Origin of the sequence: Haloferula chungangensis (genome assembly GCF_042664875.1) — a bacterium.
Classification (GTDB): Bacteria; Verrucomicrobiota; Verrucomicrobiia; order Verrucomicrobiales; family Akkermansiaceae; genus Haloferula; species Haloferula chungangensis.
In genome coordinates this window covers 1-115,343 of record NZ_JBHTBS010000001.1, presented here as the reverse complement: position 1 = coordinate 115,343, position 115,343 = coordinate 1, and the positions used below count along the sequence as shown (strand labels likewise).

At 58.7% G+C, this 115,343-nt stretch carries 93 protein-coding genes and 2 pseudogenes (1 of these 95 running past the window's edge); 50 read left to right on the top strand and 45 right to left on the bottom strand.

The genetic code is table 11. The annotated features are described in order from the left end of the window. Positions 1 to 422 carry the end of a family 78 glycoside hydrolase catalytic domain gene (locus tag ACFQY0_RS00470; RefSeq protein ID WP_379707939.1) on the top strand. It extends 2,383 nt beyond the left edge of the window, so 422 of the gene's 2,805 nt are visible here — the last part of the coding sequence; its start codon lies beyond the left edge, outside the window; the stop codon is at positions 420 to 422. 4 nt (positions 423 to 426) lie between these two features. Continuing rightward, positions 427 to 2,067, top strand: coding sequence for a sulfatase (locus ACFQY0_RS00465; protein ID WP_379707937.1), 1,641 nt, complete (start codon positions 427 to 429; stop codon positions 2,065 to 2,067). On the opposite strand, the gene ACFQY0_RS00460 is transcribed toward ACFQY0_RS00465, so the two are convergent. Together ACFQY0_RS00460 and ACFQY0_RS00455 are read right to left on the bottom strand one after the other, a co-directional pair. After that, positions 2,064 to 2,666, bottom strand: coding sequence for a 3-keto-disaccharide hydrolase (locus ACFQY0_RS00460; RefSeq protein ID WP_379707935.1), 603 nt, complete (start codon positions 2,664 to 2,666; stop codon positions 2,064 to 2,066). The genes ACFQY0_RS00465 and ACFQY0_RS00460 overlap by 4 nt on opposite strands. 59 nt (positions 2,667 to 2,725) lie before the next feature. Next, positions 2,726 to 3,751 carry a helix-turn-helix transcriptional regulator gene (locus tag ACFQY0_RS00455; RefSeq protein ID WP_379707933.1) on the bottom strand — a complete coding sequence of 342 codons (1,026 nt, stop codon included), beginning with the start codon at positions 3,749 to 3,751 and terminating at the stop codon, positions 2,726 to 2,728. Positions 3,752 to 3,836: 85 nt separating this feature from the next. Between ACFQY0_RS00455 and ACFQY0_RS00450 the strand changes: the two genes are divergently transcribed. Further along, positions 3,837 to 4,175 carry a hypothetical protein gene (locus ACFQY0_RS00450; protein WP_379707931.1) on the top strand — a complete coding sequence of 113 codons (339 nt, stop codon included), beginning with the start codon at positions 3,837 to 3,839 and terminating at the stop codon, positions 4,173 to 4,175. A 6-nt stretch (positions 4,176 to 4,181) separates the two neighbouring features. Here the strand turns inward: ACFQY0_RS00450 and recF are convergent, their stop codons facing one another. Beyond that, on the bottom strand, positions 4,182 to 5,249 hold the full coding sequence (gene recF, locus ACFQY0_RS00445; protein ID WP_379707929.1) for a DNA replication/repair protein RecF: 1,068 nt from the start codon (positions 5,247 to 5,249) through the stop codon (positions 4,182 to 4,184). A gap of 105 nt (positions 5,250 to 5,354) precedes the next feature. Here recF and ACFQY0_RS00440 point away from each other — a divergent pair, with 105 nt between their 5' ends. From ACFQY0_RS00440 to ACFQY0_RS00360, 17 genes are all read left to right on the top strand, one after another. Then, the gene (locus ACFQY0_RS00440; protein WP_379707927.1) at positions 5,355 to 6,587 is read left to right on the top strand and encodes a threonine/serine exporter family protein; all 1,233 of its coding nucleotides are present in this window, start codon (positions 5,355 to 5,357) and stop codon (positions 6,585 to 6,587) included. Positions 6,588 to 6,645: 58 nt separating this feature from the next. Further along, the gene (locus tag ACFQY0_RS00435) at positions 6,646 to 7,377 is read left to right on the top strand and encodes an RNA polymerase sigma factor (protein WP_379707925.1); all 732 of its coding nucleotides are present in this window, start codon (positions 6,646 to 6,648) and stop codon (positions 7,375 to 7,377) included. Between the two features lie 108 nt (positions 7,378 to 7,485). Next, on the top strand, positions 7,486 to 9,033 hold the full coding sequence (locus ACFQY0_RS00430) for a hypothetical protein (RefSeq protein WP_379707923.1): 1,548 nt from the start codon (positions 7,486 to 7,488) through the stop codon (positions 9,031 to 9,033). Next, positions 9,030 to 10,313, top strand: a complete 1,284-nt coding sequence (locus ACFQY0_RS00425; RefSeq protein ID WP_379707921.1) for a hypothetical protein — start codon at positions 9,030 to 9,032, stop codon at positions 10,311 to 10,313. The genes ACFQY0_RS00430 and ACFQY0_RS00425 overlap by 4 nt, the downstream gene beginning before the upstream one ends. 77 nt (positions 10,314 to 10,390) lie before the next feature. Next, positions 10,391 to 11,980, top strand: coding sequence for a serine/threonine-protein kinase (locus ACFQY0_RS00420; RefSeq protein WP_379707919.1), 1,590 nt, complete (start codon positions 10,391 to 10,393; stop codon positions 11,978 to 11,980). Between the two features lie 193 nt (positions 11,981 to 12,173). Next, entirely contained in the window at positions 12,174 to 15,647 is a 3,474-nt protein-coding gene (locus ACFQY0_RS00415) for a serine/threonine-protein kinase (RefSeq protein ID WP_379707917.1), read from the top strand. Positions 15,648 to 15,656: 9 nt separating this feature from the next. Then, positions 15,657 to 16,337, top strand: a complete 681-nt coding sequence (locus ACFQY0_RS00410) for an RNA polymerase sigma factor (protein ID WP_379707915.1) — start codon at positions 15,657 to 15,659, stop codon at positions 16,335 to 16,337. Between the two features lie 142 nt (positions 16,338 to 16,479). Continuing rightward, a complete protein-coding gene (gene hisS / locus ACFQY0_RS00405; protein ID WP_379707913.1) occupies positions 16,480 to 17,775 on the top strand; it encodes a histidine--tRNA ligase in 1,296 nt (431 codons plus the stop codon). Between the two features lie 24 nt (positions 17,776 to 17,799). Next, positions 17,800 to 18,168 (top strand): GxxExxY protein, encoded by a 369-nt coding sequence (locus ACFQY0_RS00400; RefSeq protein ID WP_379707911.1) that lies wholly within the window; start codon positions 17,800 to 17,802, stop codon positions 18,166 to 18,168. Positions 18,169 to 18,234: 66 nt separating this feature from the next. Beyond that, a complete protein-coding gene (aspS, locus tag ACFQY0_RS00395) occupies positions 18,235 to 20,052 on the top strand; it encodes an aspartate--tRNA ligase (RefSeq protein ID WP_379707909.1) in 1,818 nt (605 codons plus the stop codon). Between the two features lie 45 nt (positions 20,053 to 20,097). Then, a complete protein-coding gene (locus ACFQY0_RS00390) occupies positions 20,098 to 20,496 on the top strand; it encodes a DUF3293 domain-containing protein (protein ID WP_379707907.1) in 399 nt (132 codons plus the stop codon). A 152-nt stretch (positions 20,497 to 20,648) separates the two neighbouring features. Continuing rightward, complete coding sequence (locus ACFQY0_RS00385; RefSeq protein WP_379707905.1) at positions 20,649 to 24,422, top strand: phosphoribosylformylglycinamidine synthase; 3,774 nt, start codon at positions 20,649 to 20,651, stop codon at positions 24,420 to 24,422. 57 nt (positions 24,423 to 24,479) lie between these two features. Next, entirely contained in the window at positions 24,480 to 25,133 is a 654-nt protein-coding gene (locus ACFQY0_RS00380; protein ID WP_379707903.1) for a 3-keto-disaccharide hydrolase, read from the top strand. A 185-nt stretch (positions 25,134 to 25,318) separates the two neighbouring features. Next, a complete protein-coding gene (locus ACFQY0_RS00375; protein ID WP_379707901.1) occupies positions 25,319 to 26,134 on the top strand; it encodes a sugar phosphate isomerase/epimerase family protein in 816 nt (271 codons plus the stop codon). A 23-nt stretch (positions 26,135 to 26,157) separates the two neighbouring features. Further along, positions 26,158 to 27,786 carry a divalent metal cation transporter gene (locus ACFQY0_RS00370; protein WP_379707899.1) on the top strand — a complete coding sequence of 543 codons (1,629 nt, stop codon included), beginning with the start codon at positions 26,158 to 26,160 and terminating at the stop codon, positions 27,784 to 27,786. Between the two features lie 36 nt (positions 27,787 to 27,822). Further along, positions 27,823 to 28,866, top strand: coding sequence for a Gfo/Idh/MocA family protein (locus tag ACFQY0_RS00365; protein ID WP_379707896.1), 1,044 nt, complete (start codon positions 27,823 to 27,825; stop codon positions 28,864 to 28,866). Positions 28,867 to 28,921: 55 nt separating this feature from the next. Then, the gene (locus ACFQY0_RS00360) at positions 28,922 to 29,797 is read left to right on the top strand and encodes a sugar phosphate isomerase/epimerase family protein (RefSeq protein ID WP_379707894.1); all 876 of its coding nucleotides are present in this window, start codon (positions 28,922 to 28,924) and stop codon (positions 29,795 to 29,797) included. Positions 29,798 to 29,832: 35 nt separating this feature from the next. Here the strand turns inward: ACFQY0_RS00360 and ACFQY0_RS00355 are convergent, their stop codons facing one another. Beyond that, a complete protein-coding gene (locus ACFQY0_RS00355; RefSeq protein WP_379707892.1) occupies positions 29,833 to 30,993 on the bottom strand; it encodes a hypothetical protein in 1,161 nt (386 codons plus the stop codon). Positions 30,994 to 31,428: 435 nt separating this feature from the next. Between ACFQY0_RS00355 and ACFQY0_RS00350 the strand changes: the two genes are divergently transcribed. The 3 genes from ACFQY0_RS00350 to ACFQY0_RS00340 all read left to right on the top strand — a co-directional run bounded on the left by ACFQY0_RS00350 (position 31,429) and on the right by ACFQY0_RS00340 (position 33,583). Beyond that, complete coding sequence (locus ACFQY0_RS00350) at positions 31,429 to 32,100, top strand: hypothetical protein (RefSeq protein WP_379707890.1); 672 nt, start codon at positions 31,429 to 31,431, stop codon at positions 32,098 to 32,100. Positions 32,101 to 32,324: 224 nt separating this feature from the next. Beyond that, the gene (locus ACFQY0_RS00345; protein WP_379707888.1) at positions 32,325 to 32,834 is read left to right on the top strand and encodes a hypothetical protein; all 510 of its coding nucleotides are present in this window, start codon (positions 32,325 to 32,327) and stop codon (positions 32,832 to 32,834) included. Then, complete coding sequence (locus ACFQY0_RS00340; RefSeq protein WP_379707886.1) at positions 32,831 to 33,583, top strand: hypothetical protein; 753 nt, start codon at positions 32,831 to 32,833, stop codon at positions 33,581 to 33,583. The genes ACFQY0_RS00345 and ACFQY0_RS00340 overlap by 4 nt, the downstream gene beginning before the upstream one ends. Before the next feature lie 46 nt (positions 33,584 to 33,629). Here the strand turns inward: ACFQY0_RS00340 and hpt are convergent, their stop codons facing one another. Both hpt and ACFQY0_RS00330 read right to left on the bottom strand, forming a co-directional pair. Further along, positions 33,630 to 34,163: a hypoxanthine phosphoribosyltransferase gene (gene hpt / locus ACFQY0_RS00335; RefSeq protein WP_379707884.1), complete on the bottom strand. Its 534-nt coding sequence runs from the start codon at positions 34,161 to 34,163 to the stop codon at positions 33,630 to 33,632. Further along, a complete protein-coding gene (locus ACFQY0_RS00330) occupies positions 34,163 to 34,507 on the bottom strand; it encodes a septum formation initiator family protein (RefSeq protein ID WP_379707882.1) in 345 nt (114 codons plus the stop codon). The genes hpt and ACFQY0_RS00330 overlap by 1 nt, the downstream gene beginning before the upstream one ends. 478 nt (positions 34,508 to 34,985) lie before the next feature. Here ACFQY0_RS00330 and ACFQY0_RS00325 point away from each other — a divergent pair, with 478 nt between their 5' ends. After that, the gene (locus ACFQY0_RS00325; RefSeq protein ID WP_379707880.1) at positions 34,986 to 35,972 is read left to right on the top strand and encodes a malate dehydrogenase; all 987 of its coding nucleotides are present in this window, start codon (positions 34,986 to 34,988) and stop codon (positions 35,970 to 35,972) included. Between the two features lie 34 nt (positions 35,973 to 36,006). On the opposite strand, the gene ACFQY0_RS00320 is transcribed toward ACFQY0_RS00325, so the two are convergent. Both ACFQY0_RS00320 and ACFQY0_RS00315 read right to left on the bottom strand, forming a co-directional pair. Then, on the bottom strand, positions 36,007 to 36,408 hold the full coding sequence (locus ACFQY0_RS00320) for a type II toxin-antitoxin system VapC family toxin (RefSeq protein ID WP_379707877.1): 402 nt from the start codon (positions 36,406 to 36,408) through the stop codon (positions 36,007 to 36,009). A gap of 5 nt (positions 36,409 to 36,413) precedes the next feature. Continuing rightward, entirely contained in the window at positions 36,414 to 36,695 is a 282-nt protein-coding gene (locus ACFQY0_RS00315; RefSeq protein ID WP_379707875.1) for an Arc family DNA-binding protein, read from the bottom strand. 147 nt (positions 36,696 to 36,842) lie between these two features. Between ACFQY0_RS00315 and ACFQY0_RS00310 the strand changes: the two genes are divergently transcribed. Then, entirely contained in the window at positions 36,843 to 37,625 is a 783-nt protein-coding gene (locus ACFQY0_RS00310) for a thiazole synthase (protein ID WP_379707872.1), read from the top strand. On the opposite strand, the gene ACFQY0_RS00305 is transcribed toward ACFQY0_RS00310, so the two are convergent. Further along, complete coding sequence (locus tag ACFQY0_RS00305) at positions 37,619 to 39,526, bottom strand: ABC transporter ATP-binding protein (protein ID WP_379707870.1); 1,908 nt, start codon at positions 39,524 to 39,526, stop codon at positions 37,619 to 37,621. The genes ACFQY0_RS00310 and ACFQY0_RS00305 overlap by 7 nt on opposite strands. Positions 39,527 to 39,664: 138 nt before the next feature. Here ACFQY0_RS00305 and ACFQY0_RS00300 point away from each other — a divergent pair, with 138 nt between their 5' ends. Continuing rightward, complete coding sequence (locus tag ACFQY0_RS00300) at positions 39,665 to 40,531, top strand: FkbM family methyltransferase (protein WP_379707867.1); 867 nt, start codon at positions 39,665 to 39,667, stop codon at positions 40,529 to 40,531. A 275-nt stretch (positions 40,532 to 40,806) separates the two neighbouring features. Here the strand turns inward: ACFQY0_RS00300 and ACFQY0_RS00295 are convergent, their stop codons facing one another. Then, on the bottom strand, positions 40,807 to 41,808 hold the full coding sequence (locus tag ACFQY0_RS00295; RefSeq protein WP_379707865.1) for a CgeB family protein: 1,002 nt from the start codon (positions 41,806 to 41,808) through the stop codon (positions 40,807 to 40,809). Between the two features lie 64 nt (positions 41,809 to 41,872). Here ACFQY0_RS00295 and ACFQY0_RS00290 point away from each other — a divergent pair, with 64 nt between their 5' ends. From ACFQY0_RS00290 to ACFQY0_RS00275, 4 genes are all read left to right on the top strand, one after another. Beyond that, positions 41,873 to 43,462, top strand: coding sequence for an MBOAT family O-acyltransferase (locus ACFQY0_RS00290; RefSeq protein ID WP_379707863.1), 1,590 nt, complete (start codon positions 41,873 to 41,875; stop codon positions 43,460 to 43,462). A 29-nt stretch (positions 43,463 to 43,491) separates the two neighbouring features. Then, a complete protein-coding gene (locus ACFQY0_RS00285; RefSeq protein ID WP_379707861.1) occupies positions 43,492 to 44,715 on the top strand; it encodes a hypothetical protein in 1,224 nt (407 codons plus the stop codon). Positions 44,716 to 44,738: 23 nt separating this feature from the next. Next, entirely contained in the window at positions 44,739 to 45,998 is a 1,260-nt protein-coding gene (locus ACFQY0_RS00280; protein ID WP_379707859.1) for a hypothetical protein, read from the top strand. Between the two features lie 120 nt (positions 45,999 to 46,118). Next, positions 46,119 to 47,030: a glycosyltransferase family A protein gene (locus ACFQY0_RS00275; RefSeq protein ID WP_379707857.1), complete on the top strand. Its 912-nt coding sequence runs from the start codon at positions 46,119 to 46,121 to the stop codon at positions 47,028 to 47,030. Between the two features lie 51 nt (positions 47,031 to 47,081). Here the strand turns inward: ACFQY0_RS00275 and ACFQY0_RS00270 are convergent, their stop codons facing one another. Continuing rightward, positions 47,082 to 48,206, bottom strand: a complete 1,125-nt coding sequence (locus ACFQY0_RS00270; RefSeq protein ID WP_379707855.1) for a glycosyltransferase family 4 protein — start codon at positions 48,204 to 48,206, stop codon at positions 47,082 to 47,084. A gap of 423 nt (positions 48,207 to 48,629) precedes the next feature. On the opposite strand from ACFQY0_RS00270, the gene ACFQY0_RS00265 reads away from it, so the two are divergent. Genes ACFQY0_RS00265 through ACFQY0_RS00255 form a run of 3 tightly spaced genes read left to right on the top strand, consistent with a single transcriptional unit; the run spans position 48,630 to position 52,286 of the window. After that, positions 48,630 to 49,829: a hypothetical protein gene (locus ACFQY0_RS00265; RefSeq protein ID WP_379707853.1), complete on the top strand. Its 1,200-nt coding sequence runs from the start codon at positions 48,630 to 48,632 to the stop codon at positions 49,827 to 49,829. A gap of 9 nt (positions 49,830 to 49,838) precedes the next feature. Further along, positions 49,839 to 51,368, top strand: coding sequence for an MBOAT family O-acyltransferase (locus tag ACFQY0_RS00260; protein ID WP_379707851.1), 1,530 nt, complete (start codon positions 49,839 to 49,841; stop codon positions 51,366 to 51,368). A gap of 9 nt (positions 51,369 to 51,377) precedes the next feature. Further along, positions 51,378 to 52,286: an alpha-1,2-fucosyltransferase gene (locus tag ACFQY0_RS00255; RefSeq protein ID WP_379707849.1), complete on the top strand. Its 909-nt coding sequence runs from the start codon at positions 51,378 to 51,380 to the stop codon at positions 52,284 to 52,286. Positions 52,287 to 52,422: 136 nt separating this feature from the next. Here ACFQY0_RS00255 and lexA read toward each other — a convergent pair whose 3' ends face one another. Together lexA and ACFQY0_RS00245 are read right to left on the bottom strand one after the other, a co-directional pair. Next, positions 52,423 to 53,040: a transcriptional repressor LexA gene (gene lexA, locus ACFQY0_RS00250; protein WP_379707847.1), complete on the bottom strand. Its 618-nt coding sequence runs from the start codon at positions 53,038 to 53,040 to the stop codon at positions 52,423 to 52,425. 164 nt (positions 53,041 to 53,204) lie between these two features. Then, a complete protein-coding gene (locus tag ACFQY0_RS00245) occupies positions 53,205 to 54,224 on the bottom strand; it encodes an N-acetylmuramoyl-L-alanine amidase-like domain-containing protein (protein WP_379707845.1) in 1,020 nt (339 codons plus the stop codon). Positions 54,225 to 54,344: 120 nt separating this feature from the next. Here ACFQY0_RS00245 and ACFQY0_RS00240 point away from each other — a divergent pair, with 120 nt between their 5' ends. Both ACFQY0_RS00240 and ACFQY0_RS00235 read left to right on the top strand, forming a co-directional pair. Further along, complete coding sequence (locus tag ACFQY0_RS00240; protein WP_379707843.1) at positions 54,345 to 54,764, top strand: DUF5069 domain-containing protein; 420 nt, start codon at positions 54,345 to 54,347, stop codon at positions 54,762 to 54,764. Positions 54,765 to 54,891: 127 nt separating this feature from the next. Next, positions 54,892 to 56,526, top strand: coding sequence for a fumarate hydratase (locus ACFQY0_RS00235; protein WP_379707841.1), 1,635 nt, complete (start codon positions 54,892 to 54,894; stop codon positions 56,524 to 56,526). A 101-nt stretch (positions 56,527 to 56,627) separates the two neighbouring features. Here the strand turns inward: ACFQY0_RS00235 and ACFQY0_RS00230 are convergent, their stop codons facing one another. From ACFQY0_RS00230 to ACFQY0_RS00200, 7 genes are all read right to left on the bottom strand, one after another. After that, complete coding sequence (locus tag ACFQY0_RS00230) at positions 56,628 to 56,903, bottom strand: transposase (protein WP_379707839.1); 276 nt, start codon at positions 56,901 to 56,903, stop codon at positions 56,628 to 56,630. Positions 56,904 to 57,126: 223 nt separating this feature from the next. Further along, positions 57,127 to 57,738, bottom strand: coding sequence for a DUF502 domain-containing protein (locus ACFQY0_RS00225; RefSeq protein WP_379707837.1), 612 nt, complete (start codon positions 57,736 to 57,738; stop codon positions 57,127 to 57,129). Between the two features lie 126 nt (positions 57,739 to 57,864). After that, positions 57,865 to 60,411 carry an ATP-dependent Clp protease ATP-binding subunit gene (locus tag ACFQY0_RS00220; protein ID WP_379707835.1) on the bottom strand — a complete coding sequence of 849 codons (2,547 nt, stop codon included), beginning with the start codon at positions 60,409 to 60,411 and terminating at the stop codon, positions 57,865 to 57,867. Further along, positions 60,408 to 61,535, bottom strand: coding sequence for a protein arginine kinase (locus ACFQY0_RS00215; protein WP_379707833.1), 1,128 nt, complete (start codon positions 61,533 to 61,535; stop codon positions 60,408 to 60,410). The genes ACFQY0_RS00220 and ACFQY0_RS00215 overlap by 4 nt, the downstream gene beginning before the upstream one ends. A gap of 4 nt (positions 61,536 to 61,539) precedes the next feature. After that, on the bottom strand, positions 61,540 to 61,950 hold the full coding sequence (locus ACFQY0_RS00210; RefSeq protein WP_379707829.1) for a UvrB/UvrC motif-containing protein: 411 nt from the start codon (positions 61,948 to 61,950) through the stop codon (positions 61,540 to 61,542). A 176-nt stretch (positions 61,951 to 62,126) separates the two neighbouring features. After that, positions 62,127 to 62,996, bottom strand: coding sequence for a branched-chain-amino-acid transaminase (gene ilvE / locus ACFQY0_RS00205; protein ID WP_379707827.1), 870 nt, complete (start codon positions 62,994 to 62,996; stop codon positions 62,127 to 62,129). 64 nt (positions 62,997 to 63,060) lie between these two features. Further along, positions 63,061 to 63,639, bottom strand: a complete 579-nt coding sequence (locus ACFQY0_RS00200; protein ID WP_379707825.1) for a hypothetical protein — start codon at positions 63,637 to 63,639, stop codon at positions 63,061 to 63,063. Between the two features lie 30 nt (positions 63,640 to 63,669). Between ACFQY0_RS00200 and ACFQY0_RS00195 the strand changes: the two genes are divergently transcribed. Next, positions 63,670 to 64,251 (top strand): 5-formyltetrahydrofolate cyclo-ligase, encoded by a 582-nt coding sequence (locus ACFQY0_RS00195; RefSeq protein ID WP_379707823.1) that lies wholly within the window; start codon positions 63,670 to 63,672, stop codon positions 64,249 to 64,251. 4 nt (positions 64,252 to 64,255) lie between these two features. On the opposite strand, the gene ACFQY0_RS00190 is transcribed toward ACFQY0_RS00195, so the two are convergent. Continuing rightward, positions 64,256 to 64,636: a Co(2+)/Mg(2+) efflux protein ApaG gene (locus ACFQY0_RS00190; RefSeq protein WP_379707821.1), complete on the bottom strand. Its 381-nt coding sequence runs from the start codon at positions 64,634 to 64,636 to the stop codon at positions 64,256 to 64,258. Between the two features lie 84 nt (positions 64,637 to 64,720). Between ACFQY0_RS00190 and thiD the strand changes: the two genes are divergently transcribed. From thiD to ACFQY0_RS00170, 4 genes are all read left to right on the top strand, one after another. Then, entirely contained in the window at positions 64,721 to 65,503 is a 783-nt protein-coding gene (thiD, locus tag ACFQY0_RS00185) for a bifunctional hydroxymethylpyrimidine kinase/phosphomethylpyrimidine kinase (protein WP_379707819.1), read from the top strand. 119 nt (positions 65,504 to 65,622) lie between these two features. Then, positions 65,623 to 66,117 carry a pantetheine-phosphate adenylyltransferase gene (coaD, locus tag ACFQY0_RS00180; protein ID WP_379707817.1) on the top strand — a complete coding sequence of 165 codons (495 nt, stop codon included), beginning with the start codon at positions 65,623 to 65,625 and terminating at the stop codon, positions 66,115 to 66,117. Positions 66,118 to 66,215: 98 nt separating this feature from the next. Further along, positions 66,216 to 68,021, top strand: a complete 1,806-nt coding sequence (locus ACFQY0_RS00175; protein ID WP_379707815.1) for a Na/Pi cotransporter family protein — start codon at positions 66,216 to 66,218, stop codon at positions 68,019 to 68,021. A gap of 79 nt (positions 68,022 to 68,100) precedes the next feature. Further along, entirely contained in the window at positions 68,101 to 69,912 is a 1,812-nt protein-coding gene (locus tag ACFQY0_RS00170) for a carbon starvation CstA family protein (RefSeq protein WP_379707813.1), read from the top strand. 356 nt (positions 69,913 to 70,268) lie between these two features. On the opposite strand, the gene ACFQY0_RS00165 is transcribed toward ACFQY0_RS00170, so the two are convergent. The 6 genes from ACFQY0_RS00165 to ACFQY0_RS00140 all read right to left on the bottom strand — a co-directional run bounded on the left by ACFQY0_RS00165 (position 70,269) and on the right by ACFQY0_RS00140 (position 80,862). Continuing rightward, positions 70,269 to 72,311 carry an ATP-dependent helicase gene (locus ACFQY0_RS00165; RefSeq protein ID WP_379707811.1) on the bottom strand — a complete coding sequence of 681 codons (2,043 nt, stop codon included), beginning with the start codon at positions 72,309 to 72,311 and terminating at the stop codon, positions 70,269 to 70,271. 30 nt (positions 72,312 to 72,341) lie between these two features. Next, positions 72,342 to 74,012 carry an alanine/glycine:cation symporter family protein gene (locus tag ACFQY0_RS00160; protein WP_379707809.1) on the bottom strand — a complete coding sequence of 557 codons (1,671 nt, stop codon included), beginning with the start codon at positions 74,010 to 74,012 and terminating at the stop codon, positions 72,342 to 72,344. 167 nt (positions 74,013 to 74,179) lie between these two features. Continuing rightward, on the bottom strand, positions 74,180 to 76,780 hold the full coding sequence (clpB, locus tag ACFQY0_RS00155) for an ATP-dependent chaperone ClpB (RefSeq protein WP_379707807.1): 2,601 nt from the start codon (positions 76,778 to 76,780) through the stop codon (positions 74,180 to 74,182). Between the two features lie 159 nt (positions 76,781 to 76,939). Beyond that, entirely contained in the window at positions 76,940 to 77,410 is a 471-nt protein-coding gene (locus ACFQY0_RS00150) for a peroxiredoxin (protein ID WP_379707805.1), read from the bottom strand. A gap of 48 nt (positions 77,411 to 77,458) precedes the next feature. After that, positions 77,459 to 80,170: a DUF6600 domain-containing protein gene (locus ACFQY0_RS00145; protein WP_379707803.1), complete on the bottom strand. Its 2,712-nt coding sequence runs from the start codon at positions 80,168 to 80,170 to the stop codon at positions 77,459 to 77,461. 50 nt (positions 80,171 to 80,220) lie between these two features. Next, entirely contained in the window at positions 80,221 to 80,862 is a 642-nt protein-coding gene (locus ACFQY0_RS00140; protein ID WP_379707801.1) for a helix-turn-helix transcriptional regulator, read from the bottom strand. 300 nt (positions 80,863 to 81,162) lie between these two features. On the opposite strand from ACFQY0_RS00140, the gene ACFQY0_RS00135 reads away from it, so the two are divergent. The 5 genes from ACFQY0_RS00135 to ligA are packed head-to-tail and all read left to right on the top strand — an operon-like array spanning position 81,163 to position 85,673. After that, on the top strand, positions 81,163 to 81,441 hold the full coding sequence (locus tag ACFQY0_RS00135) for a BrnT family toxin (RefSeq protein ID WP_379707799.1): 279 nt from the start codon (positions 81,163 to 81,165) through the stop codon (positions 81,439 to 81,441). Positions 81,442 to 81,450: 9 nt separating this feature from the next. Then, positions 81,451 to 81,723: a CopG family antitoxin gene (locus tag ACFQY0_RS00130; RefSeq protein WP_379707797.1), complete on the top strand. Its 273-nt coding sequence runs from the start codon at positions 81,451 to 81,453 to the stop codon at positions 81,721 to 81,723. Between the two features lie 60 nt (positions 81,724 to 81,783). Beyond that, on the top strand, positions 81,784 to 82,170 hold the full coding sequence (locus ACFQY0_RS00125) for a VanZ family protein (protein WP_379707795.1): 387 nt from the start codon (positions 81,784 to 81,786) through the stop codon (positions 82,168 to 82,170). 7 nt (positions 82,171 to 82,177) lie between these two features. Then, positions 82,178 to 82,705, top strand: a complete 528-nt coding sequence (locus ACFQY0_RS00120; RefSeq protein WP_379707793.1) for a hypothetical protein — start codon at positions 82,178 to 82,180, stop codon at positions 82,703 to 82,705. A 52-nt stretch (positions 82,706 to 82,757) separates the two neighbouring features. Then, positions 82,758 to 85,673: an NAD-dependent DNA ligase LigA gene (gene ligA / locus ACFQY0_RS00115; RefSeq protein ID WP_379707791.1), complete on the top strand. Its 2,916-nt coding sequence runs from the start codon at positions 82,758 to 82,760 to the stop codon at positions 85,671 to 85,673. Between the two features lie 45 nt (positions 85,674 to 85,718). Here ligA and ACFQY0_RS00110 read toward each other — a convergent pair whose 3' ends face one another. Then, the gene (locus ACFQY0_RS00110; protein WP_379707789.1) at positions 85,719 to 86,210 is read right to left on the bottom strand and encodes a DUF4870 domain-containing protein; all 492 of its coding nucleotides are present in this window, start codon (positions 86,208 to 86,210) and stop codon (positions 85,719 to 85,721) included. 94 nt (positions 86,211 to 86,304) lie between these two features. Beyond that, positions 86,305 to 86,616 carry a hypothetical protein gene (locus ACFQY0_RS00105; RefSeq protein ID WP_379707787.1) on the bottom strand — a complete coding sequence of 104 codons (312 nt, stop codon included), beginning with the start codon at positions 86,614 to 86,616 and terminating at the stop codon, positions 86,305 to 86,307. 147 nt (positions 86,617 to 86,763) lie between these two features. Between ACFQY0_RS00105 and ACFQY0_RS00100 the strand changes: the two genes are divergently transcribed. Next, on the top strand, positions 86,764 to 87,558 hold the full coding sequence (locus ACFQY0_RS00100) for a DUF1853 family protein (RefSeq protein WP_379707785.1): 795 nt from the start codon (positions 86,764 to 86,766) through the stop codon (positions 87,556 to 87,558). 67 nt (positions 87,559 to 87,625) lie between these two features. On the opposite strand, the gene ACFQY0_RS00095 is transcribed toward ACFQY0_RS00100, so the two are convergent. Further along, on the bottom strand, positions 87,626 to 88,087 hold the full coding sequence (locus ACFQY0_RS00095) for a superoxide dismutase [Ni] (RefSeq protein ID WP_379707783.1): 462 nt from the start codon (positions 88,085 to 88,087) through the stop codon (positions 87,626 to 87,628). An 88-nt stretch (positions 88,088 to 88,175) separates the two neighbouring features. After that, positions 88,176 to 89,072, bottom strand: a complete 897-nt coding sequence (locus ACFQY0_RS00090; protein ID WP_379707781.1) for a DMT family transporter — start codon at positions 89,070 to 89,072, stop codon at positions 88,176 to 88,178. A gap of 24 nt (positions 89,073 to 89,096) precedes the next feature. On the opposite strand from ACFQY0_RS00090, the gene ACFQY0_RS00085 reads away from it, so the two are divergent. Continuing rightward, entirely contained in the window at positions 89,097 to 89,225 is a 129-nt protein-coding gene (locus tag ACFQY0_RS00085) for a hypothetical protein (RefSeq protein ID WP_379707779.1), read from the top strand. 19 nt (positions 89,226 to 89,244) lie between these two features. Here the strand turns inward: ACFQY0_RS00085 and eno are convergent, their stop codons facing one another. The 5 genes from eno to ACFQY0_RS00060 all read right to left on the bottom strand — a co-directional run bounded on the left by eno (position 89,245) and on the right by ACFQY0_RS00060 (position 94,247). Further along, a complete protein-coding gene (gene eno / locus ACFQY0_RS00080) occupies positions 89,245 to 90,540 on the bottom strand; it encodes a phosphopyruvate hydratase (RefSeq protein WP_379707777.1) in 1,296 nt (431 codons plus the stop codon). A 21-nt stretch (positions 90,541 to 90,561) separates the two neighbouring features. Next, entirely contained in the window at positions 90,562 to 92,397 is a 1,836-nt protein-coding gene (locus ACFQY0_RS00075; RefSeq protein WP_379707775.1) for a GreA/GreB family elongation factor, read from the bottom strand. 69 nt (positions 92,398 to 92,466) lie between these two features. Beyond that, positions 92,467 to 93,252: a PDZ domain-containing protein gene (locus ACFQY0_RS00070; protein WP_379707773.1), complete on the bottom strand. Its 786-nt coding sequence runs from the start codon at positions 93,250 to 93,252 to the stop codon at positions 92,467 to 92,469. Positions 93,253 to 93,262: 10 nt separating this feature from the next. Next, entirely contained in the window at positions 93,263 to 93,730 is a 468-nt protein-coding gene (locus ACFQY0_RS00065; protein WP_379707771.1) for a hypothetical protein, read from the bottom strand. Beyond that, positions 93,717 to 94,247 (bottom strand): RNA polymerase sigma factor, encoded by a 531-nt coding sequence (locus ACFQY0_RS00060; RefSeq protein ID WP_379707769.1) that lies wholly within the window; start codon positions 94,245 to 94,247, stop codon positions 93,717 to 93,719. Before ACFQY0_RS00060 ends, ACFQY0_RS00065 begins: the two co-directional genes overlap by 14 nt. Positions 94,248 to 94,428: 181 nt before the next feature. On the opposite strand from ACFQY0_RS00060, the gene ACFQY0_RS00055 reads away from it, so the two are divergent. Continuing rightward, the gene (locus ACFQY0_RS00055; RefSeq protein WP_379707767.1) at positions 94,429 to 97,125 is read left to right on the top strand and encodes an MGH1-like glycoside hydrolase domain-containing protein; all 2,697 of its coding nucleotides are present in this window, start codon (positions 94,429 to 94,431) and stop codon (positions 97,123 to 97,125) included. A 57-nt stretch (positions 97,126 to 97,182) separates the two neighbouring features. Here the strand turns inward: ACFQY0_RS00055 and ACFQY0_RS00050 are convergent, their stop codons facing one another. Beyond that, positions 97,183 to 98,817, bottom strand: a complete 1,635-nt coding sequence (locus ACFQY0_RS00050) for a peptide chain release factor 3 (protein ID WP_379707765.1) — start codon at positions 98,815 to 98,817, stop codon at positions 97,183 to 97,185. Positions 98,818 to 99,079: 262 nt separating this feature from the next. Here ACFQY0_RS00050 and ACFQY0_RS00045 point away from each other — a divergent pair, with 262 nt between their 5' ends. Further along, a complete protein-coding gene (locus tag ACFQY0_RS00045) occupies positions 99,080 to 103,432 on the top strand; it encodes a hypothetical protein (RefSeq protein WP_379707763.1) in 4,353 nt (1,450 codons plus the stop codon). Between the two features lie 96 nt (positions 103,433 to 103,528). On the opposite strand, the gene ACFQY0_RS00040 is transcribed toward ACFQY0_RS00045, so the two are convergent. Together ACFQY0_RS00040 and ACFQY0_RS00035 are read right to left on the bottom strand one after the other, a co-directional pair. Further along, on the bottom strand, positions 103,529 to 103,879 hold the full coding sequence (locus tag ACFQY0_RS00040) for a Spx/MgsR family RNA polymerase-binding regulatory protein (protein ID WP_379707761.1): 351 nt from the start codon (positions 103,877 to 103,879) through the stop codon (positions 103,529 to 103,531). Positions 103,880 to 104,000: 121 nt separating this feature from the next. Next, a complete protein-coding gene (locus ACFQY0_RS00035; RefSeq protein WP_379707759.1) occupies positions 104,001 to 108,713 on the bottom strand; it encodes a PAS domain S-box protein in 4,713 nt (1,570 codons plus the stop codon). 236 nt (positions 108,714 to 108,949) lie between these two features. Between ACFQY0_RS00035 and ACFQY0_RS00030 the strand changes: the two genes are divergently transcribed. After that, the gene (locus ACFQY0_RS00030) at positions 108,950 to 109,414 is read left to right on the top strand and encodes a transcription elongation factor GreAB (RefSeq protein ID WP_379707757.1); all 465 of its coding nucleotides are present in this window, start codon (positions 108,950 to 108,952) and stop codon (positions 109,412 to 109,414) included. A gap of 15 nt (positions 109,415 to 109,429) precedes the next feature. Here ACFQY0_RS00030 and ACFQY0_RS00025 read toward each other — a convergent pair whose 3' ends face one another. The 6 genes and pseudogenes from ACFQY0_RS00025 to ACFQY0_RS00005 form a co-directional block, all read right to left on the bottom strand. Further along, positions 109,430 to 110,812 carry an aspartyl protease family protein gene (locus ACFQY0_RS00025; RefSeq protein WP_379707755.1) on the bottom strand — a complete coding sequence of 461 codons (1,383 nt, stop codon included), beginning with the start codon at positions 110,810 to 110,812 and terminating at the stop codon, positions 109,430 to 109,432. A gap of 5 nt (positions 110,813 to 110,817) precedes the next feature. Continuing rightward, positions 110,818 to 112,065, bottom strand: a complete 1,248-nt coding sequence (locus ACFQY0_RS00020) for a hypothetical protein (protein ID WP_379707753.1) — start codon at positions 112,063 to 112,065, stop codon at positions 110,818 to 110,820. A 140-nt stretch (positions 112,066 to 112,205) separates the two neighbouring features. Next, positions 112,206 to 112,910 (bottom strand): RluA family pseudouridine synthase, encoded by a 705-nt coding sequence (locus ACFQY0_RS21480; protein ID WP_465262155.1) that lies wholly within the window; start codon positions 112,908 to 112,910, stop codon positions 112,206 to 112,208. Positions 112,911 to 113,174: 264 nt separating this feature from the next. After that, a pseudogene (locus ACFQY0_RS21475) lies at positions 113,175 to 114,008 on the bottom strand (sulfurtransferase); the annotation flags it as partial. Positions 114,009 to 114,070: 62 nt separating this feature from the next. Beyond that, positions 114,071 to 114,646 carry a chitobiase/beta-hexosaminidase C-terminal domain-containing protein gene (locus tag ACFQY0_RS00010; protein ID WP_379709390.1) on the bottom strand — a complete coding sequence of 192 codons (576 nt, stop codon included), beginning with the start codon at positions 114,644 to 114,646 and terminating at the stop codon, positions 114,071 to 114,073. A gap of 102 nt (positions 114,647 to 114,748) precedes the next feature. Further along, positions 114,749 to 115,207: pseudogene (locus ACFQY0_RS00005) on the bottom strand (DUF4982 domain-containing protein); the annotation flags it as partial. Positions 115,208 to 115,343 lie beyond the last annotated feature (136 nt).

Sequence of the window (115,343 nt, the reverse complement as noted above, 5' to 3'; positions counted from 1 at the left end):
ACTCCTATACCGAGGAACACGGCTTCGGGGGTGCCGACGGAAAGATGAACGCGGCGATGAACTCATTCTCACACTATGCCTTCGGCGCGGTGACTGAATGGATGATGTCGACCCTCGCCGGCATCGCTCCCGCAGAGCCTGGCTACTCGAAAATCCTGCTTCACCCGCATTTTCCATCGAAGGAGGCAAGCGACGAAACCGATACCATCTCATGGGTCAAAGCCTACCATGACTCCCCCCATGGCCGCATCTCCGTCAGCTGGAAACGCGATGGCAATGACGCCCTCGTATACGAAGCCACCATTCCGCCCAACACCACCGCAGAGCTCATCCTCCCCGAGAGCTCACCCTGGAAATCCGAGAATCCGGCCCGGGTTTCTGAAACTCTCCTCCCCGGCACCCATCGCATCGTAGTGAAGTAGACCCGTGATCGTAAATCTCAGCCTCCATCTCATGCGGAACTCGTCGCGCATCGGCATACGGACTCTCCTTTTTGTGGCAATCGCCGCGAATCTTCTTTGCGCATCACCCGCAGACGAGCGTCCGCCGAACATCGTCTTCATCCTCGCCGATGACCTCGGCATTACCGACATCAATGCCTTTGCCAGTCACTTCACCGGCGACGCACCCGAGAAGCTCTTCTACGAAACTCCCCATCTCGATCAGTTGGCTTCTGACGGCATCCCTTTTTCCCAATCCTACGCCAACCAGCTCTGCTCGCCGACCCGCGCGGCGATCCTGAGTGGACGGATTGCATCCCGGCTCGGATTCACCACCGCCACGCCGAACACGCGGACCTACTTCAACCAGGGCATCACGCCTCCTGAAGGGGCGAGCCCCCATGACGCCTTCGCGCACAAGGACAGCATCAAGTCCCCCCAAGCCTGGATCAACGCCAACTCGAACACCGCGCTCGACCCCGAAATCCCTACCCTCCCCCAGGTCCTGAAAACCTATGACTCTGCCTTCCTTGGAAAGTGGCATCTCGGGGGACACGGCGTATCTGAACTCCAACCATCCGCCCACGGCTTCCGGGAACTCGCCTTCCTCGATGCCGGTGGCTCCCCCTACTTCAGTTGGCAGGCGACTTGGAACAATCGCAAGGCGCACTTTCCCAAGCAACCGGGCGAATACCGCATCGGCCAGGCTGGCAAGCCGACCGGCGAAGACTACCTTACCGACGATCTAACCGCCCGTGCCTGCAACTACATCCGCGAACGTGCCGCCCTTCCGAAGGGCTCCAAGCCCTTCCTCCTCTATTACTGCCCCTTTGCCGTACACACCCCGTTGCAGGCTCCCGCAGAGGACATCGCCCACTTTGAAGAGAAGAAACAACGCGGACATCTCGGACATAACAATCCGACCTACGCCGCGATGCTCAAACATCTCGACATTTCCGTCGGGGAAATCCGCCAAGCCCTCGAGGAAACCGGCCTCTCACAGGATACGATCATCGTCTTCACCTCGGACAATGGGGGCGTCGAATACACCGATCCCGCCGCCACCGACAACCAACCTTTCAAAGGCGGAAAGGCCTGCCTCTACGAAGGCGGCGTGCGGGTCCCGACGATCATCTACTGGCCGGATCACTACGAAGGCGGAACCTGGTGCAATCAAGTCATCGATGCCACCGATTTCCTTCCGACCCTCGCCGAACTCAGTGGCAACCCGCTTCCCGACGACATCGACGGACTGAGCCTCATCAAGGTCCTGAAAAACCCCGAGAAAGAACAGTCGCCACGCACTCTTATCTGGCACTATCCCTTCAATGTCATCGTCAAACACCCCGACCACGGCAGGCCTCTAACACCGCACTCCGCCATCCGCGTCGGAGATCACAAACTCATCTGGGACTGGCACGGGAGTCTCGAGCTCTATGATATCCCGAGCGATCCTTACGAGGAGAACGATCTCGCCTCGACAAAGCCGGAACTCACCAGTGCCCTGCACCAGCAGTTGAAGCAGTGGCTCAGCGACCATGTCGCCAAGCCCTACTTCCCCACTCCAAACCCGCACTTCGATCCAGAGGCTCCGGGTCAGGCCTTTCCTTTCAAGGATCTCCGTTAGCCTTCCACCGTCAGCGTCAGATTCCGGAACTGCATCTTCTGATGCACTCCGGCATGAAGCTGCAAGCCGATCGGACCTTTCTCAGCAAACTTAGGCCCCGTGTAGTCCACGAACTCCTCACCGTTCATCCAGGTGCGGATCCGTTTCCCTTCAACGACAATCTTCATCGTGTTCCACTCACCCAACTTGTGGACCGTCTTCACCTTGTCCGAGGTCGCTGGGTATCCCCCTTTCCCATCGATCGGCGCATAAATGCAGGCTGTTAGATCCACTTTCAGCGACCGCGACACGCCGATCTGCTCCTGGTGCGACTCACCGTGGAGAAACACTCCCGAATCATAATCCGGCGATTCCGTTTTGAATTCCAGCGTCAGCGTGTAGTCACCAAATTCCTTCTCCGTCCAGAGTACCGAGTTCTTCTTGTCGGGGTTATCGCCAATGATCACGCCATCCACGACCTTCCAGTAGTCCTCGGTCTTCTGCGGATTCTTCGTCTCGACCGAAGACCAACCGTTCAGGTTCTTGCCATTGAAAATCTCGACTTCGCCGGCTTCGAGCGCAGAAAAAGAAAACACCATCGCCGTCAGACCGGCTATCAAAGGATGCGGATTGTACACCATCGACCTTCGATACGAAGGACCGATTCCGTCCCTTCCAATCATTTTGCCATCAGGGCCAATTCGTCAGCCACCATCTTCTTGAGCTTTGGCGGTCCGATCACCTTCGCCTTGCTGCCGAAGCTCAGCACCCAGCGCAGCACTTCTTCCAGAGCACCCGCCTCAAAGCACACATCGACTTTCGTTCCCTTCGCGTTGAGCACTTTGACTTCCTGAGTCGGATGCCATCGACGCTCCTGCGCCAGCCGCGCCGCGTAATCCTTGAGCCGCACCTGCACAAGACTGAGGCTATCATCCCCCGATACCGTCCAGATGCCAAAGCTCCGCCTCAAGTGTTCGCGGCCATCAAATCCAGTAGGTCGCTCAAAGCTATTTCCACTGACCTTCAAGCGAGTCACCCGCGGCAGTGCGAAAGTCCTCAAGGCCTCGCGATCGACATCCATCCCGATGAGATACCACGAACCATCGACCTCGCCGAGATGCAGCGGCCGGACCTTGCGCGCCTCCGCCTTGTCGGCGTCGAGCTTCAGGTAGTGGAAGCTCACCTCGACCTGCTGGACCACCGCTTCGGCAAGCTGACCAAAGACCTTCACATCCCGTCCCCTGACTTCGGGAACCTTGCGCGAAAAGGCATCATCCAGGTCACTCCAATTGAGCTGCACCCGTTCGCTCATCGACCGCGTCAGTTTCCCGAATGCCTCGCGCACTTTCTCCGCCAGCTCCGTGCCGCGGATCGATTCCAGTGCCGAGCGCGCCAGAAACAGCGCGGCCATCTCCTCAGCTCCCACCTCGAACTCCGGAAAATCATCGACCGCATTCTCATAGTAGTAGCCATGCGACTGCTCATTGTAGCAAAGCGGCACCTTCAGACTGTCGCGCATGAAATTGATGTCACGTTGCACGGTCTTTGGGGTGACTTCCAGTTCCTTGGCCAGCGTCGTGCAGTTAGGAAGTCGCCCTGACTTGATCGCCGTATGGATCTTGTGGATTCGCTCCATGGGTCGTCGGGTGAACTTCACCGGTTTGTCCGCCATCAAATCCGAGACCGTATTGCGTAGCTTTGCCATGAATGCAGGCTATTGGCGAAAATTTTTTATCACCAGTCAAAACCTACCCCTACGGATGTCCGACCCCACGGTCCAGGATGTCCCCATGAAAGTTACGAGACGCTCATTCGCCCGCCTCCTTGGTGGGCTCATCCTTCCCCCCACAATTGCTCCTGCACTGGAAACCAAGCGCCTCCCCCTAGCGCCCACCTTTCCGGTGCAGGAGTCTTCCGACCCCGTCGCCTCCCGCTTCCTCGATGCCATCAAGCATCAGGAACCCGTGCCGGTCTTCTATCAGGGCGGTGAAACCCCCGGCGCATTCCGTCGGTTCACGCCCACCGCCCTCTACCGTCTCTCCCCCGGCGGGCCGATCTTCGCCACCGGCTTTTGCCTGCTCCGCCACTCCACCCGCACGCTCCGCGTCGACCGGGTGAGGCTGGCGTGAGATCGCTCAGGCCTCCCGGCAGGTCCCTTCGGAAACGGCGAACTTCGCCATTCGACCCAGCCCGCCCGCGGCATCGAGCCAGTCGAGATGGGTTGTCGTGATCCACTTCTGGGCCTGCTCGGGGAGCACCCGCAGCACGGCATTCCGGCGAGCCACATCGAGCTCGCCGAAAATATCATCAATCAACCAAACCGGTTGCTGTCCCCGGCACTCCGCCAGCACGCGGCCCTGCGCCAGTTTCAGCGCCAGCGCCAAGGTCCGCTGCTGGCCCTCGCTGGCGTAGTCGTCCGCCGCCAATCCATTGAGCTTCATCACCAGCTCATCCCGATGCGGCCCCACCAAACAGCTCCGCTGACGTCGCTCGCGATCACGAGCTTGCTCCAGCGCCAGCGCTAGATCCTCACCACCCGCCGGCCGATACTCCAGATCCACCTGCTCGGGCTTTCCTGCGATCTCCCCCTGGAACTCCGCCGCAGCCGGAGTCAGCAGCGCCACCAGCTTCGCCCGGGTTTCTGTTAGAAGCCTCGCCGACTCCAGCATCACCGACTCATACGAGGCAATCTCCGCATCACGATTGCGGGGATCCTTGAGCAAAAGGTTCTTCGCCTTCACCGCCCGGCGGTAGCGCGAAAGCGCCCGTCGATACCCCGGCTCGAACTGCGATCCGATGAAATCCAGATACCTCCGCCTCACCTCGCCCGAGCCTCTAACAAGCTCGAGATCCTCATTTCCCATCCACACCAGCAGGCCGCCATCCGACAGGTAATTGCCATGGCTCGATCGCTCCTCGCCGTCGACTGCGAAATCCATCCCCGTGCGCCGTGCCCAGCGGATCCGCCGCTCCATTCCCCAGGCCTCCCCCGCAATCCCAAAGCCCCCCGTTCCCGCCACCCGCGCCATCGTCGACATGCGATGCGAGCGCGGCGAATGCAGCCGCACCATCAGACAAACGGCTTCCAGGATGGAAGTCTTCCCCTGCGCATTGTTCCCCGTGAACACGCCGCCGCCTTCCGGCACCGTCAGCGCCAGCGACTCAAAGCATCGAAAATCCACCACCCTCAGCGACCGAATCATCCGCCCCCACTACCCGCCATCCCGCCCGCAGCTTCAAGCACCGATTGCTCGTCCCCTTCTGACAACACTTGCCTTTCCCCGGGTGCGCAGACAAGGCTCTCCAGCGTGGCATTCACACCCGAGGAATTCAGGAAAAGGACGCGCTTTGTCATCAAGCTCGGTCGGGCACTCCACGATTGCGGGGCATCGAGCGAGCGCATCGAGCTCCACCTCACCAACGTCACCCGAATGCTCGGCCTCCACGGCAGCTTTCTGATCAGCCCCACCACCTTCACTTGTGCCTTCTGGGAAGACGACGAACTCGATCAGTTCGTCCACATCGAGCGAACGGACGCTGCTGGATACAAACTCGGAAAGCTTTGGGAGATCGATCGCATGGTCGAAGCCATCGAGGATGATCAAATGGATTTCGCGACGGGGACCGAAAACCTCAGGAAACTGAGCTCAGCACCGCCGAACTTCTCTCCGGCCATGAACGCCCTGGCCATGGCGGTTACCGGCGCAGGATTTGCCGCGCTCCTTTCATCAAACCCTCTCGATGGAATCGCCTCCTCCATCGTCGCCCTGCTTTTATTCGCAGGTGTTTACTGCTGTTCGCGCACCGCCCGCTGGAAGCCGGTGACTCCCATCCTGGCCGCCCTGGTCGCTGGCTTGTCAGCTGGCGCAATCGCCTCCCTGGGAGTTCCGATCAACCCGCCTTTTGTCATCCTCTCATCGATCATCATCTTCGTTCCCGGTATCGCCTTCACCGTCGCACTCACGGAAATCTCCACGGGGCACTTGATCTCCGGGAGCTCGCGCCTGGTCGGAGGGGCGATGACCTTACTGAAGCTCTTCTTCGGAGCTCTCAGCGGTGTGGCTCTCAGCTCATTCCTCTTCACCAACCCTCCAATCCTCGCGCTGTCCATGCCGGATCTGCCCGAATGGAGAATCTGGGTAGCGGTCGTCGTCCTCTCGTTTGGCCTCGGTATCGCATTTGATATCCCATGGAAAAAGATGCCATGGGGCCTGCTCGCTGCGATCATTGCCTTTGTTTCCTCACGCGTTACGCAAAGCTTTTCCACCATCCCTGCCGGAGTTTTCATCGGTGCCTTGTCTGTCGGACTCTTCAGCAACCTGTTCGCCAGAATCACCAAAGGTCCGGGGTCCATTCTCACGATCTACGGCATCATCCTGCTGGTGCCCGGAAGCAAAATCTATCTGCTACTCAACCATTGGCTCTCCGGCGAGAGCCTGTTTCCCTACGAGAACGGCGGCAAGGCACTCATGGCACTCGTATCACTGATCGCCGGCCTGCTCTTTTCCAATGCTCTGCTTCCCCCACGCAAGAGCCTCTAACAACCCGCCAATCGGATGTAACATGCGTCGACTTTTGTGGTAGAAGAGACCGTCGACCATGCCCTCCTCCAACCCGCCACCCACCCTCTTCGCCACCACCCGCTGGACGCTCGTTGTCGACGCCGCACGCGGCGCGGAAACCGCGGCGGTCGATGCACTGGGTGAGCTCGTCCGCACCTACTGGCAGCCGCTTTACCGCTACGCCCGCCGAAAAGGTCGATCCAGGGAAGACGCCGAGGACCTCGTTCAGGGTTTCATGCTTCACCTCATCGAAGCCCGTTCGCTCGAGCGCGCCGACCGCGAAAAAGGCCGCTTCCGCGCCTTTTTGCTCGCCTGCTTCAATCACTGGATGACCAACCAATGGCGTCACGCCACCCGTCAGAAACGCGGTGGAGACCAAGCGACCTTGTCCATCGACTGGCAAAGCGCCGAAACCGGGCTCCGACTCGACATTGCCGACCCACACAACGCCGACCATCACTTCGATCGCGAATGGGCGCTCGCCCTGCTCGCCAAAGTCCTCGACGACCTCGAAGCCGCCTCCCGCGCCGATGGAAGCATCGAACCATTCGAGCAACTCAAACCCTGCCTCACCGCCGACTCCCAGAAAATCCCCTACGCCCGGATCGCCAAGGAACTCGGTGTCACCGAAGGCGCCATCCGTGTCGCCGTCCACCGCCTCCGCAAGCGCTACCGGAAGCTCCTCACTTCCGAAATCACCCGCACTCTGGCCTCCTCCGATTCGGTCGATGATGAAATGAAGGCGCTTTTCGCCGCCCTATCTTCGTAGCCAGTGCCTCCGATCTGGAGAATTCCAGTGTCCCACTTTCAATCTTGCCGAGGGATTTGCGGATCGGTTACAAGTTGAATTGTGACATATCAATTTGATTAAGCACTCATGAGTTCAATCCATCGTCGGAAGCTCACCAGTATTCTTCTGCATGCTCTGGCTGCAGGAATCGGCATTGCCAGCGCGCTCTTCATCAAAGCGCAGCCGGAGCATCATGATCGCCACGCGGAGAAACCAAGGACACCGACACGCGACTCTTCACAAGAGACAAGCGAATCCATCGAACTGGTCGATGCCCTCATCGCCAATTTCAAGGCTCAAAGCGCGGCTCATTCGTCCCGCCCATTGTTCAACTCCCACAAACGATTTGAGGAACACTTGAATGAGCTTGAGCCGAGTTCCGACCCCCAGGCGACTTTCCAGGCCCTGCTTGGGGAAATCGATCAACTCGGCCTGAGACAGAAGGACAAGCTTACGGAGAAAGACCTTGATGCTCTCGCCCATCTCGCCGTGAGATTCACTCATTGGCTCAATGCGGATCCTCACGCCGCGATCAAGGCACTGCCGGCACTGGGATCCGGGACCGCTGGAATGATGGCGGCCCATTTCATCATGTCGATTCTGGAAGAAGCCACGCAGAAACAAGGCCTTCAGAAGACGATGGAATGGATCGTCGATCTCAGCCCGCCCCATCTGGCGGTCCAGCATTTGTCCATCTACCTTGGAAAACAGGGAGATATCGAGGAACTCCGCTGGTACCTCACCGAGCACGCCGATTTCCCGGTGCCGGAATGGGCTGAAAGCCTTCAAGCGGCCATTGCCTCCCGCTGGCCTATCGAGGAGCGAGATGCCTTGATCAGTGAGCTCTCAGGGGACGGAAAGCTTCGGGCTCTCATGACTCTCGCGGAACGCATGGATGGGTCGGAGGGACTCGAATGGATCCAAACCATGATGGCGAATGGACTGATTGACGCAAACGAATTGCAGTCGTTGACCGAAGGCAATCAGCTCAGGGAGTTCATCCGTGAGTTGGATTCTCCGCTGGATGAACGAATCGAGTTAATGAAGGAATTTGGTTACGCACCAGAGAAGATCACCCCATCTTTCAAGGCCTATCAGATCGTCAGACCTGAGGTGAACCAGGCCCTTTACGGTCCGGACGCCAAGGATTGGCTTTACTGGTTCCGCTCAGGCGAAATGTCTGCCCAAGAAGTTTACGACGGGGTACTAGAGGAAATCCCTGATTTGGGCACCGGCATCGATGCCTTCCGCAATCAGATGTTCCGTCATCTTGCCGAGGACGATCTGGAGCGCGCCATGGAATTGGTGACAGGTGGCCCCGAAGTTCAGAACATGATGAGGGCAAGCGCCGCCAACTGGCATTTCCATTCCGTCGACCCTAATGAGTTCTATGCACTGACGAGCAGCATCACCGACATCGACAACCCAAAAATCCAGAAACAACTCAGCAATGGATGGAAGAACAAGGCGAGTGGGAATCTCGAGCGCTATGGAGAAAGTTATCTGCAATGGGTTGCCGCACTTCCCGAAGGCCCGAACCGCATCTGGGCACTGGAAGGCCTCGAGCACGCCAGCCGCAACAAGCACCCCGAGATTAACAGTCAGGTCACTACTCTATTGAACGAAGCACCATGAAGCAGAAATGGCTTACCCTCGTTCTGCTCGGCGGACTCAGTTTCGTTTTGACCTGGCTGATGACCGACGGTCCCGGCGAAGCAAAGGACTCCGAGTCATCCTTACCGACTCCTCCTCCACGGATCCTGCAAAGTGCTGAAATGCCACCCGAACGGTCGGAAACCAGAACTTTTTCCGTCCTTCACCAGTCCTCGGATGACTATCGCATCGCCTGGGAACAACTTCCATCGCGACGCCTGAGCAAATACGAACGTCATCGAGTCCAGGCGGAGATTCTCGACGCCTGGGCCAACGTCGATCTTAGCGCTGCAATCGGCGCCGCTCTCGCCGAACCTTGGGACGAGGGCTGGTCTCCCTTGTCGACCCAGGCCATGGTCGATCGCTGCGACGAAGTATGGCGTCTGATCCAGAGCGAGCACTTCGGAACTTTGGAATCCAAGGTCCTTCTGGATGCCTGGGTGGAAGCTCTGGGCCAGAAGAATGCCGATCTTCTTGTCGGCTATCTTCCCCAGATGAATGGCATCGAACTGCGCAACACCCTGCAGACGATGACCCGATCGGTACGCAACAAGGAAGACGCCACGCGGATATGGCAATCCCTGACCGAGCGCGAGAACCTCAGCAGCTATGATCGTCGCTTGCTGGGGCAGGTGGCTCAGAATCTTTGCCACTTCTACCAGACAGATGAATTGCGAGAAATGATGCAGGACTCCGCGAGTCCGGCTGCGGATTTCGCCGCCCAGGCCCTGATGGCACAACTCGCTTTGTCCGATCGTCCATTCGACCTCAATAGCGAACTCGCCGCTGCGCCGGAGGCAATTCGAAGCAGCATGGCAGCAAGCTTGTTATCAAACTCGATCTGGGCGCCTGAGAGCACTCGCTTTTCGGCCTTGGATTACCTGGTCACGAACGGCGAATGGAACCATCTGGAAGCGACCCAGGTCTCTCAGAGGATGCAACGCATGGCCACCGAGGTCGGAGAGTTGAAAATCGCAGATTGGGTGTCAGAGCTTCCTCCCCGCGAGGAAACAATTGAGATCTTCCACCGGGGTGTGACGCCCTTGATCCGAAAGGATCGGGAAGCGGCTTGGCAATGGATGGACGGACTTGCCGAAGAAGCATGGCGGGACCATGCTTTCGCCGAATATTCACAGCAGATGCTCCAACAATTCAAGGATCCCGACGCTTCTGCCTCCGCGCTCGAACAAATCCATGACCCAGTGATCAAAGCTGCTGCCATGGATTGGCGTGCCAATTGGGAAAGAGGCAGACCTCAATAGAACAATCTTAAATCTCGGGCCAATTCGATTTCCTTGTAACATTCCCGAGTCGACGTCCTAGAGGGAAGTTGAGAACCATGACCCATTCCCCGACCACCTGCCCCGATTGTGGCGCCGCATTTTCTGCCGACTCCCCTCAGCAACTCTGCCCGACCTGCCTGCTCAAGCAGGCCTTCGCATCACGGACCGTCGACCAACCTCTCAGCGAGCTTTCACCGCCCCCCTCCCCCGAGGAAATCGCCGACAGTTTCCCGCAATTCGAAGTCACCGAATGCCTCGGCCGCGGCGGAATGGGCGTCGTCTATAAAGCCCGCCAGAAATCCCTCAACCGCTGGGTCGCCATCAAGGTGCTCGCTCCGGAGAAAATCGACGACGAAAAGTTCGCCGAACGCTTCGCCCGCGAAGCCCGGACACTTGCCCAACTCAATCACCCGAACATCGTCACCGTTCATGACTACGGTGAAACCGACGGACTCTACTACATCGTCATGGAGTTCGTTGATGGAGTGAATCTCCGAGACCTGCTCCGCGATGGGAAAATCGAATCCACCCAGGCCCTAACCATCGTTCCCCCGATCTGCGAAGCGCTTCAGTACGCTCACGACAAGGGGATCGTTCACCGTGACATCAAACCCGAGAACCTTCTCATCGATCGTGAGGGCCGCGTCAAGATCGCCGACTTCGGCATTGCTTCACTCGTCGGTACCACCGGCGAGTCCTCCGGCACCCCGCCCTACATGGCACCCGAGCAAGGAGCCCACAGCCACGTCGACCACCGCGCCGACATCTACGCCCTCGGTGCCGTGCTTTACGAAATGCTCACCGGCGATCGCCCGAGCAGCCCCCTCGATCTCCCTTCTCAAAAGGTCCAGCTCGACATCCGCATCGATGACATCGTCCTCCGCGCCCTCAGCAAAGAACCCAAACGACGCTACCGCACTGCGAATGAATTCCGCAGCGTCGTTGAAACGTTCTCAACCTGCTATCCGCCATCGATATCAAGCCCTTTGGGAAAACAAACTACCTCACCTCAATTCGTTTCCATCAATAAACAAGGCATGTTTCGTCGCTGGTGGTGGATTCTACTTCTCATGATTCTCTCGACACCATGGCTATTCGAATTTGGCACTCGAACGTATCTATATTTGGCACCGAAATTCTATTCAGCCTCCGCAATCATTCAGTTTAGCGGGGATGCGGCTACAAAGCCATCCGATGCCATAGCCAAGGAACTGGCTAGCCCAAATCATCTAAGGGCTGTTTCGAAAGACCTGGAACTCGAATCCCGGTGGGCGCTCTCGGAAGCAAAAACATTGCAGAGGCTCGATACAATGATCTCAATTCGACCCTCATCTGAAGCAGGCACGTGCCAGATTGAGATTAATTCTGACGAACTCGGCATACCCACTCTAATGATTGATACTCTTTTGCGATCCTTCGAAGGAGACCCTCGTCTCTCGCCGTTTGAGACCATTTCACTGTCGTCGAATGGCTCAACGCCTCAGGCAGATTTCGGCGAACTGAGAACATTCAGCAGATACTTCTTTCCTCTCATTTTCGGACTCCTTGCTGTCTTTATCATGGCGCTCCTTCAACGCCTGTTTCCTGAAAAAATCCCTACCCTCAATGACCGAAGCGGCAGAGACACTTCACTGCCCAATCCCTAAATGCTCCATCAATTCCCGATCGGGCCAACAAAGAATCACATCAAAGAGCCGCAATCCGCCTTCGTTGATATAGCAGGAAAAAGCACCCATTGCTCCGCAAAATCGTCCGCGCACGCGATGCCCCCCAATCCCGCCCCTCGCCATTTGAAAAATCAGTTTGTAACCTCGCGCCGTCCTTCCGTCAGGAACCCGTGTGAATCCGAAAACCTGCCCCACTTGCCACGCCCCCATTCCGCCTGACGCGCCGGGCGGCTTCTGTCCGGCCTGCCTGCTGCGCGATGCCGAGGAGCCGGCGCCCGCTGGCAAGGCCGCGCCATCGCTGGAGGAAATCGCCGCTGCGTTCCCGCGCTGGGAGATTGTCCGCCTCATCGGCCAGGGCGGAATGGGCTTCGTCTATCAGGTCCATCAGCCCAACCTCGACCGCACCGTCGCGCTGAAGATCCTCGCGCCCGAACTCAGTCGCGATCCGGCATTCGCGGAACGCTTCGCCCGCGAGGCCCGCACCCTCGGCAAGCTCAGCCATCCCAACATCGTCGCGGTTTACGAACACGGTGAAACCGGCGGCTTCTTCTATCTGCTGATGGAATACGTTGATGGCGTGAACCTCCGTCAGGCGATGCGCGCCGGGCGCTTCACCCCGGAGCAGGCACTCGCCATCGTCCCGCCGATCTGCGACGCGCTCCAGGCAGCACACGCCCAAGGCGTCTGGCACCGCGACATCAAGCCGGAGAACATCCTGCTCGATTCACGGGGCGGCGTGAAGATCGCCGACTTCGGCATCGCCCGCATCGTCGGCGATCCCCACCGTGAATTCACCCTCACCCTAACAGGAGGCGTGCTTGGAAGCGCCGCCTACATGGCCCCCGAACAACACGAGAACCCGCGCGGCGTCGACCACCGCGCCGACATCTACAGCCTCGGAGTTGTCATTTATGAAATGCTCACCGGCGAACTTCCCTTGGGCCGCTTCCCCGCCCCCAGCCAACGCGCTGCGGTGAATGCCCGCATCGACGAGATCGTCTTCCGAACCTTGGAAAAGGAACGCGAGCTGCGGCAGCAGAGTGCGGATGAAGTGAAAACGGAGGTGGGAAATTCGACGAAACATTCCGAAAGAAGAGAGCCGCAAAGTAATGCTACGCAGCCCGCACTGCTCCCTGCACTATTCCTCTGGATGCTGGTATTGCTAATTGGCGGAGGAACGATCACAGCGATGGGATATTTAAAGGCACGTGAAGTCGCTCCTATGTTGGACGTCAATTCCATCTGGAGCGTGATCAATTCTCCAGAATCCGTTCGTGAAAGCGGATTAGATCCAGGCATCTTGACCGCCTTCTGGCCTGGAGTCATTGCATTCGCTTTGGGGCTGTTTGGCTTGAGTTGGTGTTACTTCGCATGGAGACGAAGTGAAGTTCGGTCGCCAGCGCACGGCAATCAAAGCGAACCAGGGCAGCAAAACGCGAACGAAGTGAAGGCCGAGGTGAAAGGGGTCAAAACTGATCCCAATGGCAGAAACCCTCCCAGGAGTCCCGAGCAATTCCTCACGCTTCGGCGGTTTCAAGTCACGGCGCTGATTGGCGTTGGACTCGTCTTCGATCTGCTTGCCACGAGTTTGCCCTCTCGTCTCGAAACCTGGGCGATCATCACCTCCCTCATCGGCCGGATGGGGATCTTCGCAGGAATCGTTATCGCCTTGTTCACCATCTATCAGCAACGACCCGCGAAGTGGTTGGCCGTCCTGTGCGTGGCACTCACCTTTCTGGCGCTGATGGTGGTCGGGGTTTTCCTGCCTCCACCCGTCATTCTCTTGCTGCCAATCATCACAATCCTATTCTGGCTGCTGCCGATAGGAAGTGGATCGAGCGGAAATGAACCCGCACCCACCCGGGAAGATGCCCCTGCACGCAAACGCAAGGCAAAGGGGAAAATCCTTCGACCCATTGTTGCCGTCATCCTTGGTCTCCTGGCTACGGTCATGATCATCCTGATTCCAACTTTCAGCTCCCCCTTATCAGAACCCGCCTCCGCCGACCCAAAGGAATCCGTGAAGCTTCAATTCAATCACCCGGATGAGATGATTGGAGGAACGGAAATCACCCTTCCTACCACAGTTTCCAGGAGATGGATCCCGAATACCGGAACACCGATCTCCCTGAAGTCAGGAGGCACGGTTTGGGTCAAGGTTCGCTTAACTGAAGCCGATCGGAACCAGGTTCTCGCTCTCGTAGCTAGCTCCACCGATGAAACAAAATGGGACACCCAATCCGTCTCCCTCGAAAGAGGCGCCCCGGCGAAGGAGATTCGTTTTCAGAACGGGACCGTAGCAAGGGTCGAACGATTCAGCGTTGGGCAAAATACTCCGTCAAAAGTTTCTGCCGAGACTCCCAACGCTGATCCGCCTACTCCGTCGAACGACTGGAAAATTGACCAGGCGAGCCTCGCAAAACCCAAGCAGGTCGACGAGGAAAAGGATTGGGCACCCAAGCAGGAATACATCAAGGATGGGGACATGCGTGCGGCACGCGGCGACTTCACCGGGGCGGTGAAAAGTTATCGCGCCGCCAGCGACATGATTGCGAAGGTCCAGCAGAAACACCCCGAGGCCCTGCTGGAAACTCAGTCACAATGTCTCGAGCGAATCGGCGACGTCCAATGCAGGCAAGGAGCGCTCCACGACGCACTTGAGACCTATCGCGCCTGCTCGGCCATCTTGAGAGACCACCTCGAAAAGACTCCCGAAGATGTAAAACTGAGGGATCCCCTCACCCACGTTCAAGTGAAGATCGGCGACGTTCTTCAAGCCTCAGGCGATCAAGCAGGCGCCACCCGGAGCTATCGGGACGCCGTGGCCGTGGCCGAAAGGCTGGAGAAGAACTGGGAGACCGAGTACCCCAACGATAGCAGCGGAGACCGGCTGGCCAGAAACTACAAGGCCGAGAACGTGTTCCGCCTCATCGACGAGAAGGACCGATACTCATGGGATCTGATGTGGATGATTGGTCAGGCGGCGGCCGACAAGGATGATCGACTGCTCCCCCTGTTAGATAGAAAGGATCTTCGAGAGGATGCCACGCTGGCCCTTGCTCTGGCCGGGTACGATTATTCCCTGAATGGCAACCCAAGCGGCTTGGATTTCATCCTCGCGGAGTTGTCCAAACAGAAAGTCGGCGCGGATGTCAACGAGGTGTGCGTGCTCTCGTTCATCGATGAATGGGATCGCACTACCAAGGCGATCAATTCACATTTCCTCGCGACTGACGGGGCCGGCGGGGAATGCATGATCTCCTTCTGGGGAAGGCGCATGTTGCTGTTCCCCCGCCACTACCTTGAGTTCAAGGGAAAGGCCGGAGATGGAGCGCCAATTGTCGCGGCCTTGAAGGAAGCCGGTGAGGCCATGGAAGCCCTCATTGAAGCGGCACGGCACAAGAACCTCCGGGTCTTTCAAGGCAGCTTCTCCAAAGTCTTCAAAAAATCACTGGCGAAGAAGGGCGAGAGCCTGGATAACTTCGGAGACTTTGGGAACATAAGCGTCGTCAGTGCGTCCTTGCCAGACGCGTCCAATGCCGAGGTGCTCGTCGAAGCCAATGACGGCAGCAAGCGGCGCTTCACGTTCTGGATGGTGCTCGAAGACGGGGCATGGAAGTTGAACGCGCTTCATGCGAAACGCTGATCGAATTCGATGACAGATTCCAACTTCCACCCCACCCATTGGACGCTGGTCCTTCGCGCTCGTGGCGAGGGTGAAGGGGCAATCGCGGCCTTGTCCGAGCTCTGCGCGGCCTACTACGCACCGGTCGTCGCCTTCCTGCGGCGCGACGGACGTCAGGAAGACGCGGCCCGCGAAACGGCCCACGCGTTTTTCGAATCGCTGTTAGCCAGCGGGGTCGGAGCACCTGATCCGGGACGCGGACGCTTCCGCAACTATCTCCTGGGTGCGTTAAAACACTTTCTGTCCAAACAGCGCGACGCGTCTCGCGCGGGAAAGCGCGGCAATGGGGTGGAGCATGTCCCGCTGCTGGATGAAGCCGCCCGCGGAGCGCCGGACGACACGCTCGCCTTTGACCGGGAATGGGCCCACACGCTTATCACTCGCTCGCTAGCCGCGCTGGAAGCCGAGCAGGCAGGAAAAGCCGAGATCTTCGCCACCCTGAAACCCTGGCTCGACGGCGGTGTCCAACATTCCCAGGCCGACGCCGCACGCTCGCTCGGAATCTCGGAGACGGCGGTGAAAGTGGCCATTCACCGTCTCCGCGTCCGCTTCCGCGAGCTGATCCGCAGCGAAATCGCCGCTACCGTGAGCGACCCCGCCGAAGCGGCCGACGAACTCCGCCACCTCATCGCCGTCGCCAACGCAGGGTGAAATCCCCGGACGGACCATCCGATTGCGAAGCTGCATTCCCATGATCCTGCCTTCCAGTATCAAGCTTCGAATCCCGCCTTGAACTCCGTGCTTCTCCGTGCATCCTCCCCGCCCGCTCGGGTCCAACCGCCCGGCCAAGACCATGGCAGCACCTCGTTTTCAAGCACTTCCGGGATTCCGCGATTTCACACCACGCGAATGCGCCGTGCGCAATTACCTCTTTGAAACCTGGCGCTCGGTCGCCCGGACCTACGGCTTCGTCGAATACGAGAGCCCAATCCTCGAAGACACCTCGCTTTACCTGAAGAAATCCGGTGGCGAACTCTCCTCCCAGCTCTTCCGATTCGAAGACCAGGGCGGTCGCGACGTCTGTCTTCGCCCGGAGGTCACCGCCTCGCTCGCCCGTATTGCCGCTCAGCACCAGCGCGATTTCCCGAAGCCGCTCAAGTGGTTCGAAATCGGCCAGTGCTTCCGCTACGAGAAACCGCAAAAAGGCCGCGGCCGCGAGTTCCACCAGTTCAATGTCGACATCCTCGGTGAGGCCGGCCCCGCTGCTGATGCGGAATTGATCGCGCTGTCCATCGACACCATGCGCGCCTTCGGATTCGAAGAAGGCGATTTCGTCGTGCGCGTGTCCGATCGCCAGGCATGGATCGATTTCGCCTCAAAGCGCGACATCGACGAAGAACGCATCCCCGAGTTCCTCCAAATCATCGACAAGCTCGAGCGCGAGAAGCCCGATGTCACCGGGCAAAAGCTCAGCACGTTCGGACTCAGCACCGAGGAAGTGACGGAGTTCATCAAGAATCCGGAGAATGCCTCCTCCGCATTCGAAGCGATCAGCGAAGATCTCGAAGCGCGCGGTATGGCACCCTTCCTCGAACTCGACCTTTCGATCGTCCGCGGACTCGCCTACTACACCGGCATCGTCTTCGAAGTCTTCGATTCGAAGAAATCGATGCGCGCGGTGGCCGGAGGCGGTCGCTATGACACTTTGGTCGGCACCATTTCCGATGGCGGCTGTGAGATGCCTGCCACCGGTTTCGCGATGGGCGACTACGTGATCCGCAACCTCATCGAGGAAACCACCGACGCCCTGATGCAGATGGAAGTCTGGCTTCAGCGATCCGGAGCGGCCTGTGATGTCTTCCTTGTGATTGCCGACGAAACCAAGCGCTCCGACGCCCTCGCCATCCTCTCCGAACTGCGCGAAGCCGGCATCGCCTGCGATCTGCCCTTCGGTCAGGCCAAGCTCGGCAAGCAGCTCAAGCGTGCCGAGCAATCCGGCGCGCGCTTCGCACTTGTCGTTGGCTCCGAGTTGCCCGAGCTCCAACTGAAAGTCCTCGCCTCCCGCACCGAAGAATCCTGCCACGTCCTCGGCCTCGCCGACTGGCTCACCGACCGCCTCCAACAGCCCGACGGTCCTTTGCTTGCTTAAAAAGCCAGGACCAGGATGGATAGGATGAATTTTGAAACCGAAACCAAGGAAATCATTGGAATAGCTTTTGAAGTCATGAATGAAGTTGGCTGTGGCTATCGCGAGAAGGCCTACGAACGCGCAATGGTTCGTGAATTCCAACTAAGGTCCATTCCCTACGATCAACAGAAGATCTTCCCCCTAGTCTACAAGGACATTGAAATCGACAGCCTGATCCCCGATCTGATCGCCTACGACCAGATCATCATCGACACCAAGACCATCAAATACATTACGGACCGGGAACTCGCCCAAATGCTCAGTTATCTTCAGGCAGCAAAGTTATCCCTCGGCCTCATCATCAATTTCGGAAATCCAAAAGTAGAAGTAAAGAGAGTTTACCCGCTCAAATAGAGCCAATTCTCATCCTGCCTTTATCCAATCCATCCTATCCATCCTGGTCCCCATTTTCAGAAAGCCATGCGCACTCATCACTGCAACGAAATCCGCCCGTCACACATCGGCCAAGAGGCCACACTCATCGGCTGGATCAATACGGTCCGCGATCAAGGCGGTGTCATCTTTGTCGACCTCCGCGACCGCGAAGGCATCACCCAGTGTGTCTTCCGCCCGGAGGAAAGCGCCGAGGCTGCCGAGATCTCGCACAAGCTCCGCAGTGAAGACGTCATCCAGGTCAAGGGCATCGTCCGCGAGCGACTCAAAGCCGAAGGCATCGACACAACCAACGACAATCTCGAGACCGGACAGGTCGAACTCGTTGTCGCCAGCGTCACCATCGTCAACAAGGCCGAGGTCCTTCCCTTCCAACTCGACAAGGAACTTTCCAACGAGGACTTGCGGATGAAGTACCGCTACCTCGACATCCGTCGCCCACGGATGACGCGCAACCTGCGCACCCGCCACCGTGTCACCAAGTCCACACGCGACTTCCTCGACGAGCAGGGCTTCTGCGAAATCGAAACGCCGATCCTTTCCAAGTCCACACCGGAGGGTGCGCGTGACTTCCTCGTCCCATCGCGTCTGCAAAGCGGCCACTTCTACGCCCTGCCCCAGGCACCTCAGCAGTACAAGCAGTTGCTGATGGTCGGCGGCATCGAGAAGTATTTCCAGATCGCCAAGTGCTTCCGCGATGAAGACCTCCGTGCAGATCGCCAGCCTGAGTTCACCCAGATCGATATCGAGGCCTCCTTTGTCGATCAGGATGACGTCATCGCCTTGGTCGAAGGCCTTCTCGGCCGCATTTTCAAGGACGCACGCGACACGGAAATCCCGGCATCCTTCGAACGCATCACCTGGAAACAGGCAATGGACCAGTATGGTTCCGACAAGCCCGATCGCCGTTTCGGACTGAACTTTGTCGACCTCACCGAGGAACTCAAGGACTGCGAATTCCGCGTCTTCTCGGGAGCCGTCGCTTCCGGTGGTGTGGTCAAGGCGATCAACGCCAAAGGCTTCGCCGACATCTCGACCGGTCAGATCGACAAGCTCACCAAGCTCGCTCAGGCAGCCGGCGCGAAAGGCCTTGCCTACATTCAAGCACGTGGCGAAGAGCGCGACACCTGGCGCTCGCCATTCGTCAAGCGCATGACCGACGCCGAAGTGGAAGCGCTTCGCAGCAAGCTTAATATCGAAGCCGGTGACTTGATCCTCTTCGCCGCCGACCAGTGGGAACCCGCCTGCGACGTTCTCGGCCGCGTGCGTCTCGCCTGCGCCGAAATGCAGAACCTGTTAGAAGGCAACACCGAGCTCGATTTCCTCTGGGTCACCGAGTTCCCGCTGCTTGCCTTTGATGAAGAGGAAGGCCGCTACGTCGCCGTTCACCATCCTTTCACCCGCCCGCTCAAGGAAGACGAAGAGAAGCTCCTCAAAGGCGAGCTCTCCACCGACCTCCGCGCGCAAGCCTACGACGTCGTACTCAACGGCAATGAGCTTGGTGGTGGATCGGTCCGGATCCACGAAGCGCCGCTTCAGTCCGCCATGTTCACCGCGCTCGGCATTTCCGAAGAGCAGGCTCAGGAAGAGTTCAGCCACATTCTCGACGCCTTCAAGTTCGGTGCCCCTCCCCACGGCGGTCTCGCCCTCGGACTTGATCGACTCGTCATGCTGATCTGCGGCGAAGAATCGATCCGCGAAGTCATCGCCTTCCCGAAAAACAACAAGGGCAGCGATCTCATGTCGCTGTCGCCTGCCGAAGTGGATCCAAAACAACTCCGCGACCTGCGCATTCAAACGACTGGCAAGAAGCCTGCCCCCGCAGCAGGATCACCGGTTGCCTGAGCCTGGCCGCTCCGCCCGGTTCCACACGGAACCGGTTCGAGGACCATGTCTGCCGAGCTTCCCGCCGCCTATCTCGATACCGTCTTCATTCTGCAAGATCCACCGGATCCCTTGCCGCTTGCATTCGCCATCGTCACGGCTTTCAACCCGATGGACGAAGCTCAATCGCCCGACGAGAACTGGGCGGCGGACCTGAGATTGCAGGGACGTTTGGCCGCGGTCGGCTGGGAACGATTTCGAGCCACGGGCTGCTCGCCGGACCAGTCGCACACGGAGCCCGGATGGGCGATCGTCTGCCCCCTCGATGCCGCCGTGGACCTCGCCCGCCACTTCAACCAACGTGCGATTTGGTGGATTGAACATGATCAGCTCCATCTGATCGGATGCGAAAACCCCAATCCGCAACCCGTCGCCCGATTCTCCGATCGCGTCCTGCCGTCGTGATCGCTCCCAATTTGATGCCTCACCCCCCTGCGACGGGCTCAAAACGGTGATTTCCTTCCGGATTTGCCCTTTTCCCGCCCATCCGGACTTCTCCGCCTTGCTCTCCCCTGCGGACCCGCTACCTTCGCCCGCTTCCACTGGTCAGCACCCACATGCAGCGCATTTTCGTCGAAAAGAAGCCTTCCTTCGCCACTGAGGCGAAGCATCTCCTCGCAGATCTTCGCGAGTCTCTCAATCTCAAGAGTCTCGACAAGCTCCGCATCGTCCAGCGCTACGAGGCCGATGGCCTGACCGCCGAGGAATTCGATGCCGCCGTCAAACTCGTGCTCTCCGAGCCACAGATTGATACCGCCAGCCGTGAACTCGTCCAGAGCCCCGACGAACACGCCTTCGCCGTGGAATACCTGCCCGGCCAGTTCGACCAGCGCGCCGATTCCGCCGCCCAGTGCATTCAGATCCTCACCGGAAAAGAACGTCCGGTCGTCATCTCCGCCAAAGTCATTCTCCTCCAGGGCGGGCTTTCTCAGGACGATATCGATCGGATCAAAGCCTACGTCATCAACGCCGTGGATTCCCATGAGGTCGATGTCGCTGCCGACACCGTTCGCGCCACTCCTTCCGCTCCTGCCGACGTCGAAATCCTCTCCGATTTCAACAGCGGCTCACCCGCCGAAATCCGTAGCAAGTTCGGCCTCGCGATGTCCGAAGAAGACGTCGCCTTCTGCCAGAACTACTTCGGCAAGGAGGAGAACCGTGCACCCAGCATCACCGAGCTCAAGATGCTCGACACCTACTGGTCCGACCATTGCCGCCACACGACTTTCCTAACAAAGATCGACGACGTGACCTTCGACGAAGGCACCGAGCCGATTCAGCGGGCATGGAAAACCTACCTCGCCACCCGTGACAATCTCGGCCGTCAGGACAAACCCGTCACGCTGATGGACATCGCCCTGATGGGCATGCGCGAACTGCGTGCCTCCGGCGAACTCCACAACCTCGAAGAGTCCGAGGAGATCAACGCCGCCTCGATCATCGTTCCCGTCAAAATTGACGAACGTGACGAGGAAGAGTGGCTCATCCAGTTCAAGAACGAAACGCACAACCACCCGACCGAGATCGAACCCTTCGGTGGAGCCGCCACCTGTCTCGGCGGCTGCATTCGCGATCCGCTTTCCGGACGTTCCTACGTCTATCAGGCGATGCGCGTCACCGGTGCTGCCGATCCGCGCACCCCATTTTCCGAGACCCTTCCCGGCAAACTTCCGCAAAAGAAAATCTGCCAGATCGCAGCGAGGGGTTACTCGTCCTACGGAAACCAGATTGGTCTCGCGACCGGCCAGGTCGCCGAGGTCTATCACCTCGGCTACGTCGCCAAGCGCATGGAAATTGGTGCCGTGGTCGCCGCCGCACCCCGCTCGAATGTTTTTCGCGGAGCCCCCGCAAACGGCGATCTCATCCTGCTCATCGGTGGTCGCACCGGCCGCGATGGCGTCGGTGGTGCCACCGGTTCCTCGAAGGAACACACCGACACCGCCCTCGACAACTCCGCTGAGGTGCAGAAAGGCGACGCTCCGACCGAACGCAAAATCCAGCGACTTTTCCGCAATGCGGAGCTGTCGAAGAAAATCAAAATCTGCAACGACTTCGGAGCGGGTGGTGTCTCTGTCGCGATTGGTGAGATTGCCCCATCGCTCGACATCGACCTCGATGCCCTGCCGAAAAAATACGACGGCCTCGATGGCACCGAGCTTGCCATCTCCGAATCCCAGGAACGCATGGCCGTCTGCGTCGATCCCGCTGACGCCCCCTACTTCATCGCCGAGTCCGACAAGGAGAATCTCGAATGCGTCCACGTCGCCACCGTCCGTGACCACGGGCGTCTGCGTATGACCTGGCGTGGAAAGGAGATCGTCAACCTCTCGCGCGCTTTCCTCGACACCAACGGCGTCCAACTCAGCGCCACGATCCACGTCAACGCGCCGACCCCCTCCACTTCCTCCCACAGCTCAAAGCTCGCCGATCACCTGGCCCTCCTCAACCACGCCTCCCAAAAAGGCCTCGGAGAAATGTTCGATGGATCCGTCGGCGCCGGCACCGTGCTCTGGCCATTCGGTGGTGAGAAGCAACTCACCCCGCCCGACGCCATGGTCGCCAAGCTTCCTCTGTTAGAGGGTGACACCGATGTCGCCACCTACATGTCGTGGGCTTTCAATCCCGATCTTTCCTCCGACTCTCCTTTCCACGGAGCCGCCTCGGCCGTCGCCGAGTCCGCCTGCAAGATCGTCGCCGCCGGCGCACGCCTCAGCGACATCCGTCTCACCCTTCAGGAATATTTCCCGAAACTCGGCGACGATCCGTCGCGCTGGGGACTCCCCTTCGCCGCCCTGCTTGGTGCCTTCGATGCCCAGCACGGCCTGCGCCTCGCCGCCATCGGCGGAAAGGACAGCATGTCCGGCTCCTTCAACGAGCTCGACGTCCCACCGACCCTTGTCTCCTTCGCCCTTGCTCCGGGAAAAGCCAGCCAGGCACTTTCCCCGGAACTGAAGCAGGCCGGAAGTACGATATCCCTCGTAGATATCCCCGCCACCGCCGAGAATCTCCCCGATTACGAGCGCATCAAGGAAGTCTCCGAAGAACTCCACAAGCTCGCCGCTGCCGGCAAGCTCATCTCCAGCAAATCCATCGGTCACGGCGGCCTCGCCCACGCCATTCCCCTCTGCTGCTTCGGCAACAACCTAGGCATGACCGTCCCGGTCATGAATCAGGAGGAGCTCTACAGACCCCGCCCCTACTCTTTCCTCATCGAGCACAGCGAAGCGCTCCCCGCTTCCCTCAACTCCGAAGAAATCGGCAAAGTCACCGAGGAAGCAATCCTTACCATCAACGGCGAAGCCCACCAGCTCGCCGACCTCCAATCCGCCTGGTCCGCCACCTTGGAACCGATCTTCCCCACCAAGGCGTCCGCTCAGGACCTCGACGACATCGTTGTGCAATCCCCTCAAGCATCCACCATCCACCATCCATCATCGACCATCGCCCAGCCGAAGGTGCTGATCCCCTCCTTCCCGGGAACCAACAGCGAATATGACTCCGCCAAGGCCTTCCGCGAGGCTGGTGGTGATGCCCACATCGAAGTGTTCCGCAACCTCACCCCGGCCCATCTCGAAGAGTCCCTCAAGACCCTCGCCGCCCAAATTCGCGAAAGCCAGATCCTCTTCCTGCCCGGTGGCTTCAGCGCCGGTGATGAACCCGACGGCTCTGCCAAGTTCATCGCCACCGTTTTGCGCAACCCGGAAGTTGCCGACGCCGTCATGGATCTCCTCAAGAACCGCGACGGACTCATCCTCGGCATCTGCAACGGCTTCCAGGCCCTGATCAAAACCGGTCTCGTCCCGTATGGCGAGGTCTTGGATGGAAGATGGGAGATTGAAGAGGGTGGATCGAAGATCGCGAACTCTTCATCCACCATCCACCATCCATCATCCACCATCACGCGCCACGCGCCCGCCGATCGCCCGACGCTTTTCCACAACGACATCAGCCGCCACATCTCCTGCTACGCGCCCACCGTCGTCACCAGCACCCTTTCCCCGTGGCTGGCTAACAGCCAGGTCGGAGACATCCATCGCGTGCCCTTCTCGCACGGCGAAGGGAAGTTCGTCGCATCGCCCGAAGTCATCGCCGAACTCGCCGCCCATGGCCAGATCGCCACTCGCTACTGCGATCCTAGTGGCAAGCCGAGCATGGACATCGCCTACAACCCGAACGGCTCGCTTGCCGCCATCGAAGGCATCACCAGCCCATGCGGACGCGTCTTCGGAAAAATGGGTCACACCGAGCGTCGAGGCACCCAGGTCGCCAAGAACATCCCCGGCAACAAACACCAGCCCTTGTTCAAGGCCGGGGTCGCCTATTTTTCGTAACCCCGGGGTTTCACGTAATATTCCCCGAAATCCTCAGTAGTAGGTTCTCACTGATCCATGAAAGCTACACTCGCACTTCTCGCCCTTGCCCTCACCTTGCCAGCCATGGCGATCGAGGAGGGATTCACCGCGCTCTTCAATGGCAAGGACCTCAGCGGCTGGAAAAAGGTTAATGGCAACGGCCAATACAAGATCGAAGGCGACGCGATCGTCGGTTTCGGCAAAGACATCAAAGGCAACACCTTCCTGCGCACCGAAAAGACCTACAAGGATTTCGACTTCCGCTTTGAGATGAAGTTCGACGACCTTTCCGGCAATTCAGGCATGATGTTCCGTGGCCTACAAAAGCCGGGAGAGAATGGTCGGGTCTACGGCTACCAGTGCGAGCACGACAATCGCAACGAGCGCTCATGGACAGCCGGGCTCTACGACGAAGCCCGCCGCGGCTGGCTCCAACCGGATCGGAAGGACAAGGAGGCGAGCGCTGCTTTCACCAAACAAGGTCAGAAGATTTTCAAGCCCGACGATTGGAACGAGATTCGGATCGTCTGCAAAGGAAAGCAGATCCAGATCTGGCTGAATGGCGAAGCGCGCGTCGATTTCACCGACGACAACCCTGAATTCACTCCCCAAGGCTTCTTCGCCCTCCAGGTTCACGGCGGAAAGTCCTGCAACGTCCGCTGGAGAAACCTGCGGATCCGGGAGCTTTAAGCAAGGCCACGAGGCGGGAAGATCTGCCTACCGCTTCCCTGAGGATTCGACTTCCTGTTTGTCGCCTTCAAAGGACGTGTCCCGAGTAGCGAAAACTGGCTACAACTCTGATCTTGCCGCCGCTTGACAGACTGATTGGATAACGACGCTCCCCGGAGGGGCAAGTTCACTTCCCTTCTCGCTTCATGCGCTTCGCCATCTGCAACGAAACCTACGGGAGCATTCCGCTCGCCGATTCCGCCAAACTCGCCGCCAAACACGGCTACACCGGCCTGGAAATCGCCCCTTTCACCCTCGCCTCCGACATTTCGTCGATCTCTCCGGCAGAGGCCAAATCGCTCGGAGCTCAGGTCACCGATGCCGGGCTCGAAGTCGTCGGCCTTCACTGGCTTTTTGCCAAAACCGAAGGCTACCACCTCACCAGCCCTGACGAGTCCATCCAGCAGGCGACCCGGGACTACGCTTGCCGCCTTGCCGACCTCTGCCACAACCTCGGCGGAACGATCATGGTTTGGGGTAGTCCCCAACAGCGCTCGCTCGATGCCGACTGGCCCTATGAAGAAGCCTTCGAGCGGGCCGTCGAAACCATGCGGGTCGCGGCGGAACATTGCGGGGAGCTTGGCATCACCATCGCGGTCGAACCGTTAGGAAGCGTCGAAACCAATTTCCTGACCACTGCAGCGGAGACGATCCGACTCTGCAAAGCGGTCGATCACCCGTCCTGCAAGCTCCACCTCGACGTCAAAGCCATGAGCTACGAGGATGACGCAATTGCCGACATCATCCAAGCCAGCAAGGATTGGACCGCGCATTTCCACGCCAACGATCCGAACCTTTACGGACCGGGTATGGGTAAGATTGAGTATCGCCCAATCGTAGATGCCCTGCGTGAAACGAACTACGACGGCTGGGTCAGCGTCGAAGTTTTCAAATATGACCCGACTCCTGACAGCATTGCTTGCACGAGCCGTGAGAACCTTCGCAAGTTCTTCGGCGAGTAGACGACCCATTTAAAAAATCCAACATGACTCCTGAACGCGAAAATCAACTCGTTGATGAAGCCCAGACCAAGGGCACCCTCGGCAAAGCCGCCATCTACGCCCGTCTATCTGGTCCCGGCTGGATGCAAGGAGCCATCACCCTGGGCGGCGGTTCTCTCGCTGGCGCCCTCTACCTCGGTGTGATCGCCGGCTTCGGCCTGATGTGGCTCCAGCCACTGGCAATGATCTGCGGCATCATCATGCTCGCCGCGATTGCCTATGTCACGCTAACCACCGAGCAGCGTCCATTCGGCGCGATCAACCAGCACCTCTCGCCACTCCTTGGCTGGGCCTGGCTCATTGCCACCATCATGGCCAACATCGTTTGGTGCATGCCCCAGTTCAATCTCGCCAGCGCCGCGGTCCAACAGAATCTCCTGCCAGGCATTGGCGACGGCAACCTGACGACGATCGTCATTTGCATCATCCTCTTCTGCATCGGGTTCGGCATCAACGTCCTCTACGAATCCGAAGGACGAGGCGTCGGGATCTTCGATATGATCATCAAGGTCATGGTCGGTCTCATCGTGCTTTCCTTCTTCGCCGTCGTCATCACCCTTTCCACCAGTGGCGCCATCGACTGGGGCAAAATCTTCGCCGGCCTGATTCCTGACCCATCGTTGCTCTTCAAGCCTGCAGCAGGCTTTAGCGAACTCATCGCCGCCTCCTCCGATCCCGCCTGGTGGACTAACAAGATCGTCAACGACCAGCGCGACATCATCATCACGGCCTTCGGCACCGCGGTGGGCATCAACATGACCTGGCTGCTCCCCTACTCACTGCTCAAGAAGCGCTGGGGTAAGAAGCACCGCGGTCTCGCGATCTTCGACCTTTCGATCGGTCTTTTCATTCCCTTCTTCCTCGCCACCTCCTGCGTTGTCATCGCCGCTGCTTCCCAGTTCCACACCAGCACCAAGGACGTGCTCGATGCGCAAGGGAACCCCTTCCCTAAAACCGAAGCGGCCTACACCAAGACCATTGCCGGTTTCGAAAGCCGCCCCGAGGCTCAGGCGACGAACGCGCAGGACAAGGAACTCGCCGCCATGCTCGTGAGCCGCGACAACTTCCAGCTCGCGACCACCCTCGAACCTCTCGCGGGCAAAGTCGTTTCCCAGAAAATCTTCGGCTTCGGCGTCCTCGGCATGGCGGTTTCCACCATCATCATCTTGATGCTGATGAACGGCCTCGCATTCCAGGAACTGCTGGGAGCCCCCGGAAGCAAGTCAGCCCACTTCCTCGGCTGCGCCGTCTCCGGGCTGATGGGCGCTGCGGGTCCCTTCATCTGGACAGGTGAGGCGAAGGCCGCCTTTGCCATCCCAACATCCGTCATCGGCGGGTCCCTGATCCCCATCGCCTACTTCACCTTCTTCCTGCTCATGAATTCGAAGAAAGTGCTCGGTGACCATCGTCCGACAGGTGGAAAGAGAATTCTCTGGAACACGCTCATGGCCACCGCCACCGGCATCGCCACCTTCGGTTCCGTGTGGGTTCTCAAAAGCAAAGCCAACTTCGACTCGTGGCACGGGATGATCCCTGCCGCCGGCCTTGCCATCCTCGTCATCCTCTTCGTCGTCGGCACCCTCTCGTTCCTCAAGAACGAACGCCGCGCCTAACAACACACCCCAGCCCTCCTCTCCTACCTTTAAGTTATGAAATTCGGAATCATCGGTGCCGGCATGATCGGCCACTTTCACGCCAAAGCCATCACCGCCATGACCGGTGGCGAACTCCACTCGGTCTTCGACCTCCGCGCTGAAGCCGCAGAGAAACTCGCCAGCGAATACGGCGCCAAAGCCTACTCGGACATGGCGGAGTTCCTTGCCGACCCCGAGCTTGAAATTGTGACCGTCGGCACCCCATCCGGTGCCCACCTCGAGCCATCGCTTGCCGCCCTCAACGCCGGCAAGCACGTGATCTGTGAGAAGCCGCTCGAAATCACCACCGAGCGCATCGATCAACTCATCGCCGCTGCGGAAAAGAACGGCAAGACCATCGCCGCCGTGCTCAACCGCCGCTTCCACCCCGGCATGACCGCTTTCAAGAAAGCCGTCGACGAAGGCCGCTTCGGTAAGCTCACTTCGGCATCCGCCTACGTGAAATGGTACCGCGATCAAGCCTACTACGATTCCGCCGGATGGCGTGGCACCTGGGCTCTCGATGGCGGTGGCGCACTGATGAACCAGTCGATCCACACCGTCGATGCCCTGCTCCACCTCGCCGGCCCCGTGAAGTCCGTTCAGGCCAACACCGCCTGCCTCGCTCACGAACGCATCGAGGTGGAGGACATCGTGGTGGCCATTGTCGAATTCGAAAGCGGCGCCCGCGGTGTCATCGAATGCTCGACCTGCACCTGGTCGAAGGACGGTCACCCCGCCCGCGTCCAACTCTCCGGCACCGAAGGCTCGGTCTTCCTTGCTGACGAGGCCTTCGAGATCTGGGACTTCATGGAGGAGAAGCCGGAAGACGCCGAAATCAAGAGCACCCTCATGAAAGGTCAGGAAGCCGGACTCGGCGCCAACGACCCCAGCGCCATCAACTTCTATCAGCACCAGCGCAACTTCGAAGAAGTCGTCAACGCCATCAACGAAGGCCGCGAACCGACGACCTCATCCGCGGAAGCCCGCAAGCCTGTCGCCGTGATCCAAGCGATCTACGAATCCGCCCAGAACGACGGCAAGAAGATCATCCTTTAATCCTGACCTCATCCGCCTTGGCGCTTTCGCGTCGAGGCGTTTCAATTTTTTCATCATGAAACTCACCGGATTCGCCGACGAAGCTTCTCGCGACCTCGACAAACAAATCGCCGCCACCAAGGACATCGGTTGGAGCGCCATCTCCGCCCGCATGGTCGGCGACAAGAACCTCCACGAAGTCCCCGAAGCCGAGTTCAACGACATCGCCGACCGCCTCGATGCCGCCGGCATCATCGTCCCCGAGTTCGGTTCCTTGATCGGCAACTGGGCAAAGAAGATCGACTCTGATTTCGACATCACGCTCGCCGAAATCGAGCGCGCCATCCCGCGCATGAAGCGCCTCAACACCCAGTTGATCCGCATCATGTCCTACGCCCAGAATCCATGGGGCGAAGACCAGCAGGAAGCCGAGCGCTTCCGCCGCCTGCGCGAAATCGTCAATCGTTTTTCCGATGCCGGCCTCACCGCCATCCACGAGAACTGCATGAACTGGGGCGGCTTCTCCGCCGAACACACCCTGCGCCTCGTTGAGGAAGTCCCCGGCCTCAAGCTCGTCTTTGATACCGGCAACCCCGTCTTCCAAAAGGATCGCTCGAAACCGAATGCCGACGGCAGTTTCCCCTGGCAGGATCCCTTCGAGTTCTGGGAAAAGGTCCGTGAGCACGTCGCCCACATTCACATCAAGGACTGCATCAACCCTGTCTCCGACGATGTCGAGCCCGCCTACACCATGCCCGGTGACGGACAGGCCAAACTCGTCGAGATCCTAACAGATGCGAAGTCACATGGCTACGACGGCTGGATCGCCATCGAACCCCACGTTGCCACCGTCTTCCACGCCGCCGATCCGACCGCGGTCGATCGGCAGCAGTGCTACGACTCCTACGTCGAATACGGGAAGCGCTTCGAAAAGCTCCTGGCAGGCGTCTAACAAGCACGCCTCTTTGGTCCCCGAAGCGCTCGGAATCAGGGCTCAATCGTTGTGACGAATCGCAGAAAACCTCGCTCCCCTGCGGGGAAGCCAAAGCGGGGAGCACCGGTTTGTCCGAGATCGAGCGAGTCCGCACCATCGAGGTAATATTCCGCCGGGAGTTGCGACCAACTTTCCTTCTCCATCGTGGTGGAATACTCGACCGACATCGGATTCATGAGCCCGCTGTCCGGAAGCGCGATCTGAACGGCAGGCCCTGTCGCCAAGACCTCCGTCGTGATCGGGAGCGCCGTCGCTGACGCCGGGAGATCGAGAGCGAAGAGGATGCCATAGGCAATCCCAGCCTCGTTGCTGTCCTCTGGGTCGGGATAGCTGAGATCATTATCGATCGACCATTGCCCATACGCCGTGGGAATAGTGAAGAGATAGGAGTTGGCAGTAAAGGTCCCCACTTCCGTTTCGTTGATCACAAGATCCAAACCTGGAATCGATCCGGGCAAGGTCGTGGGGTCACTTTCATCCATCTCAACCGTCAGGACTGCCAACGCCGACCGATAGTAGAGATTACTGGAAACCACCGAAATCGAAGGCGTGTAGGTCCCTTTCATCCGCAGATACTCCGGACGGACGGCATAGTTCACCGGAACCGGAGGCTGGGCGATTCCCGTAACGGCCCGAGCCGTCACCAGGTTGCCTGCATAGGCATAGCGGACATGCTCCGAATTATCCAAGGCTCCCGATGGGGTGATGGACCCGCTGGGAACCAGAGTTTGGGGCCGGAAAATGATATTCTGGCCCACGGTATGAAGCGGCTCACGGAGAATGTAAGTCAGTGCGTAGTTAAAGCCGGGAACCGGGTAATTGACGTAGGTCAATATCTCGAGTTTGTAGTTCTGAACCGGAGGGAGCGGAACCGGCGGTGGTATCTCGACCTCCGGCCTCGTATAGATTTCGAAATAGCTCTGAGGGTTGTCATTGGCAAAAGTGAAGGACGAGAACTCGAGCGTCTCGGAATCGAAGGTATAAGTCGCAACGACCTGCCCACTGTACTCGTTGACCGCGGTATCGGCGGCCGTACTCGGAAAGGGCATCGCAAGACCGTAGGTCGTGAGACTCGACTGGGTGACGACGAATGGATCGTTCCTTGTGATCAACTCCGCTCCGCCCGAGTTGATCAGAGCAATACTCAAGGACATGGGGAATATGCGGGAGCGAATCATGAGAAATAAGAGTCCAAAGGTGCTGGCTACCACCTGAATCGGTGCTTGCGAGGAATCAGACTTTCCCGAAAGCGCAAAACCCTAGCAACTTTCGGTCGGCGGATCAAACGCATCTGTCCGACCGCCACCCATAACATCGCGCGCTCCCCTCTTCCGCCTACCGGCTCCGGCCGACCCCATCGTCCTCCGCCTCTCCGCTATTGTCTCATCGATCCTGGAACTCGCTCGCCAAGACACTTGGAGAAGCTTAGAACCATGCTTCTACAAGCCATGCCAGCCACTTGGGACGGACTTCACCTGCAGGAATCACCACCCGACTCAGCCCTCTTTGTCGATCAGGACGATGTCTCCGTCTTCCCGCTCAAGAAGCACTCCCTTTAGCGTCGCCAAAGCGTGAGACCATGAACTAACATGCCGATCATGCGGCGTATCGCGATTGTTTCCTTTCTACTCTGTCTCCCGGCCCAGGCCGGCATGACCGTCATCACTCTGACCGATGCCGCCAAGGCGCGGCTCGACGTCCTCTCTTTCTTCATCGTCGCCTACCTGCTGTTAGGACTCGCGGTCAAAGGCCTATGGAACTCACTCGCCAAGAGCTCCGAGAAGATGCCGCGCCTCAACTATCGTCGCGCCCTCGCCCTGCTTCTCCTTTCCGGGCTCTTCCTCTACGTCATTCTCACCATGATTTCCGGTGCTCGGGAGCTGCTCACTCCGGGGGCATGGGAAAAGCAGGGAGTCGGCTACCGCCTTCGAGAGGCCAGCGACACCTTCGAGACCAAGGAGCAACGTCACCAGCGACTCAGCAAACTCCGCGACGCCATCTGGTCGCACGCCGAAGCCCATCAGGGCAAGCCACCGAGCGGTCCCTTCAGTGGTGAAGTCCCGCTATCCAGTTGGCGTCTTTCCGACGGTAACTTCTACGCCTACCTCAAGCCGGAAACCATTGGAACCGGCCATGAAGTTCTGATCTACGAACCCGCCTCCTCCGGCCCCCGCCGATTCATTCTCTTTACCGACGGCTCCATCGAGGATTGGGCTGAAGGGAAACTGAACTCCGAGCTCAAGAAGCGATGGGAGAGGTAAAGTCAGCACCCGCGAAGAAACGCCGATCCCTTCCTCTTGGCTGGATTTCGATCGGGGTTCTGTTCCTTCTCGCCGTCCTCCAGGGAACACTTTGGTGGACTCTTGTCTTAGCGTATAATCTCGCCACCGGCTGGTTTCGCCATCTCATCAACGTCATACCTGCGCTAAATTTCGAGATCGGAACCATACTCCTTTCACTATGCGCTGCGGCCGTCGCGATCGCCATGCTTCAGCGGTTTATCAGAATCACCTTCAACCCCTCCTGGACTCTGCGCCGTACCCTCCTATCAAGTGGCATCTTCCTGACCCTAACCGCCGCCGCCGTCGCGATGACGGGCATCATCCACGAGCTTGCTTGGCTTTCCCGTGCTCCAATGATCACCAATCGCGGCAAGAATGTGAGGCGGACCGAAGCCATCAACAATGGAAAGCAGATCTACTACGCCATGATCGAAATGGCAAGTGAAGGGCTTCATCCCAGCTCGCTCGAAGAGATTATCGAATTTCTCGACTACCGAGGAGACATGTTCACCTATCTCCCATCTCACGCCAGCTACGCGCGGGAACCCTTCCTGCTCCTTCACCCGGGAAAAGACATCACGAGCATGCAGCCCGAAACCCCCATCATTGCGGCACTTGGAGTCGATGGCAGCCGCTGCATCCTCGTCCTGGCAGATGGCTCCGTAGAAGTCTCGCGCTACAAAGACATCGAAAATCTCCTCCCAGCAAAATGAAGGTCTTTCTGCGTGTCCTCAAGATCCTTGCCATCGGGCTCATAACCGCCCTCGGACTCCTCTATCTATTCGTCTCAACCGGTGGCTCAATCACAGATGCAGCAGGTCACCTCGTCGCAGGATGGGCGTTCTTCCTATCACGGAACATCAAATCACTGGCTCTTGATCCGGAGATTGTCGTCAGCGGACTGGTCGCGGGAATTGTCAGCCTGTTCCTTCTTCACCTTCTCGGACGCTGGCTAGCGAGCCACTTCCAGCGCCACTGGTCGATCAAGTCGTCCCTCTCGATCTTTGGATTCATCGTCGTCCTGTTTGCGACTTCATTTCTGGTTCCTGGATTTATTACGGTCAGCAAACTCCTGTTTTCCGAACCGATGACCAGCCGCTCGAGAAGCAGTCTCGACCACCTCTATCGGGATCAGCTTCGCACCCTCTACTTTCTATTGTTAGAGACAGAAGGAATCGAAGAAGGCCAACCAGCGCCCACAGACCTTGACCCATTGATCGCGTCAAGCCGCTTGGGAAGCTCCAGACCGTTCACCGACGGCTTCGCAAACTCAGGATTCCTCTACCTTGCCGCAGGACACCCGCCCTACGACCACCCGGATTTCCCTCTATTCGTCTCGCCCGAGTATTCGACACGAGGAAAGACGGTCCGGTGCATCATCTACTGCGACTTCCGCACCGAAACCATCGACGCCAAACAGTACGAAAGACTCCTCAAGCGAGTCGTAGCCATTCGTCGATAGTCCCAGAAGTCCGAGGAAGAATGAGCGCTCGGAATCAGGGCAAAAACTAAATCGCCTCCTTCTTCAGCGTGCCGATGTACGGCAGATTGCGGTAGCGGCCTTTGTAATCGAGACCGTAGCCAACTACGAACTCATCACCGATCGCGAAGCCGACGTAATCGGCATCGACCTGTTCAGCGAGTTCCTTGTCCTTCTTCAAAAGCACCCCGGTTTTCACCTCGCAGGCGCCTTCTTCTAACAGTCGATCCACGACCGCCCGCAAGGTCCGTCCGGTGTCCAGAATATCATCCAGAACGAGCACCTTCCGCCCCTTGATGTCCGGAAGTTTCCGATCCAGAAAGTCGACCTTGCCGCTGCTTTCCGTGCCGCCGTGGTAGCTTGCCACGTTGAGGCATTCGATTTCCAGCATGCGTGGAATGCGGCGCAGAAGATCAGCGGCAAACACGAAGGCTCCTTTCAAGAGCACGATCACGACCATCACCTCGCCGGGGAAATCGTGGCGGATCTCAAGTGCCATCGCATCAAGCCGCTTTTCAATCACCGCTTCCGCGATCAGCACCTGCTCGACATCGGCCTCCATCAGCGATTCCTCTCGATTCGGAAAATTTTCTCTCCCTCCTTGTAGAGCGGCAGACGGTCTCGGGCGTGAATCTCCAAGTACTCCGGGTCTTCCCGCAGGGCCTCGTAGGCCGCCTGCTTGTCCTCCTTGAGCGCCATCACCTCCCTTTCTCGAGAAATGATGTTGGTAAACTCGAGCTCCTTTTCCTCCAGCTTCCGTTTCTGAGGAAGTGCCGTGGCTACCGCCACCATCCCGAGCGATAGGCCGAAAAGACACAAAATCACTCCGTTGCAGAACCGGATCACCCGAGTCTGCGCTTGCAGACGGGTGACCTTGGAACTGGTTTTCTTTCGGAGCTTCGGCACGTGTGACGGTTCATTAACAAATCCGAAGAAATATCGGAACAAAAAATTCAAACTCCTCGCGCCAGGGCGATCGAGCCAGGGAAGGAATTGGACCAGGATGACTGGGATGGAATGGGATCAAGGCAACGAAATTCAACGATCTTGAAAATGCTCCTCATGGTTGAATCTCAATTCTATCCTGACGCCGGGGCATCGGCACCAAAACCTTACCCACCCCTTCCACCTTGGTCCGAAAAATCAAGATGGGACCGATTTCCCCGCTAGCTTGATCGACTTGCTCCTCGCGCAAGTCAGAACTTCACGGCCTGGAGCTGTCACACCGGAAAGTCGGAAGCCCGATGGACATGTCGAACAGGCCGGCGCGAGCGTTTCCTCGCAGATTATCCACAAGTCGCCGCATCGATTGAGTGACGCTCCGTCAGCCATTGACCGGCGCGAGTTGAATCGCTTAGGTGGTCCTGCAATTAAGCATCTCAACATGAAGGACCCTATTACCGTCTCCATCACTGGTGCCGCTGGCCAAATCGGCTACGCCCTCCTCTTCCGCATTGCTTCCGGCGCCGTCTTCGGCCCCGACCAACCCGTCAATCTCCGTCTGATCGAAATCGAACCCGCCCTCCCAGCCCTCGATGGCGTGGTGATGGAGCTCGACGATTGTGCTTTCCCAACCCTCAACAGCATCACACCGACCGCCGACCTCGCGGAAGGATTCAAGGATGCCGACTGGGCTCTGCTTGTCGGATCCGTGCCTCGCAAAGCCGGCATGGAACGCAACGATCTTCTCAACATCAACGGTGGCATCTTCACCGGCCAGGGCCAGGCCATTGCCGCCAACGCCAAGCCAAGCTGCCGCACCCTCGTGGTCGGCAACCCATGCAACACCAATGCTCTGATCGCCATGTCAAACGCTGCGGGAATGCCCAGCAACCAGTTCTTCGCGATGACCCGCCTCGACGAGAACCGTGCCAAGAGCCAGCTTGCCGCGAAGGCCGGCGTGCATCACTCGAAAGTCACCAACCTCTGCATCTGGGGCAATCACTCCGCCACCCAGTATCCCGATTTCACGAATGCCAAGATCGACGGCAAGCCTGTCACCGAGGTCATCACCGATCGTGAGTGGCTTGAAGGCGAGTTCATCTCTACCGTGCAGCAGCGCGGTGCCGCCATCATCAAGGCACGCGGCGCATCCTCCGCTGCCTCAGCAGCCAATGCCGCCATCGACACCGTGATCAGCCTGATCAATCCGACACCTGAAGGCGACTGGCACTCCGTGGCCGTCTGCTCGGATGGTTCCTACGGGATCGAAAAAGGCATCATGGCCTCCATGCCGATCCGCACCAATGCCGATGGCACCTGGGAAGTGGTTCAGGGCGTTCCCGTCGATGCCTTCAGCCAAGGCAAGATCGACGCCACCATCGCCGAACTCGTCGGCGAGCGCGATGCGGTCAAGGATCTGATCCCGTGAGGAATCAGCCTGATAGAATGGCAAGCTCGCCAGTCTAACCGCGAATCCAATCCTCAATCTCAACACCGGGAATGCGAGCCAAGTGCTTCGTATTCCCGGTGACTATTTTCAGGTCCAAGGCTCGGGAGATGCTTCCGATCCAGAGATCCGCATCAGGAATCAAACGACCTTCCGCCTTCAGCATCGCTTTGAAGATGCCGAAAAATTGCGCCCCCTGCCGACCGATCGGCATTACCCTTAGCGTTTTCAGAAACTCGTCGACCCGCCTTTTGTTTCCGGCTGGATCCGCCGACTTCGCCGCGCCAAAGTAAAGCTCACTCGCGGTGATTTCCGTTGTCAGCACCTCGGCATAGACTCCACGACGCCGACGGATTACCTCTTCATTCCCGCGAAGAATGTTCACGCAGGTATCCGTATCTAACAAGTAGCCGCTCATTGTGATCAGAAGCTCACATCCCGACCACTTGAGCGCTCGGCATAGAGTGCCGCGATCTCATCCGCTGCGGACTCATCCGGCACCCAGCCTCCACCAATGCGCGTCCAGGCATCCGCTTGAATCGACGCCTCTTCCCGAAGTGCCGATTCACCACCCCCCTCATTCTCGAGGCTCTTTGTCAGTCGATAAAGGATTTCGCCACTCAAACTCCGGTGATTTCGGCTCGCTCGGCTCTTCAACTCCTTCACCAGTTCCGCTGGCACAGACTTCAACGTGATCGCACTCATTGCTAAAAGCTGCCATTTTTACACCATTTTGCAATCCTTTTACAAGCCCCGACACCTGCCGCCGCAATGCGGAGACACTTGAATTTTTCTCAAATCCAGCTCGGAGAACACTTTTCACCGGCCTCATTCCCCCTTTCACTCCCGCCCATGTCCGACCCGCTCGTCATCGCCGACCGTGAATTCTCATCCCGTCTCTTCGTGGGCACGGGGAAATTTCCGTCAAATGAGTCGATGCGTGATGCCCTTGATGCTTCCGGCAGCCAGATCGTCACCGTCGCCCTGCGCCGTGCCGACCTCTCGGGCAGCAAGGATCCCTACGCCAACATCCTGGAATTCATTGATCCGGAAAAGTTCCTGATTTTGCCGAATACCAGCGGCGCGATGAATGCCGAGGAAGCCGTCCGCCTCGCCCGACTCGCCGCCGCGGCCGGTCTCCCGAAATGGGTGAAGCTCGAGATCCATCCGGATCCCACCTACTTGCTCCCCGACCCGATCGAGACCCTCAAAGCTGCCGAGATTCTCGTCAAAGAAGGCTTCACAGTTTTGCCCTACATCAATGCCGACCCGGTACTCGCCAAGCGCCTTCAGGAAGTCGGCACCGCCACGGTCATGCCTCTCGGCGCGCCGATCGGCAGCAACCGCGGAGTCGTCACCCGTGATCAGATCCGCATCATCATCGAGCAGGCGACGGTTCCTGTGGTCGTCGACGCCGGTCTTGGAACCCCCAGCCATGCCGCTGAAGCGATGGAGCTCGGTGCCGACGCCGTTCTGATCAACACTGCCATCGCCATCGCCAGCGATCCGTCGAGGATGGCCATCGCCTTCAAGAAGGGCGTCGAAGCCGGACGCGAAGCCTATCTACTAGGTTTGCCCGAGGTCAACGAGACCGCATCCGCGACCAGCCCCCTAACAGGCTTCCTCCATCAGTGACGTTGCTTGTTCAGCAATGACTGGAACAGGGGGTGTGAGGCCTCCAGTTCCTCGAAGGTGCCGTCACCCACAATCCTGCCCCCATCGAAGACCAGCACTCGGTCCGCGATGCGGATGCTGCTGAAGCGGTGGGCGATGATCAAGGTGGTCCGCCCCTTGGCCAGGCCCGCAAGCTGCTCCTGAATCTCCGCCTCGCTGTTAGCATCCAGCGCACCGGTTGCCTCATCGAGAATCAAGACCGGCGCATCCTTGAGGAAGGCACGGGCAATCGAGATCCGCTGTCTCTGGCCGCCCGAGAGCTCGGCGCCGCGCTCACCCACCTGGGTGTCGTAGCCCTGCTCCTTCGCCTTCACGAAGTCGTCGGCGCTCGCCTGCTTTGCCGCATTGATAACCTCCTCGTCGCTCGCATCCAATCGTCCCAACCGGATATTCTCGGACACGGTTCCCGAAAGCAAAATCGCCTCCTGAGGCACCAGCGTGATGTGATTGCGAAGCTGCTTCACCCGCAGGTCCCGAAGGTCCACACCGTCCAGCGTCACACTTCCATCATTCGGATCGAAAAAGCGCGGGACCATGCTGGCAAAAGTCGTCTTACCCGCTCCAGACGGGCCCACCAGCGCCACGATCTGACCGGCAGGAATCTCCACTGAGACATCCTTCAGAGCTGCCGTCTTGTCGTAAAAGAAGCTCACATTGTCGAATTTCAGCGAGCCTTTGACCTCGGAAATTTCTACCGGATTTTCGGGATCCTTCACGCCTTCTTCGGCATGGAGTATCACCTCCAGTCGATCCAGGGATGCCTCACCCTGCTTGAGCCGGTTGTGCACCTCGCCCAGCTTTTTCGCCGGATCGTAGCACATGTAGAGTGCCACCACGACGGCGATGAAGCGCTCCAGCGAGAGCCCCTTGGTCGCTCCATATCCGAGAGCCACAGCGACGGCCGTGGCGGCGATGATCTCGATCAAGGGAGGGGTTGAAAAGCGGTACTTGATCACCTTGAGATGGAGCTTTGTCCAGCGCACCACGCCATCGAGGAATCGCCCGGCCATCAGGTCTTCCAGATTGAACGCACGGATCTCCTTGGTCGCATTCAAAGTCTCGGCGAGAATCCCCGAGTTGTCGCCCCCTTCGTGCTGCATCCTCGCCGCGCGATACATCAGCTTTTTCCCGATCATGCGAATCGGCAGAACCACCACCGGAATACTGATCAGGCAGATGATCAGGAAAGTCGTCTCCGAGTTCTCAATGCTGTCGTAAACAAGGTAGCCGAGCGCCGCCGCCAAGGTGAATGGCTGTTTGAGCAGGTCATTCGACACGCTGGTGATCATGGTTTGGAGCATCACCGTGTCATTGATCACCCGGCTGATCAGATCTCCCGTCTTACGACCACTGAAGAAACCCAGGGGAAGCTTCTGCAACTTCACAAAGACTGATTGCTGAATCTTCAACAGCACATGCAGCCCAGCCCCGGTGATGAAATAGACATTGAGAAAACCCGCCAACCCTCGAACAAGAGCCACCAGAGGAATCACCGAGCAGGCGGCGATCAGAATTGCCCGGGGTGCCGCTTCCTCACCCCAACGCTCGACGAAGTAGCCACGGATCGAATCCGGGGAGATCTTCCGTTTGATGCCGACCCGAATCTCCGCGAATTGGCCTTTGATGCCGCCTTCGGCGATGGCGGCATCGTCCTTTGCCTTCTCCACGGCCGCCGTTGCAGCCGCCATCTCCACCTGAGCGGGAGTTTTCTCTGACTCAAAAATGATCGGAAACACCGTCTTGATCATCAGGGGCATCCCAAAGCCACTGGCCAGGGCGTAGATGATACCAGCCGCGATTCCAGCCGCGAACATTCCACGAGCACCGCTCAATAGGGAAAAATAGGGCCAAAATTTCTTCATCGCTGAAGCGGCATCCTCCCCATCCCACCGACTATCCGCAAGCCTGATCCCCAACCTCATTTCATGCCGCGCAAAAGCCGCAAGATCCGTACTCCGCGCGCTTGCCAAGACTCCGGCATCCCCCCACTCTTCCCCTCCATGGTCTCAACGCCCGACGCGAAGAAAAACACCTGGCTGCTCGATCACGCCAAAGACGTCTACTCCCAATGCGGCGAAGACGGCATCATCGGCAAGGCCCTCGAAATGCTCCCCGAGCGGGACAACTGGTGCGTGGAATTCGGCGCTTGGGACGGCCGGCACATGAGCAACACCTGCCATTTGATCGAGGATCACGACTACAACGCCGTCTTCATCGAGGGAAATCCGGCCAAAGTCGAGGTGCTCAAAAAGAATTTCGGCCACAATCCCAAGGTTCACCCGATGTGCCGCTTCGTTGGCTGGGAAGGCGACCAGACACTCGACAAGATCCTCTCCGAGACCGCCATCCCGAAGAACTTCGACTTTCTCTCGATCGATATCGACGGCAACGACTGGCACGTCTGGAATGCGGTCGAAGAATACCGACCGAAGCTGGTCATCGTCGAATTCAACCCGACCATGTCGAACGAACTCGACTACGTCCAGCCGCCCGAATTTTCGACTCAGATTGGCTGCAGCCTCAAAGCTCTTGAGGTCTTGGGGAAAAAGAAAGGCTACGAACTGATCTGCGTCACGGCTTGGAACGGCATCTTTGTGGATGCCAAATACTACGATGCCTTTGGCATCGACGATAACCGCTGCGAAACGCTGCGACTCGAAACGGACAAGGTGACTCACATGTTTTCCGGTTACGACGGGCGCATTCGCATGACCGGCTATCAGAAGCTGCCCTGGATCAACATGCCGATCCTTGAGAAAGCGGTTCAGGTCATCCCGCGTTTCCTCCAGAACTACCCGGATCAAATGGGCCCCATCCGCCGCAACATGCTCGGCCTCTGCCGCGCGATCGCGAAGTGGCGGAAGTAGCGTTTGCGGCCTGACTAAACGGAGCGTCTTGCCTTTCGCCTCCATCGAGGTTCAATCGCGATTGCCTTTCGTCCCCATCGAGGCCATCGATGATCGCCGTGAAACAGTCGCGTCGCTTCAGCACCTCTGAGTCCGGCGTGGCTACTGGCCACGTCAGACCTTAAGGCGCCCACCGGATGGATGTGTCACGACACACCGCCACCTCGTCTCGCTTTCCTCCGTAGACTGAAGTCAACGGCTAACAGGAATCGACCCTGCGGGAACGAGAGGCACTGTTAGATGCCTTCCCTCGCTGAGTCCGCCAGCATTCTTTCGGCCCGGTGCTTGAACGTGTGCTCTGCCAGAACCCTCGCCCGGCCCGCTTCAGCCACGGCCGTCACTCGATCCGGATTCCCCACCAATTCACTGACAATGTCAGCCAAGGAATCCACGTCCTCAAAAACAAGGATCTCCTTTCCCGCCTCAAAGCAGCGCGGCAAATCGGCCACCGGAGGATAAAGCCCGACCCCACCACAGCAAGGCGCCTCAAAGGCGCGCAAGTTCATCCCGCGATCGGTATTCCCCGGCTGGAGCAAATTCAGGCAAGCCACATGCCCCGCATAAAGTTTCGCCAAACTCGCTGCGGAAATGCGTCGCCCACGCCACGGACGAAGCCAATCCCCGCAGCCTGGCCCGTAGACTTCCAGCGGCAGCCCCTTTTTCCGAATCTGCTCGAAGAAGGTCCGTCGATGCGGACTGCACTTCCCGGCAAAGACGATCGACTGCTTTCGCACCCCATTCCCAACCAGAGGATAGCGCTCAGGCGCCACCGCCAAGGCCAGATATTCAAAGACGACCTCCGCATCACGCCCGTAGAACGCCTCCAACGCTTCCACACACCCGCTATCAAAGTAGTAAACCCGGTCGAAACACGGCTCCAGGCGCTTCGGCGGAGCGTTCAGATTATCGCACAGCCATCCGACGACCTGAGCATTTGCCATTACCTCCGACCATGCTTCACACGCCGCCGAAGGCAGCCCTGCCTTGTTCTGGACAACGATCAGATCCGGTGAGAAGGCCTCGATCTCCCCTTTGATTCGCTCCAGCACCTTCGGGTTTTCGAGCTCCTTGAGGCCCTCGCGCTTCTGGATCCAGCGCTCATCGGCGGAATCCGCCTGAATGCTGAGCCCAAGCACCTCCGCACCGGCTTGCTGAAATCCTAACTGGAGATCCTCGAACCACGTCAGGATGCTTCGCCCTTTCCCAAGTACCACCACACGCGACTGACTCCTGCTCATCACTTCACCCGCAGTAAAGACAGCCCAGCCCACGGAAGCAACCCCTCTTGACCTCACTAGTTCTTTGGTACTGAATCACCTCGCCTTCTGGGACGACGAGATGATTTTCAATTCATACACCTATCTCCTGCTCTTTCTGCCTCTCGCGTTCCTCGGATTCTCGATAGCAGCCCGCTTCAAGCTTCGTGCGGGCTTCACCTGGCTCGTCCTTGCCAGCCTCATCTACTATGGCTGGTGGAATCCCGATCCTTCCCAGCCATGGCGCCCGTGGTATGTCCTGCTGATATTGGGGTCCTGTGTCGGCAACTTTCTTTCCGGAGAATTCATCTCCCGGCACCGTCAGACATCACGGGGCAAAACGATGCTGGTGACCGGCATCGTTCTCAACCTGCTGTTACTGGGCTACTTCAAATACACCGGTTTCGTCGCCGATATCCTTCAGCACTTCACCGGATGGCCAGGCACCGTTCCAAGTGTCGTCCTGGCCCTGGGTATCTCCTTCTTCACCTTCCAGCAGATCGCGTATCTCGTCGATGCGTGGCGAGGTGAAACCGAGGAATACCACTTCACCGATTACCTGCTCTTCGTTTCCTTCTGGCCGCAGCTCATCGCCGGACCGATCGTCCATCACAAGGAGATGCTGCCCCAATTCAAGCGTGAGTCCTGGCGGAATCACCGCTGGGTGGACGCCTCTGCAGGCCTCACCATCCTCCTGATCGGGCTCTTCAAGAAAGTCGTGATCGCTGACAACGCGGCCCCGATCGCCACGGCCATCTTCAACCTTTCCGCGGCGACCGACGGCAGGGATCCCACCATCGCCGAAGCCTGGGCCGGTGCGATCGCCTACTCCGTACAAATCTACTTCGACTTCTCGGGTTACACCGACATGGCGATCGGTTCGGCTCGACTCTTCGGCATCCGCCTTCCGCTGAACTTCCACTCGCCCTATAAGGCGACATCCATCATCGACTTCTGGCGTCGCTGGCACATCACGCTGTCCCGCTTTCTCCGCGACTACCTCTACATCCCGCTCGGCGGCAACCGGAAGGGCAAGTCCCGCCGCTACATCAACCTGCTCATCACCATGATTCTCGGCGGGTTCTGGCACGGCGCAGGGTTCACCTACCTCCTCTGGGGCCTGCTCCACGGACTCTACCTCTGTGCCAACAATGCCTGGGTCTTCTTCCGCAAAAAGCACAACATTTCCGCGCTGCCGAAACCTTTGGCCATCGTCCTCACCTTCATCTTTGTGGTCATTGCCTGGGTTCCATTCCGGGCCGGAATCTATGAACTGGGAAGCGGCGGCACGACGATGAAGGCGCTTGAGTCGACCCGCACCATGTATGCCTCGATGTTCGGATTCAATGGTTTCGACCTCTGGCCGGACCGCAGTGGATACGTCGTCAAGGATTCCCACGCCATGCGGGCGTCGCTTCTGATTCTCTTGTGCTGGTTCCTCCCCAATACCCAGCAGTTCATGCGTCGCTACCAACCGGCGATCGACCCGTCAAAATTCGAAGATTACCAGCTTGGCCCACGCCGCTGGTGGCAGTGGAGGCCCACGACCGGATGGTTCTTCTTCAATCTTCTGCTGATGCTTGTTACCATTCACCAATTCGACAAACTCAGCGAGTTCATCTACTTCCAGTTCTGAACGGGATCTGAACGGCTGGCCAAACTGTCATGAAGCTTTCTTCGAAATCCTTCCGAACGCACGCCATCGGGTTGGCGGGAACCTTCGCGGTGATTCTGCTGCTGTTCACCCTCGTCAACACCTGGATCAACCCGATCTGGGTCACCCCCGCCCCTTGGACGAACAATGACTTTGCCAAGGACCGCCAGATCTACCGCAATCTCCGGACGGCCAAAGCAGGTCTCGCCCGATCCGGAGATTGGGATGTTGCCTTGCTGGGCTCCTCAAGAGTCGCCATCGGCCTCGACCCCAGCATTCCCCAGTGGGGTGAGAATCAGGTCGTAAACCTTGGCATGAGTGGTGCCAGCATCAACGAAAACGCCGCCATGGCGGAATACGTGATCGAACATCAGCCGGATTTGAAGAGCCTTATTTTGGGCGTCGACCTCACCGATCTGACTTCGGAAACTGATCTCGCACGGAATGCCGGATTCTACGATTCACCGCTGAATAAACTGGGCGACCCCTTCGAACGCGAACTCCGGTACTACGTCGGATTTTCCACTGCGGAAGCCTCCTACAAAACGATGCAGGCCCGTCGAAACGGCTTCATACCTCCTTACACCACGAAAGGACATTGGGCTCACCACCGCGTGACCGAAACCATGCGCAATGTCCTGCAACGTGACTCGGTGCCTTTCGCGATCCGTTATGTTAGAAAGCGTCAGATCGAACTTGCCCTCAGTGACACCAAGGTGGCCTCGCTGCGCCGGGCGATCCGTGCCTGCCTTGAGAATGATGTCGAATTGGTGATCTTCATTCCTCCCAATCATGCCGTCTACCTCAGCGTCTTCCCCCTCTGCTCCGATCCCGATCCATTCTTCAGGCTCGATCGGCAGACGATCCTCGAGCTGGTTGAGACCGAGCAGGCAAAATTCCCGGACGCACCCAAGGTTGTGGTCTGGGACTTCAATGACTTCCATCCCCTGAACTGCGAGAAAGTTCCGACGGACTCGGAGACTCGGGCCAAATTCTGGATCGACGGGACTCACTCATTTGAAGCGCTGGGCAACGTGATTCTCTCGCGTATCTACGGCTGGGATCTTCAGGATCCCCTCGAGGCGAGCTATGGAGAGATCCTCGATCTTGAGACTCTCAGCGCTCGAGAAGCTCGGATCAAGGAAGGCTATGAAAACTATCGCAACGAGCACCCTGATGACTGGAACTTCCTTCTATCAGTGATGAAGGAATTCGATCCCAAGGACGAGGATTAGCCATCCCCTAGCCAGTAACGCCCATGCAGTCCTCTAACAGAAACGCCTACCGAAGGCACTCGTTGGCATTCCTGGGCGCAGTCGCTCTGATCTTCCTGCTCTCTTTCCTTCTCAACACGTTCATCAATCCCCTCTGGGTCACCCCCGCCCCCTGGTCGTCTTCTGATTTTGCCGACTACAAGCCAATCCACAAACAGCCGAGAACCGCCAAGGCTGGCCTGGCTCTGATGGGTCCCTGGGATGGCGCGATTGTCGGATCATCACGGGTCGATATCGCCATCAATCCTAGAGCGGATGAATGGAATGGCGCACGCATCGTGAACCTCGGGCTGCGCGGTGGCAATCTGTGCGAGTTCGCGCCGATGATCGAACTCGCTTCCGCCCACAACGATCTGAAGACCATCCTGCTCGGAATTGATCACTACGATCTCACCTCGAATGTCCTGATTCCCAACCCCAGCGCCTTCAACGAATCCCCACTGACGGAACCACCTTCCAAGATCGAGAGGACACTGCGCTACTACCTTGGCGGCTCTTCCACAACCTACTCAGTCAAGTCGATCAACTACCGGGCCAAGGGCAGACTGGCGTCCTATGATCGACTCGGACAATGGACCCAATCCCTCGATGGCCGTCCCTTCCTGAACATCTTCACCACGGACTCCGCACCTCAGGCGATTGGATGGGTTGAGCGGTCTTTCACCCGCAAGAACGTCATTCAGGAGAAACTCGACGCCCTTCGGTCCATCCTTTCGATCTGTCGGGAAAAGAACATCCGCCTGATCGTCATCATCCCCCCCAATCACGCCATGTATCAGTCGATCTTCTTTATCGGTGGAGCCGTCGATCCGACATTCCAGGAAAACAGGGAGCTCATCCTGAAGCTTATATCAGAATCGGACCGCGAGCATCCCGGCGCACAGCCGGTGGACGTCTGGGATTTCAATGATTTTCACCCCCTCAACTGCGCAAGCATCGGAGGAGATAGAAAAGCATTTTTGGACAACTGGCTTGATGGAACCCACGCGCGCCAATCCATCGGAGACATCATCCTCTCCCGTGTGTTCGATCAGGATACGCCCAACCCGGAAGCTCTTCCTTATGGACAAAAGCTCACCCAGGACACGCTCAGCCAGCGTGAGGAAGCAATCGAGGCCGGCTATCAGCGGTATCGTCGCGAACAACCCAACGATTGGGAGCTGAGCAAAAGCATCATGCTCGAACTCAAGAATAAGGAGAAATCGCATCCGACGGCAGACGGCGGGGAGACCGAAAAAAGGTGATCCTCTCCCTAACATCCTTGGAAGCCGCCATCACCCGGAAGAGCCCGCCTTCTCCATCACTCTCATCGAATTCCTCATGGAGATCATGCTTTCGATCACCCATGCGCCCATCCCTCAAGAATGAAGCTCACAACTGTCATCAACAACTTCAATTACGAGAGCTACCTCGTTGAGGCGATCGATAGCCTGCTGAAGCAAACCCGCCCACCCGACCAGATCATCGTGGTGGACGATGGATCCACGGATGATTCATTGAAGTTACTCCAGGAAAAGAAGATATCAGTTCCAGACCTCGTCATCATCGCTCAGCAAAATCAGGGACAACTTGCCGCGCTGAAGTCAGCCATCCAGATCATCGACGATGGAATCGTGACCTTTCTCGATGCGGATGACTTCTATTATCCGATGCACTGTCAGGAAATCGAAGCGGTGTTTGCCGACCATCCAGAAGTCGGCATCTGCTATAGTGATCATCAGGAGACATCAGGTCCCAGACGATACTCAAGCAAGTGGCCCGAGAAGCCCATCGGCCCCAATCCGTGCCTTGTCAGAATGTTTGGCTCACGCTTCGGGACCATCACCTCCGCCATCGCGATGAAGGTGGAGCTCGCCAAACACGTCACGAATCTCCCGGACAAGCTGATGGCAGACTGGAGAACCCGGGCTGACGACGTGCTGGTCTTCGGCGCATCGCTGGCAGGAGCGATTTCCTACTACCACGACAAGAAGTCGGTCGCCTACCGAATCCACGGCGCCAACCACTTTGCCGAGAGCCATCGAAAAGCTAATGCTGAACAGGACTATCGGGCTCGACGCGATCGACTTTTCCAAGCACTCGAATCGTCCAACGGACTCGATTCCGATTTTGCTCTGAACCATCTGATTTCCGAATCACGTTCAGCCCTCAACATCGCGGATGAGACGGTCCGACGCCGGTATATGAGCGCCATTTGGAGATCCGCTCTCCCGCCTCTAAGCAAAACCAGAGCCATCGCAAAACTTCTCTTCTCGGGCTTGGGCAAGCCCAAATGAAGGAGATCCGTCCGCCGGCATCCGACAGGGATCAGGTTCGAGACGAATGGATCAAAGCAAGTCTCCGAGGCCAGCACGTTCGAGGAGCTCGGGCACATAGGGATCCGGGTATCGTTTTTTGAAGACTTCGAACGACTGAGCACCCATTTCCGGCAGTTTTGATCTTGAGGACCACAGCCGTTCCAGAACGGCATCGAGCTCCGCATCCGAGCTATCGGAGGCAAGCAATCCGTTGACCCCATCTTCGACCCATAGCGGCATGTCTCCAACCTTCGTCGCCAGGATCGGTCGAGCCATTGCCGCGGCCTCCACAAGACTCACGGGCATCGAATCAATGGCCGTCAATTGCAGGAAAACATGAGCCTCGCCGAGCTCAGTCTGCGGAGCGACATTGCCGGGCAAATCCACTTTGGATTGGAGTCCGTATTCCTCGGCAAGCTCATTCAGGAGCTCCTTATCCGGACCATCTCCGCAAAGCCGCAGCGTCCAATGCCTGTCCTTCCACTTGGGAGAAGACAAGACACGCAGCAGATGATCCTGAGATTTCCGCTTCACATCCAGCCAAGCAAGCACGCACATGATCAAGGCTTCCCTCTCCCAGTCATTCGGAAAGGGTGAAGCGCTCTCCGGTGGATCAAATGTAATCGGATTACAAACCGGAACCTGCCGCGGGATCTCGATCCCATAGCTCGATTCCAGAACATCAAACAGCTTCTTCGAGTCTGATATATTGCGGTAGGCAGCTCCTGAAAATGCCTGCAATCGACGCTTCTTCATAAACTTCAGCTTCTTCCCGGTTTGATAGTTGTGGAAAATCAGCACGAACTTTCGCATCCGTTTCCAAAGTTTCACGAAGGGATCATGCACCACCTCGCTCCATCCGCCCTGACTTACAAAGCACAGATCCGCGCCTTCAAAATCGACGTTCTTCAGAAAGGAAGCCAACCGCCGCTTCCCTTTCCAATCCAACTTTCCCTCCGAAAACGGCATCAACTTCAATGAGCATCCCGCTTCCGACAATTCTTCGCGTCGCGCCTCATTCCCCTCTCGTCCGAACATCACGACCTCCACCCGATGTCCCCTGCGAGAAAGCCATCTCGCCATCTCGAACCACTGAACTTCGCTCCCGCCCCATGGCGTTCCGTTCATCAGGCTAATAAAAATGATCCGCTTCATTCACAAAATTTTGTCACGGATCTCATGCGGAGCGACGACCGATTCCAAGCACTAATTCGCCAGCAGAAAGCCGCAGGATCGCTGAATTCACTCCAGTTCAGAAGGTGCCCTCCGTCGCGGCTTGAGTCTTGGCGGAGGCAAATCCAGGCGTATGCTCGGCCAGCAGCTTCCGCTCGTCTCCGAGTTGGCATCCGGATCACGCAGATGTCGTCTTGGGAGCCTTCATAAAGTCTTGCGGTTCCCAAGTCGCTACGGGACAAACGTCGGATAGCCCATTGGCGCAGCCTCCAAAACTTCATCGGTAAATTGACTTCAGCCTTCCCATTTCCATCAGAATCCCATCGGACGGGACCAACAGAGACTCAGGCACCACGAGCGTCCACCCGCAGAGAATCCCGTCAGACAGATGTCTGATTAGAACCCATGACCAAGCGCTACATCAGAACGTTCTTTGCCATCGTGGTGGTAAGCCTGGTCGGCGCGGCCCTCATCAATCTCGTCGTCGACCCGTGGCGAGTCACTCCCGAACCCCTATCTTCCGACGCCTTCGAACCTTATCGGGATCTCGATTCGCAGATTCGCACCGGGAAATGCGGATTCATTCGTTCAGCACCATCGATTGGGGTTGCTCTAATCGGCTCATCACGGGTGACCAACAGCCTGGATCCCCGCAATCCGAACTGGGGACGCGAGGACGTTTACAATCTCGGCGGCAATGCCAGCTACATTTACGAAAATGAAGCGATCTTCCGCTACCTCCTTCAAAAGCAATCCCCCGAGCTCGTCATCATCGGCATCGACCCGGGAGATCTCAGCTCCACCTTCGACACCCGGATCATTTTCGATTTCAATGGTTCCCCCCTCGGACCCGATCAGGACAGAATCGACCGCGAGATCCGCTACCTCGTCGGCATCTCAACCCTTGAAGCCTCATTTGAAACGATCAAACGCCGCTTGACGGACGAAGTCCCCCAGTATGACGACCGTGGCCTCCGTCGTCACCGACCCAAGCGCCAGATCGATCAACGAGCTTTCCTTGCCGCGGCAATCATCGGGGAGTCGCAGTTTGAAGCTCCTCAAAGCGCGGGAGAGGACACCCCGATTCGTCCCGACAAGCTGAAGCGGCTCGGAGGCATCGTCGAAACCTGCCTGCAGCGCGGCATCCGCCTCGTCCTGCTCATCCATCCTCAACACGCGCTCTCCCACACCCGCTCCGGAGAGGAAGCGATGCTGCCTTTCGAACGCGAGCGTCGTGATATTACCTACCTGGTCGACAGGCTTAATCAGGAGAAGCCCGACGCGGTCCCGGCGGAAGTTTGGGACTTTGGCGATTACCACCCGATCAACTGCGAGCCGCTGCCCACGGAGAAAGGCGGAAGAATGCAGAACTGGGACGACTTCAATCACTACACGCTCGAAGTCGGCGACCTGATGCTCGCACGAATCATGGGCTGGCCCATCGAAATGGAGGGAGGCGAGGACTACGGCTTGCAGCTCGATCCGGCAAACTTCGATGCATGGCTGGAGCACGCGAAGGCCGGCAACCGGCGCTACATCGAAGGCGTCGGAAAGGCAGACATCGAGTGGGCCCAAGGCCTGAGCAACAAGGAGGGATCCGAATAAGCCGCGACCATGCTGTTCAACTCCTACATCTACCTGCTGCTGTTTCTTCCGATCGTCCTCATCGGTTTCCAACTGCTGCGCCGCGCACCCTTCCGGGCGAGCGTTTCATTTCTCGTGCTCGCCAGCCTCTTCTACTACGGATGGTGGGACTGGAAGAACCTTTGGATCATCGGCGCCTCCTGTGGCATCAACTTCTTTTTCGGCCGCTACATTGCGGGTCATCGTGCCACGAAGGCGGGCAAGGCAACGCTGATCACCGGGATCGTCGCCAACCTCGGCGTGCTCGCTTTCTACAAGTATGCCGGCCTGATCGCAAAAACGATCGAGTCCCTAACAGAAGCCGGACTCCCCGCTCCCACCATCATCCTGCCGCTCGGCATCTCCTTCTTCACCTTCCAGCAGGTGGCCTACCTCATTGATGCCTGGCGCGGTGAAACCGAGGAATACCACTTCAGCGATTACCTGCTCTTCGTCACCTTCTTCCCCCAGCTCATCGCCGGCCCGATCGTCCACCACAAGGAAATGCTGCCGCAGTTCCAGAAAGGTGCCGGTCGAGGGCTTCGGGCTACCGATCTCTCGATTGGAACGACGATTCTGATCATCGGTCTGTTCAAAAAGGTCGTGATCGCCGACTACCTCGCTCGGACGGCCACCCCGTTTTTCGATCTTGCTGCCAGTGGGGATCGGCACCTGACCATGGGTGAAGCCTGGGCCGCCACCCTTTCCTACACCCTGCAGATCTACTTCGACTTCTCCGGCTACTCGGACATGGCCATCGGCTCCGCCCGCCTCTTCGGAATCCGGCTCCCGATCAACTTCCACTCACCCTACAAGGCGACGTCGATCATCGACTTCTGGCGGCGCTGGCACATCACGCTCTCCCGCTTCCTACGCGATTACCTCTACTTCCCACTCGGAGGAAATCGCAAGGGTCCCGCACGCCGTTACCTCAACCTGATGACCACCATGCTGCTCGGCGGGCTCTGGCATGGTGCCGGCTGGACCTTCATTCTGTGGGGCGGACTCCACGGCTTCTATCTCTGCGTCAACCACGCTTGGCACTGGCTCGGCCGCAGGTTCCAGATACCATCGATCCCCAAACCGATCGCCATCTTCATGACCTTTTTTGCGGTGGCCATCGCGTGGATTCCCTTCCGCGCCGGAAACTACGAGGCGCTCGCGTCCGGTTCGATGGATGACGCCATGGGCGCGACCAAGGCGATCCTTTCCTCGATGTTTGGCCTCAACGGCACCGAATTCTGGTCGTCTGCCGGAATGGTCATCACGCCGAAGACCCGCGCTCTCCGACCGATCTTTCTTGGGCTCCTGCTGGTTTGGTTCCTCCCCAACACCCAGCAATTCATGCGCCGCTACTTCCCTGCTCTGGGAATGAAAGAACTTCCCGACGCCAAGCTCGGTCCTCGCCGCCGCTGGCAGTGGCGGCCTACCTATCTCTTCCTCGCCTTCGTCCTGATTCTGCTGTATGCCGTCGGACGTGATTTCGACAAACTCGGTGAGTTCATTTACTTCCAATTCTAACAATCCACGATGCCTGTAGTCGCTAGAATCTGGGGTGGCCTGGGAAACCAGATGTTCGCCTACGCCTTCGCCCGAGCGCTTGCCCTTCGAAATGGGGACGAACTGCTGCTCGACACTCGCTCGGGCTTCGTCGGCGATCCGTATGGCCGCGTCTATTGCCTCGACAAGTATCAGATCAGTTTCCCCGAAGCGACGGGCCTTGATTGTCGTCCGGACCAACTCGGCAGCATTGCCCGGCGCTTGAAAAAGATGAGAAACGGCAGCCGGGATCTGAAGGAGGCAACTTACGTGGAAGAACCGAAGAACCCAGCCTTCATGCCCGAAATCGCCGCGATGGACACGAGCTCGCGGAGGGTGCTCTTCAAGGGCTACTGGCAGAGCCCACGCTACTTTGAAGATTACGCTGATGAAATCCGTCGTGATTTCACCGTCGTCGCCTCGCTCGACGATCACACCCGGAAGATTCAAAAAGCCATGGCTGGCTGTGATGCCATCGGACTGCATGCCCGTCGGCTTCATCAGGTCCATGCAGGGCAGGAAGCTTCGGGCCCGAAGGCGGGCGTCAAACAGATCTCGGTCGACTACTACCGCACGGCTGTCGCGAAAATGACCGAAGGTCTGGCCAATCCCCACCTGTTCTGTTTTGGCGATGCCAAGGACTGGCTTCGCGAAAATCTCGACTTCGACCTTCCGATGACCATCGTCGAAGGTCGTGATGGAGATGAGTGGGCTTATCAGGACATTCACCTGATCAGCCAGTGCCAGCGCTTCGCCATTGCCAACAGTTCGTTCAGCTGGTGGGGAGCGTGGCTGAGCAAGGCACCCAACAAACAGATTTACTATCCTCTGCCGAAATCATGGTCATGGTTCTGGAACGACGACATCATTCCGGACGATTGGATGGCGATCGAATGCTGATCCTCCGATGTTGACGGCGATGAATTTGCACCGGCTTACCGGAGGAATGGTCCCGCGATGCAGGCCTCCAGCCAGGTCGCCCGCGCCATGAGCCCCGAGAACGATTTCGGTTTCTCGAGCAGCTCCCAGCTGCGCTTCACCCCCCGTGGTTCCGCAGCAGTCCGATCATCACGCCCTGGATGATCAATTCGCGCGCCGGAATCAAATCGGGATAGTCATCATTCTCGGCTCGCAGGTAGGCCTTTCGACCTTCCATCACGTAGCGTTTCAGAGTTGTCTCCCCGTCGATCAACGCCGCCACCACGTCCCCACGGCGCGGCTCGCGAAACTCAAGAATCACGGTATCTCCATCACAAATGTGGGCATTGATCATGGAATCTCCTCGAACCCGGAGCGCGAAAGTTCGCGCTGTCGGACGAATCCCGAGCGAGGCGATATCGATCGAGAGACAGCCTTCCTTATCGGGAGCCACGTCTTGTGCCATACCGGCGGCAATGTCGCCGTAGATCGGGATGTCGACGATTTCCTCGCGGTCGAGGTCTTCAGGAAAAATGACGGCGCGGGCCTTCCCCGGAAGGCGTTGGATGGCACCTTTTCGCTCGAGTGCTCTGAGGTGACTCATCGCTGCGGTTTGACTGGCGAAGCCAAATGACTCCTGGATCTCCCGAGTCGATGGCATGACTCCCCTCAATCGCTGGGATTCTTTGAGGTAATCGAGGATCTCCTGTTGCCGTTGGGTCAGTGGTTCATTCATGGCTTTTAGAACAGTGTTCGTCAGAACAAACCACGCAGGCAGTCCACCGGCAAGCGGATTTTTCGAAGCTGGATACTTCCAGGTCGCGGATCAGCTCGACAGCCCAAGCCTGCGGCTTGTTTCTCGAGTGCGCACCGCGCCCACTCACCGGCCCATGGGATCCATCAGCGTCCCACCACTCCACTCCTCCACATCCTCGATGGCGGAAGGTCCTTCGGACGGCAGACAGCGATTCCGGCGTGCTTCGATGAGCCGTTGAGATAGTCGGTAATCGGTCGGTCAATGATCGTCATTCTACCTTTATCGCGATCGGAAGTCGCATGGGTGAAGTAAGCGCGACCCTTGAGTTTCACAATCAGCCCGACATGGGACGTGTATCCATATTTCCAATTGCTGGTGATCGCGCAGACATCTCCATCCTGGAGGTAGTTCTCCACCGCCCTGACTTTCGACTTGGGGATGTGGTAAACAGGCAGCTTCGAGACCTGCTTTTCAATCTTCCCGATCTGAGGGACCAAGGAGGGATTGTTGCGAAGGTAGCGGTAACTCTTCCACTGCACCGTCATCTCACGGATCTCCCGCTGCAATCTAACAGCACCGGGCAATCTGGGGGTGATATTCTCGGCAATGCCCCGCTTCTGATTGTCGTAGAACACCTCTTCGAGGTGATGCATCCGGCTCAGGTAGCCACCCGTGCAGCGCCCCCCGCGATAGCGCTCCAGCTCAACCATGTGAAGCATGTCCTGGGGTTTGTAGGGAGCGGGCTTGTAGCGGAGCATCCGGGCAAATGCCAATGCGTTCTCATAGTACGTCCAGCAATCCATCCCATTGAAGTTCACCACCGGGTTCTCAATCCGATCGTCCACTTCGAGCGTGTAGTTGACGTAGGGTGTTCCGACCATCGCCCGCGCCGCCCGGATGGTTCTCTGACCCAGCGGCAGCTGACGCCAGTTCTCCCGCTCGGCTTTGGCGACCATCGCATGAAACTTGGACTCCCCCTTGAAAACAGTCGCAAGCGGAAGACGCAGAGGGCTCGGCGGCGTGACGGTGTGCATGCCGGATGTCGAAACAGGAACCCGCTTCAAGTCGCTGCTCCCATCGATCTCCGGCGCGGACCCCGACGAGCCACAACCCACCACCGCGACCGCCACGCAGCCCAACAACAAGCTTCTCCCGATTTTCATGGGTAACATTCTAGTCGATCCCCCTCCGATTGAAAGCCGCATTCCCCGCTTTGCCGGTCCTCCCTTCGGTCGTGGAATTTGACGTTGTCGTCTCGCCGAGGCATCTCCAAATTGATCCCGATGAGCACCCGCTACCCCTGCAGTCCCAAACAAGAAATCGAAGGCCTGATCTATTTCCCACGACTTTGTGACAAAATCCGTCTTCATGCCGAAGGAAAGCTCGGCGAAGACTACCATGCCAATCTCGGTGCCGGCATGGACCTCTGGATCTGCCAGTTTCTCGGGGTGGATTATGCCGAACTCAGCGAGATCGTTCTGGCCGGTGCCGACGACCACCAGGCCCTCGCCTGGGCCCGTGAAAACGGTGTTCAGAGGCCGGAGCATGAAGTTGCCTGGTGGAACGCTTACATGCGCACCCGTGGATTCCGCGACAACCTGTCCGAAAAACTTGCCAGTCGCATCGAAGAATCCGGCTTCGGCGAGCGCGATGACGTCGTGACTTTCATGGACTACATCGATGCCGATGAAGGCCGCCTTTAAACTCAGCCGACTCGGTGAGGCGTCGTCTTTTTCAGCATTCAAGATCCCACCATGCGAATCGGATCATCTTGTTGCCGTTTCCACTCATCGGCTGGACCAGCACGGCCAAGCCCCATAAACTTCCCCCATGCCAGAAAAGCCATTCCACTATCAGGATCCCTTCCCCCTCGCCTCGGATCCCACCGAATATGTCAAACTCAGCTCCGAGCACGTCTCCCTGAGCGAATTTGAAGGAAAGCCCATCCTGAAAGTCGATCCCGCTGGTCTCACGCTCCTCGCCAACGAGGCTTTCAAGGCCATCAACTTCACGCTTCGCACCTCACACATCAAGCAAGTCGCTGCAATTCTCGATGACCCCGATGCCACCGAAAACGACCGCATGGTCGCCCTGATGCTGCTGAAGAATGCCGAGATTGCCGCTCATGGCATTCTCCCCAACTGCCAGGATACCGGCACTGCGATTGTGATGGGCAAGAAGGGCCAGCAGGTCTGGACCGATGGCAACGACGCCGAGCACATCGCGCGCGGCGTTCACAAAACCTACACCGAGGAAAACCTGCGTTACTCCCAAGTCGCCCCGCTTACCCTTTACGACGAGGTCAACACCCGTACCAACCTCCCCGCCCAGATCGAGCTCTATGCCGAACCTGGCGACGCCTACAAATTCCTCTTCATCAGCAAAGGTGGCGGCTCCGCCAACAAGACCTTCCTCTATCAGGAAACCAAAGCCCTGATCAATCCGGAGAGCCTGGTGAAATTCTGCGCCGAGAAACTCCGCACCCTCGGCACCTCCGCCTGCCCCCCCTACCACCTCGCGCTGGTGATTGGTGGAACCTCCGCCGAGGCCTGCCTCAAAACCGTCAAAATGGCATCGACACGCTACTACGACGAACTTCCGACGGAAGGCAACGAGCACGGCCAGGCATTCCGCGATCTTGAGTTTGAAAAGAAGCTCCTTGAGGTCGCCCGCAGCACCGGAATTGGAGCACAGTTCGGGGGCAAGTATTTTGCCCTCGATGCGCGGGTGATTCGCCTCCCCCGCCACGGAGCATCCTGCCCGGTCGGATTGGCCGTTTCATGCTCGGCCGACCGTCAGGCAAAGGCCAAGATCACCAAGGACGGCATCTTTCTTGAGAAGCTCGAGTCCCAGCCCGGTCAGTACATCCCGGAAAAATTCCGCGACTGGAAATTCAAAGGAGTTGAGATCGATCTGGATCAGGGAATGGAAGCCACACTCGCGACACTTTCAAAATATCCCGTCACCACCGCACTCGCTCTAACAGGCACGATCATCGTCGCACGCGATGCCGCCCACGCGAAACTCAAGGAACGACTCGAGGAAACCGGCGACCTGCCCGACTACTTCAAGAAGTATCCCGTTTACTACGCCGGACCCGCCAAGACGCCAGCGGGCTACGCTTCGGGATCCTTCGGGCCCACGACCGCAGGGCGCATGGACGGCTATGTCGATCTCTTTCAAGCCGCCGGCGGCTCGATGGTCATGTTGGCCAAAGGCAACCGCTCCCAGCAAGTCACCGATGCCTGCAAGAAGCACGGTGGCTTTTATCTTGGATCTGCCGGCGGTCCTGCTGCCTTGCTTGCCAAAGAGCATATCAAGTCTCAGGAAGTCGTGGAATTCCCGGAACTCGGGATGGAAGCCGTCTGGAAGATCAGCGTTGAAAACTTTCCCGCCTTCATCCTCATTGATAACAAAGGCAACGACTTCTTCACCAACATCAGCCCTTGCCCGGTGCATGGGTGACCCCATGCCTTTAGAGCGGATTGTTCCCGAGGTGACGCAGTGATGTAATCCACCAAATCCTGCAACTGCGACTGACCCACCGAAAGCGCCCCGTATCCCGATTACCACTCGAACGTCGACGGCATTCCTTCCCGCTCCTTCAACCACACGGAGCTGGTCTGCTTCACCTTCTTGACCAAATCAGCCACCGTGGTAGTTCGCCCCAGTTCAATGGCCAGGTGGACGTGATCTGCCACGCCACCCACGCGGTAGACTTCGCATCCGAGGTCACGACCAACGGCCGCAAGGTAAGCAAACAATTTCGATCTCACCGAGTCCGTTAGCAAGGAACGTCGATCTTTGGTTGAGAAAGATTGGGCCAAGGCCAGACTTACCACCCACCGACATTCTCATCTCGCCTCATCTCGCCTCATCTCGCCTCATCTCGCCTCATCTCGCCTCATCTGCCTCATCTGCCTCATCTGCCTCATCTGCCTCTCACTGCCTCTCACTGCTCACTGCTCACTGCTCACTGCTCACTGCTCACTGCTCACTCGGCACTGCTCGGCACTTCTCACTCGGCACTTCCCACTCGGCACTTCGCGACCGCCACCGCCAGCCCTACGCCTTTCTCTCCACCTGCTCGTCTGCGGCCATCGGCGAGACGAGGCCTGCGGAGATGATGAGTTTGCTTGCCTCTTCCAAACTCATGTCACACTTGGTGACCTTCTCGTCGTCCACGATCACCACAAAACCCGTCAAGGGGTTCGGCGAAGTCGGCATGAATACCGCCGTCACGTTCTTCGACGTCTGGGCATCAAAATAGTTCGCCGTCACGAAGCCTAACAATCGACAACCCGGACTCGGATACTCGATATAAGCGACGCCCTTGAATTTCCGCTCACCACCAAGGCCCTTCAAGGCGTCGACCAACTGCCGGATGGAAGAGTAGACAAAACCAAGGATCGGGAGACGATCGATCCGCCGCTCGACCCATGCCAGAGCACGACGACCAGGCCGGTTGGTCACGGCAAAGCCCACCCCAAACACGATCAACACCGGCAGCAGCGCCTGAATCAGGTTCGCGCCAGGAAACTCGAAGGCCCACGCTTCCGGTGAGGTCGACTTTACTCCTCGCAGCGAATTGAGAATCCGGAAGAGTCCGTCGATGATGTTGTCGCCGGCATTCCGCAGAATGCGGTAGAGAATCACCAGCAGCCAGACGGTCAGCATCACCGGCAACGCCGACACAACCCCAGCCAAGAGCGTGCTAAACGCTCTCTTCAACTGGGGATGTCCGCCTGATTGCGGTGACTCGTTCGAATTCCCGTCCATCGGCGTATATCAAGCCTCAGTCCCTTAGACCTTGGCTTCGTCGGCCTCGGCCTCATCGGTCTCCGGCTTGCTTTCGATCAATTCGAAGACCAGTTCTTCCTTACCTTCCGGGCAAACAACCTTCGCCGAATCTCCATTCTTCACATCGCCTCGGAGCAGAGCTTCAGCGAGGGGATCTTCGAGGTAGCGTTCGACCGCACGACGCATCGGCCGCGCGCCGTAGTTCGGATCGTAGCCCTTGTTGACGAGCAAGTCGCGAGCACTGGCTTCAAGTTCAAGCGTGATTTCCTTCTCACGAAGGCGCTTGAGAAGCTTGTCGATCTCAAGGTCCACGATCTGATCGAGGTCCTTTTTCTCCAGCATGTGGAAGACCACCAACTCATCAAGCCGGTTCAGGAACTCCGGTTTGTAGTAGCGCTTCGATTCCTCGAGAATCTTCTCCTTCATGCCCTCGAAGTCCGACTCGTCGGCATTCATCGCACCGAAACCGAGCGCCGTCTGACGCTTGATGGTCGAGGCTCCGACGTTCGAAGTCATGATGATGATCGTATTGCGGAAGTCGATCTTGCGGCCGAGCGAATCGGTCACCATTCCCTCTTCAAGAATCTGAAGCAGGAGGTTCATGACATCCGGATGGGCTTTCTCGATTTCATCGAAAAGCACGACCGAGTACGGACGACGCCGCACGGCTTCCGAGAGTTGTCCTCCTTCTTCGTGACCGACATAACCCGGAGGCGAACCGATCAATCGACTGGAAGTGAACTTCTCCATGTATTCCGACATGTCGATCTGGATCAGAGCTTCCGGGTCGCCGAACATGAACTCCGCGAGATTCCGCGCGAGATAGGTTTTACCCACACCCGTAGGTCCGAGGAAAAGGAAGGAACCGATCGGGCGACGCGGGTCCTTGAGGTCGGCACGGGAGCGACGCAACGCTTTGGAAATGGCGGTCACGGCTTCGTTCTGACCGATCACGGCCGACTGAAGCTCGGACTCCATCTTCAGAAGCTTCGCCGCTTCCTTCTGCTCCATCCGCTGAAGCGGCACGCCCGTCCACTTCGAGACGACGCCCATGATCTCGTCTTCACCGACATCCACCACCGTCTCTTCCGAATTGGAGCGCCATTCGTTAAGCGTGTCCTCCAGTTCTTTCTTGGCGTTCTTTTCCTGGTCGCGAAGCGCCGCGGCCTTTTCAAAATCCTGTTCACCAATCGCGGCAATCTTGTCGTGATTGATCGTCTCGATATTCGCCTCAAGCTCCTTGATCGAAGGCGGACGGGTCATCTGTCCGATGCGCGCGCGGGCACCCGCTTCATCAAGCACGTCGATCGCCTTGTCGGGGAGATAGCGACCGGTGAGATAGCGCGAGGTCAGGCGCACGGATGCTTCGATCGCCTCCGGCGAAAACTTCGCCTTGTGGTGGCTCTCATACTTGCCCTGCAGGCCTTTCAAAATCTCGATTGCATCATCGATCGACGGCTCCTCAACCTTCACCTGCTGGAATCGACGCTCGAGCGCGGCGTCCTTCTCGATGTATTTCCGGTACTCGTTGAGGGTCGTTGCACCCACTACCTGGAGTTCCGAACGGGACAGGGCGGGCTTGATGATGTTAGACGCATCCATCGCGCCTTCGGCCGAACCGGCACCCACGATGGTGTGAAGTTCGTCGATGAAGAGGATCACATTCTTGACCTTCTTGATTTCATCCATCACCGCCTTGATCCGCTCTTCGAACTGACCGCGGTACTTGGTGCCTGCGACCATCAACGCGAGGTCGAGGGTGATCACCTTCTTCTCACGCAGAAGCTCCGGCACATTGCCACTGGCAATTTCCTGGGCGAGCCCTTCGACGATCGCGGTCTTACCCACGCCCGCCTCACCGATCAGCACCGGGTTGTTCTTGGTCCGGCGGCAGAGGATCTGAATCACGCGTTCGATTTCCGACTCACGTCCGATCACCGGATCAAGCCCCTCCTCTTTCGCGAGTTTTGTTAGATCGCGACCGAAGGCACGCAAAGCGGGAGTCTTGGTCTTGCCTTCCGACTCAGCACCCGATTCCGGGCCCTGTCCTTCGTCCTCGAAGACACCCAAATCATCGTCGTCATCATCATCGTCATCGTCGTCGTCCGGACTAAAGTTCGGATCGATCTCGGCGAGAATCTCATTACGGGTGCGCTGGATATCGACTTCCATCCGTCGCAGCACGCGGGCCGCCACTCCCTCACCTTCGCGCAGCAGGCCGAGTAGGATGTGTTCGGTGCCGACATAGCTGTGATTGAGGGCTTTGGCCTCTTTGTTTGCCAGCGCCAGGACCTTCTTGACCCGGGGGGTGTAGGGAATGCTTCCGGAAACTTTCTGACCGGTGCCGGTGCCGACTTCCTTTTCCACTTCCATTCGCACGGTCTCAAGATCCAGCCCCATTCTCTCAAGCACGTTCACCGCAACGCCTTGCCCGAGCTTGATCAGGCCGAGCAGCAAATGCTCGGTGCCGACGTAGCTATGGTTAAAGCGATCCGCTTCCTTGCGTGCAAGGGCGAGAACCTGTTGAGCTCTTGGGGTGAAATTATTCATGCGATTCCGAGGTCGGGGGAGGAGTCATTGTCTCCTCCTGTTTTGTTAATAGAACGAATATCAGGGGCTTCGAGTGATTGCAACCGGGAGCGGACAATTTCCGCCCGAATCGTGTCGCGTTCTTCAGGAGCAAGCTTGCGTCCGCTGTGCATTTGCAGGTGCGCCGGCTGAATCTCCATCAGAAGCTCGTCGCACAATCGCACGGTGTCATCGGAAAAGATTCCCAAATCTCCGCCGAGACGCAGCAACGACAAGTGATTCAGCGCCTCCTTCGAGTCGATGATCCACGCATTGCGTAGAACACCGTAGGCGCGACCGATCTTGTCGCAGACCATGTCCGGATCATCTTCGACAAGCTTGCCGCGCGCATTGCGCTCATGGAGGGCGACCTGGGAGATCACCCTCTCCAAACGTCGCAAGATGGTCTCTTCACTCTCACCGAGCGTTGATTGGTTAGAAATCTGGAACAGGTTCCCGAGCGACTCGGTGCCCTCGCCAAAAATACCGCGCACTGCGAGGCCGATCTTGTTCACCGCCTGCAGCACCTGGCCGATCTGATCGCTGAGGACCAGAGCCGGAAGATGAAGCATCGCCGAGGCGCGCATCCCGGTGCCGAGATTGGTGGGACAGGTGGTCAAATAGCCAAGATCAGGATCGAAGGCATACTCGAGCTTTTCGGCGAGCTGATCGTCGACTTCTGCGAGCGCCTCGTAGGCCGCCGACAATTCAAGTCCCGGGCGGATCGACTGCATTCGCAGATGGTCCTCCTCATTGATCATGATGGCGACCGACTGACGCCGCTCGATCACCGCCGCACTTCCCTCGCCGCGTGCCGCATGTTCGCGGCTGATGAGATGGCGCTCGACCATCACCTGCTTCTGCACGGAGCTCAGTGAGTCGAGTTCGTGCGAAAAGGGATCCTTCATGCAAGAGAGCGCCTCGACCGCCGGACGCATCTGCTCCAGGGCCTCGGCACGTTGATACTTTTTCGCCCATCCCGGGAAAGGAATGCCGGCGATATTCCGTGCCAATCGAATTCTCGAGGTGAGGACAATCGCATTGTCGGCCCCCTCGCCCGTCATCCAGTCGGCGGGGTGCTTGATCAGAGTGGTGAATCGCATCATGGCCTCAGTCGGTTTGCGCTACTTTTTCTTCCAACTGACGGATCTCATCGCGCAAGCCTGCCGCCTCTTCGTAGTTCTCGGTGATCACCGCCTGTTCGAGCTTCACGCGCAGTTCCTCGAGTCGCTGATTGCGCTGATGCATTTCCATCAATCCATCCGGCACTTTCCCGCAGTGGGTCGGTCCCTTGTGCATCCCGCGGATCATCTGATTCACCTCTTCACGGAAAGTGACGTAGCAAACCCCGCAGCCGAAACGACGCACCTTTTTGAGATCCGCCATGGTGAATCCGCATTGCGGACAGCTCCGCGATGAAGCGCCGGACGGTGACGGAGCCAAGCTCGCCACCGCACCGCTGGAGCTGCTGGACCCGCCCAGCAGCATGTCCGCCAGCGCGAAGCCGGTCGGATCCGTCACGCCCTTTGTTTGGGCGCATTCATTGCACAGGGCTACTTTCTTCACTTTCCCACCCACTAACTGGGTGAGGTGAACCTTCGCCGGTTTGCCGCAGTTGTCGCACTCCATTACCTGAAGACAACCTAAGAGCCTTCCCCCGGATTGCGAAACGAAAACCTTTCGGAATCGAGAAATTCTCAGTCAATCGAGGCTCCCGTGCTCTCCGCAAGCTCGCGGAACGCCGAAATGAAGCGCTGAGTGACCTCGCCCGGCTTGCCATCGCCGATTTCGCGGCGGTCGAGGCTCTTCACCGGAATCACTTCCGCAGCCGTTCCCGTCAGGAAACATTCATCGGCCGTGAAAATATCGTAGCGATTCATGGTCCGTTCCACGACCGGTACCTCGAGCTGATCCGCCAGCTCGAGGATGACACGACGGGTAATCCCATCGAGCGCTCCATCGGAAACCAGAGGCGTGATCAATTTCCCATCCTTGATGAGGAAAATATTGTCGCCGGTGCACTCGGCCACGTTGCCCTGTTCATTGAGCATCACACCTTCCAGAGCACCCGCCTGGATGGCCTCCACCTTAGCCATCACGTTGTTGAGGTAGTTGAGCGACTTCACCTGCGGCATCAGCGCGGCCGGGGCCGGGCGACGCGTCGCACAGGTGATCAGCGTCAGACCATTGTCGTAATGCTCCTGCGGGTAGAGTTTGATCGTCGAGGCAATGATGAACATGCTCGGCTTTTCGCAGAGATACGGGCTCAGTCCGAGCCCCCCGGATCCACGCGTGATCACGAGACGGATGTAGCCATCGTCCAGGCCATTCGCACGCACCGTGTCGATCGTGTACTGGCAGACTTCTTCCTTCGTCCATGGAAGGTTCAGAACGATCGCCTTCGCGGAATCGAACAAACGCTCAATGTGTTCTTCGAGACGGAAGATCCGCCGATTATAAAAGCGAATCCCTTCAAAGACACCATCGCCATAGAGGATGCCGTGATCAAACACCGAGAGCTTTGCTTCGGACTCCTCTACCAATTTTCCGTCGAGCCAGATTTTCATGAAATGTGGTGGCGGAGCGTAGTGAGCCGATGCCCGCTGGCAAGCGTCCCTTTCCACCAATCGCTCAAGGCATCCCTGCCGCACCGGGCCGCGGCGTCGACTTCACATCCGTCAGCTGCGCCCACTCGAGCCGACCATGGTCAAGCCGCTGCAACTCGCAGGCATACACGGCATCTTCATTCCGCGGATCCATCTCGGCGGCCAGCTCGGTGAAGACGCGGGACAGCAGAAGGTTTTCCGCCCCCCCTTGCTGACGGAGCACCTGTCCGCGGGTGAAAAGCAATCTCGCCAACACTTCGGAGCTGTACTCGCTCGGCACGGCAGACGGCACCACGCCACGACTCAGCTGATAGCTCGCAACGAGGGCACGTTTGTTGCGCGGGGACAGATGCATCGAGAGCGCAATCAAGCGCCGTGCCTGCTCCAGTGAGGCAACCGAAGCCCCTGCCTTCGCCACGCCGTTGTTGGCATAGACCGCCAGATTCGTGGCGTACTCATCCTTCTCGCGATCGAGCATTCCCAAGTCGTCACTGAACAGCCCCGGACCAATGTTCGGCGCCTTCCATGCAAAGGCCTTCTCATCCTCTTCGGCAGAAAGCCCGAGAGTCAGCAACAGAAGCACCACTTGCCACAAACGAATCACGTCGGATATGCTCCTTTCCGAAAGGTGGCAATGCAAGAGACAAGTCCGGGCCCGAAGGCGGGAAAAGCCGATTGGCGACGCTGGTTGCGCAGGATTCTTGCCTCAATCGACGACCCGGATGCGCAATCATGCCGCATCCGAAGCCAACTCGTCGATCATCTCGGCAGCCATCCCCCACGCTGCATTGCCACATTTTCCGCCCTCCCCGGCGAGCCAGCCCTCCTTGATCTCATCGGCACCCAGCCCGATCATCGCTGGGTCCTGCCGCGTGTCATCGGCGACGAATTGCTCTTTCACCAGATCGATCACCCCGAGCAACTTCAGACCGGAGCCTTCGGCATCGCCGAACCCCCAGCCGACCTGCCGCTCGTGGCCATCGAAGAAATCGACCTCTTCCTCTGCCCTGGGCTCGGATTCGATCAGCGCGGCATGCGGCTCGGACGCGGAAAGGGATTTTACGACCGCACTCTAACAGCGGCCAAAGCGACAGCCCAAAGAATCGGCATCGCCTACCTCGAACAGATCGTCCCGCGCATTCCCTGCGATCCGCACGACGTGCCGATGGACCGGATCATCTCCTCGAACGGCGTGATCACGTGCGAAAATCCGTGAGCTGCTAGACCCAATCCGGCACCGAGAGCTCGAACGCCGGGATCTTCGCAAAAACCCACTCACCGGACGCCGTCTTCCCGAAAAAGGCGCCTTCCGCCACCGCGTCGCCGGAGATCACGTGGTAGCTGTTGTAGGAAAAATTTTCACCTGGCTCCAGCACCGGCGTCTGGCCGACGACGCCATCGCCTTCCACCACCATCACTTCCGCGCCCTCCTTCACGACCCACTTGCGTCCCTGGATCGTCACCCGCTGGCCTGAGTTGTTTTTGATCGAAATGAAATAGACGAAGGGGTGAGGTCTTTCGTCGGGCGCATCGAGACTCGGCATGTAGATGACATCGTCTACTTGCACGGACAGTCCTTTGAGCTCAGTGATGGTCGCCATTCCATCTATTCAAACGAACCACGGGAAGATGCCAAACCCCAAATTCATCGTTTCGCCTGGAATTTTTTCGCCTACCTTCTCCCCATGACTCCCATTGCCCTCAGTATTGCCGGATCCGACTGCTCTGCAGGTGCCGGACTGCAGGCCGACCTCAAGACCTTCCAACACTTCCAAACTTACGGACTCACCGCCGCGACCTGCGTTGTCGCCGAGACCCCGAAAATCGTGCTCTCCGTCCATCCGGTGCCCCCCACGATTGTCCAGGATCAAGTCGCCCTGCTGCTCAAGAGCTATCCGATTGCCGCGATCAAAACCGGCATGCTCTTCTCCAAAGCCCATGTCGTCGCCATCAGCGAACTCCTCGCCAAACATCCGGACATCCCGCTCGTCGTCGATCCCGTCATGGTCGCCTCAACCGGAGATTCCCTTCTCAAAAGGGATGCCATCGAAGCCTATCGCGAGCGACTCCTTCCCCTGGCCACCCTGATCACGCCCAATCTCGACGAAGCCGAGGTCCTCCTCGACCGCCCCATTCGCGACGAAGCCACCATCGAGACCGCTGCCACCGAGCTATCCAAGCGCTTCGGGACCGCGGTGCTTCTGAAAGGCGGCCATCTCGAGGCGCCCGAATGCGCCGACCTGCTCTGCGAGGGTGGCAAGCTCACCTGGTTCCGCAGTCCGCGCATCGACACCACCGCCTCCCACGGCACCGGCTGCACGCTTTCGGCCGCCATTGCCGCGCGGCTCGCCCACGCCGACGATCTTGCCACCGCCATTGACCGGGCGAAGACCTACCTTTCCCAAAGCCTCTCTGAAGCCCTCCAACTTGGTGAAATCCCCCACCTCAATCAAGGAACCACTTTTTGAAACCTCCTTTCTCAGCCTTGGACACCAGACGAAGAACCCGATCCATGCAGCCATTCGCCACTTCCTCACGTTCCAGCATTTGGGGTTTAAAGTTTGAATTTTAACGCTTAACCAAGTCCATGCGCACTGCGGTCTACGCCGGATCCTTCGACCCCCCGACCAACGGTCATCTCTGGATGATCGATCAAGGGCTGCAACTCTTTGATCGTTTGATCGTTGCCATCGGCAACAACCCCTCGAAGAGCTACACCTACAGTGTCGAAAAACGTCTCAGCCTGCTCCGTGCTTCGGTGCCTTCCTGCGAACGGCTCACCATCGCCCATTTCGACAACCGCTACCTCGTCGACTATGCCCGCGATCGGGACGCCCAGTTCATCCTGCGCGGCATCCGCGCGCCAGATGACTATGAGTATGAGCGAGTCATGCGTCACATCAACGCCGACCTCGCACCCAAGATAACGACCACTTTCCTGATGCCGCCTCGCGACATCGCCGAGGTTTCATCGAGCATGGTCAAAAGCCTCATCGGCCCCGATGGCTGGCAGGATACCGTACGCCGCTACGTGCCAGCCCCGGTCTTCGAGGCCCTCGCCGAGGATCTCGATCATTCCTGAAGCATTGCAATCTGCCTCTTCGCGCTTCGATATTTTCCCATATTGACTCCTTTTTGCTCGCTCGCTCGGCCCTTATGTGAGGATTTCGTCACATACTCATGTCGCTTTTAGCCGCTTCCGCCGAGCCCTCGTTTTCGTTAATTTCCACGGTCCTCAGCCTTCTTCAGGTTCTGGGCGCTCTCGGTGTCTTCCTCTTCGGGATGAAGATCATGTCGGAAGGCGTGCAGCGAGTGGCGGGTGCCAGGATGCGTGCCGCCTTGTCAGGCATCACCGGTAACCGCTTCAGCGGGATCCTCACCGGCTTTTTCACCACCTCGCTGGTCCAGTCCTCCTCGGCCACCACGGTGCTTGTCGTATCCTTCGTCAACGCCGGCCTCCTCACCCTCATCCAATCGATCGGCGTCATCATGGGCGCCAACCTTGGCACCACCATCACCGCGTGGATCGTCGCCGTGGTCGGGAAATTCGAGATTGCCAGCATCGCCCTGCCCCTCATCGGCATCGGCCTGCCCTTTCTTTTCATCGGTAAAGACAAAGGCAAAAGCTGGGGTGAGGTGCTGCTCGGGTTTGGTCTCGTCTTCTTCGGACTCGGCCTTCTCAAGGACTCCGTTCCCGACCTTCGGGAAATGCTCAAAACCGACCCCGGCACTGCAGCCACCATTCAGAACATCGTCACCTGGATGGGCGGGCGCGGATTCCTCTCCGTTCTCCTCTACCTCGTCGGCGGCATCGTTCTCACACTGCTTTGCCAGTCGTCCTCGGCTGCCATGGCCATCACCATCACTTGCGCCCTCAATGGCTGGCTTGGCGACCTCGACAATCCCATCGAAGTCTTCCGCAATTCCGCCGCCATCGTCCTCGGCGAAAACATCGGCACCACCGTCACCGCCTGGCTGGCCTCGCTCGGCGCCAACCTGAATGCGAAACGAGCCGCCCGGGCCCACTTCACCTTCAACGTCGCCGGCGTTTTGTGGATGCTCGTGGCCTTCGTTCCCTTCACCGAAATGGCTTGGAAGATCACCCACCTCCTTCCCGATTCCCTGCGCGCCGCCAAGGGTGAGTTCTCCTCCTTCGACGTCGCCTTCGCCACCGCGGTCTTCCACTCCGCCTTCAATCTCGCGAACATTCTTCTCCTCGTTCCCTTCGTCCCCCAGATCGCGCGCCTCGTCGAATGGTGGGTGCGCGACAAGTCCCCGGACTCCAACAAGACCCAGATCCGCTACATTTCCCAGGGTCTCGTCGATCTCGGCGAACTCAACCTGGCCGAGGCCGACACCGCCATCAAGGCGATGAGCAACGTCACTTCCCAGATGTTCGACGGCTTCGTAAACGTCCTCAACAACCCCGATCAGGACCTCTCCTCCGAAGTCGCCCGGCTCAAGGAAATGGAGGATCAGTGCGACCAGATGCTGCACGACATCACCTCCTACCTCATCCAGTGCTCGTCCCATGAAATCGGGCCGAGCAACGCCACCCGGATCACCGCCATGCTGCGCGTCGTCTCCGAGCACGAGGAGGCCACCGACCGGATCTATCGACTGGTCAAGACGGTGCAGAGAAAGTACGAAAAAGGTCGTCACTTCTCGGAAGAACAGCACCGGGAACTCTCCGCCATCTGCCACCAGGTTCGCGCCATCCTCGATCTCTGTGCCAATTCACTCTCAGGAATTTCCGGCGAGATGTATGAGACGGCCAACCTCCTCGAGAATCGTATCGATAAACTCCGCAAACAGCATAACAAGGGTGCGGTCAGGCGCATGCAGGCGGGCGGCGACGTCCCGACCGAAATGCTCTACACCGAGACCAACAACCATCTCGAGGCCGTTGGAAACCACGCCCTGAACATCATTCAGAATGCGGAACGCAAATCCGATACCGGCATTGGTGCCCGGGCCGACGTTTAGGCGTCCGCCCGCTGGGGAATGCCGCTTTGCAATCGGCACCTAACCCTCCCAGCCGCAGACCGCACTTTTCGTCAAACCCATGCAAACCCTCCTCATCGCCCTTGGCTCGCTGATCCTCTACCTCATCGCCTACCACACCTACGGTCGCTGGCTCGCGCGAAAGATCTTCAAGCTCGATCCTGACCGTATCCCTCCCTCCATCGAACTGCAGGACGGCAGCGACTACGTTCCGACCTCGAAAGGCGTCGTCTTCGGCCACCACTTCACCTCGATCGCCGGCACCGGCCCGATCGTCGGCCCGACCCTCGCCGTCATCTGGGGATGGGTCCCCGCACTTCTGTGGGTGCTCTTCGGCTCGATCTTCATCGGGGCCGTCCACGACTTCGGCTCGCTCTACATCTCCATGCGGAATCGCGGCCAAACCGTCGGCGACATCTCCGGCCGCGTCCTCGCCCCGCGCGCCCGCATCCTCTTCCTTTCGATCCTCTTCCTCGCCCTCACTATCGTGCTCGCGATCTTCGGGCTGGTCATCGCGAACGTGTTCAAGATGTTCCCGAGCTCGATTTTCCCCTGCCTCATCCAGATCCCCATCGCCGTCATCATCGGCATCTGGCTCCATCGCAAAGGCATCAGTCTCACCCTCCCCTCACTCATCGCCCTCGGCATCATGTACCTCAGCGTCCACTTCGGCGACTGGGGTCCGCTTCACGCCTTCAATGCCGAGCTCGCCAGTTGGTCGATCCTCTCGTGGTGCATCCTGCTACTAGTGTACTCGTACATCGCCTCGGTTCTTCCCGTCTGGGTTCTCCTCCAGCCGCGCGATTACATCAACTCCCTCCAACTCCTCTCCGCCCTCGGCCTCGTCGTCGCCGGGCTCGTCATTGCAGCACTCTTCGGAGTCGGCAGCGGGGCGGAAAAGCAGGCGCTCGAGATCGTCGCCGAGCCCATCCGCCTCGGCGAGAACGCTCCGGCCGGCGCGCCGATGATCTTCCCCTTTCTCTTTGTCACCATCGCCTGCGGTGCGATCTCCGGATTCCATTGCCTCGTCTCCTCCGGCACCTCGTCCAAGCAATTGCAATCCGAGACCGATGCCCAATTCGTCGGGTACGGCTCGATGCTCACCGAAGGCTTTCTCGCCGTGCTTGTGATCCTCGCCTGTGTCGCCGGCATCGGCCTCGGCGTCTCCTCACCGGGTGGCGAAACCCTCTTTGGCGAAGCCGCCTACCATGCCAAATACGCCGAGTGGGGTGCCGCCGGAAAAGGAGCGATCTCCGCCTTCGTCGAAGGCAGCGCGAACTTCATCAAAGCCCTCGGCCTCCCCGGCCAATTCGCCGTCGCCCTGATGGGGGTCTTCGTCGCCTCCTTCGCCGCCACCACCCTCGACAGCGCCTGCCGACTCCAGCGCTACGTCACCCAGGAACTCGGTCACGCCACCGGCATCAAGCCGCTGCAGAACAAGCACGTCGCCACCATCTTCGCCGTAGTCATTGCCGGCCTCATCGCCGCCTTGCCCGCCCCCGGAACCGCCTGGGAAGTCGCCAACCTCGGCAAAGGCGGCCTCATCCTCTGGCCCGTCTTCGGTGCCACCAACCAGCTGTTAGGCGGGATCGCCTTCCTCGTCATCCTCTTCTGGATGTGGCGTCGCGGCCTGCCGATCTGGTTCGTCGCCATCCCCGCCCTCTTCATGCTCATCCTCCCCGCCACCGCCATGATCATGCAGGTCTTCATCGGCCCTGACGCATGGCTGACAGGCGACAAACCGAACTACCTGCTTGCCACCATCGGCATCGCCACCCTCGCCCTCGAAGCCTGGATCCTCGTCGAAGCCGCCAAAGCCTGGCCCAAAGCCAAAGGCATCCTCGAAGCCCCACCCACCAGCGAGCCCGCCTGAAAAAATCCGGTGGTCGAGCGTAGCGACACCACCGGATCACAATCACCCAGTGAAGCGCACCCCGGCGGGGGTGCCAGACCGGATGTTACCCCACCGGCGCCGAATCCCACCAACGCTCCGCCTCTTCTGGCGAATTTACAATTTGCCCCTTCCGAGAGCTTTCCCTCGGCAAACAGAACGCGACACTTCGATAAGCTGCAAGGTCGGGGCATGGCCCAAGAGTCCACTCGTCCAAGGCATCCAACATCGGAGACTCGAGCCCTTTCAAGGACCACCTGAAAGGAACGACAAACCCTCCCCCTTTCGCGACCTTCGCGTCCTTCGCGTCCTTCTGTAAAGAACCCCAAAGCCCCAGCTCAAAACGGCTCGTCCACTCCTTCGTGATCCCAACTCGGCCCGACTTGCCATTCCTCGACCAATGCCTTCGGAAAATCATCGAGAAAACGCGACGGTCGCTGGATCACATCGCCGGTGTAGCTCTTCGGATTGATCAGCGGGTAGCTCATGTACAGCTCATCCTTCGCGCGGGTGATCGCGACGTAGAACAGGCGCCGCTCCTCTTCCATCATCGCGTCATCCTCCGCTTCGATGACCCGGCCATTCGGAAACTGGCCGTCCGCCAGCCAGATCACGAACACCACTTTCCATTCCAAGCCCTTCGCTTGGTGGATCGATGACAGCGTGACCTTCTCGTCATCGCGCTCCGACTTGTCTCCCGTCGGCTCGCCGTCCGCCGAACTCAGCAGGGAAAGCTGCGCCAGGAACTCCAGCACGTCATCGAAGTTCATGCCGTAGCTCATCAGCTGCTCGATGTCATTGCGACGATTCTCGGCATTGTCGTAGCTCGCGCAGAGGTAGTCGTCGTACATGCCTTCGAGCACGCTGTAGACCATGTCGGAGGGCTTGGCGAATTCGCCGTTGGGCGTCAGTTCGTCAAAGATGTAGCCGAGCTGTTTCCAATGCGTCTCCGCCTTCTTCGGTGGCTTGAAGGTCGAGAGCACTTCCGACCATGGCGGCGTGTCTTCCTTCACCGCCCAGCCGGTCTTCAGCCACTGCGCCCACATCTTGTCCGCGCCTTTTGCGCCGATCCCGGGAAGGAGCAGGACGATCCGTTTGAAACTCGTCTCGTCGCGGCGATTCGTCGCGAACCTCAGAAAGGACGCGATGTCCTTGATGTGCGCCTGCTCGAAGAACCGCAGGCCGCTGGTGATCGAAAAAGGAATCCCGCGCGAGGTTAGCTCCATCTGCACTTCGAGCGACTGGAAGTGCGCCCGGTAGAGCACGGCCATTTCCTCCAGCGGAATCCCCTCGTCCCGCAGTTCGAGAATCCGCTGTGAGATGAACTGCGACTGAAGCGAGGGATCCTGCAGGGGCACCAGAGCCGGCTTCACACCCAGTGCCTCACGCGACGACCGAAGGTCTTTGTCGAAGCGTTCGAGGTTCGCCTTGATCGCTGCATTCGAGAGATCGAGAATCTCCGGCACGCTGCGGTAGTTCGTCTCGATCTTGAAAACCTTGCAGCCGGCGTGCCGCTTCGGAAACGAGAGGATGTTCCCCATGTCTGCTCCGCGCCATGAGTAAATCGACTGCGCGTCATCCCCCACCGCCATCACACTCGACCCGCCAGCGACGAGCAGATCGATCAGCTCCGTTTGCACCGAGTTGGTGTCCTGATACTCGTCGACGAGAATGTGGCGGAAGCGCTTCTGATAGAGTTTGAGCAAGTCCTCGTTTTCCTTCAGCAGGCGAAGCGTCAGCACGAGCAGGTCATCGAAATCCATCGAGTTCGTCTCCAGCTTTCGCTTCACGTAGCCCTTGTGGACTTTCTCGATTTCCTCCTGCCAGTCATCGAAGTAGGGATAGCGATGCATGATCACTTCCTCCAGACTTTCCCCGGTGTTCTCGACGAGGCTGAACATTGAGGCGAGCACGTCCGCCTTTGGAAAGCGCCGCGACTTGGTATCGATGTCCAGTGCACCGATCACCGAGCTGAGCAGGGACTTCTGGTCGTCGCGATCGAGAATGGAAAAGGCCTTGGTGAATCCGAGGTCCTCGGCATGCCGCCGCAGGATGCGGTTTCCGATCGAGTGAAAGGTGCCGCTCCAAAGTGCCGAGACATCGTGAGGCACCAGCGTCCTGACCCGCTCGGTCATCTCGCGAGCTGCCTTGTTGGTAAAGGTCAGCAGCAGGATATTTCGGGCGTCCACCCCCTGATCGAGCAGGTAGGCGACGCGATAGGTCAGCGTCCTCGTCTTCCCCGATCCCGCGCCTGCGATCACCAATGTGGGTCCCGGCGGTGAGGTCACCGCCCCGAATTGCTCGTCATTGAGCTCCGCTCGATAATCGATTCCCGAGGAGGAAGCGCTTTCCCGACGATTCAGCGTGTACTCGCGAGCCATGGCCCTACGATGGGGCAAGCTTGAGCGTGATCAAGCCCCTCCGCCATCAATCTTCTCCACCTCCGCGAGAGCCTCATCCTGTGATTTCCCCGCATCGACCTTCTTCGTGTAGGCGATGTATTTGTTGAGCTCACGGAAAACCACCGGCATCAGGACATAGACCCCGATCAGGTTCGGAATGCTCATCGCGAAGAGCGAGGCATCGGAGAAATCAATGGCATTCGACATCGAAGCGGAAGCGCCCGCAACGATGATCAGACAGAAGATGACTTTGTAGATCAGCTCAACCACCTTGTTCTGACCAAATAGGAACTGCCAGGCCTGGAGCCCGTAGTAGCTCCAGGTAATCAAGGTCGAGAAGGCGAAAAGTAGCACGCAGGCAAAGAGCATGTACTTGAATCCATCTGATACCGTCTCAAAGGCTGCTGACGTGAGGCCGATGCCGAATGCCGTACCATTGTTTGACGCCGCACCTAGTTCGAAGGCCTGCCCGTTCACCGTGAATGCGCCGCTATCGCCTTCGAAATACATTGAGGTAACGATCACCAGCGAGGTCATGGTGCAGACGACGACGGTGTCAATAAAGGGTTCCAACAAAGCGACGACCCCTTCACTCGCAGGCATCCGGGTTTTTGCTGCGGCGTGCGCAATTGGCGCGGATCCAATGCCTGCCTCATTCGAAAAAGTCGCACGGCGCATCCCCCAGATGAATGCCGCCAAGAAGCCTCCGGTCACTGCCGCTCTTGGCTTGAATGCTTCCGAGATGATCTCGCTGATCGCCTCCGGGATGTGGCCAGCGTTCACGATCAGCACGATCAAGGCACTGACCAGATAAACGACGCACATTACTGGCACTAACTTGGAGGTCACCTTCGCGATCCCCTTGATGCCGCCAATGATCACCAGTCCCGTGATCACGGCGATAATGACTCCGAAGATCCATTGCCTGCCGTAGAAGAAACTTTGCTCGCCTCCCGTCACGTTCAGCAGCTGGGCCGTGGCTTGATTGATCTGGAAAACATTGCCACCGCCGAAAGAGGCGAACACGCAGAAGATCGCGAAAAGAACCGCCAGCACCACTCCCACCGGCTTCATGCCAAGTTCGGCGAAGCCCTTGGATAGGTATTGCATCGCTCCGCCGTGAATTCGCCCTTCCTTGTCGATTGTCCGGTATTTCACCCCCAGCGTGCACTCCGCAAATTTCGTCGCCATCCCGAGAAAGCCGCTCAGGAACAACCAGAAAGCGACGCCTGGACCTGCGATTGCGATGCCGATCGCCACGCCCGCGATGTTTCCGAGTCCTACCGTGCCTGAGACGGCGGCCGTCAGGGCCTGAAAGTGGGTGATCTCTCCAGGATCGCTTTCACTGCTGTATTTCCCCCGCACAGTCCGGACGGCGAGCGGAAAAGCGCGGATATTGATGAAACGGAAGGCGATCGTGGTCACCACACCGGCCAGGGCCAACCAAAGAACCACCCAAAGGACATCGTAGCCGGCGATTCTAACGCTTGAGAAGATCCCTCCGACAAACCATCCCGTGGCGCTTCCGAAGCCTTGATCGAGCTGTTCATCAATGGATTTCTCGACGGCCACTTCCGCCGACCCCGGATCCTCCGCAGCTAACAAAGGCACACTTACGGCCAAAAATATCAGCAAAGCAGGCAGCAAAAATCCGAGGCGGGAAAGCAATCGTCCGGTCATGTTCCGCGAAACGTGGCAATTTGCGTGCCAACCGGCAAGCGTGGAGGTGGAAGGTGACGCATCGGAGCGGGCACGCCCTCGCGTCGCCCTCCTCAGAGCCCACTTCTCGTCCCTCCACCCGTCCCTTCTCGTCCCTCCACCCGTCCCTTGTCACCCGGGCCCGATCATTACTCCTGGCCCGACGACGACGGTGCACCGCCGGCGAACACGATCCTGCCATCCTTCACATCGGCTTCGATCACGTCGCCATCGACGAACTTCCCATCGAGGATTTCCAGCGATAGCTCGTCTAGCAGATGCCGCTGGATTGCCCGCTTCAGAGGACGCGCTCCATAGACCGGATCGTAGCCTTGATTGCCGATGTATTCCTTTGCCTCCGGACTGAGCGCCAGCCCAAGTCCCTGTTTGGCCAATCGCTTGCGGACCATTTCCAGCTGGAGATCGACGATGGTTGTCAGCTCTTCCCGCGCCAATCGGTCGAAGATCACGGTTTCGTCGATGCGGTTCAGGAACTCCGGCCGGAAGTGCCCGCGCAGGGCTTCCATCACTTTTGCCTCGCGCTGCTCGGCATTCTCCTCGCCGAGGATGAACTGCGAACCGATGTTCGAAGTCATGATCAGCACCGTGTTGCGGAAATCCACCGTGCGGCCCTGGCCATCGGTGATCCGTCCATCGTCGAGGACTTGCAGCAGCACGTTGAAGACATCCGGATGCGCTTTCTCGATTTCATCGAAAAGCACCACCGAATACGGCTTCCGCCGAACATGCTCGGAGAGCTGGCCGCCCTCATCGTAGCCAACATATCCCGGAGGGGCACCGATCAATCGCGCCACGCTGTGCTTCTCCATGTATTCCGACATGTCGATCCGCACCATCGCGCTCTCGTCGTCAAAGAGGAACTCCGCCAGGGCTTTCGACAGCTCGGTCTTTCCGACGCCTGTCGGTCCGAGGAAAAGGAACGAGCCGATCGGACGAATTTCATCCTGCAAGCCGGCACGGGCTCGCCGGACGGCATTGGATACGGCACTGATAGCCGTCCTTTGTCCGATGACCCGTTCGCCGAGACGTTCTTCCATCTTCACCAGCTTCTCTTTCTCGCCCTCCTGCAGGCGCGAGACCGGGATGCCTGTCCAGGACGCCACCACCCGCGCGATGTCTTCCTCGGTCACTTCCTCTTTCAGAATCGCGCCACTGCGCTGCAGGCCTTCGAGCTGCTTCTGCGCCGCATCCAGCGCACGCTCCGCTTCCGGAATGGCGCCGTAGGTGATCTCCGAGGCACGTGTTAGATCCCCGAGCCGCTGCGCCTGCTCGGCCTCGGTTTTCAGCGTGTCGATCTTCGTCTGCTGCTCGCGCACGCGGTCGATGACTTCCTTCTCATTGCGCCACTGCGCCATAAGTCCGGCTGACTTCTCCTTCAGGTTTGCCTGCTCTTCCTTGACCTTCTCAAGTCGAAGCGCGGATGCCTTGTCGGACTCCTTCTCGAGCGCCTTCTTCTCCATCTCAAGCTGCATCGCCTCGCGCTCGAGCTGATCGATTTCCGTAGGCATCGAATCCAGCTCGATCTTCAGTCGAGAAGCCGCCTCATCCATCAGATCCACGGCCTTGTCCGGCAGGAAGCGATCCGAGATATAGCGGTCCGAAAGTACTGCGGCTGCGACGAGTGCACCGTCCTGAATGCGCACGCCATGGTGCACCTCGTAGCGCTCCTTCAAGCCGCGAAGAATCGCGATGCTGTCCTCCACCGACGGCTCGCCGACCTTCACCGGCTGGAAGCGACGCTCCAGCGCCGCATCCTTCTCGATATATTTGCGATACTCATCGAGTGTCGTCGCACCAATCGTCCGCAGCTCGCCGCGGGCAAGCTGGGGTTTGAGCAGATTCGACGCGTCCACCGCGCCCTCACTCGCCCCCGCCCCGACGATGGTATGGAGCTCGTCGATGAAGAGCACGATCTCTCCCTCGGACTCCGTGACTTCCTTCAAAAATGCCTTCAAGCGATCCTCGAACTCACCACGGAACTTGGCCCCGGCGAGCATGCTGCCGAGGTCCATGGCAATGATGCGCTTGTTCTTCATCGAATCCGGCACGTCGCCGGAGACAATCCGTCGCGCGAGTCCTTCCACGATAGCCGTCTTGCCGACCCCCGGTTCGCCAATCAGCACCGGGTTGTTCTTGGTGCGGCGGGAAAGCACCTGCAGTACCCGACGGATCTCATGATCGCGCCCGATCACCGGGTCGATCTTCCCTTTGCGGGCTCGCGCAGTCAGGTCCGTGCCGTATTTTTCAAGCGTCTGATATTTCCCTTCAGGATCCTCGTCGGTGACTTTCTGCGAGCCGCGAATGCCATCGAGGGCCTCCCGTGCATTCTTTTCTGTTAGACCGGCGGCCGCGAGTTCCTTGCCAGCTGGCGAGTCGGCTTTCAGCGCGCCCAGGATGAAGTGCTCGACCGACAAAAACTCGTCGCCCATCGACTCCCGGATTTCATCGGCGGCATCCAGGGTGGTGCGCAGGCCATAGCTGAGTTGGGGTTGCGAGGTCGCTCCCTGCTGGCTCGGCTCTTTCGACAAAGCCGTGGCCACGCCAGCCTTGAGCTTGGTCAAGTCGACGCCCGCCCTTTCGAGGATTGGCACGGTGATGCCGCCCTCCTGCTGAAGGAGGGAAAAAAGCACATGGATGCTCTTCAATTCAGGATGCGCTGACTTCGAAGCAAGCCGCTGGGCTGCCTGAAGTGCCTCCTGCAGTTTGGTGGTCATTTTATCGAGTCCCATAATCGTTCTGTAATGAATTTAGTGATTTTCAAACCGGGTGCCAGCCCCGGCTTATGATTTACTGATCATAGGATGTCATAGCAGCTTGTTTATTCAAAAATTTTGGCACATTTTCTCACTATGTTCCCTGGGGTCGGATGCGTTGGCCGCGTCGGATTCTCAGGCCAGCGCTTCCTTGAGAAGCTCGAGGTGCTTCTTTGGAGCGACCTTCTCGAGCACGCTTTCGATGCTGCCATCCTTACCGATGACGAAGGTGCTGCGCTCGGTGCCCATGTACTTTTTTCCGTACATCGATTTCTCCACCCACACGCCGTAGCGCTCGACGATTGCCTTGTCGGTATCGGCGATCAGCGGGTAGGGCAAATGCTGTTTCTCGATGAACTTTCGGTGGCTTTTTACGTCGTCGATGCTGACGCCATAGACCTTCACATCATCCGGTAAGTCCTGCCAGCCATCGCGCAGCGCACAGGCCTGAGTCGTGCAGCCGGGTGTCTGGTCTTTCGGGTAAAAAACCAGCACCACCCGGGATCCACGCAATGCGGAAAGGGTGATGCTGCTGGAGTCATCGCAGCCTTCGCCCGCCACGGGAGCGGTGAAGTCCGGAGCTTGATCGCCGATCTGAGGTTTCATGGCCGCCAGCCTGACCATGATCCCGTCCCGTGCAAGCTCCCGAATGCCTCAACGACTTCTGCGACGATCCTGCGGTTCGCGAGCCCTCTCACGCTGGCGCTCCTGTGCTTCACGGGCTCGTTCCTGGTTCTCCTGCTGCTGGCGGGCGCGCTGCTCGGCAGCCTCCCGGGCCCGTTCCTGCTGCTGTCTCGCCTGCTCCTGGGCGGCCCGCCGTGATTCTTCCTGACGACGTGCCGTTTCAGCCTGCTGCTGAGCGCGTTGTTCGGCGGCCCTTTGAGCTGCCTGGGCTCTTTCACGTGCTGCTTGCTCGGCGGCCTGACGCTCTAACATCTGCCTCTGCCTCGCCTGCTCGGCCTGGATCTGAGCCCGCTGCTCGGCCGCTTTCTGAGCGGCTTGCTCCCTTTCACGTGCCGCCTGCTCGTTGGCCCGACGCTCCACCATCTCTCTTTGCCTTGCCTGCTGTTCAGCCAGTTGCTCCGCAGCCCTCTCAGCGGCCCGCTCTCTTTCACGCGCCGCCTGCTCGGCCGCTTGCCGCTCTAACATCTCTCTCTGTTTGGCCTGCTCCGCTTGCAGACGTGACTGCTCCTGAGCTCGTTCCTGCTGCTCGCGGACCTTGCGCTGCACTTCCAGCCTCGCCTGAACCTGTGCCGCCTGGTTCGGACTCTGATGAAGACGAGGCCGATTCCGCTCAGCGGCCTCTGCTTGGGCTTGGGCTTGGGCTTGGGCTTGGGCTTGGGCTTGGGCTTGGGCTTGGGCTTGGGCTTGGGCTTGAGCTTGAGCTTGTTGGCTTGCTTCGCGGGAGGCTTGAGCGGCTTTCTCGGCGCGCAGTCTATCCTCTCTGGCGCTGGCAGCCGCTTGCCGACGATCGCCATTTGCTGCTTGCTGAGCTCCGACTCGGCGCTCCTCTTCCTGACGCCTGCGGGCCTCATCATTCTGCTGAGTTGCCCGGTCCCGCGCCTCCTGCTGCTGCCGGCGATTTTCCGCGTTCTCGGCCATCCGATCTTCCGTCGGAGAGCTCGGCTCCCCCGATGGTCTCGGCGGCGCGGGGCTCGACGGCGGCGCTTCAGGCATCGGAGCCTGAGGCCTTGCGGGACGAGTCATCGGAGATGGTGAAACCTGGTCGGTGGCACGAAGCTCCGGCTTGCCACTGCTGGGACCTGGGTTTGGCCGACTGGGAGCCACCGCCATCGCATCGCCGCTCCTCGGACCATTTCGTGGCGGAGTCTTTCCCGATCCGTCCCCCCGATCCGAAGGGTTTCTTCCTGCACCTGGCTTGCGATCGTTTCCCACTACTGGAGCGCCGCGCTCCGGTTCCCTCGCGGTCGGTCCTTGAGCAGGAGTCCGGTCTGAACCGTCAGGAGTCGGTGGGTTTTGAAAAGTGACCTTTCTCGCGAAGCTCTCGCGAACCCGCGCCTGGGCTGCCGCGACTTTTTCACGGTTGGCCTGGAGTTGTTTCTCGCGAGCCGACTCGAGATCCTGATTCTTTTTCGACCAGTTCTGAGCATTGTCCCGCTGGCGTTCCCGTGACTCGGCGAGGCGACGTGACCAGATTTGCTGGAGACCATTTTCGGATCTTACCACCTGGACATCCTTCCACGAATCGGCGACTCGCTTTGGTTTCAAACGTGGATTCCACGGCGCGTCGACGGAGGGAGCAAAAACCTGGAGATGATGGCCGCGCTGAACTCCATGGCGAATCCCGCGATGGGCCGGTCCACGACCCATCCCGCCGACCGAATCAATGTCGAGCTGATAGACAGGCCATGGCTTGTTCACCTTTTGGCGAATCGGAGCATACTTCGGTCCACCGGAAATGATCCTGTTATGTTGGTATTGGATGTTCGTGCAGCCCCGCGTGGTGCGGAAGAAGCCCGCATTCCGATTCACGGGATAGCAGTGCTGCGCCAGCGGGTCCGCCATGTAACGGGTTTCGACGAAGGTGAAGGATGCGCTGGAGATTCCCAGGTCGATGTCGACGCTGGCACCCCAGCCGCGGCCACGATAGGCAAGGGTCTCGGGGGGCAGCGGCGCCCAGCCGACATGACCAGCCCCCTCACGCCAGGCACACCACGAAGGTGCCCACTCACTGCCCGGCACCCAGCACCAGCCTCGGCCGGATAGCAAGGCCCAGCGGCCGTAGTGGAACGTCGCCCAACCAAAGGGCTCATCCGACCGCCAGGTCCAACCAAGATTCGTGCACACCCACCTGCCGTAGGTGTAGGGCCTCCAGGATCGGTTCTGAACGACCACGGTCGGCTGAAAAACGTAGCCGTAGTCCGGAGTTTCAAACCAGCTCCCATGGGGCTCAAGTTCTTCGTAGAAAAGATCGTAGTCGGCTACCGGCTCTTGAACCACTTCCGGTTCCTCTGGAGTCCAATCGGCAATCAGGGTCGTTCCCGCCTGCTCCTTTTCCACCGCGGTAAGTTCCTGCTCACGAATCGCCAGCGCCTCCTGCTCGGCGGTCAGCGCTTCCGCCGCAAGCCGAGCCTGCTCGTCCTGCATTTCGAGCTCCGAGGCGCGCTGCTCCAGCTCCCATTCCTTTGCCGTCAGTGCCGCCTCTCGCTGCATCCGCAACTCCTCCTTCGCCGCCTCCAGAGCCTCCCGTTCGGCCTGCAGACGCGAGCGTTCGCCTTCCAAGGCCTCGGCGGCGGCCTGAACCGCGTTCTGATCCTCATCGGTCCGCCCTTGGCGATCCGCCGGACGCTGGCAGGAATTCATGGCGGCGGCTGCCAGGAGCGGGAGAATGATACGGTTCTTCATGTCGATGCGATTGGTGACATCGAGTAAGACCGCCCACAGCTCATTCCTATTCAATCCCCTTTCACACCCAGGGTCAGCACTTCGTAATCAACTCGCGCCGGGCCCGCCCGCCCTCCGGGAATCTCCCTTCGCACCACCTTCGTGCCGAGCAGCTCCTCCAGCATCCGAAGCTCGAACTGAATCGCATTGGGGTAGACCTCGAAAACCGGATTCAGCGGGTGATGGAATTCCTCGATTCGAAAACCCGCCTCCGGGTCATACTTGCAGCGTCCGAAGCAGCCCTCCTTTTCCCGCAGTGCGGAAAGCAGAGTCGCCTTCTCAACCAGGGATTTCGCCTTCGCCAGGCGCGGCTGCCAGGATTCGCCAAGCTGCTTAAAATACTGCAGGAGCAAGCGCTCGGGTGCTGTGCCGCCGAAGAGCTGCCGCGAGGCCTCCAGCAGCTCCAGACTCAAATGAGTGCCGGCCGCCGGGAAAAGCTGATCCGCCTTCTGGGTCAGCCGATACATGATTTCCGGACGCCCCACGCCGCTGCGCGGCACCCGCCAAGTCTCGACAAAGCCCTGCTTCACCAGCGCCTCGCACTGATCCTTGATCCCCATGTAGCTGCCTCCCAGGCGTCGCTGCAATTCCGGAACCGGCAAGCCGCCCGAGCACTTCAGCTCGTCGATGATATTCACCCACGGCTTTTTCACCAATTCTCGAAACCCGGCCAAAAACACGTTTGCAAGTTCCTTGTCCTTCACCCTCAGCGCAATCCCTAATCAGGTCCTCCAGTGACATGATGCCTTTCCGAAGAACTCGTCCCATCGACTCCCCCGGGGGCTCAATCACCTCGTCCGACCCGATCGATCCTGAAGACCCTGATGCCATCCTTCACCGGAAATGCAGGCTAGAAATTCTCCCGGCAGGTTCTATTTTTGCCGCTGCTCAGGAAGAGGCATGTTTCCGCTTCCCCATCCTCCCAATCCCGTGTTCCCTCGCTGCAAGTAACTATGGAAATCGACCTCATCGACGTTCACTTCGACCTCAAGGACATCCGTCCTCGGGAGCTCGAGGAAACGCTGGAAGACCCCTTCGCCGTGCGCTTTCTGCCCGACAATGATCGGCCCGATAGCGAATCCCGCTACTTCGCCCTCGGCCGCACCGTCGCCGACCGCCATCTCTTCATCTGCTTCCGCACCGATGGAAAGACCGCGCGCGTCATCGCCGCCCGCGAAATGACCGAAGGCGAGCAGCGCTTTTACGAACGGAAATACGCCGAATTCAAATAATCACCCGTCATGCAATCCGTATCCGACTGGGACAAGATTCCCGACTTCGAAGACGAAGAAGAAGAAGCCAAATTCTGGCTTGAACACGAGCTCGACGGCCGCCTCATGGCCGGCTCCGTCCACCAGCCCGACTCGCGCGAATCCACGACCATTACCCTGCGCTTCGACCCCCGCATGCTTTCGCGCATCAAGCGCATCGCCCGCACCCGCTTCCTCAACTATCAATCGATGATGAAGCAGTGGCTCGCCGAGCGTCTCGAAGACGAAATCCGCAAGCAATAATGGGGAAAGCGGGTTTACGACCCGCCCCCCCCCTGAACCCGCGCAGCGGCAAATCCCTCCATGCGTCTGCCCCGTCACCCGGCAATCTGGTTCGCCGCCTTTGCCGTTTGGTTCGTCACCCTCTGGGTACTTTCTTCCGAAGCCCGGCACGTGCCCCCGGGCCTCGAGTTTCGGCATCTCGATAAGCTCGTGCACTTCGGCTATTTTTTCGGCGGCGCCGGACTTCTCTCAGCCGCGATCTTCTGCCACCGGCCTGCCCTTCACCCATCCACCCGGATGCTGATCGTCATCATTCTGGTGACACTCGTCGGAGCCATCGATGAAGCCCACCAGTCCTTCATCCCCAATCGCAGTGGAAACGATGCCGGGGATCTCATTTCTGACTTCCTCGGAGCCATCGCAGGCGCCATGCTCTTTCAACGCTTGAAGCATTTTCTAGCGGATTGATACGCGCATGATCCTTACCTTTGAGAACTTTGAGACCGCCTCCCTCTATGTCGCTCAAAGGCGCTCGGAAGGCTATTTCGCCCGAAGCCTCGACTCGAACTGCAGCCACCTATGGGGTCCCGCCCCCGTGAATGGTGCCAGAGTGCTCGTCTCTGAGGAGCCGATCGATGAAGACAGCCTCGAGGCACCTCCCCTCGTCTGGAGCCGCTACCTCATGCCGGCCCTGAACATCCTGACCCTCGCCTGGCTTCTTTCAGCCGCACTCATCCTTCTGGGTCTGGTCATGAAATCCGCGCAAAGCCCTCTCGATTCCAGAAATGGTGCCCTCGATATTCTCGTGCCTGTCCTCATCGCCCTCTTCACACTCTGCCCACTTGTTTCTCTCTTCATGATCTGGGCCACCCGCGAGGACCGCCTTCGCCAACCCGGCGAGTCCCTGAGATCACCCATGGCTCTGGTGACCATTCTTCTGCTGCTAGGTGACTTGGAATCGCCCTTGCTCTACGTCCTGCTCTTCGTCCTTCTACATTTCTAGCTCCCCGAAGCCTTGGCGAAATAGGATTCACCGCTAAGATTTCCCCAGCCCCATGGACGACCTTTTTTCCCAGCCCGGCCCGGCAGACCGCATCGCCAAGCTCCGCAAGGAACTCGAGCACCACAACCGTCTCTACTACACCGACGCCACCCCGGAAATCTCCGACGCCGAGTACGATACGCTCTTCCGCGAACTTGAAGAACTGGAGAAAAAACACCCCGAGTTTGCCGATCCCAATTCCCCCACCCAACGCGTCGGCGGCGCCCCCATCGAAGGCTTCCAACAGGTTACCCACCTCGTCCCGATGCTTTCCATCGATGACGTCTTCCAGCTCGATCCCGCAAGTCACGACGTCCCCGACACTGAGCTCGTCACCTTTTACCAGCGCCTTCAGAAGAACCTCGGCCGCGCAGAGGTCGCCGTCACCGTCGAACCCAAAATCGATGGCGTCGCCGTCTCCCTCGTCTACCGCGACGGCACCCTCGACTACGCCGCCACTCGTGGCGACGGCGAAACCGGCGACGACATCACCCACAACGTCCGCACCATCCACAGCGTCCCGCTTCAACTCTCCAGCTTTGACACCCCAAGCAATACAAACTACTCTGCAATCGATGAACTCCTCGGCATCCACCCAAAATCCAACAAAGCGACTTCGCGAAGCGAGATTGAAAGCCTCGCTGCTCGCCTCGCAGCTCACGACCTCCCAGGTCATGGAGCGGATGTGGAAGAACGGCTCAGACCGCAGGCCAAATCCATTCTTGAATGGGGCCAAGAAACCGGCCGAATCGCCAGTCAGCAAAAGCTAAGCGAGCTACTCAGTGATCAGCCGGACCTCGGAGGCCAATCCGAGCACACCGTCTTTTATCTGGCCAGACATCGGCGAGTCGTGAAATTGACTCGCCCCCCTGTATTTGGAGCGCAAGGCCCTGTCGGATACCTCCGCAATATCCTTCTATCTAACAGATTTTTCGACGACGACATCCATCTCCACGGCATCCTTCCCACCGACCAAGGCCCCGCCCTCATCATTTCCCAGCCATATGTTCATGGCACCCGGCCCACCGAAACCGAAGTCGCCAATTGGTTCCTTCAATCCGGCTATGAGGAATGTGGATACCTTCGGTGGCGAAATGCCGCAACCGGTGTCGAAATTGCAGACGCCCATGAAGGCAACCTCATCCGCACCGAAGATGGCGAACTTCTGCCGATTGACCTGCAAGTCCTCGCCGCACCGTCATTCTCCATCCCCGCCCTCCTCGAAGTCCGCGGCGAAATCTTCATGCCGAATGAAGCCTTCGCCACCATGAACGAAGAGCGCGACGAGGCCGGACTCCCGACTTTCGTCAACCCGCGCAACGCCACCGCCGGCACCCTCAAACAGCTCGACCCCAAGAGCGCCGCCGAGCGCCCGCTCGCCTTCCTCGCCCACGGCATCGGTGCCTACGATGGTCCGGAACTCGAAACAGAAGACGACTTCACCCAGCTGCTCGAATCTCTTGGAATCCCACGTAATCAACCGCTGATCCACGCCAGCAATCTCGAAGAGCTGCGCGAGGCCGTCGCCCGCATCGATACCGAACGCCACGCCCTCGCCTACGGCACCGACGGCGCCGTCGTGAAAGTTCTGAACTACGAGGAACGTCGTACTCTTGGCTTCCGATCGCGCGCGCCACGCTGGGCTGCAGCTTACAAATTCCTCCCCGAGCAAAAGGAGACTGTCCTCAACGCCATCTCCATCCAGGTCGGCCGCACCGGCGTCCTCACCCCCGTCGCCGAGCTTGAGCCCGTCTTTGTCTCCGGAACCACCGTCTCTCGTGCGACCCTTCACAACGAAGAGGAGATCCAGCGCAAGGATATCCGGATCGGCGACACCGTCCTGATCGAGAAAGCCGGCGAGATCATTCCCGCCATCGTCAAGGTCATCACCGACAAGCGGTCACCCGACGCCAAGCCCTTCTCCCTCCCCGAACACGTCAATCACCAGTGCCCGTCCTGTGGAGGCCCGATCGCCCAGGAGGAAGGCTTCGTCGCCTGGCGTTGCGGCAACTTTGCCTGCCCGGCCCAGGCCGTTTCCAAGATCAAGCAGTTCGCTTCCCGCAAAGCCCTCGATATCGACGGCGTCGGTGAAACGGTGGCTGAAGCTCTGGTCAAACGCGGACTCTGCACCACCGCACTCGATCTCTTCAAACTCGACGAGGAGCAACTCGCCCATCTCAACCTCGGCAACGAGGTCGACACCCGGCGCTTCGGAGAAAAGAACGCCGCCAAGGTCATCGGGTCCCTCAATCAGGCCCGACAGCAACCTCTCGCCCGCTGGCTCTACGCCATGGGCATCCGCCAGATCGGGGAGTCGGCATCCAAGGAACTCGCCCGCCTTCACAAGACGCTCAGCGAGCTCCCTAACAGCCCGGTCCTTCACGCCATCCGCGATGCCGCCAGGCTCGAGGCGGAGCGCAGACTCATCTCTCCCCGCAACAAGGACAACCCTCCCGCAGACGACGCCGATAAAGCCGAACGTCAGAAGCGCTACGACGAACTTAAGGAACAGATCGCCGAGCTCCAGCAAAGCATCGCGCCCTTCAATGTCACCGCCGACCTTGGCCCCGTAGCGGCCGAAAGCACGCTTGCTTTCTTCGAGTCGAAGGCCGGCCTTCAGGTCATCGAGCGCCTGCGAGAACTCGGCATCGACCCGCCATCCGCCAATTACCTTCCCCGTCCGGCCGAAGCCGACACCAGCGATCTCCCGCTGGCCGGAAAGACCTTTGTTCTCACCGGAACCCTCAGCGTCGGCCGCGATGAAATGAAGCAGCTGTTAGAGAGTAAGGGAGCCAAGGTAAGCGGTAGCATTTCCAAGAACACCGACTATCTCCTTTCAGGCGAAGGCGGCGGCTCCAAGCGTGACAAGGCGGAAAAGCTCGGCGTCACCATTCTCACCGAGGAGCTGGCCCGTGCGATGCTAGACTGATCCACCTGGAAAATGCCCAACCAGGAGGTTCCTTCGTGGCATTTGCTATGCGATCAGCCGAATCGTCATCGGATAGCGATAGGACTTCCCTTCTCCCGCCTGAATCGAAGCGATGATCGTGAAGACGACCTCCACGATCGCAAGCGCGATCAAGCCTGGAATGGCAATCAATGCGCCGACCACAGTGATGAACAACACGATGCAAATGACGGTGTAGATAAACAGGGTGATCTGGAAATTCAGCGCTTCCTTCGCCTGAGCCGAGGCAAAAGGTAACTCGTCCTTCTTGACCAGCCAGACAATCAAGGGACCGATGAAGCCGGGAATGCCGACGAAGATACTCAGTGATGAGAGATGGGCAATCAGCGCCCAGTTGCGCTCCTCCTTATTTATGGAAACTCCGCCAGGACTTGGAGGCGTGGCACTCGAGGCATAGGGATTGGGATTTCCTTCCAGGGATGCCGGATCGGATCCGTTGCCGACACTCTGGTCACCATGATTGGCAACACCTTCATCGCCCTTTGACTCATCGTTCATCCTGAAACCATGAGCAGATTCCCCAGCGCTAGTGAACTACAAAACCGCCTGACGATGATAATCGCCGCAGCCATGCAGCCACCCTCTCCTCGCATCACTCTCCGCCTGACTCGTCCTTCACAATCCCCAACTCCTTCTGTAGCAGGAAATCGAGCTCGGTTTTCTGAGGAGTAAGACACTCCGACATCCCGAGCTTCACTATCTGCGCCCCTTGCTCACTTTGTCCCACTGCCAGATAGACATCTGATTTGTTGGGAAGCCCCGAGTATCTGATCGCGAAAACCTTTCCAAAAAAGCGGCCGTCGCCACCCTCGCTCGTCATCATCTCCATCGACTGCGCCTCATAGCCGTCGAACTTCGAACTCACGGCATCATTGATGTATTGCTGGATTTCCTCGGTGGTCATGGAGTCTTTCTGGTCAGCCGCCTTCATCACTCAATCGGAAGCAACAAGCCAGTGTCGAATCACTGCGACGCCCTCGAACTCCCCGCATTGATTTCCCCCTGACGACGTCCCCTTTCGCCGTTAGCCTTGTCTGCGACTCGCCTCCCCATGATTTCGCCGACTCACGTTCTCCTTCAAAGCCTCACGCAAGGACCGCTGCTCATCGGTGATCTACCGGAAGCCTCCAGCTTTCCCTACCGCGAGCTCGCGCTACCCGAGGACATTGAAGATCTGAATCTCCAACAGAAGCTCGGCCACCTCTACGAAGATGCGCTCGCCAGTCTGCTCGAAGCCTCACCACGGTTCGAACTCCTCGCACGAAACCTCCAACTCCAGAGCGCGGACCAGATCACGCTTGGCGAACTCGATTTCCTCCTCCGCGATCTCGCCAGCGAGCAGCTCATTCACCTCGAACTCGCCGCCAAGTTCTACCTCGCCGTCGAAACCCCATCTGGCCTTGCCCTTCCTGGCCCCGATGCCCGCGACAACTACTTCCGAAAACTCAATCGTCTGCGCAGCCACCAGCTCCCCCTCGTCGAAAACCACCGCAGCGCCCTTCCTGAAGAGTACCGTCAGGAAGACATCGTCGCCCAGCAATTGGTCTACGGCTGCCTCTTTGATCACATCCACGCCGCGCTTCCCGCCAAGCCCGAATTCGTCCACCCGCACTGTCGCCGTGGCCGCTGGCTATCCATCAACGAGTGTCCCGGTTTCTTCGGTCCGGAGCCCCAACTACAAATCATCCCCAAACCTCTCTGGCCAGTCCCTCTGTCGCTTATCGAAAACACTCCTCTGGAGCCCTGGAACCCGAAAGCGTCCATCGATCGCTGCCTCATGCTCCGCGTGAACCACGACCCGACCCCCTACTTCGTCACGCCTCCCGTATTCCCTTCATCGAGGTAAGTCTCCCCCACCTAACAAAAACGCCGGGCCTCTGACGAGGTCCCGGCGTGGATCGAAATCGGACGCTTCACTCCTTCGAACCGAAAGCCTTCTGGAATTCCACCAGCAAGTCATGGAGTTTTTCGGCATTGGCCGCATCGGTGGATTGCTTGCAAGCCATGGCGGTGACGATGACCTGATGGCAAAGCTTCAGGTTCTTCATGTAAGTTTCCTCATCCGGTTGGTCGGCCTTGAGGCGCTGAGCGAGGAAGTAGTTGAGCACCTTTTCCTGAACCGCCTGGGCATGCGATTCCTTGTTCGTCACCCAGCGCACAATCTGCTGCGCATTGGTCTTGGGATCCTTCTGCAGTTCGACGATCTGCGCGCAGGCTTTGGTGATCGTCTCACTGTCCGTGTGCATCGACTGGATGACATTATCGTCATCGTAGATCCCGCAGGGAATCTGGCAGTGTGCTTCCGCGATCGGAGCAAAGCCGAGTGAAGCAAAAGCGGTGATGGTGGCGACGGCAAGGGGTACGAGTGTTTTCATCTTCCGGCTACGCTAGAGAGGAAATCGGACTCTGCAAGCCCCCCTTTCCCCTTTGTGAAGACACATAACTCTCCACCGCAGCACCCCCTTATCTTCCGAGAGGTTCAGCGGCGACGAGCACCTTGGCTCGCTGCATCAATACCAGCGAGATCACCACGAGTGCCGCCCCCACCATCAGTCCCCATCCGGCCGATTCGTCTTTGAGGAAAATCAGCGACTCCGTCATGCCACATAGCGGGATCAGGAAACGGTAGCCGGCGAGCAAGGGGACGGGATGCTTCGTTGAAAGGTAGTTCCACAGCGAAAAGGCGGCGGCGGAGACGATGCTGAGCCAGGCGGTGATCAGGATCACCGGAGGACTCATCAGTTCGGCGGCCCGCGGAAAGGAGGAAGCACCGCAGACTAACAGAAGAAGACCACCGAGGCCGAGCGAGAAGCCGGTGGCGGCCCGAGCACCAATCCCCTTCCCCAGCTTCCCGAATTCGATCACCCCCACGGCCCCCATTCCGGTCGCGCCGATCATCAGGGCGGCACCTAACAACGGCCTCCCCGCCCCAGCACCCGGTGCCGCCGTCGCGAGGGTGATCCCAAGACCTCCTAACAGCAGAGCCGACCACTGGGCACGATTCGGCTTCGGGGCACCAGCGAGTAGGGGCGCGAGCAGCACCCACCAGAAACTTCCACTGGAGGCCAGCAGACCTGTTAGGCTGCCGCTGGCGACGGCGACGGCAAGATAGAAGAGCAGATACTGACCGAATGTCTGAGTCAGGGAGATGGTCAGCAGACGCGGTTTCGAGCTGTGGCGAATCTCCACCCAGGGATTGCGCGCGATCAGCAGCAGGGCGATGCCGGCAATGGTGAAGCGGACTCCGGCAAACCACCAGTAGTCGGTGAGACCGAGTTCGAGACCTTGCTCGTTCCAAATTCCGTAAACCGTCTTGAGCGACGGAAAGGCACTTCCCCAGAGCAGCGCGCAAAGCAGCATGCCCGGCAAAACCTTGAACCATCGATGATCACCCTCCACAGGCGGAAGAGTGACGACGAGACGGCTGGGGAAAAGCAGATTTCGTCAACGGCGGGATTCCGCCAGAAGCCCGGACACGAAAAAGCCCGCCGGATCACTCCAGCGGGCTTCTGAAAAACAGAACAATCAGCGATTAACGCTGCTTGAACTTGCTGGTGCCGTAGACCGCGTCGTTGCCCAGTTCTTCCTCGATGCGGAGAAGCTGGTTGTATTTCGCGATCCGGTCCGAGCGGCTCATCGAGCCGGTCTTGATCTGACCGCAGTTCGTGGCCACGGCGATGTCCGCAATGGTGTTGTCCTCGGTCTCACCGGAACGGTGGCTGAGCACGGCGGTGTAAGCGTTTTCCTTGGCGAGCTCGACGGCGTCGAAGGTCTCGGTGAGCGATCCGATCTGGTTCACCTTGACGAGGATCGAGTTGGCCACGCCGAGGTCGATGCCCTTCTGAAGGAAGTCGACGTTGGTCACGAAAAGGTCGTCGCCCACGAGCTGAACCTTGTCGCCCACCTTGTCGGTGAGGGCCTTCCAGCCATCCCAGTCGTTTTCGTCGCAACCGTCTTCGATCGAGTCGATCGGGTACTTCTGCGTGAGCTGTGCGAGGTAGGTCGCCTGCTCTTCCGAGCTGCGCTTGGCGCCGTCCTTGCCTTCGAACTTGGCGTAGTTGTAAACGCCGTCTTCGAAGAACTCAGAAGCCGCGCAGTCGAGGGCGAAGGTGATGTCCGAACCAACCTTGTAACCAGCCTTCTCCACGGCCATCGAAATGGTGTCGAGGGCATCTTCCGTGCCGGCGAAGGTCGGAGCGAATCCGCCTTCGTCACCCACGGCGGTGCTGAGGCCACGATCGTGAAGCACCTTCTTGAGGCTGTGGAAACACTCGGCACCCATGCGAATGGCTTCGCTGAATGTCGGAGCACCAACCGGACGAATCATGAATTCCTGGAACGCGATCGGCGCATCGGAGTGCGAACCGCCATTGATGATGTTCATCATCGGCACGGGGAGCACCTTGGCATTAGGTCCGCCGAGGTACTTGTAAAGCGGGACGCCGAGCTGGTTGGCAGCCGCCTTGGCCACAGCCATCGAGACGCCGAGGATGGCGTTGGCACCGATCTTCGATTTGTTCTTGGAGCCGTCGATCGTGATCATCGCGGCATCGATGGCCGCCTGATCGAGCGCGTTCATGCCGCAGAGCTCAGGAGCGAGCTTCTTGTTGACGTTCTCGACAGCCTTCAGCACGCCCTTTCCGAGGAAGACGGACTTGTCGCCATCGCGCAGTTCGTGCGCTTCGTGCTCACCGGTGGAAGCACCGCTTGGCACTCCAGCTCGGCCCATCGCTCCTCCTTCGAGGTGGACGTCGACTTCAACGGTAGGATTGCCACGCGAATCAATGATCTGGCGGGCGCGGATTTCAACAATGGTGGTGTAGTCCATGATTTCTAAATGTGGGGAATGTTAGGGATTGTAGGGAGCAATCGACTCGATGACCCAGTTGACCATCTTGTCGGTGTCGTGATCGCGGATCTCGACTTCTTCGCCGACGGCGCTGCCCATGATGGCCGCGCCGGTCTCGGAGAGGTAGGAAACGATGTTTTTCTCAGGATCGGAATCCCATGCACCGAGCAGGGTATGGGTCACCGAAACTCCTTGGGCATTCTTAACGGTGACGATCGTGCCAATATTGGCGGCAGACGCATCGGCACCCTTGAAGTCAGTGCCGCGGGCGACGTCGATTTCCTTTTCCAGCTCGCTCTTCCGGCGCATGAGCATCTTCTGCATGTCCTTGGAGGACTTGTATTCGAAGTTCTCGCGAAGGTCGCCGTAGGAACGGGCGATCGAGATGTCCTTGGTGTTCTGAGGAATGCGGTTGCGGATCAAGTCGTCGAGCTCGGCCTGCTTGCGCTCGAGGCTTTCCCACGAGACGACCAGCGCTTCGGGACGCTTGCTCTGCTCCCCGCTGACGAGTTCACCGGTCTCCGGACGAGCCTTGATCACCCGTGCCATCAGCGACTTGCGATCGAGTTCGTTGAAGGTCGGGCATTCCATCAGGCGGCGACCGAAGTTGCGAGCTTCGGTGGCACCCATCGAATTCACGATGTCGGCCAGCAGCGTCTTATCATCACCAAGCTGGGCCTGGAGACGAGTCGTGGTGCGCGGTCCATCGGCAAGGTGATCGGTTTCGAGCAATGCCAGAATGGAGGCACCGACATCGGGTCCGAAGACGTTCTTGGCCATGCCATTCCGTTCGCGGGCAACCCAGACCAGGGCATCCGGTCCGAGCGAGCGACGTGCGGTGGCGGAAATCAGGTGCTCTTCAAGTGCCTTCATCTCACCCTTTTCGTCGAGGAGCTTGGCAATTTCGGAAACACCACGGGATCCGACACTGTCGAAAATGGTGGTCAGCATTTCCACCCAGCGATCGCCGAAGGACTCGGGGAAGACCTCGTAGATGGCACGTTGGCGGGCTGAAGGAAGCGCACCGATTTCATCGGCAAGCCGGGCTTCTTCCGCGAGCAGGACATTCGCCAGGCGGAGCGCGTCGTCGGCGTGGGCAAGATCATCGACCGACTTGATCAGGGCGTCGCGCAGGGAGAGCAGTTCGAGGACTTGTCCGAGGTGGATGCGGGTGCCCTTCTTCGCCGACTCGTCAATTTCGATGAGCAGGTTCTGCAGGTATTCCGGTTCATCCTTGAAAAGGGCCACATCGTTGATGATGGCTTCGAGCGCCTTCGACATGCCTTTGAGGTCACGGGCTGCTTCAAAATCGGCAACGAGTGCCTGGGCTGGCGAGAGGTCTGCGGCACGCAGGGTCAGCGCCTCGGTGCGGCGCGCAGGCACCACGACCCGCTTGTTCTCACGCAGCGAGCGTTTGGTGGCTTCCCACCATTTTTTGAAAGCCTTGGCTTCGACCACCGCGCCGGAAATCTCCGTTTCGAGGGCATCGACGGTCATGCTGCCGCCGTGACTTTCAAGGAGGAGCACCACGAGGGCGACGGGATCGGACTTGGACAACTCACGCAGGGATTCGAGTTCCTCGACCTTGCGGGCGCGGAAATCATCATCTTCAAGTGGCTCGGTCTTCTGCATGGCGAACTGGAGGTCCATGACCTGCCCGCTGCTTTGCTCGAAATCGATCGTCACCTTCTTTGAGGCAAGATCCCAAGAGACCACTTTTCCCGCACCCCACGATTTATGGAGGAGGAAGCTCCCTGGAGCGATCTTGTCCAGACGTTCGGCTACGGCTTCATTGATTCTTTCTGCTTCAAGCAGTTTTTGCAGGTCTGGATGCATCGCGACGGGGAAATTGCGAACCACTGCGGGAAAACGCAAGGCCCATCCGGTCAATTTCCGCGATAAACTTCAGCGTTCGACCTGATCGGTCGGGAGGACCACCCTCGGACGGGGGCGTCGAGGCTTCCAACTGGGGTTGTTCGCTTTGTAGAGGCTTCGGAACATCGCCCCGATCGAATGACTCCAATCTTCCGGGACGGCAAAGCCATCTTCACCCCTCACCGGGCCCTCATAAATGAGCTTCTGATCGGCTCCCAAAATCGTCACATGGGCCACATCGCCTTTATAAAACAGCTTGGCAGAGCTGCCATCGGCCTTCGTGAGTTCGGCCGTGCGATCGTGGGGAGTCACCCGAACCTGGGGAATCCCCGGCACTCCGGGCGGAATGAGCGGCAGATCTGCCGGGGAGATCCCGTCAATTTTGGCACCTCGTGGCGACTCGGCGAGGACGAGGCTCAGCTCATGCTGCCTCCCGCAGCGAAAGACTGACAATTTCACCTCGTCTCCCACCTGCCTCAATTTCAGGAGCGTCGCAAACTGGGCTTCATTGACCAAAAGCTGGTCGTCCAGCTTCCAAAGAACGTCATAGCGGCGCATCCCTGCCTTCTTCGCAGGTCCGCAGTCCGCCACTCCTTTGATCAAAAACCCCACGCCCTCGGGGACGCCTGAGGCATGCGCACGCGTCGCTTCATCGAGGTCCCTGATCTCCAGGCCGATCCACGGCATGGGCCGGGTCGGAGCTGGCGTCACGGTCTCGACCGCCAGATCCAAGGGCTCGTCAGCCTTCTCCTTGTCTCCCGCAAAAAGCGGCAGCGAGAAGGACGCCAACAGAAACCATGGAAGGATTGCTCGCATATCGAATCAATTAGAACGACGTCACAGGCATCAGCACGATCTCATCCCGGGGAGAGACGACCCGGACTTCCTGTCCTGATTCTTCGTCACGGAAACGCTCTTCGCTGACCACCTGCACAAGCCACGCTCGGTGAAGCGAGCCGTCGGCATCGGCGACCAAGCCATCATTTTCCTCGGCGGAAATAACGCCCTCCACATCTTCAATCAGGACGACTTCATGGGGTTCGGCAAAGAGGGTGTTCACTTCAGCGACCGCAGGCACCTCACTCGTCGGGATCCAGACCGCGATGCCGGCAAACATCATGAGCGCCGCAGCGGCTGCCCCCACAAGGTAGCGCCCCCACCTCACCGAGGGCTGCGGGGACTCACCCGCCAGTTCGTCGATCAGCGATTCAAGCGCTGCCGAGCCTTCGACGCTGAATGCGCAGGGCACCAGTCGCTTTTCCAAGATGCGTTCGATGGATTCAGGCGTTTCCATATCGTTCCTCCTTAACGCGGCGCATATCATTCGCAAGTTGTTCCAGGGCGTAGCGGTAGCGCGACGCCGCCGTATTCGGGGAAATGGCCAGAGATTCGGAGATCTGAGCAAATGTCAGGCCACCCCAGATCTTCATCGTCACCACTTCACGAAGTTTTTCACTGAGTCCCTGCACGGCGCGACGCAGCATCAGCGCCTCCTCGTCTTCTTCCACCGCCGGGTCGAGCCAGACGTCTTCGAAGTCGTTCATGTAAATGATCGACTCCTCACGTTTGCGACGGCGTTTGTCCGAACGGTGGCGATTGAGTCCACAGAAGCGAATCGTCGAAAAGACCAGCGGCAGATCCGGTGGAGCTCCCCCGTTTTCCTTCTGAAGGTTCCACAAACGGATGATCGCCTCCTGCACCAAATCCTCCGCATCCTCCCGGCAAGGCGCCCAGCCACGAGCGAAAAGCAGCAGACGGTGGCCGTTTTCAGACAGCCACTGCTTCCATTCATTCGCGACACCGCCCTTCATTCATGGGGAAAATGCCGCCGATTCAGCCATTTGTCTGCAAAATCTTTCGCCAGCGATCGGCCTGAAAGCCATTCATCCTCAAGACCCGGAGCTCCACTGAGGAGCAAATCCTCGCCTCTGGAGAAATAAGTTGAGGGTCAGACTCGCCACTTTGCCCGCTTCGTGCTTTCCCTCCCTGCAGATGTCTCTCGAAAAGCAACGTTTGGTTGAAGATCGGAACCGCCAAAAGAATTGGAAGCGCTGGGGTCCCTACCTCAGCGAGCGTCAATGGGGGTCTGTCCGTGAAGACTATTCCGCCAGCGGCTGGAGCTGGGGCGCCTTTCCTCACGACCACGCCCGCATGCGCGCCTACCGCTGGGGCGAGGACGGCCTGCAGGGCTGGTCCGATCGCAAAGGCCGGCTGTGTTTCGCCCCTGCCCTGTGGAATGGCAAAGACCCGATTCTCAAGGAGCGCCTCTTCGGGCTTGGCGGCCACGAAGGAAACCACGGCGAAGACGTCAAGGAATGCTACTACTACCTCGATTCCACCCCGACCCACTCCTACACCAAGGCGCTCTACAAGTACCCGCAGTGCGAGTACCCTTACGTCAAGATTCGCGACGAGAACGGCCGACGTAGCCGAACCGAGCCCGAGCTTGAAATCGCCGACCTCGGAGTTTTTGACGAAGGCCGCTACTTTGACGTCGTTCAGGAAGTCGCCAAGCGGACTCCCGAAGACATCCTCTGGCGCATCACCATCACCAATCACGGCCCCGATCCTTCCGAGATTCACGTGTTGCCCCAACTCTGGTTTCGCAACGTCTGGACCTGGGGAAACGAACGCGAGGAACCGCGCGTCAAACCCCACCTCCAGCTTGATGGCAAGCCGGTCCTCGCCAGCCACGAGAAGCTCGGCCAGTACCATTTCCACGTCGACTCTCCGGACCTTTCCAAACCGATGCGCTGGCTGTTCACCGAAAACGAAACCAACGCACCCGCCGTCTTCGGCACCGAGAGCACCACGAAATACACCAAGGACGCCTTCCACCGTTTCCTGATCGATGAAGAAAAGAATGCCGTCTCCCCCCTCCCCGAAGGCACCAAGACCGCAGCCGTCCTTCATTTCGTCATTCCGCCGGGCGAGTCCGTCACGGTGCGGTGTCGGCTGAACTCCCTGCGCGAGACCAACGGCCTCATCGGGCTCGATCACTTCGACGAAACCTTTGCCGAGCGCATCGCCGATTCCAACGAGTTCTACGACGATATCATACCGGTTGGCACCACCCCCGAAGAATCCCTGATCTTCCGTCAAGGATATGCCGGTCTGCTGTGGACCAAGCAGTTCTACTACTACGTCATCGAAGACTGGCTCAAGGGTGACCGCAACGCCACGCCTCCCAAGGAGCGCCTAACAGGGCGCAACCACGATTGGAGCCACTTCTTCGCCCGCGACATCCTGTCCATGCCCGACAAGTGGGAGTACCCCTGGTTCGCCGCCTGGGATACCGCCTTCCACATGATCCCCTTCGCCGCCGTCGATCCGGATTTCGCAAAGAGCCAGCTGCTCCTGCTACTACGGGAATGGTACATGCATCCAAATGGTCAGCTACCGGCCTACGAGTGGAACTTTTCCGACGTCAACCCGCCGGTCCACGCCTGGGCTGTCTGGCGGGTCTACAAGATTTCCGACCCCAAGGGCGAACGCGACATCGACTTCCTCGAACGCTGCTTCCAGAAGTTGCTTCTCAACTTCACCTGGTGGGTCAACCGCAAGGACGTCGAAGGCCGACACGTCTTCGGTGGCGGCTTCCTCGGGCTTGATAACATCGGGGTCTTCGACCGCTCCCACAGCCTCCCGGACGGAGCCACGCTCCATCAGGCCGACGGCACCGCCTGGATGGCATCCTACTGTCTCGTCATGCTCGCCATGGCCCTGGAACTCGCCTCGAAAAAGCCCGCCTACGAGGACATCGCCTCCAAGTTTTTCGAGCACTTCGTCAACATCACCGATGCCATCAACTCGCTCGATGGCACGGGGCTCTGGGATGAAGACGATGGCTTCTACTACGACAAGCTCATCCTCAACAACGAGAAGCCCATCCCCCTTCGGATTCGCTCGTTGGTCGGTTTGCTTCCCGTCATCGCCGTCACGGTTCTGAAGAAAAAGACCATCGACGCCCTACCCGGCTTCCGCAAGCGCATGGACTGGTTCCTCGTCAACCGCCCCGACCTGCTGAAATACATCAGTGTGCGAAAAGTCGAGGGTCAGAAGAATCCGGCGCGCTGCATGCTCGCCATTCCGACCGATGAGCGACTCAGAAAAACGCTAACACGTCTCTTCGATCCCGAGGAATTCCTCTCCGAATACGGCATCCGCTCCCTGAGCAAGGCCCATGAGAAAGAACCCTTCGTCTTCACTCACGGCGACCAGACCAATGATGTCCGTTACACGCCCGGCGAGGCTGCGACCGACATGTTCGGCGGCAACTCGAACTGGCGGGGGCCGATCTGGTTTCCGACCAACTTCATGATCATCGAGGCGCTCGAAAGGTACTACTACTTCTATGGTAGTGACCTGAAGTTTGAGTATCCCACAGGGTCAGGTGAGCTTCGGACACTGCGCGAGATCGCCATCAACCTCTGCGACCGCCTGATCTCCCTCTTTCTTCCCGACAAGGACGGCCATCGTCCCTGCTTCGGCGATGCCCACCGCTACAGCGAAGTCCCCCACTGGCAGAACCTCCTGCTCTTCCACGAATACTTTCACGGCGAAAATGGTGAAGGACTCGGTGCCTCCCATCAGACCGGCTGGACGGCCCTCGTCGTCCGCCTCATTCGCGAACGCCGCGAAAAACTCCGCACCGGCGACTTCCAAGGAGAAGAAGAGGAAGAGGATTAAACCACGGAGCCCCGGCACCCTGCCGACTCCGGGACAGGCGACATCCTGGCGTTCATCCTACTCCCCACTCGGCGGCGGAAACGGCGAATCGCTCACGATCCAGTCGGAGTTCTTCTCAGCGAAGGTGTTGAGCACCCACTCGCTTGGGATCAGCGCGACCAGATAGCCATGTGCATCGCGCACCAGGGTGATGCCCATCGACATCTCGGGGCGATCTTCCTCCAGCGTCTCCCCTTCCTTCTTTTTCAACCACCGGGCAAGCGACCAGGATCCTGGCTCGATTCGCGTCTCGGCATCATACTCGCCCTGCAAACGGTGCTGCAGCACTTCAAACTGAAGCGGGCCCACCGCGCCTAACAGCGGCACATACGATCCCGTCGCCTCGATCGGTGTGAACTCCGTCACCACGCCTTCCTTAAGCATCTGACTGAGCCCCGCACGGAAGCGTTTGAACTTCGCCGTGCTCGCATTGTTCAGCCATGCAAAGCACTCAGGGGCGAAACGAGGAATCTCATCGAAGCTCAAGCTCTTCTTCGTTGATAGCGTATCGCCGATCAGGAAATCGTGGTTGCCAACCAGGCCGGCGACGTCGCCGGCGTAGGCATCATCCACCGTCTCGCGATCCTGCGCAAAGAGGCGCATCGAGTTCGATAGGCGGACCTTGTCGCCGGTGCGGGTGTGATAGACATTCATGTCCCGTTCGAACTTTCCGCTCACGATCCGCACAAAGCTCACGCGGTCGCGGTGTTTCGGGTTCATGTTGGCCTGGATCTTGAAAACGAATGCCGAGAACTCCGGGGCCGTCGGTTCGATCGTCTTGCCGGCGCTGGTTCTCGGGGCAGGTGGTGGAGCCAGTTCAATGAAGCGATCCAGCAAGAGCTGCACCCCGAAGTTGTTCGCCGCACTGCCGAAGAATACCGGTGTCAACTCACCCGCCGCCACCGCTGCGAGATCAAAATCCGCGCCCGCACCATCGAGCAGTTCAAGCTCCTCGGTGACCTGATCATAAACATCCGAATCGAGCTTTTCCTTAACCCGTGGGTCACTGATGTCGCTGACCTCGACCGCGGCCTTGAAGGCACCTTTCGGAGTCCGCTCAAAAAGGTGCACCTGCTTCTTCTCGCGATCGTAAACGCCCTTGAAGCGAGGTCCGTCGCCCAGCGGCCAGTTCAAGGGAAAGGCGTGAATCCCAAGGACGTTCTCAAGGTCGTCCAGAAGCTCCAGAGACGGACGCGCCGGACGGTCCATCTTGTTCATGAAGGTGAAGATCGGCACGCCGCGCTTGCGACAGACTTCGAAAAGTTTCCGCGTTTGGGCTTCGATCCCCTTACCCGCATCCACCACCATCACCGCCGCATCTACGGCCGTGAGCACGCGGTAGGTGTCCTCCGAGAAGTCCTTGTGACCCGGGGTATCGAGAATGTTGATCACGCAGTCCTTGTAGTCGAACTGCAGAACCGTCGAGCTGATCGAAATCCCCCGCTGCTTCTCCAGCTCCATCCAGTCGGAGGTCGTCGTCCGCTGGTCCTTGCGCGCCGTCACGCTGCCTGCGAGATTCAGAGCTCCCCCGTAGAGAAGGAATTTCTCGGTCAGCGTCGTCTTTCCCGCATCCGGGTGGGAGATGATCGCGAACGAGCGCCGACGCGCGACTTCGCGCTTCAGTTCGGCAGGAGTGACAGTCGATTCAGCCATAAGCGGCCCGAGGGCGTAGGCGAAGCGCCGTCCCGCATCAAGGCAAACCCCGGGGAAAGCACGGCGAACGCGGGTTCGGAGCCCGTCGAATCACCCTACCCATCCTTGCCGCTCCCATCTCGCCATCAAACGCTCCCCTTGCGCTTCCCCGCCCCCCACGATCGAGTCATAACTCTTTCAACATACGGGAACTCCGGACAAAGACAGAGGCTGAGTCTATTTCGATTGTGGGCCATCGCTGGACCGCTAAGTTGCGAGCACCATGAAGCGACTCCTTGTCCTGTCTGCCTTCCTGATCTTTCTCATGCCGGCCCCTGTGTCTTCGCAGAATCCGCCAGACGGAGATGAATCCTCAGCCCCAGACATCCTCCCGGAGCTGCAGACTGAAATCGCTGAAACGAAGGTTTCAAGCGAGTTGTGCGAAAGCTACGCCAGTTATGCCGACGAACACCCCGGTGCCCGCTCGACGCTCGCGAGTTTGCGAACCATTTTCTACTCCCAGCTCAGCAAAGGCAATCAGCCACTGAGCATCAGGAACCTACCCGCCGAACCCAACACCGCCCCAAAGCCACCTAACAGGCAAAGCACTCCCTCGGCGATTCCTTCGATTTACGCAGGAGAGGATCTCATCGCCGCGCTGCCGGACGTGCTGCGCACCGGCTTCGATGCCCGAAAGGCGGCCTACATCGAACTCGCCAGGGCGACTCTCTCAATTCCTGAACTGAGTCCAGTATCGATCTGCGCCCTTTATGAAATGGGTGAGCTCGGTGAACCCGCCGCATTCGAACTGTTTCTGGAAAAACTCGCCCCATTGCTAACCGCAAACTACCCCCACTTTCAATCTTCCATCGCCGTCGACCAGAACCGCGGGAGCGGCCTGGAGGCCGCGACTCTGGCAGTCCAGCTGGCCACCAAGCTCGAACGCAGCGACGAACTCCGGGCGATCCTCAAACCCGCTCCTCCGGAGGCCTACGCGGGCGTTCAACTCGCTCAGCGGCTGCTCGCGCTCACCGATCTCTACACCCACGATTCATCTCCTCAGGGAATGACGAAGGCTGCTGATCTCGTGGCCGGCCGGAGAATTTCCTTCGATGACCTCGTGACTGCCGCCACCTTCAGGAAGCAAGCATACGAGACCACCGTAGGAGTGCTGGTGGCGGCCCTCAAGCACGAGAACTCCGCCTACCTTCAAGCAGCCCAGGCTCTGCAAATTCTGGGGATGATGCCCGAGGGCAAACAAACGACCGCCGACCAATTCCTCAGGAGCTACCTCGATTCCAAGCAAACTCATCAGCGCCAACAACAGGAGATCGCCGGACTGATCATCGAGAACGGGAATCTCTCAGCCCGCTTCAAGAGCTTCGAACCCGAACTGTTGGGTCTTCTACTGTCGCCCAGCGGGGAATCGAGCAGCCTGGTGGGCATCCGTCACCTTGAACAGGTGGCCGCCTATCTGGGGAGGCGTGCTGGCGAGGGCGGTATCGACGACGAGTGGCGAAAGCTCGCAACTTTGCTTGCAACCCAATTTCTCAGATACCCTGAAGACCGAGGCCCGACGATCAGAGAAGCCATGGCAAAACGTCTGTTAGACATCGGCCTGTCCCTTGATGACCCCGAGCTGCTGGAGGCTATCGTCACGCGGATGGCTAACTCCGTCACCTGGCCCTTCGAACTCGTATTCCGCTGCCTGAGGAACGATCGGAAAGGAGCCGCACTTGCCGCACTCAACCACGGCAAGTCCGACAACCTTTTCCCCCTATATCCACACCAGCTCCAGCCGGAAGACCTCAAGCACCTCATCCCTCTTGCAGAAGAACTCCTCGGCGAGAACGACACCCCGTCGCAGGAAAATGTCTTCATCGCGATGCAATTGATCGAGTCCTGCCTTCGAAACAAACCGACGGAAGCCACACTCGAACGTGCCAACGAGCTCTATGAGCAAATCGTCAGGCGATGGGGCGAAGTTGAGTCAACGAATGAGAACCTTCTTCAGCAGGGAAACCGGGTCCTCTGGCGCAACTCATCCATCGACAAGGAAGCAGCGGTTCCGGCCCTCCGGACCTGGCTGGAACTCCACCCCGTGAGTCAGATCATCACCCGCAAGGAGAATGGTCAGCCGTCAAGCGATGCCGAACACGAGGTCTGGCGGGCATGCCTGAACTCGGGCTATTTTCAGCCGGAGATTGCCCAACTCGCCGACGCCCTGACCGAGGCAGGAGCCTCGGGCGATGCAATCAGGCACCAAAAGATTACCGAGGCACTGGTCCGGGCGATCGCATCGGGCAGCTCCAGCAAGGGGCACCCCAAACCTCTCTCCTCCTACTACGCCTTCGTCAAAAACTGGTTCCTGACGCACACCGATTTCTCCCTTCAAGAGCAAGCACCTGCCTGGTCCGGCATTCTCGCAGAATGCAGAGGGCTCGGTCTGAAGGAAGATGACATCGGAAAGGTTCTTCAATCCGTGCTCTCCTATCTCAAAAGAACCAACGCAGAGGAGCAAGGTGAGCAAGTCACCAGACTCGACTTGTACCTCAAGCTCTCCTCACTGGAACTCTCGGACGAAGTCGAATTCCAGATCGTGAGTTATGGATGGGGATTCGGCTACTGGTCGGTGCTGGAGCTGGGAACGCCACAGGAAGCTTTCGAGCTTCTGGACAAGCAGTTAGATAAGCACCCGAACAGGGAGTTCTGGGCATCCTATTTCCTTTCATACGCCCAATCTTCTTTCTACCGCGACTCCGAGGGTCAGCGACTGGAACGCAGCGAAGGTGAGAAGGCCGTCCGTCAGTGGCATCAGGACTTCCGTTCCTCCGCAGCGGGAACGTGGCTGGAACCCGTAGCGACCGCCCTCGCCGCACAGCCAGACAAAGCTCAGGCTCTCGCCCTCTACTCCCTTGCCTCCCCGACGGGGCGTCAGCAGCTTGAAAGCCTCCCCCTGGGTCTCCGCCAGAAACTCCTGTTGAATGACAAGCTCGACGATGTTCTCACGGAGCATCCGACTCAGGCAGAGCCAATTTTGCGAATGGCAGCCGACTCGATCATTGAAGCACTTTCATTGGCTCCCCTGGAAGCGCCTGATCAACAGTTTTCCTATCTCGGCAGGACCGGCTCCTTCCCCAGCGCCCTGCTTGCTCACTACCGGAACAATCCCCCATTCTATCGTGAGATCTATCGGGATCTCAAGAAGGCACTCGCCGCAGTCTTCGAGATTCATGCCACGCGTAAGCACGACAAGCCCGACAACGTTTTCAACTCCCTATCAACGCTTCTCCTGCAGATTGAGACGATCGACAACGATCTGGAAATCGGCGTCCCCGAAGACCTGGCCCCCTCGATCCCCCTGATCACCTATCTCAAAGCAGGAGAAACCGAAAAAGCTCTGGCGCTCCTGACGGATTCCAACAGAGAATTCGGATTCCGCTTTCCACCGAATCCGCCCGTCTCACACGGACCGACCGCCGAAGATGACGAACGTTTGTTTAAAGACTCCGCCGCCAGCGTCATGGAGAAACTGCCGACCAGCCTCGCCGATCGCCGCATCTATCTTCGCCTTCTCGTCTCCGATCCGCCTCCGATCAATCGGCGAATTCTGGCGATGAATCCGATCGCTCGATCGGAGAACAGACCCGATGACGAATTCATCGCGGTACTATCCGAGTTTGATCAGCACGAGTTCTCGGACGACGAGCTGAGGGACGCGTGTTTGAGCTACCTCAGCCAACGATACGATGTCGGAAGGCATCTTCCCCACAAGCTTGAGGCTTGGAAAAAGCGTGTTTCCGGGGAGCCGGAGAGGAAAATCCTAAGCACACCGCTCTTCGATTCGTGGTTCTCCCTGCAGGTCGAAGCGGGAAACATTGCCGAAGTTGAGAAGGTAATTCAAGCCAGCCAGGCGAAAACCAGCGATGGCCGCAGTCTCCACGTTCCCCGCGAGCGCTGGGCGACCATACGGATCATCCTCCAAGATGCATTGGACCGATCGAGTGAAGCGAATCGCAGCGCGCGTGAAACAATGGTCTCGGCCTTCCTCGCTCTTCAATCTCCTCGAACCCCGACTGGTTGGCGCCACTCGGACCCTACCGGGGAACAGCAACTTCTCTATGGAAGCCTGCTCGGACACGCTCTCGCCGCTTCGGAAAATGAAGAGGAAATCCGAGCGCTCGAAGAGAAGATCACCATGAACGATCCCGATATCCGCGACGCCGGCTTTCGGGCTTCATGCATCGACCATGCTCTCTATTCAGCTTCTCGAACCAGTCGGGAAAAGAGTTCCGATCTTCGATTGGATTTGTTCGAACGAATCATGGCGTTTCAGTCCAAGCTCGTGATGAGAAGCGTTTCCCTGGCGCCTTCATCCACCGCCTTCATGACGGGACTGATCGATGCCTCGCAGGCGAGGGAATGGTCCGAAGCCGCACTCGAAAAAGACCCGGAGAAGATGACGATTCGCTTCGATCACGCAATGCTGCTCGATGCGCTGGGCGAGCAGGAGGCAGCACTCGAACATTTCAAACAAATCTCAGATTCTCCGATGCCCACGGACAACCTCGTCGAGCAACGCGCCTTCTCCTACGCAAGCTACAAGGCGCGACATATCAACTCTCCCCTCAGATGAACTCCGTCGTGCTTCGCCATCGCTCGGAAGATCCTATGACATGGCCAGCCGCTTCAGGGCTTAAAACTACCGGAACCCTCCAGTGCAGACCGAGCTTCATCCAAAAGCTTGCTCCCACTCGTCCTGCTTGAAGCCCACCAATGCCACGTCCTTTCCGAGCAGTATCGGACGCTTGACGAGATTCCCGTGTTTCGAAAGCAACTCGAGCGCGTCCGTCTCACTCATCTCCGGCAGCCTGTCTTTCATGCCCATTTCGCGGTAGTCACCGCCTGCCGTGTTGAAGAGCCGCTTCAGGTCCCCGCCATAGCTGGCCAGCACCTTCTTTAACTCCGCCACGCTCGGCGGCGTCTCGCGGACCGCGATCTCTTCGAATGCCAGCTCGCGCGACTTCAACCACTTGATCGCCTTCCGGCACGAATCACAGCCCTTGTATGCGTAGATCTTCATCACGTCGTGATTTTGCCTTCCCCTTGGAATGACGCAAGAATTCCCACGCCTGCGGCCAGACCATGACATTCTAACAAATGCCTCCGCCAGAGCCCGCGATCTTGAGCCCAGAACGGCAGACTCAACCCGGTTCCCGTTCCTCCGAGATCGACTTCAGCAGGCCTAACAGCTTTTTCGGATCCAGTGGCTTCACCAGATGGTGGTCAAAGCCCGCCTCGCTCGTTCGCTCGCGGTCCTCCTCCTGCCCCCACCCCGTCTGGGCAATGATGACGATAGCGTCGCCGCCCTCCATCTCGCGGATGCGGCGGCAGGCTTCATGGCCGTTGAGCTTCGGCAAACCGATGTCGAGCAGGATGACTTGCGGGCGAAACTTCTCCGCCGCCGCCACCGCTTCCTCACCATCGTAGGCAGTCTGGGTTTCGTTCCCCATCATTCCCAGCATCATGGCAAGGCTGTCCGCTCCATCCCGGTTGTCATCCACCACGAGAATGCGGAGCTTCGAACTCTTGCGCTCCGGTGCTCCCTCGTCGGCCTTATCTGCGGGTGCTTTGGAAACCACCGGCAAGCGGACCACGAATTCGGCCCCTTTTCCGAGTCCTTCGCTGTGCGCTTTGATCGACCCATCATGCAGTTCGACCAGACGCTTCACGAGGCTCAAGCCGATTCCTAGCCCGCCCTGTGCCCGTTCCAGTGATGGATCGACTTGGGAAAACATTTCAAAGACGTGAGATAGCTTGTCCGCAGGCAGACCGATCCCGCGATCCTTCACCGTCACCACGACCTCGTCCCCCTGCCGCTCTGCGGTGAGTTGGATCTTCCCGTTGCGATCACTGTATTTCGCGGCGTTGTTCAGCAGATTCAGGAACACTTGAGACAGACGCGTCGGATCCACTAACAGCTCAAGCGGTTGTTCCGGAAGTTTGACGCTCAGTTCATGGCCCATCTGATCGATGAGTGGACGGCTGGTCTCCACCGCACTGCCGACCACCGAGGAAAGGGTGACCTGCTCTTTGCGGAGCTCGAGTTTGCCGGTGGAAATCCGGCTCACATCCATCAGGTCATCCACCAGCCGCACCATTTGGCTCAGCTGTCGGTCGATCATGCCACAAGTGCGTTCGACCGCTTCCGAGTCCCCATTGCTCATCCCGATGAGTTGCAACCCGTTGCGAATGGGTGCCAGCGGATTGCGCAGTTCGTGGGCAAGCGTGGCGAGGAACTCGTTCTTGCGATGATTCGCCTCCGAGAGTTTGGCGGCAAGCTTGCGCAAGCGCTCCTCCGCGGCCCGACGCTGCGTGACGTTGTCGTGGGTCACCACCACTCGCACCGCCCCCATCGATTGGAATCGGGTCACGCGCATCAGGAACCAGCGCTGCTCGGTCGGTGAGTGGCAGGGATACTCACACTCATACAATTCCGCGCGCCCGCTCAACACATCGCGGATGCCGCGGGCGATCTTTCCGTCGTCGGCACACTCGCCCGTGCTGGTTTCACATAACTCCACATAGTTCAGGCCAACCCCCCATTTCTGGCCGACGAAATCATTCATCTCCGCGAAATCGCGCCATGCGTGGTTCACCTCCAGGATCACCCCTTGCTCATCCAGCACCGCAAGGTGGCTCGTGAGGGCGTCGATCGATGAATGATAGAAGCGAAGGGCCTCGGCCAGTTGCGCTTCCGATTCCTTGCGCTCCGTAATGTCAATGGTGGCCGCGACCACGTGCCTCGGTTTGCCATCCCTGTCGCGAATCACCGAGACGCTGTTGCTCACCCACACCAATGAGCCGTCGGGACGGATGTAGCGTTTCTCGATGACAAAGGGATCGCCCCCCGCCACGGCCGCCTCAAACAGCGGCAGGTTGCGAACGAGGTCGTCGGGGTGCGTGATGTCATGCATCCGCAAGCCATACAACTCGTCCTCCGTGCGCCCCACCACCTCGCAATACCGTGCGTTCACCTGGACAAACCGACCTGTTAGATCCACTTCCGCGATTCCGGCAAGGGTCTGGGTGAAAATCGTCCTGAACCTCTCTTCGCTTTCGCGCAGCGCCTCTTCCGCCCGCTTCCTCACCGTGATGTCCTGCACTTCGATGACCGTTCCTACCGCGACCCCCTGCTTGCGGATTACCAAGGCGTTGATCATCACCGGGAAATATTCCCCGTTCTTTCTGATGAAGATGTCTTCGTGATCGCGCACTTCACCGTTCTCCGGAAGCGCCCGGTCGATCGGACATTCCGGCATCGGATAGGGTCGCCCATCCGGGTGATGATGGTGGATGAAATCATGGAGGATCTCGCCCTGAACCTCCTCGAATTGAAAGCCCGTCATCGCCTCGGCGGCGGGGTTCATGAACGTGCAGCGGCTTTTGTCGTCCATCATGAAAATGGCAGTTGTCGCCGTATCCGTGATGCCCTTGGTCAGATCGAGTTGGAAACGCAACTCCCTCTCGGTGCGCCGAAGCTCGGTGGAGTCGAAGTAATAACACACCACGCCGAACCGCCCACCCGGCAGCATCACGCGGTGCAGTTCCCATTCATAACTCTCCGTCTCACCGATGTCCGCCCGCTGGTTCTCGAACCTATTGGAAAAATACGATTCCCCGGTCTCGAGCGTGTGACGGAAAATCCGCATCAACTCAGCGGCGACCGGCTCCGGCCAGAGGACTCGCAAGGCCTCATCGTAGGGGCAGCCAATCGCCGGACTGACATTTGCGAATGCACCCGTCTGCGATCCTTCGTTCATGCTCGCGATGCGGAAGTCCGAATCCACGATGTAGATGCCGAAGGGGCACTTCTCGACCAGATCGTAGAACATCCGCTGCGCATCGGCGCGTTCCCGCTCGGCGCGCTTTCTCTCGGTCAAGTCGAGCATGGAACCGACCATCCGCACTGGTTTGCCGGAATCATCACGCACCACCCGACCTCTATCGAAAACCACGGCATAAGTGCCGTCGGCACGCTGGAAGCGGTATTCCGAATTCCATCGCTCGCCATCCCCATCGATCACGGCATGAATGCCGTGAGTCACCCGCTCCCGGTCATCAGGATGAATGTTCTTCACCCACCAGGACGCATCGGAGTCGACCTGGTCCGAGGTGTGGCCGAACTGGGTGCGGACTCCTTCGTTCCACGTCACACCGTTCGTCACCAGATCCCAATCCCAGATCGCATCGTTGGCCGCCTCGCCCACCAGCCGGTAGCGAAGATCACTATCCCGCACCGCCTGTTCGGAGCGCTGCCGCTCGATCGCGATTCCGGCGGTGTGCGCAAGGAACTCGATCGCCTGCATTTCCTGCTCGCTGGGCCGCCGGGGATTCGGTGAATAGACGGCAAAAGTCCCGCGAACCGTGCCTGCGGGGCTGAGGATGGGCACCGACCAACAAGCCGCCAATCCGTGGCTGAGAGCCAGTTCACGGAAGCCTTCCCAAAGCGGATCTGTCGCAATGTCCTCCACGACCACTCGCTCACCGCGGAATGCCGCCGTTCCACAAGAGCCGATGGTCGGCCCCACCTCCACCGGGTCAATCGCCTCCAAATACCTGGCGGGGCAACGCCCACCTGCAACGTGCCGCAGCCGCGTCCCCCCCTCTTCTGCCACCAACATGGCGGCAATACTTCCGCCTCCGATATGGCGCTCTCCAGCCAGGCACACTTCGTCCAAAATCTTCGCAAGATCTCCGCCGCGCGCGACCTGCTCGAGCACCCGGTTCTGATCTACCAGCAGGGATTCCTCCCGGTGCCGCTCGGTCACCTCGCGAAACACCAGCACCGAGCCCACCTCGTCACCCTTTCCGCTGCGGATTGGAGCCACGGTGTCTTCAATCGGACGAGTCGTTCCGTCCTTTGCCGTCAGGATGGTGTGGCGGGTCAATCCCAGTTCCGCCCCACCATGGCTTCCGTCCAGACCACCTCCACCCGGCAGGCGGCCTTTTTCGTCCACCACGCGAAACACCGTAGCGAGCGCCTGGCCCACGGCTTCTTCCTTGGTCCAGCCGGTCAGTTCCTCCGCGACCGCATTCAAATCGGTGATGGCGCCCACCGTATCCGTGGTGACCACCGCGTCGCCAATGCTTGCCAGCGTCACCCTCAGGAGTTCCGCCTGATCCCGCTCGCGCCGCAACATCGCCAATTCGTCGAGCAGTCCCTGCGACACCTCGCTGCCCATCGCTTCAGGATCGTTCATCACGCACTCCGCCAGCGCCTCGTGAATCCCCAGCAGGTCCTTGATGTCGTCCTCGAGATGCAGCTCCGGGTGGACTTTCGTCCAAAAATGCGCCGTGCGCACAAAGGTCAGGAAGACCAGCAGGTGCTGAAACGGCACTTCCCCGAGCGCCCTGCGCAGGGCCTCCAGACAACTCCCGGCGTGCGCGGATTCCAGGAAAACATTCGCCGCACATGCGAACACCGCCACATCCAGTTCCTCATCGAGTTCCTCCAGATCGAGGGGCTCGGCGTGGCGTGACTCGAGTAGCGCAAGATGCGCTTCGACCTCTGCGCCGCGTGGCAGTGGCCGACGCAACATCCGTACCACCTGCTCGACTGTTTCCGGGGCGCATTGCTCATCCCCCGCAGGCTTCCCCAACCCGGTGAGAAATCCCACGTGCCGGGCCAGGCAATACCGGACATCGCAAAAGCGCGAGAGGTAAACGAACAGCCTTTCCTTGAACAGCGCCGGAAGCGGGTTGTCCAAATAGCCGAAGCGGGCAAATCCCCAGAGATTCTCGGTCACTTCCGGCGCCTCTGGCGCAAGACGGAAGAAGTTCGGAAGAACTCCGAAGCGGTCGCCAATCTCGGATTGGACTGAGGAAAATGCCGGTCCTTCTTCAGGTGATGCCATATGATGGTCGAATGGGAATTTTTTCTAACAAACGATCGCCCCGCGGATTCCCGAAGAACCGAGCTGGAATCCTTCACAAATTCCGGCCCAAAATATGCGCGAATACCGCATGAGCAAGTATTCTAATACCAAATATTGCGGCGCTGCCACGGACAAGCCCGAGTCAAACAGGAGTTTTCCTGACGTCCCGATCTTGCTTCCCCCTTGGGATCGCGCAAGGATTCCCACCCCGTCACATGAGTCCGAAAGCTGCCCTTCTCAACCGCATCCGCGAACACCTGAATGAGCGTCTCGAGCGTCTGACCCAAGCTGCCCGCGACGCTCATGCCGCCGCCACCGACCCCGGCAGCAAGGCGGAAAGCAAATACGACACCCGTAGCCTCGAAGCCTCCTACCTGGCCTCCGGCCAGGCCAAACAAGTCGACGATGCCGCTGATGCCGTCGGGCTTTTTGCCACCCTCACCCTTCCCGATTTCGACATCGATGAGGCCATCGATGCCGGGGCACTGGTCGAGCTCGACCTCGAAGGTGAGACCTCCTTTTACCTTCTCGTTCCCGCCGCTGGCGGCGTGACCATTGAGGACGAGGGTCGGGAAATCACCCTCCTCACCCCGGCCAGTGGGCTCTACCGCAAGCTCCTCGGCTGCAAGGTTGGCGACTCGATTGACGACCCCGATGCCCTGATCACTGAGGTCGCCTGAATCTGCATCGCTTCCTCAGCGCTGGATCAGGAAAATGCGGCTGTCCTTGTAGGTAATCACGGCATCCAGTTCGCGCATGAAGTCCGCACCGAAAATCCCGTCATAGTCGAGCTCGTCGTCACCTTCGAAGCGCGCCAGATCGGTCGAGAGCACTTTGCGATTCGTGAACTTCGCCTTGCCCATTGTCAGCTCGAGAATCTTGGTAACGGCCGCAGGAGCTTCGCCACCAATGCCGTGAACCTTCTGGTCCATCGGCCCGACTTCGCAGTCATACTTCTCCGCCGCCCACAGATGGAGAAGGCTGCTATCCGCTCCCGTATCGATCATGTAGGTCACATCATTGCCGTTGAGCGTGCCATCGACGAAGATGTGGTTTCCCTTCCGCTCATACTCGAAGGACTGGTATTTCCGAAGTGTTAGAAGTTCTTCGATGCTCAGCCCGCCGCAGTATCTGAGGAAGGTATCACCCGCCTCGCTCCACTTGCGGACATAAGCTTCATCCTCGGGGACGAAGCGCGAAAACGCCACGCTCTGCTCTTGACCGTTGGTCAGCTTCAGCTTTGCCGAAACCGTGCTCTTCGACACCACATTGCCGCGCAACACTTTCCCGTCCTTGGTTTTGAAGATACGGAACTTCAGACTGTCTTCACCTTCAGTCGCATCATCAAGATCGAGGTCGATGTCGGATTCATCCGAAAGGTCCGGACGGAGGAACATCGTGCGGTCCTTGTAGGTAATCACGGCGTCCAGGGTATTGAGGAAATCCGCGCCGAATATCGCATCATCCTTCGGCTTGTAGCCGTCCGGCATCCGGTAGGTTCTATCAGTCGCCAGAATCTTCCGGTCCTTGAAAACCGACTGGCCCAGCTGGAAGGTTTTCATCGTTGTCCAGCCGGCAGGTGCCTGACCCGACACACCGTAGATGATCTCATCCATCGGTCCGATCTCACATCCCGCCTCCTCCGCGAATGGCACATGCAACAGGGAGGTTCCGGCTCCGGTATCAATCAGGAATCGCGCGTCCTTACCGTTGAGTTTGCCGTCGACAATGATCGAATTGCTTTCAAAGCGAAACGGAATCGGCTCGTAGCCGCGAAGCTCCAACAGCTCGCGCACGGTCAAGCCCAGGCACTTCTGAAGAAACAAGGCCTTTTCCTTCGACCAGGCCTTCACAAAGTCGCGGTCCGCCTCGCTCAAGTTCTCGAGCGGCACCTTGGCGCGCCCTCCATTACTCAGCAGCAGCATCGCGTTGTCCTCATCCTTATCGACGAGCACCGCCTGGATCACCTTGCCGTTGCTGCCGGTGAACTCTCGATATTCCTGGGACACATCGTCGGCGGAAGCGGTAAGCGCGAAGCCGAGTGCCAGCAGCAATGTCTGGGGTCGTTTTAAAATCATCATCTTCATTTGAACGAGCTTGAAACCACAAATTCGATCCAGTCCTCCTGAAGCGCCTCGACGCTGTCAAAGCCCATGATCTTGGCGAGTTCGATCGGCTCGGGAATCTGGTTCGAGGTCTCGACCCGGCGAACCAGATTCGCAAAACCGGAAAGCCGCTTCGGAGTACTATTGCAGTAGTAGCCAAAGGAATAGATCAGCACCAGCTTTTCGGGATCAAGATCCGTCGACTTCCAGCTCAGCATCTGTTCGATGTCCGGCTTCACCTTCTCGCGCTTCACCAGGGTCCGCAGAGTCTTTGCCCATGACTTCCCGTCATCGAAGCCACTCTTCGTCGTGATGTCGTCGAACTGACTGCCCTGCACGTCGATCAGATTGGTCTCCGTCTTACCTGTTAGATGGATTTCCTTGAAATAGGCGAAGCCTGTGGAAATGGCGAAGTAGCCGTCCGCACCGAAGTTGCTCACTCCTCCCATCTGCTTGCCGAGGAGGTAGCCTGCCACGACGTGAACAGGAAACGGCGACATCTCTTTCTTGAACTTCCGGTCATCCCTGGCGTTGAAAACGATCGCGCGCTTTTCCAGGTTTCTCTCAGAAACCAGATCATCGGGAAGATTCATGGTGGTCGAGCTCACCTCATTCCAGGTGGCCGCGACCCGGTTGAGGGTGTCCTGTTCCGCCTTCTCTGACTCGAGATGCCTGCCATACCAGTCACCGAGGGATTTGTAGATTTCCTCATCATCGACGACGAAAATGAGCGTCTTCTTGTCGCCCCAGTCCTTGCGAAAATTCATGTGTTCGAAAGACATCCCGTGCCACATCCGCTCAGCGGTCTCGGCCATCGCCTGCGGGCGGAGGCCGGTTGTGGCGATGAGGAAATGCTCACTTTCCAGAAGCTCGAAGCTCAATTCCGTGGAGCCACCGAGAAGCAAGGGTTTTTCAAGCTTCTTGAAGGTTCCAGTATCGATCTTCACCTCATTTTCCGGTTCACCCAGTTCACCGCTCGCCACCACTTCGGGAGCCGCACCGCCGTATTCGATGAGATACTGTCGGTCCGCCAAACTCAGGTCCTCGACCTTCAATTTGATCTCGCGGGACTCAGGCGTGAGGAGGATGACCTCCGAGCCTTCGACCTTCAACAGCTGGGCGTCCACATTGCTCCCCTTCCGGGAAGTCCAGGTTCGCGTCTCCGCAGCTTGCGCGACCATCGCCAACGCCAATGCCGCCACTCCTGAGCGTATGTAAATATTCACGCCTATCGGTGGACGGAATTCCGCCATCTGTCGATCCGAAATCCCCGCCCGGGAGCCTGCCGCTGAGCGCAATCCCCATTTCACCCCGGACCCCACCGCCGAATCCGGAGTCCTGTGACGCAGGAGGCTCATTTCAAGGCTCAGTGATTCTCAAGCGCCGCCGCCCATGCTGGAAGCGGGGTTTCATAGCGGACTCGTTCGCCGCGATGCGGATGGATGAAGGCCAGTTTCCAAGCATGCAGGCACATCGGCTCATCGCCCAGCGCCATCGTCTGGCAGTCACCACGGGCACCGCCCCTCAAGTAGACCGGGTCGCCAATGATCGGACAAGCGGCTTCCCAGAGATGGATGCGGATCTGATTCGTCCGCCCAGTGAGCGGCCTGAGTTCAATGAGCGATGTCCCATCGTCATTGCGCCGAACCACTTTGACCTCGGTCACCGCCTCCTGGCCCGCATCCTCGTCGATCTCTCGAGCTCCCAGCTTGCCGGCCTCCGATGAAATCCTGGCACGAATCACGAACTCATTCTCTTCAGGAGCCCCCCACACCTTGGCCAGATAGGTTTTCTCCACTTCGCCCCGTGAAAACTGCGGCTGCAAGATCTTGGCGATCTGACGCGTCCGCGCGCAGACGACGAGACCTGTGGTATTCGCATCAAGGCGATGCGCCGGACGAGGCACCTCGGGGTGCCATGCCTTGCGCAGGAAATATTCGAGCGTGTTGCGGTTGAAACGGCCGCAGGCATGCATCGGGAGCGGTGCCGGCTTGTCGATCACCACCACCGCGTCGTCCTCATCGATCACTCCCACATTCGACGCGACATCTGGCTCGATCGTCTCGGGCATCAAACGGACGTACTGTTCACCAGCTCTCACTTTCCTCCCGGCACTCGCCACCTTGCCTTGCGGATCAAGAATGCGGCCGGCATCGATTCGGCGGCACCATTCATCACGCCCAAGGTAGGAGAATAGCTTGTCCAGCGCATCCAGTAATCCCATGCCTTCACAGGTCTTCGGAATGCGGATTGGCTTTCGATTGTCGTAGGCGATACTGCCGGGAAGTGGTGACACCGCCTTGTCCAGGGCATCCTGACGTTTCATCACTTTCTCGGCGCGCCGCTGGTGATCACTTCGGTAGCAGTGAGGACAGGATTCACCTTCCACATATCGAGGGTCGGCGAGCTCGTCAGCGGTCAGGGGTGCCTGACAGCAGAAGCAAACTGCCGAGCCCGTTTCTCGCAAGGCCGGATCCAGACCGACCCGCTGGTCGAAAACAAAGCACTCTCCTTCGTAGTGGTCGCCGCCGACTTCTTCGAAGTATTTCAGGATGCCCCCTTCGAGCTGATAGACTTCCTTGAAGCCTATTTTCTCCATCAGCGGAGCCGCTTTCTCACACCGGATTCCTCCCGTGCAGAAAGTCACCACCGGTGTTTCCCGCAGCTCTTCCGGCAAACCTGCGACTGCCTCCGGGAATTTGCGGAAGTGATCAATCCCCGCCGGCAGCGCGCCCTTGAATGTCCCGAGCTTGATCTCGTAATCATTGCGGGTATCGAGCAGCACCAAAGGTTTCCCCTGATCGAGCCACTCCTTCAGCTGGGCCGGTTTGAGGCGCGGCGACGGCTGGTTCACCGGATCGATGCCTTCCACTCCGAACGCGATGATCTCCTTCTTCAGCCTCACCAACATCCGTGAAAACGGCTGATCCTCGCTCTCGCTGTATTTCGAATGAAGTCCGGAAAGTCCGGGGATCGCCCGCAGCAGGGAAACCAGTTCCTCGACCGCAGCAGGGCGCCCCGCCACGAAAAGATTGATTCCCTCCGGTGCGAGAAGGATGGTGCCCTTCAGGTCCCGCTCTTTGCAGAACTTCAGAAGATCCTCCTTGAGGAATTTCAAACGCTCCAATCGAGCGAACAGGTATGCTGAAATATTCGTGAACCCGGCCACGCCGGAAACCTGCACAAAGCACCTTGCTTTGCCAACCCACGAGAAATCGGCGCCCCACGGACCTACTCCACCACGATCTCATCAAGTCGCAACCCGGCGTTGAAGTCGCCGACAATGCGAATCGTATTCGCACCCCGGCCGATCGGGATGCCCCTGACCACCGTCGACCACCCTTGCCCGGTAGACGGCAATGGAAGCGCCGGGTAAATCGTCTTCCCGTTCACAAGCACCGCGACCTTGTAGCCCTTTCCTTCCTTGCCCGAGCCACCGTAGCGAATTGTCAGATTCGTCTTCCCGGCATCACCGTCGTTTTCCTGATACCACTCCACGTGGCAGCCTTTCTTGTTGGCAAACTGGGCGTAGCCCTTGCCGTGGTATCCACTGACGGTGGCATTGACCACCACCTCATGAAGCTTCGCCGTTTCGGCCTGGGCCGCTGCGGGATTTCCCGCACTCTCGCCGCTGTCCCAGACGAACCCGACGTCTTCGGCGAACCGCTCTTCCAGCTCCTGCACCGCCTTCCCATCCATCACCACCAAAGCCTTCACGGTAGTCCCAAGCGCCACATCAAAAGCTCCTTCGTAGACCGTTGATTGCGTGCTCGGTTCCGATCCATCCACCGTGAAGAAAACCTTCACCTCTGCCGCCGGCAACTGACCCCTGAGTGGCAAGCGTTGCACATCGATGCTGACCTTCTTTGAGCTCACCAGCTTCTTTTCACCAAGAATGCAGCTCGCCAGCAAACTGATGTCTCCCCCCTCTCCGGTCGATTCGATATAGGCCCGGGTCAGCCCGAAAAAGGCAATCCGATCCTTTGCTCCGAAATGGCGCTCCACATCGATCGGGCTGCCATTGTCCAGCGCACGGATCCTTCCCGGCCCCGAAACATGAAAATGCGTGCGGTTCTCGCCATAGGGATAGAATTCCCCATCCGCATCCTGAGTCGTCACCCGCACCTGCACCATGTCTTTGCCCTCATCGGCCAAGCCCTCGCCATCGATCGAAAGCGCGATCCTTGCCGGCGCTCCCGCAGTGCGCACGATCTGCTCTGCCACCACCTTGCCGTCCTGATAGCCAAGCGCCTTCAGACGACCCGGCTTCCAAGGGACCATCCACTGGCACTGCATTTCATTCCACGCCTTCCCCGGCGTCCGCTTTCCAAGTGACTGATCATTGAAGAAGAGCTCAACACTGTCACAATTCGAATAGGCTCTCCTGAGATTTTAGTGGGTAAGCGGGCATTGATTTTTGAGCGTGAGATTACCCGCGATCCAGTAGGCGATGGCACGAAAATTCTCGAAACGACGGTATCCTCTAGCTCGTCTTTTGGCTAAC

Excerpts from the sequence above, each read along its gene's own strand:
- ACFQY0_RS00455 (WP_379707933.1), bottom strand. The coding sequence starts at position 3,751 with ATGGCAAAGCTACGCAATACGGTCTCGGATTTGATGGCGGACAAACCG.
- ACFQY0_RS00450 (WP_379707931.1), top strand. The coding sequence starts at position 3,837 with ATGAAAGTTACGAGACGCTCATTCGCCCGCCTCCTTGGTGGGCTCATC.
- recF (WP_379707929.1), bottom strand. The coding sequence starts at position 5,249 with ATGATTCGGTCGCTGAGGGTGGTGGATTTTCGATGCTTTGAGTCGCTG.
- ACFQY0_RS00435 (WP_379707925.1), top strand. The coding sequence starts at position 6,646 with ATGCCCTCCTCCAACCCGCCACCCACCCTCTTCGCCACCACCCGCTGG.
- ACFQY0_RS00430 (WP_379707923.1), top strand. The coding sequence starts at position 7,486 with ATGAGTTCAATCCATCGTCGGAAGCTCACCAGTATTCTTCTGCATGCT.
- ACFQY0_RS00425 (WP_379707921.1), top strand. The coding sequence starts at position 9,030 with ATGAAGCAGAAATGGCTTACCCTCGTTCTGCTCGGCGGACTCAGTTTC.
- ACFQY0_RS00420 (WP_379707919.1), top strand. The coding sequence starts at position 10,391 with ATGACCCATTCCCCGACCACCTGCCCCGATTGTGGCGCCGCATTTTCT.
- ACFQY0_RS00410 (WP_379707915.1), top strand. The coding sequence starts at position 15,657 with ATGACAGATTCCAACTTCCACCCCACCCATTGGACGCTGGTCCTTCGC.
- hisS (WP_379707913.1), top strand. The coding sequence starts at position 16,480 with ATGGCAGCACCTCGTTTTCAAGCACTTCCGGGATTCCGCGATTTCACA.
- ACFQY0_RS00400 (WP_379707911.1), top strand. The coding sequence starts at position 17,800 with ATGAATTTTGAAACCGAAACCAAGGAAATCATTGGAATAGCTTTTGAA.
- aspS (WP_379707909.1), top strand. The coding sequence starts at position 18,235 with ATGCGCACTCATCACTGCAACGAAATCCGCCCGTCACACATCGGCCAA.
- ACFQY0_RS00390 (WP_379707907.1), top strand. The coding sequence starts at position 20,098 with ATGTCTGCCGAGCTTCCCGCCGCCTATCTCGATACCGTCTTCATTCTG.
- ACFQY0_RS00385 (WP_379707905.1), top strand. The coding sequence starts at position 20,649 with ATGCAGCGCATTTTCGTCGAAAAGAAGCCTTCCTTCGCCACTGAGGCG.
- ACFQY0_RS00380 (WP_379707903.1), top strand. The coding sequence starts at position 24,480 with ATGAAAGCTACACTCGCACTTCTCGCCCTTGCCCTCACCTTGCCAGCC.
- ACFQY0_RS00375 (WP_379707901.1), top strand. The coding sequence starts at position 25,319 with ATGCGCTTCGCCATCTGCAACGAAACCTACGGGAGCATTCCGCTCGCC.
- ACFQY0_RS00370 (WP_379707899.1), top strand. The coding sequence starts at position 26,158 with ATGACTCCTGAACGCGAAAATCAACTCGTTGATGAAGCCCAGACCAAG.
- ACFQY0_RS00365 (WP_379707896.1), top strand. The coding sequence starts at position 27,823 with ATGAAATTCGGAATCATCGGTGCCGGCATGATCGGCCACTTTCACGCC.
- ACFQY0_RS00360 (WP_379707894.1), top strand. The coding sequence starts at position 28,922 with ATGAAACTCACCGGATTCGCCGACGAAGCTTCTCGCGACCTCGACAAA.
- ACFQY0_RS00355 (WP_379707892.1), bottom strand. The coding sequence starts at position 30,993 with ATGTCCTTGAGTATTGCTCTGATCAACTCGGGCGGAGCGGAGTTGATC.
- ACFQY0_RS00350 (WP_379707890.1), top strand. The coding sequence starts at position 31,429 with ATGCCGATCATGCGGCGTATCGCGATTGTTTCCTTTCTACTCTGTCTC.
- ACFQY0_RS00345 (WP_379707888.1), top strand. The coding sequence starts at position 32,325 with ATGCTTCAGCGGTTTATCAGAATCACCTTCAACCCCTCCTGGACTCTG.
- ACFQY0_RS00340 (WP_379707886.1), top strand. The coding sequence starts at position 32,831 with ATGAAGGTCTTTCTGCGTGTCCTCAAGATCCTTGCCATCGGGCTCATA.
- hpt (WP_379707884.1), bottom strand. The coding sequence starts at position 34,163 with ATGGAGGCCGATGTCGAGCAGGTGCTGATCGCGGAAGCGGTGATTGAA.
- ACFQY0_RS00325 (WP_379707880.1), top strand. The coding sequence starts at position 34,986 with ATGAAGGACCCTATTACCGTCTCCATCACTGGTGCCGCTGGCCAAATC.
- ACFQY0_RS00320 (WP_379707877.1), bottom strand. The coding sequence starts at position 36,408 with ATGAGCGGCTACTTGTTAGATACGGATACCTGCGTGAACATTCTTCGC.
- ACFQY0_RS00315 (WP_379707875.1), bottom strand. The coding sequence starts at position 36,695 with ATGAGTGCGATCACGTTGAAGTCTGTGCCAGCGGAACTGGTGAAGGAG.
- ACFQY0_RS00310 (WP_379707872.1), top strand. The coding sequence starts at position 36,843 with ATGTCCGACCCGCTCGTCATCGCCGACCGTGAATTCTCATCCCGTCTC.
- ACFQY0_RS00305 (WP_379707870.1), bottom strand. The coding sequence starts at position 39,526 with ATGAAGAAATTTTGGCCCTATTTTTCCCTATTGAGCGGTGCTCGTGGA.
- ACFQY0_RS00300 (WP_379707867.1), top strand. The coding sequence starts at position 39,665 with ATGGTCTCAACGCCCGACGCGAAGAAAAACACCTGGCTGCTCGATCAC.
- ACFQY0_RS00295 (WP_379707865.1), bottom strand. The coding sequence starts at position 41,808 with ATGAGCAGGAGTCAGTCGCGTGTGGTGGTACTTGGGAAAGGGCGAAGC.
- ACFQY0_RS00285 (WP_379707861.1), top strand. The coding sequence starts at position 43,492 with ATGAAGCTTTCTTCGAAATCCTTCCGAACGCACGCCATCGGGTTGGCG.
- ACFQY0_RS00280 (WP_379707859.1), top strand. The coding sequence starts at position 44,739 with ATGCAGTCCTCTAACAGAAACGCCTACCGAAGGCACTCGTTGGCATTC.
- ACFQY0_RS00275 (WP_379707857.1), top strand. The coding sequence starts at position 46,119 with ATGAAGCTCACAACTGTCATCAACAACTTCAATTACGAGAGCTACCTC.
- ACFQY0_RS00270 (WP_379707855.1), bottom strand. The coding sequence starts at position 48,206 with ATGAAGCGGATCATTTTTATTAGCCTGATGAACGGAACGCCATGGGGC.
- ACFQY0_RS00265 (WP_379707853.1), top strand. The coding sequence starts at position 48,630 with ATGACCAAGCGCTACATCAGAACGTTCTTTGCCATCGTGGTGGTAAGC.
- ACFQY0_RS00260 (WP_379707851.1), top strand. The coding sequence starts at position 49,839 with ATGCTGTTCAACTCCTACATCTACCTGCTGCTGTTTCTTCCGATCGTC.
- ACFQY0_RS00255 (WP_379707849.1), top strand. The coding sequence starts at position 51,378 with ATGCCTGTAGTCGCTAGAATCTGGGGTGGCCTGGGAAACCAGATGTTC.
- lexA (WP_379707847.1), bottom strand. The coding sequence starts at position 53,040 with ATGAATGAACCACTGACCCAACGGCAACAGGAGATCCTCGATTACCTC.
- ACFQY0_RS00245 (WP_379707845.1), bottom strand. The coding sequence starts at position 54,224 with ATGAAAATCGGGAGAAGCTTGTTGTTGGGCTGCGTGGCGGTCGCGGTG.
- ACFQY0_RS00240 (WP_379707843.1), top strand. The coding sequence starts at position 54,345 with ATGAGCACCCGCTACCCCTGCAGTCCCAAACAAGAAATCGAAGGCCTG.
- ACFQY0_RS00235 (WP_379707841.1), top strand. The coding sequence starts at position 54,892 with ATGCCAGAAAAGCCATTCCACTATCAGGATCCCTTCCCCCTCGCCTCG.
- ACFQY0_RS00225 (WP_379707837.1), bottom strand. The coding sequence starts at position 57,738 with ATGCTGACCGTCTGGCTGCTGGTGATTCTCTACCGCATTCTGCGGAAT.
- ACFQY0_RS00220 (WP_379707835.1), bottom strand. The coding sequence starts at position 60,411 with ATGAATAATTTCACCCCAAGAGCTCAACAGGTTCTCGCCCTTGCACGC.
- ACFQY0_RS00215 (WP_379707833.1), bottom strand. The coding sequence starts at position 61,535 with ATGATGCGATTCACCACTCTGATCAAGCACCCCGCCGACTGGATGACG.
- ilvE (WP_379707827.1), bottom strand. The coding sequence starts at position 62,996 with ATGAAAATCTGGCTCGACGGAAAATTGGTAGAGGAGTCCGAAGCAAAG.
- ACFQY0_RS00195 (WP_379707823.1), top strand. The coding sequence starts at position 63,670 with ATGCAAGAGACAAGTCCGGGCCCGAAGGCGGGAAAAGCCGATTGGCGA.
- ACFQY0_RS00190 (WP_379707821.1), bottom strand. The coding sequence starts at position 64,636 with ATGGCGACCATCACTGAGCTCAAAGGACTGTCCGTGCAAGTAGACGAT.
- thiD (WP_379707819.1), top strand. The coding sequence starts at position 64,721 with ATGACTCCCATTGCCCTCAGTATTGCCGGATCCGACTGCTCTGCAGGT.
- coaD (WP_379707817.1), top strand. The coding sequence starts at position 65,623 with ATGCGCACTGCGGTCTACGCCGGATCCTTCGACCCCCCGACCAACGGT.
- ACFQY0_RS00175 (WP_379707815.1), top strand. The coding sequence starts at position 66,216 with ATGTCGCTTTTAGCCGCTTCCGCCGAGCCCTCGTTTTCGTTAATTTCC.
- ACFQY0_RS00170 (WP_379707813.1), top strand. The coding sequence starts at position 68,101 with ATGCAAACCCTCCTCATCGCCCTTGGCTCGCTGATCCTCTACCTCATC.
- ACFQY0_RS00165 (WP_379707811.1), bottom strand. The coding sequence starts at position 72,311 with ATGGCTCGCGAGTACACGCTGAATCGTCGGGAAAGCGCTTCCTCCTCG.
- ACFQY0_RS00160 (WP_379707809.1), bottom strand. The coding sequence starts at position 74,012 with ATGACCGGACGATTGCTTTCCCGCCTCGGATTTTTGCTGCCTGCTTTG.
- clpB (WP_379707807.1), bottom strand. The coding sequence starts at position 76,780 with ATGGGACTCGATAAAATGACCACCAAACTGCAGGAGGCACTTCAGGCA.
- ACFQY0_RS00150 (WP_379707805.1), bottom strand. The coding sequence starts at position 77,410 with ATGAAACCTCAGATCGGCGATCAAGCTCCGGACTTCACCGCTCCCGTG.
- ACFQY0_RS00145 (WP_379707803.1), bottom strand. The coding sequence starts at position 80,170 with ATGAAGAACCGTATCATTCTCCCGCTCCTGGCAGCCGCCGCCATGAAT.
- ACFQY0_RS00135 (WP_379707799.1), top strand. The coding sequence starts at position 81,163 with ATGGAAATCGACCTCATCGACGTTCACTTCGACCTCAAGGACATCCGT.
- ACFQY0_RS00130 (WP_379707797.1), top strand. The coding sequence starts at position 81,451 with ATGCAATCCGTATCCGACTGGGACAAGATTCCCGACTTCGAAGACGAA.
- ACFQY0_RS00125 (WP_379707795.1), top strand. The coding sequence starts at position 81,784 with ATGCGTCTGCCCCGTCACCCGGCAATCTGGTTCGCCGCCTTTGCCGTT.
- ACFQY0_RS00120 (WP_379707793.1), top strand. The coding sequence starts at position 82,178 with ATGATCCTTACCTTTGAGAACTTTGAGACCGCCTCCCTCTATGTCGCT.
- ligA (WP_379707791.1), top strand. The coding sequence starts at position 82,758 with ATGGACGACCTTTTTTCCCAGCCCGGCCCGGCAGACCGCATCGCCAAG.
- ACFQY0_RS00110 (WP_379707789.1), bottom strand. The coding sequence starts at position 86,210 with ATGAACGATGAGTCAAAGGGCGATGAAGGTGTTGCCAATCATGGTGAC.
- ACFQY0_RS00105 (WP_379707787.1), bottom strand. The coding sequence starts at position 86,616 with ATGACCACCGAGGAAATCCAGCAATACATCAATGATGCCGTGAGTTCG.
- ACFQY0_RS00100 (WP_379707785.1), top strand. The coding sequence starts at position 86,764 with ATGATTTCGCCGACTCACGTTCTCCTTCAAAGCCTCACGCAAGGACCG.
- ACFQY0_RS00095 (WP_379707783.1), bottom strand. The coding sequence starts at position 88,087 with ATGAAAACACTCGTACCCCTTGCCGTCGCCACCATCACCGCTTTTGCT.
- ACFQY0_RS00090 (WP_379707781.1), bottom strand. The coding sequence starts at position 89,072 with ATGCTGCTTTGCGCGCTGCTCTGGGGAAGTGCCTTTCCGTCGCTCAAG.
- ACFQY0_RS00085 (WP_379707779.1), top strand. The coding sequence starts at position 89,097 with ATGATCACCCTCCACAGGCGGAAGAGTGACGACGAGACGGCTGGGGAA.
- eno (WP_379707777.1), bottom strand. The coding sequence starts at position 90,540 with ATGGACTACACCACCATTGTTGAAATCCGCGCCCGCCAGATCATTGAT.
- ACFQY0_RS00075 (WP_379707775.1), bottom strand. The coding sequence starts at position 92,397 with ATGCATCCAGACCTGCAAAAACTGCTTGAAGCAGAAAGAATCAATGAA.
- ACFQY0_RS00070 (WP_379707773.1), bottom strand. The coding sequence starts at position 93,252 with ATGCGAGCAATCCTTCCATGGTTTCTGTTGGCGTCCTTCTCGCTGCCG.
- ACFQY0_RS00065 (WP_379707771.1), bottom strand. The coding sequence starts at position 93,730 with ATGGAAACGCCTGAATCCATCGAACGCATCTTGGAAAAGCGACTGGTG.
- ACFQY0_RS00060 (WP_379707769.1), bottom strand. The coding sequence starts at position 94,247 with ATGAAGGGCGGTGTCGCGAATGAATGGAAGCAGTGGCTGTCTGAAAAC.
- ACFQY0_RS00055 (WP_379707767.1), top strand. The coding sequence starts at position 94,429 with ATGTCTCTCGAAAAGCAACGTTTGGTTGAAGATCGGAACCGCCAAAAG.
- ACFQY0_RS00050 (WP_379707765.1), bottom strand. The coding sequence starts at position 98,817 with ATGGCTGAATCGACTGTCACTCCTGCCGAACTGAAGCGCGAAGTCGCG.
- ACFQY0_RS00045 (WP_379707763.1), top strand. The coding sequence starts at position 99,080 with ATGAAGCGACTCCTTGTCCTGTCTGCCTTCCTGATCTTTCTCATGCCG.
- ACFQY0_RS00040 (WP_379707761.1), bottom strand. The coding sequence starts at position 103,879 with ATGAAGATCTACGCATACAAGGGCTGTGATTCGTGCCGGAAGGCGATC.
- ACFQY0_RS00035 (WP_379707759.1), bottom strand. The coding sequence starts at position 108,713 with ATGGCATCACCTGAAGAAGGACCGGCATTTTCCTCAGTCCAATCCGAG.
- ACFQY0_RS00030 (WP_379707757.1), top strand. The coding sequence starts at position 108,950 with ATGAGTCCGAAAGCTGCCCTTCTCAACCGCATCCGCGAACACCTGAAT.
- ACFQY0_RS00025 (WP_379707755.1), bottom strand. The coding sequence starts at position 110,812 with ATGATTTTAAAACGACCCCAGACATTGCTGCTGGCACTCGGCTTCGCG.
- ACFQY0_RS21480 (WP_465262155.1), bottom strand. The coding sequence starts at position 112,910 with ATGCCCGAGACGATCGAGCCAGATGTCGCGTCGAATGTGGGAGTGATC.